Source organism: Mycobacterium zoologicum (genome assembly GCF_020181635.2).
GTDB lineage: Bacteria > Actinomycetota > Actinomycetes > Mycobacteriales > Mycobacteriaceae > Mycobacterium > Mycobacterium zoologicum.
The window spans coordinates 1-115,343 of the sequence record NZ_JAYJJS010000002.1 but is presented as its reverse complement, the minus strand read 5'-3'; the positions used below and the strand labels follow the sequence as shown (position 1 = coordinate 115,343).

99 protein-coding genes, 2 tRNA genes and 2 pseudogenes (1 of these 103 running past the window's edge) are annotated in these 115,343 nt (G+C 67.3%); 52 read left to right on the top strand and 51 right to left on the bottom strand.

Annotation, left to right across the window (positions count from 1 at the left end):
• Both K6T84_RS02085 and K6T84_RS02080 read right to left on the bottom strand, forming a co-directional pair.
• A protein-coding gene (locus K6T84_RS02085; RefSeq protein WP_225399324.1) for a Fur family transcriptional regulator crosses the window boundary here: on the bottom strand, positions 1-23 show its 5' end (the start). It extends 370 nt beyond the left edge of the window; only the first 23 of its 393 coding nucleotides appear in the window; its start codon is at positions 21-23; the stop codon falls past the left edge of the window.
• On the bottom strand, positions 20-376 hold the full coding sequence (locus K6T84_RS02080; protein WP_225399325.1) for an ArsR/SmtB family transcription factor: 357 nt from the start codon (positions 374-376) through the stop codon (positions 20-22). Before K6T84_RS02080 ends, K6T84_RS02085 begins: the two co-directional genes overlap by 4 nt.
• Positions 377-537: 161 nt before the next feature.
• Between K6T84_RS02080 and K6T84_RS02075 the strand changes: the two genes are divergently transcribed.
• Positions 538-1,920 carry a glycine--tRNA ligase gene (locus K6T84_RS02075; protein ID WP_225399326.1) on the top strand — a complete coding sequence of 461 codons (1,383 nt, stop codon included), beginning with the start codon at positions 538-540 and terminating at the stop codon, positions 1,918-1,920.
• A gap of 7 nt (positions 1,921-1,927) precedes the next feature.
• On the opposite strand, the gene K6T84_RS02070 is transcribed toward K6T84_RS02075, so the two are convergent.
• Entirely contained in the window at positions 1,928-2,662 is a 735-nt protein-coding gene (locus tag K6T84_RS02070; protein WP_225399327.1) for a hypothetical protein, read from the bottom strand.
• A 19-nt stretch (positions 2,663-2,681) separates the two neighbouring features.
• The gene (locus K6T84_RS02065) at positions 2,682-4,673 is read right to left on the bottom strand and encodes a TPM domain-containing protein (protein WP_225399328.1); all 1,992 of its coding nucleotides are present in this window, start codon (positions 4,671-4,673) and stop codon (positions 2,682-2,684) included.
• Positions 4,674-4,794: 121 nt separating this feature from the next.
• Between K6T84_RS02065 and K6T84_RS02060 the strand changes: the two genes are divergently transcribed.
• Positions 4,795-6,057: a deoxyguanosinetriphosphate triphosphohydrolase gene (locus tag K6T84_RS02060; RefSeq protein WP_225399329.1), complete on the top strand. Its 1,263-nt coding sequence runs from the start codon at positions 4,795-4,797 to the stop codon at positions 6,055-6,057.
• An 18-nt stretch (positions 6,058-6,075) separates the two neighbouring features.
• On the opposite strand, the gene K6T84_RS02055 is transcribed toward K6T84_RS02060, so the two are convergent.
• Entirely contained in the window at positions 6,076-6,873 is a 798-nt protein-coding gene (locus tag K6T84_RS02055) for a sensor domain-containing protein (RefSeq protein ID WP_224865286.1), read from the bottom strand.
• An 82-nt stretch (positions 6,874-6,955) separates the two neighbouring features.
• On the opposite strand from K6T84_RS02055, the gene dnaG reads away from it, so the two are divergent.
• Positions 6,956-8,872: a DNA primase gene (dnaG, locus tag K6T84_RS02050; protein ID WP_224865287.1), complete on the top strand. Its 1,917-nt coding sequence runs from the start codon at positions 6,956-6,958 to the stop codon at positions 8,870-8,872.
• Between the two features lie 90 nt (positions 8,873-8,962).
• Here dnaG and K6T84_RS02045 read toward each other — a convergent pair whose 3' ends face one another.
• Positions 8,963-9,217, bottom strand: coding sequence for a hypothetical protein (locus tag K6T84_RS02045; RefSeq protein WP_224865288.1), 255 nt, complete (start codon positions 9,215-9,217; stop codon positions 8,963-8,965).
• A gap of 127 nt (positions 9,218-9,344) precedes the next feature.
• Between K6T84_RS02045 and K6T84_RS02040 the strand changes: the two genes are divergently transcribed.
• Positions 9,345-9,420: transfer RNA gene (locus K6T84_RS02040), tRNA-Asn, on the top strand.
• Between the two features lie 25 nt (positions 9,421-9,445).
• On the opposite strand, the gene K6T84_RS02035 is transcribed toward K6T84_RS02040, so the two are convergent.
• Complete coding sequence (locus K6T84_RS02035; RefSeq protein WP_224865289.1) at positions 9,446-9,841, bottom strand: hypothetical protein; 396 nt, start codon at positions 9,839-9,841, stop codon at positions 9,446-9,448.
• A gap of 61 nt (positions 9,842-9,902) precedes the next feature.
• Entirely contained in the window at positions 9,903-11,834 is a 1,932-nt protein-coding gene (locus K6T84_RS02030) for an acyl-CoA dehydrogenase family protein (protein WP_225399330.1), read from the bottom strand.
• Positions 11,835-11,889: 55 nt separating this feature from the next.
• On the opposite strand from K6T84_RS02030, the gene K6T84_RS02025 reads away from it, so the two are divergent.
• Positions 11,890-12,999: an esterase-like activity of phytase family protein gene (locus tag K6T84_RS02025; protein ID WP_225399331.1), complete on the top strand. Its 1,110-nt coding sequence runs from the start codon at positions 11,890-11,892 to the stop codon at positions 12,997-12,999.
• On the opposite strand, the gene eccE is transcribed toward K6T84_RS02025, so the two are convergent.
• The 5 genes from eccE to K6T84_RS02000 all read right to left on the bottom strand — a co-directional run bounded on the left by eccE (position 12,996) and on the right by K6T84_RS02000 (position 16,520).
• Entirely contained in the window at positions 12,996-14,114 is a 1,119-nt protein-coding gene (gene eccE, locus K6T84_RS02020) for a type VII secretion protein EccE (protein ID WP_225399332.1), read from the bottom strand. The genes K6T84_RS02025 and eccE overlap by 4 nt on opposite strands.
• Before the next feature lie 70 nt (positions 14,115-14,184).
• Complete coding sequence (locus K6T84_RS02015) at positions 14,185-14,469, bottom strand: WXG100 family type VII secretion target (RefSeq protein ID WP_225399333.1); 285 nt, start codon at positions 14,467-14,469, stop codon at positions 14,185-14,187.
• 13 nt (positions 14,470-14,482) lie between these two features.
• The gene (locus tag K6T84_RS02010; protein WP_225399334.1) at positions 14,483-14,779 is read right to left on the bottom strand and encodes a WXG100 family type VII secretion target; all 297 of its coding nucleotides are present in this window, start codon (positions 14,777-14,779) and stop codon (positions 14,483-14,485) included.
• A gap of 33 nt (positions 14,780-14,812) precedes the next feature.
• Entirely contained in the window at positions 14,813-16,207 is a 1,395-nt protein-coding gene (locus K6T84_RS02005; protein WP_225399335.1) for a PPE family protein, read from the bottom strand.
• Between the two features lie 13 nt (positions 16,208-16,220).
• Complete coding sequence (locus K6T84_RS02000) at positions 16,221-16,520, bottom strand: PE family protein (protein WP_225399336.1); 300 nt, start codon at positions 16,518-16,520, stop codon at positions 16,221-16,223.
• Between the two features lie 227 nt (positions 16,521-16,747).
• Between K6T84_RS02000 and K6T84_RS01995 the strand changes: the two genes are divergently transcribed.
• Together K6T84_RS01995 and K6T84_RS01990 are read left to right on the top strand one after the other, a co-directional pair.
• Entirely contained in the window at positions 16,748-17,443 is a 696-nt protein-coding gene (locus tag K6T84_RS01995; protein ID WP_225399337.1) for a TetR family transcriptional regulator, read from the top strand.
• Positions 17,443-18,108 carry a TetR family transcriptional regulator gene (locus K6T84_RS01990; protein WP_225399338.1) on the top strand — a complete coding sequence of 222 codons (666 nt, stop codon included), beginning with the start codon at positions 17,443-17,445 and terminating at the stop codon, positions 18,106-18,108. The genes K6T84_RS01995 and K6T84_RS01990 overlap by 1 nt, the downstream gene beginning before the upstream one ends.
• On the opposite strand, the gene K6T84_RS01985 is transcribed toward K6T84_RS01990, so the two are convergent.
• The 5 genes from K6T84_RS01985 to K6T84_RS01965 all read right to left on the bottom strand — a co-directional run bounded on the left by K6T84_RS01985 (position 18,085) and on the right by K6T84_RS01965 (position 21,785).
• On the bottom strand, positions 18,085-18,723 hold the full coding sequence (locus K6T84_RS01985; protein ID WP_225401792.1) for a class I SAM-dependent methyltransferase: 639 nt from the start codon (positions 18,721-18,723) through the stop codon (positions 18,085-18,087). The two genes, K6T84_RS01990 and K6T84_RS01985, sit on opposite strands and share 24 nt — an antisense overlap.
• Positions 18,724-18,727: 4 nt before the next feature.
• Complete coding sequence (locus K6T84_RS01980; protein WP_225399340.1) at positions 18,728-19,282, bottom strand: serine O-acetyltransferase; 555 nt, start codon at positions 19,280-19,282, stop codon at positions 18,728-18,730.
• Positions 19,283-19,352: 70 nt separating this feature from the next.
• The gene (locus tag K6T84_RS01975; RefSeq protein ID WP_225399341.1) at positions 19,353-19,754 is read right to left on the bottom strand and encodes a PAS domain-containing protein; all 402 of its coding nucleotides are present in this window, start codon (positions 19,752-19,754) and stop codon (positions 19,353-19,355) included.
• A 16-nt stretch (positions 19,755-19,770) separates the two neighbouring features.
• Positions 19,771-20,586: an FkbM family methyltransferase gene (locus K6T84_RS01970; protein WP_329779232.1), complete on the bottom strand. Its 816-nt coding sequence runs from the start codon at positions 20,584-20,586 to the stop codon at positions 19,771-19,773.
• A gap of 17 nt (positions 20,587-20,603) precedes the next feature.
• Positions 20,604-21,785, bottom strand: coding sequence for an acyltransferase family protein (locus tag K6T84_RS01965; RefSeq protein ID WP_225399343.1), 1,182 nt, complete (start codon positions 21,783-21,785; stop codon positions 20,604-20,606).
• Positions 21,786-21,896: 111 nt separating this feature from the next.
• Here K6T84_RS01965 and K6T84_RS01960 point away from each other — a divergent pair, with 111 nt between their 5' ends.
• The 12 genes from K6T84_RS01960 to K6T84_RS01905 all read left to right on the top strand — a co-directional run bounded on the left by K6T84_RS01960 (position 21,897) and on the right by K6T84_RS01905 (position 36,012).
• Positions 21,897-22,700, top strand: coding sequence for a glycosyltransferase family protein (locus K6T84_RS01960; RefSeq protein ID WP_225399344.1), 804 nt, complete (start codon positions 21,897-21,899; stop codon positions 22,698-22,700).
• Positions 22,697-23,365, top strand: a complete 669-nt coding sequence (locus tag K6T84_RS01955) for a PIG-L deacetylase family protein (protein WP_225399345.1) — start codon at positions 22,697-22,699, stop codon at positions 23,363-23,365. The genes K6T84_RS01960 and K6T84_RS01955 overlap by 4 nt, the downstream gene beginning before the upstream one ends.
• 10 nt (positions 23,366-23,375) lie before the next feature.
• On the top strand, positions 23,376-24,425 hold the full coding sequence (locus K6T84_RS01950) for an NAD-dependent epimerase/dehydratase family protein (RefSeq protein ID WP_225401993.1): 1,050 nt from the start codon (positions 23,376-23,378) through the stop codon (positions 24,423-24,425).
• Positions 24,422-24,970: a dTDP-4-dehydrorhamnose 3,5-epimerase gene (gene rfbC / locus K6T84_RS01945; RefSeq protein WP_225399347.1), complete on the top strand. Its 549-nt coding sequence runs from the start codon at positions 24,422-24,424 to the stop codon at positions 24,968-24,970. The genes K6T84_RS01950 and rfbC overlap by 4 nt, the downstream gene beginning before the upstream one ends.
• On the top strand, positions 24,967-25,800 hold the full coding sequence (locus K6T84_RS01940; RefSeq protein WP_225399348.1) for a WecB/TagA/CpsF family glycosyltransferase: 834 nt from the start codon (positions 24,967-24,969) through the stop codon (positions 25,798-25,800). The genes rfbC and K6T84_RS01940 overlap by 4 nt, the downstream gene beginning before the upstream one ends.
• 12 nt (positions 25,801-25,812) lie before the next feature.
• Positions 25,813-27,318, top strand: a complete 1,506-nt coding sequence (locus K6T84_RS01935; protein WP_225399349.1) for a sugar transferase — start codon at positions 25,813-25,815, stop codon at positions 27,316-27,318.
• A 9-nt stretch (positions 27,319-27,327) separates the two neighbouring features.
• Positions 27,328-28,782: a flippase gene (locus K6T84_RS01930; RefSeq protein ID WP_225399350.1), complete on the top strand. Its 1,455-nt coding sequence runs from the start codon at positions 27,328-27,330 to the stop codon at positions 28,780-28,782.
• On the top strand, positions 28,779-30,797 hold the full coding sequence (locus K6T84_RS01925; protein ID WP_225399351.1) for a glycosyltransferase: 2,019 nt from the start codon (positions 28,779-28,781) through the stop codon (positions 30,795-30,797). Before K6T84_RS01930 ends, K6T84_RS01925 begins: the two co-directional genes overlap by 4 nt.
• On the top strand, positions 30,794-32,212 hold the full coding sequence (locus K6T84_RS01920) for a hypothetical protein (protein ID WP_225399352.1): 1,419 nt from the start codon (positions 30,794-30,796) through the stop codon (positions 32,210-32,212). The genes K6T84_RS01925 and K6T84_RS01920 overlap by 4 nt, the downstream gene beginning before the upstream one ends.
• Positions 32,193-33,473 carry a class I SAM-dependent methyltransferase gene (locus K6T84_RS01915; RefSeq protein ID WP_225399353.1) on the top strand — a complete coding sequence of 427 codons (1,281 nt, stop codon included), beginning with the start codon at positions 32,193-32,195 and terminating at the stop codon, positions 33,471-33,473. The genes K6T84_RS01920 and K6T84_RS01915 overlap by 20 nt, the downstream gene beginning before the upstream one ends.
• A complete protein-coding gene (locus K6T84_RS01910) occupies positions 33,470-34,597 on the top strand; it encodes a class I SAM-dependent methyltransferase (RefSeq protein ID WP_225399354.1) in 1,128 nt (375 codons plus the stop codon). The genes K6T84_RS01915 and K6T84_RS01910 overlap by 4 nt, the downstream gene beginning before the upstream one ends.
• Before the next feature lie 65 nt (positions 34,598-34,662).
• Positions 34,663-36,012, top strand: a complete 1,350-nt coding sequence (locus K6T84_RS01905; RefSeq protein ID WP_225399355.1) for a cytochrome P450 — start codon at positions 34,663-34,665, stop codon at positions 36,010-36,012.
• On the opposite strand, the gene K6T84_RS01900 is transcribed toward K6T84_RS01905, so the two are convergent.
• On the bottom strand, positions 36,006-36,737 hold the full coding sequence (locus K6T84_RS01900) for an SDR family oxidoreductase (RefSeq protein WP_225399356.1): 732 nt from the start codon (positions 36,735-36,737) through the stop codon (positions 36,006-36,008). The two genes, K6T84_RS01905 and K6T84_RS01900, sit on opposite strands and share 7 nt — an antisense overlap.
• Before the next feature lie 116 nt (positions 36,738-36,853).
• On the opposite strand from K6T84_RS01900, the pseudogene K6T84_RS01895 reads away from it, so the two are divergent.
• Positions 36,854-37,885 (top strand): annotated as a pseudogene (locus tag K6T84_RS01895) (glycosyltransferase); the annotation flags it as partial.
• Between the two features lie 5 nt (positions 37,886-37,890).
• Here the strand turns inward: K6T84_RS01895 and K6T84_RS01890 are convergent.
• From K6T84_RS01890 to K6T84_RS01860, 7 genes are all read right to left on the bottom strand, one after another.
• On the bottom strand, positions 37,891-38,775 hold the full coding sequence (locus tag K6T84_RS01890; protein WP_225399357.1) for an FkbM family methyltransferase: 885 nt from the start codon (positions 38,773-38,775) through the stop codon (positions 37,891-37,893).
• Between the two features lie 3 nt (positions 38,776-38,778).
• Positions 38,779-39,903 (bottom strand): glycosyltransferase family 4 protein, encoded by a 1,125-nt coding sequence (locus K6T84_RS01885; RefSeq protein WP_225399358.1) that lies wholly within the window; start codon positions 39,901-39,903, stop codon positions 38,779-38,781.
• Entirely contained in the window at positions 39,887-41,380 is a 1,494-nt protein-coding gene (locus K6T84_RS01880) for an O-antigen ligase family protein (RefSeq protein ID WP_225399359.1), read from the bottom strand. The genes K6T84_RS01885 and K6T84_RS01880 overlap by 17 nt, the downstream gene beginning before the upstream one ends.
• Positions 41,377-42,864, bottom strand: coding sequence for a tyrosine-protein kinase domain-containing protein (locus K6T84_RS01875; protein ID WP_225399360.1), 1,488 nt, complete (start codon positions 42,862-42,864; stop codon positions 41,377-41,379). Before K6T84_RS01875 ends, K6T84_RS01880 begins: the two co-directional genes overlap by 4 nt.
• A 117-nt stretch (positions 42,865-42,981) precedes the next feature.
• Positions 42,982-44,664: a hypothetical protein gene (locus K6T84_RS01870; RefSeq protein ID WP_225399361.1), complete on the bottom strand. Its 1,683-nt coding sequence runs from the start codon at positions 44,662-44,664 to the stop codon at positions 42,982-42,984.
• 3 nt (positions 44,665-44,667) lie between these two features.
• Positions 44,668-46,476, bottom strand: coding sequence for a sensor domain-containing phosphodiesterase (locus tag K6T84_RS01865; protein WP_225399754.1), 1,809 nt, complete (start codon positions 46,474-46,476; stop codon positions 44,668-44,670).
• 512 nt (positions 46,477-46,988) lie between these two features.
• On the bottom strand, positions 46,989-47,438 hold the full coding sequence (locus tag K6T84_RS01860; protein WP_225399362.1) for a MarR family winged helix-turn-helix transcriptional regulator: 450 nt from the start codon (positions 47,436-47,438) through the stop codon (positions 46,989-46,991).
• Between the two features lie 133 nt (positions 47,439-47,571).
• Between K6T84_RS01860 and K6T84_RS01855 the strand changes: the two genes are divergently transcribed.
• The 3 genes from K6T84_RS01855 (at position 47,572) to K6T84_RS01845 (ending at position 51,387) form a co-directional block, all read left to right on the top strand.
• Complete coding sequence (locus K6T84_RS01855; RefSeq protein WP_225399755.1) at positions 47,572-49,575, top strand: DUF2232 domain-containing protein; 2,004 nt, start codon at positions 47,572-47,574, stop codon at positions 49,573-49,575.
• Complete coding sequence (locus K6T84_RS01850) at positions 49,572-50,381, top strand: CbiQ family ECF transporter T component (RefSeq protein WP_225399363.1); 810 nt, start codon at positions 49,572-49,574, stop codon at positions 50,379-50,381. Before K6T84_RS01855 ends, K6T84_RS01850 begins: the two co-directional genes overlap by 4 nt.
• A gap of 133 nt (positions 50,382-50,514) precedes the next feature.
• Positions 50,515-51,387: a type IV toxin-antitoxin system AbiEi family antitoxin gene (locus tag K6T84_RS01845; RefSeq protein WP_225399364.1), complete on the top strand. Its 873-nt coding sequence runs from the start codon at positions 50,515-50,517 to the stop codon at positions 51,385-51,387.
• 50 nt (positions 51,388-51,437) lie between these two features.
• On the opposite strand, the gene K6T84_RS01840 is transcribed toward K6T84_RS01845, so the two are convergent.
• Genes K6T84_RS01840 through K6T84_RS01830 form a run of 3 tightly spaced genes read right to left on the bottom strand, consistent with a single transcriptional unit; the run spans position 51,438 to position 55,070 of the window.
• Entirely contained in the window at positions 51,438-52,772 is a 1,335-nt protein-coding gene (locus K6T84_RS01840) for an ABC transporter substrate-binding protein (protein WP_225399365.1), read from the bottom strand.
• Positions 52,769-53,611 (bottom strand): carbohydrate ABC transporter permease, encoded by an 843-nt coding sequence (locus K6T84_RS01835; protein WP_225399366.1) that lies wholly within the window; start codon positions 53,609-53,611, stop codon positions 52,769-52,771. Before K6T84_RS01835 ends, K6T84_RS01840 begins: the two co-directional genes overlap by 4 nt.
• Before the next feature lie 13 nt (positions 53,612-53,624).
• Positions 53,625-55,070, bottom strand: coding sequence for a helix-turn-helix domain-containing protein (locus K6T84_RS01830; protein WP_225399367.1), 1,446 nt, complete (start codon positions 55,068-55,070; stop codon positions 53,625-53,627).
• Between the two features lie 239 nt (positions 55,071-55,309).
• Here K6T84_RS01830 and K6T84_RS01825 point away from each other — a divergent pair, with 239 nt between their 5' ends.
• Both K6T84_RS01825 and K6T84_RS01820 read left to right on the top strand, forming a co-directional pair.
• A complete protein-coding gene (locus K6T84_RS01825; protein WP_225399368.1) occupies positions 55,310-55,795 on the top strand; it encodes a lipoprotein LpqH in 486 nt (161 codons plus the stop codon).
• A gap of 79 nt (positions 55,796-55,874) precedes the next feature.
• A complete protein-coding gene (locus K6T84_RS01820) occupies positions 55,875-57,338 on the top strand; it encodes an amino acid permease (RefSeq protein WP_225399369.1) in 1,464 nt (487 codons plus the stop codon).
• Here K6T84_RS01820 and K6T84_RS01815 read toward each other — a convergent pair.
• Complete coding sequence (locus K6T84_RS01815; RefSeq protein WP_225401793.1) at positions 57,323-58,207, bottom strand: carbohydrate ABC transporter permease; 885 nt, start codon at positions 58,205-58,207, stop codon at positions 57,323-57,325. The two genes, K6T84_RS01820 and K6T84_RS01815, sit on opposite strands and share 16 nt — an antisense overlap.
• Before the next feature lie 33 nt (positions 58,208-58,240).
• Between K6T84_RS01815 and K6T84_RS01810 the strand changes: the two genes are divergently transcribed.
• Positions 58,241-59,752, top strand: a complete 1,512-nt coding sequence (locus K6T84_RS01810) for a TldD/PmbA family protein (RefSeq protein ID WP_225399371.1) — start codon at positions 58,241-58,243, stop codon at positions 59,750-59,752.
• A complete protein-coding gene (locus K6T84_RS01805) occupies positions 59,749-61,125 on the top strand; it encodes a metallopeptidase TldD-related protein (protein ID WP_225399372.1) in 1,377 nt (458 codons plus the stop codon). Before K6T84_RS01810 ends, K6T84_RS01805 begins: the two co-directional genes overlap by 4 nt.
• Here the strand turns inward: K6T84_RS01805 and K6T84_RS01800 are convergent.
• The 3 genes from K6T84_RS01800 to K6T84_RS01790 form a co-directional block, all read right to left on the bottom strand.
• Positions 61,109-62,434: a hypothetical protein gene (locus tag K6T84_RS01800; RefSeq protein ID WP_329786632.1), complete on the bottom strand. Its 1,326-nt coding sequence runs from the start codon at positions 62,432-62,434 to the stop codon at positions 61,109-61,111. The genes K6T84_RS01805 and K6T84_RS01800 overlap by 17 nt on opposite strands.
• Positions 62,435-62,696: 262 nt before the next feature.
• Positions 62,697-70,673: an ATP-binding protein gene (locus K6T84_RS01795; RefSeq protein WP_225401794.1), complete on the bottom strand. Its 7,977-nt coding sequence runs from the start codon at positions 70,671-70,673 to the stop codon at positions 62,697-62,699.
• Positions 70,674-70,852: 179 nt separating this feature from the next.
• Positions 70,853-71,320: a nuclear transport factor 2 family protein gene (locus tag K6T84_RS01790; protein ID WP_224865741.1), complete on the bottom strand. Its 468-nt coding sequence runs from the start codon at positions 71,318-71,320 to the stop codon at positions 70,853-70,855.
• A 61-nt stretch (positions 71,321-71,381) separates the two neighbouring features.
• Here K6T84_RS01790 and htpG point away from each other — a divergent pair, with 61 nt between their 5' ends.
• Positions 71,382-73,334: a molecular chaperone HtpG gene (gene htpG / locus K6T84_RS01785; RefSeq protein WP_225401795.1), complete on the top strand. Its 1,953-nt coding sequence runs from the start codon at positions 71,382-71,384 to the stop codon at positions 73,332-73,334.
• Positions 73,335-73,344: 10 nt separating this feature from the next.
• On the opposite strand, the gene K6T84_RS01780 is transcribed toward htpG, so the two are convergent.
• A complete protein-coding gene (locus tag K6T84_RS01780) occupies positions 73,345-74,349 on the bottom strand; it encodes a zinc-binding dehydrogenase (protein WP_225401796.1) in 1,005 nt (334 codons plus the stop codon).
• A gap of 57 nt (positions 74,350-74,406) precedes the next feature.
• Between K6T84_RS01780 and K6T84_RS01775 the strand changes: the two genes are divergently transcribed.
• A complete protein-coding gene (locus tag K6T84_RS01775; protein WP_408066043.1) occupies positions 74,407-75,132 on the top strand; it encodes a carboxymuconolactone decarboxylase family protein in 726 nt (241 codons plus the stop codon).
• Between the two features lie 2 nt (positions 75,133-75,134).
• Here the strand turns inward: K6T84_RS01775 and K6T84_RS01770 are convergent, their stop codons facing one another.
• Positions 75,135-75,998, bottom strand: coding sequence for an alpha/beta fold hydrolase (locus K6T84_RS01770; protein WP_225401797.1), 864 nt, complete (start codon positions 75,996-75,998; stop codon positions 75,135-75,137).
• Positions 75,999-76,112: 114 nt separating this feature from the next.
• On the opposite strand from K6T84_RS01770, the gene mddA reads away from it, so the two are divergent.
• On the top strand, positions 76,113-76,889 hold the full coding sequence (mddA, locus tag K6T84_RS01765) for a methanethiol S-methyltransferase (protein ID WP_225401798.1): 777 nt from the start codon (positions 76,113-76,115) through the stop codon (positions 76,887-76,889).
• Here the strand turns inward: mddA and K6T84_RS01760 are convergent.
• Positions 76,834-77,217 (bottom strand): DoxX family protein, encoded by a 384-nt coding sequence (locus K6T84_RS01760; RefSeq protein ID WP_225401799.1) that lies wholly within the window; start codon positions 77,215-77,217, stop codon positions 76,834-76,836. The two genes, mddA and K6T84_RS01760, sit on opposite strands and share 56 nt — an antisense overlap.
• Positions 77,218-77,302: 85 nt before the next feature.
• On the opposite strand from K6T84_RS01760, the gene K6T84_RS01755 reads away from it, so the two are divergent.
• From K6T84_RS01755 to K6T84_RS01745, 3 genes and pseudogenes are all read left to right on the top strand, one after another.
• Positions 77,303-78,184, top strand: coding sequence for a sigma-70 family RNA polymerase sigma factor (locus tag K6T84_RS01755; protein WP_224865306.1), 882 nt, complete (start codon positions 77,303-77,305; stop codon positions 78,182-78,184).
• A gap of 24 nt (positions 78,185-78,208) precedes the next feature.
• Positions 78,209-78,282: transfer RNA gene (locus K6T84_RS01750), tRNA-Ile, on the top strand.
• Positions 78,283-78,369: 87 nt separating this feature from the next.
• A pseudogene (locus K6T84_RS01745) lies at positions 78,370-78,483 on the top strand (excalibur calcium-binding domain-containing protein); the annotation flags it as partial.
• 33 nt (positions 78,484-78,516) lie between these two features.
• Here K6T84_RS01745 and K6T84_RS01740 read toward each other — a convergent pair.
• Positions 78,517-79,284, bottom strand: coding sequence for a PE-PPE domain-containing protein (locus tag K6T84_RS01740; protein ID WP_225401800.1), 768 nt, complete (start codon positions 79,282-79,284; stop codon positions 78,517-78,519).
• 485 nt (positions 79,285-79,769) lie between these two features.
• Between K6T84_RS01740 and K6T84_RS01735 the strand changes: the two genes are divergently transcribed.
• Genes K6T84_RS01735 through K6T84_RS01705 form a run of 7 tightly spaced genes read left to right on the top strand, consistent with a single transcriptional unit; the run spans position 79,770 to position 85,760 of the window.
• Positions 79,770-80,762, top strand: a complete 993-nt coding sequence (locus tag K6T84_RS01735) for an alpha/beta hydrolase (protein WP_225401801.1) — start codon at positions 79,770-79,772, stop codon at positions 80,760-80,762.
• Entirely contained in the window at positions 80,762-81,622 is an 861-nt protein-coding gene (locus tag K6T84_RS01730; protein ID WP_225401802.1) for an SDR family NAD(P)-dependent oxidoreductase, read from the top strand. The genes K6T84_RS01735 and K6T84_RS01730 overlap by 1 nt, the downstream gene beginning before the upstream one ends.
• 38 nt (positions 81,623-81,660) lie before the next feature.
• Complete coding sequence (locus K6T84_RS01725) at positions 81,661-82,581, top strand: ferritin-like domain-containing protein (RefSeq protein ID WP_224865310.1); 921 nt, start codon at positions 81,661-81,663, stop codon at positions 82,579-82,581.
• An 18-nt stretch (positions 82,582-82,599) separates the two neighbouring features.
• Complete coding sequence (locus K6T84_RS01720) at positions 82,600-84,084, top strand: flavin-containing monooxygenase (RefSeq protein WP_224865311.1); 1,485 nt, start codon at positions 82,600-82,602, stop codon at positions 84,082-84,084.
• Positions 84,085-84,094: 10 nt separating this feature from the next.
• Positions 84,095-84,841: a MerR family transcriptional regulator gene (locus tag K6T84_RS01715; protein ID WP_225399380.1), complete on the top strand. Its 747-nt coding sequence runs from the start codon at positions 84,095-84,097 to the stop codon at positions 84,839-84,841.
• Positions 84,842-84,870: 29 nt separating this feature from the next.
• Entirely contained in the window at positions 84,871-85,188 is a 318-nt protein-coding gene (locus K6T84_RS01710) for a carboxymuconolactone decarboxylase family protein (RefSeq protein ID WP_224865313.1), read from the top strand.
• Positions 85,185-85,760 carry a carboxymuconolactone decarboxylase family protein gene (locus K6T84_RS01705; protein ID WP_224865314.1) on the top strand — a complete coding sequence of 192 codons (576 nt, stop codon included), beginning with the start codon at positions 85,185-85,187 and terminating at the stop codon, positions 85,758-85,760. Before K6T84_RS01710 ends, K6T84_RS01705 begins: the two co-directional genes overlap by 4 nt.
• On the opposite strand, the gene K6T84_RS01700 is transcribed toward K6T84_RS01705, so the two are convergent.
• The gene (locus K6T84_RS01700) at positions 85,751-86,074 is read right to left on the bottom strand and encodes a hypothetical protein (protein WP_225401803.1); all 324 of its coding nucleotides are present in this window, start codon (positions 86,072-86,074) and stop codon (positions 85,751-85,753) included. The two genes, K6T84_RS01705 and K6T84_RS01700, sit on opposite strands and share 10 nt — an antisense overlap.
• 213 nt (positions 86,075-86,287) lie before the next feature.
• On the opposite strand from K6T84_RS01700, the gene K6T84_RS01695 reads away from it, so the two are divergent.
• Complete coding sequence (locus K6T84_RS01695; RefSeq protein WP_224865316.1) at positions 86,288-87,007, top strand: DUF2652 domain-containing protein; 720 nt, start codon at positions 86,288-86,290, stop codon at positions 87,005-87,007.
• A gap of 241 nt (positions 87,008-87,248) precedes the next feature.
• Here the strand turns inward: K6T84_RS01695 and K6T84_RS01690 are convergent, their stop codons facing one another.
• Both K6T84_RS01690 and K6T84_RS01685 read right to left on the bottom strand, forming a co-directional pair.
• The gene (locus tag K6T84_RS01690; RefSeq protein WP_224865317.1) at positions 87,249-87,926 is read right to left on the bottom strand and encodes a cutinase family protein; all 678 of its coding nucleotides are present in this window, start codon (positions 87,924-87,926) and stop codon (positions 87,249-87,251) included.
• 44 nt (positions 87,927-87,970) lie between these two features.
• On the bottom strand, positions 87,971-88,603 hold the full coding sequence (locus tag K6T84_RS01685; protein WP_224865318.1) for a TetR/AcrR family transcriptional regulator: 633 nt from the start codon (positions 88,601-88,603) through the stop codon (positions 87,971-87,973).
• A 77-nt stretch (positions 88,604-88,680) separates the two neighbouring features.
• Between K6T84_RS01685 and K6T84_RS01680 the strand changes: the two genes are divergently transcribed.
• Together K6T84_RS01680 and K6T84_RS01675 are read left to right on the top strand one after the other, a co-directional pair.
• On the top strand, positions 88,681-89,772 hold the full coding sequence (locus K6T84_RS01680) for a Rieske 2Fe-2S domain-containing protein (RefSeq protein WP_224865319.1): 1,092 nt from the start codon (positions 88,681-88,683) through the stop codon (positions 89,770-89,772).
• Positions 89,769-90,857, top strand: coding sequence for an NAD(P)H-dependent amine dehydrogenase family protein (locus tag K6T84_RS01675; RefSeq protein ID WP_225399386.1), 1,089 nt, complete (start codon positions 89,769-89,771; stop codon positions 90,855-90,857). Before K6T84_RS01680 ends, K6T84_RS01675 begins: the two co-directional genes overlap by 4 nt.
• A 10-nt stretch (positions 90,858-90,867) precedes the next feature.
• On the opposite strand, the gene K6T84_RS01670 is transcribed toward K6T84_RS01675, so the two are convergent.
• The 4 genes from K6T84_RS01670 to K6T84_RS01655 all read right to left on the bottom strand — a co-directional run bounded on the left by K6T84_RS01670 (position 90,868) and on the right by K6T84_RS01655 (position 95,891).
• The gene (locus tag K6T84_RS01670) at positions 90,868-91,557 is read right to left on the bottom strand and encodes an MPT63 family protein (RefSeq protein WP_224865321.1); all 690 of its coding nucleotides are present in this window, start codon (positions 91,555-91,557) and stop codon (positions 90,868-90,870) included.
• 151 nt (positions 91,558-91,708) lie between these two features.
• Positions 91,709-92,725, bottom strand: coding sequence for an MPT63 family protein (locus tag K6T84_RS01665; protein WP_225401804.1), 1,017 nt, complete (start codon positions 92,723-92,725; stop codon positions 91,709-91,711).
• A gap of 128 nt (positions 92,726-92,853) precedes the next feature.
• Positions 92,854-94,635: a serine/threonine-protein kinase gene (locus K6T84_RS01660; protein WP_225401805.1), complete on the bottom strand. Its 1,782-nt coding sequence runs from the start codon at positions 94,633-94,635 to the stop codon at positions 92,854-92,856.
• A gap of 143 nt (positions 94,636-94,778) precedes the next feature.
• Entirely contained in the window at positions 94,779-95,891 is a 1,113-nt protein-coding gene (locus K6T84_RS01655) for a glycoside hydrolase 5 family protein (RefSeq protein ID WP_224865324.1), read from the bottom strand.
• A 150-nt stretch (positions 95,892-96,041) separates the two neighbouring features.
• Here K6T84_RS01655 and K6T84_RS01650 point away from each other — a divergent pair, with 150 nt between their 5' ends.
• Both K6T84_RS01650 and K6T84_RS01645 read left to right on the top strand, forming a co-directional pair.
• Positions 96,042-96,878: an SDR family oxidoreductase gene (locus tag K6T84_RS01650; RefSeq protein ID WP_225401806.1), complete on the top strand. Its 837-nt coding sequence runs from the start codon at positions 96,042-96,044 to the stop codon at positions 96,876-96,878.
• Between the two features lie 30 nt (positions 96,879-96,908).
• Entirely contained in the window at positions 96,909-98,456 is a 1,548-nt protein-coding gene (locus tag K6T84_RS01645) for a class I adenylate-forming enzyme family protein (RefSeq protein ID WP_225401807.1), read from the top strand.
• Here the strand turns inward: K6T84_RS01645 and K6T84_RS01640 are convergent.
• Positions 98,447-99,166: an ankyrin repeat domain-containing protein gene (locus K6T84_RS01640; RefSeq protein WP_329786634.1), complete on the bottom strand. Its 720-nt coding sequence runs from the start codon at positions 99,164-99,166 to the stop codon at positions 98,447-98,449. The genes K6T84_RS01645 and K6T84_RS01640 overlap by 10 nt on opposite strands.
• 69 nt (positions 99,167-99,235) lie before the next feature.
• Here K6T84_RS01640 and K6T84_RS01635 point away from each other — a divergent pair, with 69 nt between their 5' ends.
• The 3 genes from K6T84_RS01635 to K6T84_RS01625 are packed head-to-tail and all read left to right on the top strand — an operon-like array spanning position 99,236 to position 104,597.
• Positions 99,236-101,611, top strand: coding sequence for a Tex family protein (locus K6T84_RS01635; protein WP_225399389.1), 2,376 nt, complete (start codon positions 99,236-99,238; stop codon positions 101,609-101,611).
• Between the two features lie 7 nt (positions 101,612-101,618).
• On the top strand, positions 101,619-103,001 hold the full coding sequence (locus K6T84_RS01630) for an FAD-binding oxidoreductase (protein WP_225399759.1): 1,383 nt from the start codon (positions 101,619-101,621) through the stop codon (positions 102,999-103,001).
• Positions 103,002-103,028: 27 nt separating this feature from the next.
• Entirely contained in the window at positions 103,029-104,597 is a 1,569-nt protein-coding gene (locus K6T84_RS01625; protein ID WP_224865330.1) for an acetolactate synthase large subunit, read from the top strand.
• Here the strand turns inward: K6T84_RS01625 and K6T84_RS01620 are convergent.
• The 3 genes from K6T84_RS01620 to K6T84_RS01610 form a co-directional block, all read right to left on the bottom strand.
• Positions 104,594-105,256, bottom strand: coding sequence for a cutinase family protein (locus tag K6T84_RS01620; RefSeq protein WP_224865331.1), 663 nt, complete (start codon positions 105,254-105,256; stop codon positions 104,594-104,596). The two genes, K6T84_RS01625 and K6T84_RS01620, sit on opposite strands and share 4 nt — an antisense overlap.
• 114 nt (positions 105,257-105,370) lie before the next feature.
• The gene (locus tag K6T84_RS01615; RefSeq protein WP_408066042.1) at positions 105,371-106,063 is read right to left on the bottom strand and encodes a cutinase family protein; all 693 of its coding nucleotides are present in this window, start codon (positions 106,061-106,063) and stop codon (positions 105,371-105,373) included.
• 74 nt (positions 106,064-106,137) lie between these two features.
• Positions 106,138-107,388 carry an MFS transporter gene (locus K6T84_RS01610; protein ID WP_456341106.1) on the bottom strand — a complete coding sequence of 417 codons (1,251 nt, stop codon included), beginning with the start codon at positions 107,386-107,388 and terminating at the stop codon, positions 106,138-106,140.
• 153 nt (positions 107,389-107,541) lie between these two features.
• Between K6T84_RS01610 and K6T84_RS01605 the strand changes: the two genes are divergently transcribed.
• Together K6T84_RS01605 and K6T84_RS01600 are read left to right on the top strand one after the other, a co-directional pair.
• The gene (locus tag K6T84_RS01605) at positions 107,542-109,092 is read left to right on the top strand and encodes an Hsp70 family protein (RefSeq protein WP_225401808.1); all 1,551 of its coding nucleotides are present in this window, start codon (positions 107,542-107,544) and stop codon (positions 109,090-109,092) included.
• Between the two features lie 32 nt (positions 109,093-109,124).
• Positions 109,125-109,805 carry an SHOCT domain-containing protein gene (locus K6T84_RS01600; RefSeq protein WP_224865335.1) on the top strand — a complete coding sequence of 227 codons (681 nt, stop codon included), beginning with the start codon at positions 109,125-109,127 and terminating at the stop codon, positions 109,803-109,805.
• A 12-nt stretch (positions 109,806-109,817) separates the two neighbouring features.
• On the opposite strand, the gene K6T84_RS01595 is transcribed toward K6T84_RS01600, so the two are convergent.
• The 3 genes from K6T84_RS01595 to K6T84_RS01585 are packed head-to-tail and all read right to left on the bottom strand — an operon-like array spanning position 109,818 to position 113,336.
• Positions 109,818-110,441: an MBL fold metallo-hydrolase gene (locus tag K6T84_RS01595; protein ID WP_224865336.1), complete on the bottom strand. Its 624-nt coding sequence runs from the start codon at positions 110,439-110,441 to the stop codon at positions 109,818-109,820.
• Positions 110,438-111,523 carry an S-(hydroxymethyl)mycothiol dehydrogenase gene (locus tag K6T84_RS01590; RefSeq protein ID WP_225399392.1) on the bottom strand — a complete coding sequence of 362 codons (1,086 nt, stop codon included), beginning with the start codon at positions 111,521-111,523 and terminating at the stop codon, positions 110,438-110,440. The genes K6T84_RS01595 and K6T84_RS01590 overlap by 4 nt, the downstream gene beginning before the upstream one ends.
• 10 nt (positions 111,524-111,533) lie before the next feature.
• Positions 111,534-113,336, bottom strand: coding sequence for an N-acyl-D-amino-acid deacylase family protein (locus K6T84_RS01585; RefSeq protein WP_225401809.1), 1,803 nt, complete (start codon positions 113,334-113,336; stop codon positions 111,534-111,536).
• A gap of 97 nt (positions 113,337-113,433) precedes the next feature.
• Between K6T84_RS01585 and K6T84_RS01580 the strand changes: the two genes are divergently transcribed.
• Positions 113,434-114,456 (top strand): AraC family transcriptional regulator, encoded by a 1,023-nt coding sequence (locus tag K6T84_RS01580; protein WP_224865339.1) that lies wholly within the window; start codon positions 113,434-113,436, stop codon positions 114,454-114,456.
• Positions 114,457-114,466: 10 nt separating this feature from the next.
• Entirely contained in the window at positions 114,467-115,324 is an 858-nt protein-coding gene (locus tag K6T84_RS01575; RefSeq protein WP_225401810.1) for a serine hydrolase domain-containing protein, read from the top strand.
• Positions 115,325-115,343 lie beyond the last annotated feature (19 nt).

Below are 115,343 nucleotides of genomic sequence, written 5' to 3'. Positions count from 1 at the left end.
GAGCGCACTCCGGGAGCGCTCAACGGTCTTCACCGGCGTGGGCCACGGCATCGATGACGATGTGGGCCAGATGGTGGTCGGCCAACCGGTAGAGCACCTCACGGCCGGACCGCTCCCCGGTGACGACACCGGCGGACTTGAGGATCTTCAGGTGCTGGCTGACCAGCGGCTGCGGCACCCCCAACGCGTCGACGAGTTCGTGGACGCAGCGCTGCGACTCCTTGAGTTGCAAGACGATCGCGATGCGGACCGGGGCGGCCAGCGCGCGCAGCAATTCGCCTGCGGCATCAAGGATCTCCCGCGGTGGTGTCGCCGGGAAAGCGGTACCGGTGTGTTGGTGATCATCGGCCATCAGGCCGGGTGCCGCGGGAGTCATTTCACCACCTCAGGCCGAGTTGGAAATCGTTTTCAGCTGGCCCCACTGTTCCATGCATGATGACGCATGTCAAAGATGTTCAGGCGGGTCGATACCATGTCAGATGGTTTGCGCGCCGGCGTTGTCGGCGCGTTCGCGACAAGACAGGAGAACACCCCCTCGTGGCGTCCATCATCGACACCGTTGCCAATCTGGCCAAGCGCCGTGGCCTGGTCTTCCAGTCTGGCGAAATCTACGGTGGCACAAAGTCGGCGTGGGATTACGGGCCACTCGGGGTGGAGCTCAAGGAGAACATCAAGCGGCAGTGGTGGCGCTCGATCGTGACGTCCCGCGACGACGTCGTCGGCCTGGACAGCGCGATCATCCTGCCGCGTCAGGTGTGGGTGGCGTCCGGTCACGTCGCGGTGTTCAACGACCCCCTGGTGGAGTGCCTTAACTGTCATAAGCGGCACCGGCAGGACCACATGCAGGAGGCGGTGGCACTGAAGAAGGGTGGGAACCCCGATGACGTGCCGATGAGCGACATCTCCTGTCCGGACTGCGGTACCAAGGGCGAGTGGACCGAGCCCCGCGACTTCAACATGATGCTCAAGACCTACCTGGGCCCGATCGAGTCCGAGGAGGGTCTGCACTACCTGCGGCCCGAGACCGCACAGGGCATCTTCGTCAACTTCGCCAACGTGGTGACCACGGCGCGTCGCAAGCCGCCGTTCGGAATCGGCCAGATCGGCAAGAGCTTCCGCAACGAGATCACCCCCGGCAACTTCATCTTCCGGACCCGTGAGTTCGAGCAGATGGAGATGGAGTTCTTCGTCGAGCCGTCCACGGCGCCCGAGTGGCACAAGTACTGGATCGACACCCGCCTGCAGTGGTACGTCGACCTGGGCATCAATCCGGACAACCTGCGCCTCTACGAGCACCCGCGCGAGAAGCTGTCGCACTACTCCGACGGCACCACCGACATCGAGTACAAGTTCGGTTTCGCCGGAAACCCGTGGGGTGAGCTGGAGGGCATCGCCAACCGCACCAACTTCGACCTGTCCACGCACTCGGAGCATTCCGGGGTGGACCTGTCGTTCTACGACCAGGGCACCGACACCCGCTACGTGCCGTACGTGATCGAACCGGCAGCCGGCCTGACCCGCTCGCTGATGGCATTCCTGGTCGACTCCTACCACGAGGACGAGGCCCCCAATGCCAAGGGCGGGGTGGACAAGCGCACCGTTCTGCGGCTTGACCCGCGACTGGCGCCGGTCAAGGCCGCCGTGTTGCCGCTGAGCCGCAACGCCGACCTGTCTCCGAAGGCCCGGGACCTGGCCGCGGAGCTGCGTCAGTCGTGGAACGTCGAGTTCGACGACGCCGGGGCGGTCGGCCGGCGCTACCGGCGCCAGGACGAGATCGGCACGCCGTTCTGCATCACGGTCGACTTCGACACGCTCGAGGACCACGCCGTCACCGTGCGCGAGCGCGACACGATGGCTCAGGAGCGGGTGGCCATCGACGCGGTCTCGGACTACTTGGCCGTCCGCCTCAAGGGCTGCTGAGCCGAGGTCAGTCCCCGGCGGCGTCGGTCACGGGCCTGAACCAGTCGGTCCGGGCTCGCCAGGACCGCGCGGACGCGTAGGCGAAAGCGCTACTGCTCACGCCCGCGCAGATCCAGGTGGGCAGCGTGACGGCACTGCCCACCAGCACGCTGGTCAACTGCGCCAGGATCGCCGCGGATTTGAAAACGGCCCAGGCCAAGTACTGCTCGGCGGACGATTTCGAACGCGGATCCCCGCGCAGGGTCAGCAGCACCCGTCCGGTGAACCCGAACAGATACAGCACCAGGGCGGCGATCACCGCCCAGTACACCCCGAACCACGCGCCGCGGGGTGCGAAGACGTCCAGGTATTCGGGGTGTCCCCGGTCGGCGATGCAGAACACGAGGATCACCAGCGGCACACCGAGTTTCAGCGGCGTCGTGACGTGGCGACGCCCCAGCACCCGCGCCCGGTCGGCGTCGGTCAACCGCGTCGCCAGGTGCTCGAACATGACCCACACCGCGCCGAACATGCAGAGCACGGCCAGCAGGCCGCCGACGTTCCACAATCCGCACACGCGGTGGACGTGGGGGTCGAAATGGGCCGAACCCAACGGGGTCATGAGCAGCCCCGCGCACGCCATGAGGACCAGCACGCGGGAGGGGTTGGTGTCCCAGCGCGAACCCCAGGTGTGGCGGCGGACCCACAGCGCGTACCCGCACGCCAGCAAGGCCGCCACCACGGCGATATCGACCAGATCCAACAATAGGTTTACCGATGAGCTAGAAGCGGCCGCCGCCGCCGAAGAAGCCTCCGCCGCCCGACGAGCCGCCGAACGAGGTCGGGCTCCAGCCTCCGCCGCCGCTGCCACCGCCGAAGCCGCCGCCCATACCGCCGCCGCTGAGGATGTTGCCGATGATGATGCCGCCCAGCATGGCGCCGGTGTCATTGCCGCTGTTGCCGTAGCGCCCGTAATAGGCCCGCTGCGCGGACTGCACGTCGGCCTTGGCCAGTGACTGTGCAGCTGCCGCCAGTGTGGCCGCCCCGTTGGCTTGGGTGATGGCCCCGGCGACGTCGGTGCTGCGTTTGTCCTGCGCGGCGTCCAACTGGCGGCGGGCCTCGGCCAGGCGGGTGCGGGCCTCCGGACCGACGCTGCCGCGGCGGGTGTCGATGTAGTCCGACACGGCGCGAATCCGCGACGACGCGGTGAACAGGGCCTGTTCGCACGTGCGGGCCAGGCGTTCGGCGGCGGCGCGCTCCTCGGCGAGGGTGGCGAGCAACTGGTCGAGCGCGGCGTCGGCCTTGATCAATGTGGTGAAGGCGCCCAACGGATCTCCGGAGGCGCGTGCATCATGGGCGGCCCTGGTCGCTTTGTCGCGGGCCGAGGTCAGTTCGGACTTGTGGCTACCCACCCCGCGCTGCAGCTGCTCGTTGGCCTGCGTGATGCCTGCCTCGATGTCGCTGATGGCCTCGGGCAGCGTGGCGACCGCATGCCGGATGTCGCGGGCGGCGGTGTCCACCGCGTCCAGCAGTGAGCGGCCCTGGCCCAGCGCCGACTCGGCGGCCCGCACCGCATCCACCAGATCGCTCTGGCCGCCGGTCACCGGATGGTCGGCCAACCCGCGGGCCCGGGTGATGTTGCGTTCGGCGAAGTCGGCCCGGTCCTGCGCGGTCTTGACGTTGCCGGCCACCGAACTCAGTGCGGTGTCATCGAATTCGTTGTGCAGTTCGAGCAGGTGCCGCTCGGCGGCCGGGATGCGTCCGGTCAGCTCGACGAGCTGTTGGGTCATGGCGTCCAACCGCTCCGGTGCGTTGAGGACCAGGTCGCGCAGCTGCTCGAACGACGTGCGCTGCGTCTCCAGCTCGCGGTCGGCCCTGGAGGCGGTGACGATGACCCCGGTCAGCAGGTCACGCTGCTGGGCCGGTGTCTCGGGGATGTCGTCATCGAGCTGCTGGCGGACGGTGAAGGCGTGGGCCATGCTGGCCTTGGCGGCGGCGACCGCCTGGGTGAACGATCGGGTGCGGTCCTCACCGAACTCATCGACCGCCAGCTCCAGCTCGTTGGCGCTGGTGCGTATCGCGTTGTCGACGACGACCACCTTCTCCCGCGACAGCGCGTCCAAGACGTCCACCGAGACGTTGGCCAACGCGTTCGGGTCGGTGGAATCGAGCCGGCGCGCGGCCACCAGCGCCGCATTGCGCCGCCGGGTTCGCAGCTGACGCACCACCAGCAGCACCAGCACGCCGGCCAGCGCGACCGCGGCCAGTGCCATCAGGATCGGCGCCCAGCTGATCTGGGTGGGCGCCGCTGCCGCGGTCAGCCCGTTGGCGGCGGCGGTGGCCGCACCGGCCCAGTCGTTGCGGTGCAGGGCGGGTTCGATCTGGTTGCGCCGCAGCGTTTCGACTTTGCTGGCACTGAGCCCGGAGATACCGGTGGAGACCAGAAACGCGTAGCTGCGGTCGGCGGTGGCCACTGCCAGCAGTGCGTCGTTGTCGCGAAGGTCACTGAGCTTCGCGGTGCTCTGGCCCCAGCCGTCGGCGGTCTGCCCGGAGAAGACGTCGACGAAGACCACCCACAGCCGGATGTGCTGTTCGGCGTAGAGCCTGTCGATAGCACCCTGCACCGCGTCGCGGTCCGACGGCGACAGCACCCCGGCGCTGTCGGTGATCGAGCTGGGCAGGCGCATCGCCGGCTGCGCTGACACGCTGGGCGCCACCAGCAGCACGGCGGCGAGAACAGCCAGGACGGTGCCGGCCAGGCGGGTGAATCGCATGGTGCTCAATGTATATGCGTTGGGTGACACAACGTCGCAAATCTCGTCGCCTGCGACGGCTCCGCGCGAGATTCACCCGGCGTGTCACGGTCTCGATCGTAACCAAAATAGACTGGCGGCAGTGGCCACCAACGAGCACGATAACTACGACGCAGCCGACCGCGAGCGCATCGTGGCGGAGCCGTCGAAAACCGCCGGCCTGCCCGGAACCGGCGGCCAGCACCGGACCGACTTCGCTCGCGACCGGGCCAGGGTGCTGCACAGCGCCGCGCTGCGCCGGCTGGCCGACAAGACCCAGGTGGTCGGTCCCCGCGACGGCGATACCCCGCGCACCCGGCTGACCCATTCGCTGGAGGTGGCGCAGATCGGCCGGGGGATGGCGATCGGGTTGGGGTGCGATCCGGATCTGGTCGACCTGGCCGGGCTGGCCCACGACATCGGTCACCCGCCCTACGGTCACAACGGTGAGCACGCGCTGAACGAGATCGCCTCGGACTGTGGCGGATTCGAGGGCAATGCGCAGAACTTCCGGATCCTGACGGGCCTGGAGCCGAAAGTTCTGGACGCGCACGGCCGCAGCGCGGGCCTGAATCTGACCCGGGCGGCGTTGGATGCGGTCACCAAGTATCCGTGGCCCCGCCGGTCGGCGGACGGCATGGTCCGCACCAAGTTCGGGTTCTACGACGATGATCGCGTCGCCGCCGAATGGATGCGCCGCGCAGCGCCGAGCGCCACGGTCTGCCTGGAATCACAGATCATGGACTGGGCCGACGACGTCGCCTACTCGGTGCACGACGTCGAAGACGGCGTCGTCTCCGGGCGGATCGACCTGCGGGTACTCGGCGACGCGGCGTCGGTGGCCGAGTTGTCCCGCCTCGGTGACCCGCACGGGATCCACGATCTGGCCGGGGCGGCCAGCCGGCTCACCGAACTGCCGGTGCTCGCTGCGGTGGCCGCCTACGGCAAATTCCCGGCGGGCCTGTCGGCCTCGGTGGCACTCAAGCGACTCACCAGTGAGCTGGTCGGCCGGTTCGCCTCCGCGGCGATCACCGCCACCCATGCCGCCGCCGGACCGGGGCCGCTGGCCCGCTATCAGGCCGACCTCGAGGTTCCCGAACTGGTCAGGGCCGAAGTTGCTGTGCTGAAAACCCTTGCGGTGCAGTTCATCATCTCATCCGATCAGCATCGCAACATTCAGGCCGCCCAGCGCGAAAGGGTTCACGCGGTGGCGCGGCGACTGCTCGCGACAGCGCCGGGAAGCCTGGATCCGATATTCGCCACGGCGTTCACCGCTGCCGGCGACGACGGCGCCCGGCTGCGGGTGATCATCGACCAGATCGCGTCGTACACCGAGGGACGACTCGAGCGCATCGAGCCGGGCTAGGACGTGGCGGCGGCCCGCTCAGCTGTGTTCGGCGACCTTGGCCATCATCGCGCGCACGACGTCCATGCTGCTGGTCTGCGGGTCACCTGAGCCACTGGCGTTCTCGACGCCGGTGAACGCGATCAGCACGCCCACGATGCAGTTGCCCTGCACGCCGATCGCCCGCGTGTCGGGGGCTTTGGGGCTCTTGTCGAGCACGATGGACGCCGCCAGCAGGTCATCGGTGATCCGCACGTCGGTGATGTGCATCTCGGTGCCGCGCAGGCGCGGCGTCCCTTCGGCGTCCGGGTCGGCGGCGTCGACTGGCTGGCCGTCGCAGTGCTTCCACTCCTGCGCGAACTTGTCGAACAGTTCCCGGGCGTCGGCCGCGCTGGGCAGTGCCACGACAGCCTCCTTGACGAACATCACCCGGGTCTCCAGCGGCTTGTAGTCGCCGTTACCCGTCTGGGAGTCGATCCAGGTCTCGCGTGCGTAGCCCTGCACCGAGGCCGAGGCATACTGCTGCTTCTGTGCGACGTCGACGACTCCGGCGCATTCGCCGGGTGACGTGGTGTCGTCCATCGCCTCGATGCCGCCGTAGGCCGGCGGGCCGGTGACGGTGGTGAAGGGCTGGTCGAGCATGGCTGTCAGCTCGGTGCCGTCGAGGAGGATCTGCCGGACGGTGTCGCCGGTGATGACGCCGGCGGCGTCGCGCGACCGGCTGGGCAGAACCACCCACGTCGTCACGGCGGCCAGTACGAGCACGACGAGACCGACCAGCGCGATGAGCCATCCGCGCTTCGATTTCACCGCCGGTGGCTGCTCGGATACGCTCATGCGCTCTCCTGACGTCGATATTGGCCAGTCGAGCTTAAATCACGGTCACTTGTGATCGGCGGGTGCGCTCTACACTGGCCCGGTGCCTGGCCGTATCTCCGATCGCGACATCGCCGCCATCCGCGAGCGTGTCCGCATCGAGGATGTGGTCGGCGACTACGTGCAGCTCAGGCGCGCCGGGGCCGACTCGTTGAAGGGCCTGTGCCCGTTTCACAACGAGAAGTCGCCGTCGTTTCACGTCCGGCCCAACCATGGCATGTTCCACTGCTTCGGCTGCGGTGAGGGCGGCGACGTCTACGCCTTCATCCAGAAGATCGAGCACGCCAGCTTCGTCGAGGCGGTGGAACTGCTGGCCGATCGGGTCGGCCACACCATCACCTACACCGGGGCGTCGGCCACCAACATCCAGCGCGAGCGCGGAGGACGCAGTCGGCTGATCGCGGCGAACGCCGCTGCCGGCGAGTTCTACACCGCCGCCCTGGGCACCGCCGAGGCCGCGCCGGCGCGAAAGTACCTCACCGAACGCAACTTCGACGCGGCCGCGGCCCAGAAATTCGGCTGCGGATTCGCTCCGTCGGGCTGGGACAGCTTGACCAAGCACCTGCTGCGCAAGGGTTTCGAGTTCAAGGAGCTGGAGGCGGCGGGCCTGTCCCGGGAGGGGCGTCGCGGTCCCATGGACCGGTTTCACCGCCGCCTACTGTGGCCGATCCGTTCCGCGGCGGGGGAGGTGATCGGGTTCGGCGCCCGCCGGCTGTTCGACGACGACCCGATGGAGGCCAAGTACGTCAACACCCCGGAGACCACCCTCTACAAGAAATCCAATGTGCTGTTCGGGCTCGATCTGGCCAAGCGGGACATCGCGCGCGGGCACCAGGCCATCGTCGTGGAGGGCTACACCGATGTGATGGCCATGCACCTGGCCGGGGTGACCACCGCGGTCGCGTCGTGCGGCACGGCCTTCGGCGACGAACACCTGGCGATGCTGCGCCGTCTGATGATGGACGACAAGTTCTTTCGCGGCGAATTGATCTATGTGTTCGACGGAGACGCCGCGGGTCGCGCCGCCGCGCTCAAGGCACTCGAAGGTGAGCAGCAGCTGGCCGGGCAGTCCTTCGTCGCGGTCGCCGCCGACGGGATGGATCCGTGTGATCTGCGGCTTGCGCACGGCGACGAAGCGCTTCGGGACCTGGTGGCGCGGCGAACTCCGTTGTTCGAGTTCGCCGTTCGCACCGCGCTGGCCGAGATCGACCTGGACACCGCCGAAGGCCGCGTTGCCGCGCTGCGTCGCTGCGTGCCGATGGTGGCGCAGATCAAAGACGGCACGCTGCGCGACGAATACGCGCGACAGCTGGCCGGCTGGGTGGGCTGGGACGACGTCGCCCAGGTGATCGGCCGGGTCCGCGCGCAGGCCAAGAGTGGGCCGGCCGATGGTGGGCGGCCCAGGGCACGTCCCGCCGCGACGTCGGCCGAACAGTCCTCCCCGGCGGCGGTGGCCCGTCCCGATCCGGCCGACCCGACGCTGTGGCCGCAGCGGGAGGCCCTCAAGGCGGCGTTGCAGTTCCCCGCACTGGCCGGGCCGGTGTTCGACAGCCTGACGGTGGAGAGCTTCACCCACCCGGGTTACGCGGCGGTGCGCTCGGCGATCGACGCTGCGGGCGGAACCAACGGCGCGGCCTCGACCGGGGCCGCCGCGCAGTGGATCGAGACGGTGCGCGGGCAGACGCCCTCAGCGCTGACCACCGGGCTCATCAACGAGTTGAGTGTGGAGTCCATCCGGGTCGAGGACGACAAGCTGCCCCGCTACATCGGTGGCGTGCTGGCCCGGCTGCAAGAGGTGTGGGTAGGCCGGCAGATCGCCGAGGTCAAATCCAAACTGCAGCGCATGTCACCGGTGGAGCACAGCGACGAATACCACTCGCTGTTCGGCGATCTGGTGGCGATGGAGACCTATCGGCGCAGTCTGCTGGAGCAGGCCAGCGGCGATGATCTGACCGTCTGATCGCAAGCGCGGCCGCCAGGCCGGGCGCTGGGGGCACCTCCCGCTCGCGGGGGACGGGTCAGGCGTATCGGCACCGTCTGACAGCGCTGTCTAGCGCGCGTCGGGGTCCTGCGGGTCTACCGGCTGGACCACCGTGGTGCCGTCCTCGAGTTCGGTCAGCGTCACCATCTCCGGGTCGGGATGAATCCGGTTGGCGATGCTGCGCCGGCCCTTGTCGATCACCGCTCTGGCGACCGGGCTGCTCGTCATGGCCTGATAGGTGCCGACGATCTGCTCGTAGCGCTTACGCCCGGCTTTGGTGCCCATCACGTAGCCGACGCCCATCACCACGACGTATCCGATCAATGCGGCCCCTTAGAACTGGTGGTTACATCCTGCCTGACGTGGCCCCGGGGTGTTGGGGTGCGACCCCCGTTGGTCAAAGCCGCCGCCGCGATGCGCTAGAGTCTTGCAAGTCCACGAGGACAAGCAGTCCCCTGTAGCTCAATTGGCAGAGCATTCGGCTGTTAACCGGAGGGTTGGTGGTTCGAGTCCACCCGGGGGAGCCACGTTTGATTCAGCGGCAGCCCAGGCTCAGTCGAGCCGGGGAATGACCGAAGGCCCGCCCTGCTGAGGCTGTGGCGGCGCGGTGAACGTCTGAGGCGCTGAAGGCGGCTGCTGTTGCTGCTGCTGAGCGGCGCGGGCCTGCGCGATCGCGTTGATCAGCGGGCTGGCTGCCATCATCTCGCGGCGCTCTTCTTCGCTCAATTCGTAGATCGCCCAGGCGCCCCAGGCCGCCGGGCGGACGTACAGGGTGACCTGCTGGCGCCCGTTGTTGAACACGGCCGGAACCGCCACGGCCCGATCGCTGGCGGCGAAACTGGACATTTCCACGGTTATCCGCTCGATGTCGGCGTTTTCCTGCAGCTCATAGGTCGGTGACTGACCGCCCTTGGTCGGTGAGGCGTTCAGCGCGAGGAACCACGCCATGATTGGTACTCCTTTGTTCGGGCATCGATGCCGACAGCCTATAGACGCGCGTCCGGCGGATTCATCGGCGGGCGTCCACCCGCAGATGCTCGGGATGCAGCATCTCGGCGTAGCGCAACTGTTCGGGGATACCGAACCCGTCGACCAGTGTCGCGGCGTGCGGCCGTAGCCTCCGGCACCGGTCGTTGATGCCCCGGGTGACGGCTTTGGCCCGATCAGTGGACAGGTACCGATGCTCGATGTACCAGGCTTTGTCGTCTTCGATGACCCCCAGCGCATACAGGTCGCAGACCAGCTCCAGCAGTTCGCGGGCGTCGGTGTCCGGGCAGGATTCGATGCCGGCGACGAACGCCTCCAACACCACTCGGTCGATGTGGGCGGCGGCCGCATGTAACACGTGATCCTGCACCGCGTTGAAGGCGTCGAAGTCGCTCATCTCCTCGGACTTGGCCTTCAACCGGCGCGCCACCGACGTCAGCAGATATTCTTCGCGGTCCTCGAACATGTGCACCTGGGTGCCCCGGTTGAACAGACTGCCTTCCTCCTCGCTGTCCTGCCGGGCGTCCACGAACGTCTGGATGATCGTCTCCGCCGCGGTACGTTTCAGCACCCGGTCACCGACGGTCTCGGCGGCGAATCGCACCCAGTCGACCGGGCTCATGCCGGCGATGTCGTCGGCGTAGGCGGTCAGCAGTTGCTTGGCCACCAGCTGGGTCAGCACGTGGTTGTCGCCTTCGAAGGTGGTGAACACGTCGGTGTCGGCGCGCAACGCGATCAGGCGGTTCTCGGCCATGTAGCCGGCGCCTCCGCAGGCTTCTCGCGACTCCTGGATAGCTCGGGATGCGTGCCAGGTGTTGGCTGCCTTCAGCCCGGCTGCTCGCGCTTCGAGCTCACGCTGTTCTTCGGCGTCGGGGTCGTCAGCGGTCTGCAGGTCGTGGCACCTGCTCACCAGCTCGTTCTGGGCGAACTGCAGCGCATATGACCGTGCGATCAGCGGGAATAGCCTGCGCTGGTGCGCCAGGTAATCCATGATCACTACCTCACGCTCGGTTCCGTCATCGCCCGGCGCACTGAACTGCTTGCGCTGCAAGGCATATCGGGTAGCGATGTCCAGGGCGACCCGAGCGGCCGCTCCCGCGCTGCCGCCTACCGAGACCCGGCCCCGGATCAGGGTGCCGATCATGGTGAAGAACCGGCGGCCGTCGCTTTCGATCGATGACCGGTAGCTGCCGTCGGGCTCGACATCGGCGTACCTGTTCAACAGGTTCTCCCGCGGGACCCGGACGTGATCGAACACGATGCGGCCGTTGTCCACCCCGGGCAGCCCACCCTTGTAATGACAGTCCGACGTGGTGATGCCGGGCAGGTCGTTACCGTGCGCGTCTCGGATCGGCACCAGGAAGCAGTGCACGCCATGACTTTTACCCTCGGTGATCAGCTGGCCGAACACCGCGGCGACGGTGGCGGTTTCGGCTGCGCCACCGATGTAGTCCTTGCGCGCGGATTCGGTGGGGGAGTCGATGACGAACTCGCCCGTCTCGGGATCGTAGGTGGCGGTGGTTTCCAGCGACTGCACATCGCTGCCGTGGCCGGTCTCGGTCATGGCGAAGCACCCGAGTACGTCGAGGTCGATGATCTTCTCGACGTAGGCCTGGTGGTGCCGTTCGGTGCCGAGGTTCTCCACGGCGCCGCCGAACAGTCCCCACTGCACCCCGGCCTTGACCATCAGCGACAGGTCCGACATGGCCAGCATCTCGATCATGCTCACCGCGGCGCCGACGTCGCCGGTACCACCGTGCTCCTTACGGAAACTGTCGGCGGCCACGCCGGCGCCGGCCATGATCTTGAGCTGTTCGGCGACCTTGGCCCGGGCGATCACCGTGTTCGGCGTGTAGTGCGGCCGGAACTTCTCATCGGACAAGGTGGCGCGGACCTGGTTTTTCACCGCGCGCCAGCGGCCGTCCAGGGTGTCACGCAGAGCATCGGAGGTCATCACTCCTGCACGGTATCCAGGCGGGGCCCCCGATAAACGGGGTTTAAATAACGGTGTGCGTTGGATATTGAGCCGGCTGTTGCCGCTGTGCGTCCTGGCCGCGGGCTGCGCGCCCTGCGATGCCCCCGCGCCGACGCCGGGATTGCAGTATCTCGGCCAGGCCCGACTGGCACCGCACACGTTCGACGGCACCGTCGTCGGCGGCCTGTCGGGGATCAGCTACGACCCCGGCCGGGACTGCTACTACGTGATCAGCGATGACCGGTCGGCGACCGGGCCGGCCCGGTTCTACACGATGCGGCTCGCGCTGTCGGATCGCGGCGTTGACACCACAGTGAACGCAGTCCATCCGCTGCTGGACGAGGGCGGGCGGCCGTTCGGCCCGCTGGACGCCGACAGGTCGCCGCCGGTGGTGCCGCCGGATCCCGAAGGCATCGCGTTCGACAGTGGCCGCCGGCGGCTGTACTGGTCGTCGGAGGGGGAGCGGCGCATCGGCCGGCACGGCGCGGTGCTGGCCGACCCCTGGATCAGGATCGCCGGGCTCGACGGTGGTTACCTCGGCCGTTTCGCGATTCCGCCGCAGCTGGCCATGTCGGCGCAGCGCACCGGACCGCGCCGCAACACCACGCTCGAAGGTCTCACCCTGGCCCCCGACGGCCGGATGCTGTTCGCCGCGATGGAGGGACCGGGCTACGACGACGGCGCCCTTCCGGACCGGTCGCACGGCGCACTGACCCGCATCACCGCCTTTGACGTCGAGTCGGGCGACCCGGTCGCCCAGTACGCCTACCCGCTGGAGCCGGCCACGGCGCCGGCCGAGACCAACGGTCTCACCGACCTGGTCGCGTTGTCGGACACCGCGTTCCTGGTGATCGAGCGGGCGTTCAGCGCCCGGCCGACGGTGCGGCTGTTTCGGGCCGATATCGGGGGCGCCACCGATATTTTGGGCTTGCCGGCGCTGACGGGCACGGCCGTGACGCCGATGACCAAAACCCTGCTGGCCGACCTGTCCACCACGCCGGGTTTGGAGCCCCTGGACAACATCGAGGGCATCACGCTGGGTCCGCGGCTGCCCGACGGCCGGCAAACGGTGGTGCTGGTCAGCGACGACAACTTCTCGCCGCGTCAGGTGACGCAGTTCGTGGTGTTCGCGGTAGCGCGTTAAGAGGCGACCGGAACTCCGGTTGGTTCGGGGGCCTGCGCCGGCCCCAGTGGCACGGCCAACTCGTCGTCGGCCGTCAGGGTTCGGGACGGAACCTTCAGCGGTCGCGTCACCGGCGCGGACAGCCCGGCGCGCACCGCGGAGAGCTGGCGGCCGGTGAACCGGTTCAACCCGGCCCAGATCTCCTTGGGCAGCGGCTCTTCGCTGTGGTAGCGCACCCATGCCGAGACCTGGTGGCCACCGTTACGTGCGGCCACTCGGACCGTGACGACGGTGGCGTCGGTTTCGGCCAGCCAGAGGTCTTCCAGCTTCTCCGAGGTGATGTCCCAGGGCGACATCCAGAAGCTGGTGGCGTAACCGTTGAAGTGCTTGAGCCGACGCCAGCCCGGCCGGCTCCACGTCGGCTGCAGTCCGGCCAGCACCGCGCTGTCGACCTCGGCGAGGTCGTCGCCGCTCATCGGCCAGGCGGTGCACCGGCGGCCGCTGATCTCATGCGCAAGGCGCTCGGTGGCTGCGGCCAGGGTGGAGGCCAGCGAGTCGCGGCTGGCGACCGCTTCGGAGTTGCGCTGCGGGTCCATCCGCAGCACCAGCCAGGTGCTGCGATGGCCCCCGCCGGTGGTCGAAGTACCGACAGAAACGATGTCGACACCGTCGAGTCGTACGTCGAACTGGCGCAGTCCCGCCGCGACCGTCGCCACCCGTAGGCTGCTCGATGGCCCCTGGTGGCGCAGGTGACGCCCGGCCGGGGCGGCGTCCGGTTCGTCGACGGCGATCACCGCCACCAGCCGGCCGCGGTATTCGCGCACTCCGACCGGCTCACGGCCGTAGCGGCGTCGGTGATTGAGTGCCGGGGTGCACGCCGCAGTCAGCGCCGCCTCCGGGTCGGCTGACCAGTCCCACAACCAGCCGCCGATCGCCGACGGCAGCGTGATGCCGCGATAGGTGATCACGCTGATCAGGGCCAGGACCGTTGCGACACCCACGCCGACCCACCAGGCGGTCGGCTGCCAGTCCTCGGCGAGGTAGCCGGCGGTGAACAGAACCAGGATGTCGATGAGAAACACGATGGTGACCCGCAGCCATGACAGGTCCAGCCCGAACCGGCGTTGCGCTTTCATCAGCACTCCTTGACGGCGGATGCATCGACGCGACGATGCGTGAGCACACCCTACTAAGACTTGCGGTCTGTTACGCCCAGCTGGAGCCGACGGAGGCGTCGGTGTTGGCCATGTTGTTGCCGGCGGTCTGCACCTTCTGGCCGTGGGAGTTGGCCTGTTCGTAGATGACGGCGAAGTTGCGGCCCAGCTGGGTCACGAACTCCTGGCAGGCCACCGAACCCGAACCGCCCCAGAAATCACCGGCGGCCAGCACATCGTGCACGATCGCCTGGTGCTCAGCCTCCAACGAAGCCGCCTGGGCACGAATCAAAGCGCCGTGGGCATTGACATCACCGAACTGGTAGTTAATCGACATCTCTGTGCTCTCCTTAGCTGCCCAGGATCTGCTGCGAAGCAGCTTCCTGCGTCTCGTAGTGGTTGGCATCGCGAATCAGACCATCACGCACCCCGTGCAGCATCGTCACGATGTTGCGGAACGCGGTCTGCATCTGACCCATGGTGTCCATCGAGGTCCGCTCGGCTAGACCACCCCAGCCCGCGCCGGAGATGTTGGTCGACGACGCCCACATCCGGCGGGCCTCATCCTCGACGGTCTGGGCGTGCACATCGAAACGACCCGCCATCGCACGCATCGCATCCGGATCGGTCATAAAACGAGTTGCCATGAGACTCTCCTTCTCTATAGGGGTTGTGAGGCGTCAGGTGGTGGCCGGGGCTTGGCCGTTGGCCGGTACGTAGACGATCGCCGCCTGGTAGCCGGGGGGCGCATTGCGTTGAGCCGGGTGGCCCGCCGGTACCGCATGGGCGGTAGCCGCCGTGCTGCCCGGCTCCGCCGGGTACCCCGCGGCAGGCGGGCGGGCAAGCACCTTGATGCGCGAACCGTACTTGGAGGCGACGGCCCCGGCGCCGGCCGCCGCCCCGACGGCCGCGGCCCGCGGGAATCCGCCCATCAGCATCGGGAGACCACCCATGCCGCCGACCGCTCCGGCTTCCAGTGCGCCGGCCGTCTCCAGGGCCGGCAACGCCATCGGCAGGTCGAAGGGTCCCAGCATCTCCAGCGGAGCAGCGGCCGAGCCCCACGACGGCGGGACCGACAGCGCCATCTCCCCGAGCGAGCTGGCACCGCCCATGTATCCGCTGGCGGCGCTTTCGCCGCCCCAGGCTCCTTCGGCGGCCTCGGCGGCTTGGGCGGCCTCCTGGGCTGCTTGCTGGGCCGCTTCCTGAGCTGCTCTGTCCGCTGCCTGCATCGCACTGTTGGCAGCCGTCGTCGCGAGACCTTGAATACCGGAAGCCATGAAGATGCCGGTCGAACCCAGCATGATGTAGCCGGGGAGCAGCGAGGCGATCGTCGTCGGCGTGAATCCGAGATCAGAGCCGGTGGTGATGATGCCGCCAGGGGTCGTGATGATTCCCCCACCGGTCGAGGTATCCGCGGCGGTGCCGGGTGTCGACAAACTCTGAACCGCGTTGGTGAGCATCTGCGACAGCGACGTCGGCGACGTATGGGCAGCCGATCCCACCGCCTGGTTGACCGCGAGGCTCTGCTGGGCCTGGGCGGTGGGGCTGACCGGATCGGGTGCCGGCACGGGTTCGGGCAGCTTGGAGGCGTAGGCCGAGTTGGCTGCATAGCTGTACATCGCCGCGGAATCCTGCGCCCACATCTGCCCGTATTGGAGTTCGTTGGCCGCGATCGCAGCGCCGTTCTGGCCCATCACATTGGTCGCGATCAGGCTCGCCAGCTGGGCGCGGTTGGCAGCCACCACCGGTGGCGGCACCACCGACTGGAACGCGGCGTGGAATGCGTTGGCCGCCGACCGCGCCTGGCTGGCGGCGTGCTCGGCCTGGGCAGCGGTGGCGTGGAGCCAGCCGATGTAGGGGGCTGCCGCCGTCGCGGTGGCGACGGCGGCCGGCCCCATCCACGGCATGCTGGTCAGTTCGGAGATCACCGTCGCGAACGAGGTCGCTGCCGACTCCAGTTCGGTGGCCAAACCGCCCCAAGCGATGGCGGCTTGCGTAAGCGGGCCCGCACCCGGGCCGGTGTACATCCAGGAGGAGAGGATCTCCGGCGGGAGTGCGCCAAAGTCGAATGACATGTCTGGTCGCGGTTCAGTCGACGGTCGCCGCATTGGCGGCTTCGGTGAGCGCGTACGAGTCGGCGCTCGTCGACATGGTGCTGACAAACTGCTGGTGAATCGCCGCTGCCTGGGCACTGATCGCCTGGTGGGCCTGAGCGTGCAGGGCGAACTGTGTGGCAACCAGTGCCGAAACCGGGTCGGCGGCGGCCGGAACCACACCCGTGGTCGGGCTGGCCGCGCTCGCCGTCCCGGCGTCCACGGCAGACCCGATGACCTGCAACTCAGCGGCCGCCGAGGCCAATACCTCAGGCTGGATGGTGACGAACGACATGCACATCTCCTTGCGGGCCGGCCCGTCCCGGTGCCGGTACGGCACCCTAAGGCAGGACAAACTCAACACTATCGGTGACGATCATAGCCATACTTTTCGTATGTTATCAACTCTAGAAAATACTCTAGGTAATCATTAACCCATGATGTCAACAAGCAACTGCTAGCCTTAAGCCTGATGCGTCACCACAATTCGAACAGCGGGCATGCAGACGATGGGATCGCGCGTTGGCTGACTTGACCGACCGCCGAGCGGATACAACGCGGCAGCAGATTCTGCGCGCAGCAGCCCATCAGTTTGCCCAGCGCGCGTACCACGACGTGGGCCTTGACGATATCCTCGCCGAGGCGGAGCTGACCAAGGGCGCGATGTACTTCCACTTCCGTTCGAAGCACGCGCTGGCGTTGGCCGTCATCGAAGAGCAGGTGGCCGCGGCCGGCGCAGCGGCCAAAGCGCTGGTTGACCGGAATCTGTCCGGCCTCGAAACGCTGATCGACATCGGTTACCTGATGGCGGTCGAAGACATCACCGAGGACGCGGCGCGGGCGGTACTGCATCTGCTGCCCTTGATCGGTCGCGCCGGCGGGTGGCAAAGCGGTGTGCTCGCGGAGGCTATCGGCGCGCTCACCCTGGTCGTCGAACGGGGCGTCACCGAGGGTGACATCCTGCCGAGGTGCGAACCACACGATGTCGCACAACTGCTGATGTCCATGTACCTGGGCCTGCGGCAGTCGGTCGATCTCAACGAGCCGGAAGAATTCCTGACGCAGCTGGGGCGGAACTGGGAGATCCTCCTCCCCGGCATGGTGCCCGAAGCGCGGGTTGGCTACTTCAGCCAGTTCATCAGGCGCCGTACGGCGTTGGCGATCAGGACGGTGGCTCAGCGCGCGCCGTCCGCGTCGCCCGGCGACCAGGCCGTCTGATGGCTCGTCAGGTCCGATCGGAGGCCACTCGCCGAAAGCTGCTAGACGCGGCTATCGACCTATTCGGGGAGGTCGGCTACGTTGCTGCCGGCCGAACCGGGATCATCGAACGCGCCGGTGTCACCAAGGGCGCCCTGTACCACCACTTCGGTTCGATGGACAGCTTGGTGGTGGCCATCATCGAATCGGGGTTCGCCACAGTCCGCAGCACCTTCACCAGCATGTGCCAGCCGACCGCGCCGGCGCTCGAGGGCATGATCCACGGGCTGTTCGCCGTCACCGAACTGCTGGCCACCGACAAGGAGGCGCGCGCGGCTGGACACCTGGTCTTCGCGTTGGCCGAATCGAACAAGGTGGCCACCGACGTGTGTAGCCGATGGCTGCAAGAACTGGCTGTTCAGGCCAGACGCGCCATTGCCGAGGGGGACTTGCGCGCCGACCTGGACCCAGAAGTGATCGGTGAGTCGGTCCTGACCGCCATGCTCGGGACATGGCTTTTGTCGCAGTCCAGCGAACGCGACGGCATCACCCGACTGACCCGGATGTGGGAGATGTTGCTTCCCGCGATGGTGGACGAGGATTCGTTGCCGTACTTTCGGGAGTTCCTGGGCCGGGAGGCGCTCCGCTACCAGCGTGACAGCTCAGTGGCGGATGGCGACGAGTGATTTGACCAGGCCGGCGAACCGCTCGTACCAGATCACGGATCTCGGGAAGTACATCCGCATCTGCGAGATACCGATGAGGTCGATCTCATTGACCTGCACCTCGGCCGCGGAGCGGCTGTAGTCGCCGATTCGGCCCCGATTCCACCTGCGTAACAACAGGACCCGTGCTTCGTAGGGCAGCCACTGCACTCCGGGGAGGATCCAGTGTGGTTCCGAGGGGAAGTAGCGGTAGGGCGTCTGCACCCAGTGCCGGTCGGCGAACGCGTGGACGTTGTCGGCCAGTCGCTGCCGTGGTACGTGGCCACCGACGTGTTCCAGCACCGAATTGGAGAAGACCAGGTCGAAATGTTCACGGTGGATCTGCGCGGGCAGCTCGCAGGGATTGCCCCGAACCGCACAGACGCGCGGATCGTCGGATAGGAACGCCGTCGGGTTGACGGTCGTCACGGAGGCGGGATGAACCGGTGCGGAATGCCACGACATCGGGCTGCCACCCAGGTCCAGCACCCGCATCTCCGCGATCTCGGGGAAGGCCATCAGAAAGCGAGCCCACCGCCGCGCGCGTGCTCGTTCAGCCAGGGATTTTCCAGACTCGATGTCGATCCATGCCGGCATTGCCCTAAGCCTCGGCAGCAGCCGCCAGAGAGGCGTGCGTTCGGACGATCCGGGCCGGGACCCCGGCGACCTCGACGTCGTCCGGCACCGTTCTGGTGACGACCGCCCCGGCGCGAATGCCCACCCGGTTGCCGACGTCGGCGCCCAGAACCATCGCCATCGGATAGATGTAGACGTCGTCGCCTATGAGGGGGATCTTTCCCTTGGCCTCTCCAATCGTCACGCCCTGGTGGATCCGGCAGTTGGCGCCGATCCGGGCCTTGTTGTGCACCCACACCGGGCCGGGATGGGCGATCGAGAGACCGGGGCCGCACACGTTGCGCGAGATGTAGAAGCCGAACTTCTCACTCAGAAGCTTCGTTCGCAGCCGGAACCAGAGGGCGATCGCATGTCCGATCGGCGTCCGGGCGGTGTTGCACCAGTATTCGGAGTACCGAAGCAGTCGTTGGAAGTAGGCGGGACGCTCCAGGTAACGGTCTCGGAACCGCCAGCGCTCCAGACCGTTCGCCTTCAGGTCCGCCGCGAGATAGGCCCTCAGGTCCTCGCGGGTTCTGATCATGCGGTCACTATACCGAAAGTATTAAAATGGATCAATCGCATACTAAACGTATGATTTCAGCCGGCTTGGCTTACCGCCCTTCCAGCCACAACTGTTCGGTGAGGTCCTGGAAGGTCACCAGAGCGACGCGGTCGTTATCGCGCTGCAAGGCGGATTTGCTCATCAGCGCCCGGACGGGCGAGCCGTCGCTGTGGGCCAGCGAGACGACCACGTTGGCGAAGGCGTGCACGATCTCCAGTGCGGCCTCCGCCGGCGGCAGCTGGTCGAACACCTCCTCGAATTCCAGCGCCAGCACCTCGTGGTGGGTGTGACCGAGCATCTCGGCGAACGCCGAGTTGGCGAACAGGATCGTGCCGTCATCGGCGATCGCGAGTACCGGTACCGGAATACGCTCGAGCACCACCAGTGCAGGTAGTTGCTGCAAGGTATCGACCGGTGACTGGCCCGGATGCGAGTTATGCCGTCGCTCCATCAGCTGATTATGGCCCCTACCATCTGTCCGCACTTGCGCACCTGCCCTTCGGGAGAAAAATGAAGTCGTTGATGTAGGTTCCGTTCACGGCCCATCCGTCGGCGTGGTCGCCGATGTTCGCCGGGTTCTGATAACGCGCCGTGTCGAATTCCTCTACGGGCAGGGTAGCGCCGTTCAGCTGGAAATAACCCGAATAGCCCAGTCCCGCCAAGAAGCTCGCGAGGGATGCGACGGCGTTCGGGCGGTGTCGTTCTTCAGCCTCGATCAGCAGTGTGGGCCGGTCGCGCCGGATGGTGTTCTCGGCGCCGGTCAGCACGGCGAGTTCGTGCCCTTCGACGTCGACCTTGATGAATCCGACGTTGCTCAACTGCAGATCATCGAGGCGGCGCATCGACACCTCGATTGCCTGGACCGGGTCGCCCCCCGCGTCCGCGAGGGAGTTGCCGACTTCGATCGTGCTTTGCCCGGGTGCGGATTCCCATACCCGCATTGTGGTCACCCCCTCACGATCCGACAACGCGACAGTTTCAACCCGCACCGGGGCGTCGACCGCCTCGAACATCGCCGTCAGAACGTCGGCCTGCGCGGGGCGCGGCTCGAACGCAACAACCGACCGCGACGACGCCAGCATTGCGATGGTGAATTCGCCGACGTCCGCGCCGATGTCCAGGGATACCCGATTCGGGTCGCACATCTCCCGGGCCAACCGGACATCCGCGCGCGCGTCACCCAGCCGGGCCAGAATTTTGTATTTGCGGCGCCAGAACCAGTGCGGCGCGACAGCCTGCGCCACTGGTCCCAGTCGGCGCCTAGCTGTGGTGGTGACCTGCATCTGCGACTACCTCCTTGTTAACGGTCTGTCCGCGGGTGGATAGGCGAAATCCGGCTCAACTCGTCCCCGCGACGCTGCCCCGCGCTTTCGAACCGGCGCTTGATCCGCAACAACGGCGTCTCGAAGAAGCGGAAGCTGAAGTAGGCGGCGGCGGTCGACAGGGCGAGTGTCGCTGCGAACACCGGCACACTGTGTTCGTGTGCGATCAACCGGAACACGATGTTCGCGCACAGCATGTGCAGCAGGTAGACGCCGTAGCTGATCACTCCGATGAATTGCAGCGGCCGCCATTGCAACACCGGATGCAACGGCGTCCGCTCCAGCAGGCACAGCGCTACCACCAGGCACACCATCAGGCATTGGGTGATCGCCGACGGTGTATCGACGGCCAGTGCGCACAGCAGGGCCGTCGCGCACACCGGCGCCGACCAGGCCCGCCCGAGTACCGTAGCCACCCGCGCGAACCCCTGCGGGGTGCTCACCACCAGGGCCGCAGCAGCACCGACGAGTATCGGCAGTGACAGACTCGACACGATCGCGCCCGGCAGCTTCGATGTGTCGGTGATCACGCCGGCAGCTTGCGAAGCGGTGATCAACACGGCCAGCACCAGCAGCGGAGCCCAGACCCGCCGGCGCGAGATCGACAAGGCGACTACCAGCAGTGGTGGCCACAACACATAGAACTGCTCCTCGGTCGCCAGTGACCAGGCGAAGTAGAACGTCTCGGTGGCCCCGTGCTCGAGATGGACGAACCAGTTCGACGTGTAGGTCGCGTAGGCGGGCAGGTGGTGCAGGAATCGCTGCCCCTCCGGGGTGTGGCGCTGCGTCGCGAGGACCAGGACGACGTAGAGCAGCAGCGTCGCGTAGTAGAGCGGGAAGATCCGGAGTGCTCGGCGGGCATAGAACCTGCTCAGCGAGATACCGCCGGTCGCGGCACTCTCGCGGACCAACAGGGTGGTGATCAGGAATCCGCTGATCGCGAAGAAGAAGTCCACCCCGAGATAACCCTTGGTGGCGATCGCCGGCCCGGGCACCCCGGAGGTGTGGTGCCACACCACCGCGATCACACTCAGGGCCCGCAGGCCGTCCAGGGCACCGAACCGGCTCATCGCGGTGAATCGGTCATAGCCGGTGAACGCTCGTTCGGGCGACGACTGTCGTCGTCGGCTCCGCGCGAGAGCGCCGGGACTCGGATGCATGCCGAGATACTACAGGTTTGTTCTCGACTGGACATCATCCAAAAAGTATGTAAATATCGCCATCATGTGGATGAACGGTTTGTTGGCTCCCTGCCGGCTGGGGCACTCGTCATGAAAGTCGTGCTGTTCTGCGGCGGCCACGGAATGCGGATGCGCAACTCCGAGGCGGACGTCGTTCCGAAGCCCTTGCAGATGGTCGGCCCCCGGCCGCTGATTTGGCACGTCATGCGGTACTACGCTCACTTCGGCCACAAGGAGTTCGTGCTGTGCCTCGGCTACGGTGCGGCCCAGATCAAGGATTTCTTCCTCAGCTACCGCGAAATGGAGTCCAACGACTTCATCATGCGCGGCGGCGAGGTCGAGCTGCTCGACTCCGACATCTCCGACTGGACCGTGACGTTCGTCGACACGGGCTTGGAGTCCCCGATCGGAGAGCGGTTGCGCCGGGTCCGGCAATACCTAGGTGACGACGAGTACTTCCTGGCCAACTACGCCGACGTCCTCACCGACGCGCCGCTGGATCGGATGATCGACCGCGTCGTCGGCACCGGCGCCGCAGGCTCGATGCTGGTGGTGCCGCCGCCGTCGTCGTTTCACTGCGTCGACGTCAGTTCGGCGGGCGAGGTCAAAGAGATCGCTCCGGTGAGCAAGTTCTCGATTTATGTCAACGGCGGCTATTTCGTGCTCAACCGCGACATCATCGATCTGATTCCAGAGGACGGCGACCTGGTCGGCGATGCGTGCACGGCGCTGGCCGGTACGGGCCGGCTGATCGGCTACCGCCACGACGGATTCTGGAAGCCCGCGGACACCTTCAAAGAGCGCGCCGAGCTCGACGCCGACTACAACCGGGGCGTTCGGCCCTGGATGGTATGGGAGACAGCGGAATCCGGTCAGTACGGCCGGTCGGCATGATCGAACTGAACCCCAGCCGCCTGCGATCGGTGGCCGTCATCGGAGCGCACTGCGACGACATCGCGATCGGCGTCGGCGCATCGCTGCTGGAGATCGGCCGAAGCAATCCCGACATCGTGGTGCACGCGCTGGTGCTCACCGGCGCCGGCACCGACCGCGAAATCGAGGAGAAGAACGCTCTGGCGGCACTGTGCCCTTCGGTGGATCTGCGGCTCACCGTCGCCGGCCTGCCGGACAGCAGGCTGCCTTGCCACTGGGATGCGGTCAAGTGCGAGTTGGCCGGCTTTCGGCGGAGCTGTGAACCCGACGTGGTGTTCGGACCCCAACGCGGCGACTTCCACCAGGATCACCGGCTGGTCGCCGAACTCATACCGACCGAGTTCCGTGACCACCTGTCGTTCGGCTACGAGATTCTCAAGTGGGAGTCGGATCTGCCGAATCCCGCTGTATACCTGCCTATCTCGGAGGATTCCGCGCGGCGCAAGGCTGAACTGCTTGCTCAGTGCTACCCGTCGCAGACCGGTCATGACTGGTTCGACGACGAAGCCTTCCTGGGGCTGATGCGAATTCGCGGCGTGCAGTGCCGAAACCGCTACGCGGAGGCCTTCACGCTGGAGAAGGCCGTGCTCGGTGCCGCGACGTCTACTCACTCAACTAACGGTTAGGAGCGCACAAGTGCGACTGCTGGTCACCGGGACCGAGGGCTACCTCGGTTGCCTGCTGGCGCCCCTGTTGGTCGCCGACGGTCACGACGTCGTCGGCTTGGACACCGGCTATTACAAGGCGGGCTGGCTGTGCCCCGGCAATATCGCCGATAGCCCGGAACGCGCAGTACCGATGACGCTGATGCGCGACATCCGCGACGTGACCGCGGCCGACCTGCGCGGCTTCGACGCCATCGTTCACCTGGCGGAGCTCAGCAACGACCCCATCGGCGACCTGATCGGCGATGTGACCTTCGAGGTGAACCACCGGGGCACCGTGCATCTGGCCGAATGCGCCAAGCGCGCCGGCGTGAGCCGGTTCATCTACACGTCTTCGTGCAGCGTGTACGGAATCGCCGACGGCACCGTCGACGAGACGAGCCCGATCAATCCCCTGACACCCTATGCGCGGTGCAAGGCGATGGTGGAGCGCGACCTGACCGCCATGGCCGACGACGACTTCTCACCGGTCTTCCTACGCAACGCAACGGCTTTCGGTGCGTCGCCGCGAATGCGATTCGACATCGTGCTGAACAACCTGGTCGGCCTGGCCTGGACCGAGCACCGCATCGCGATGACCAGCGATGGCACCCCGTGGCGTCCGCTTGTGCATGCGCTGGACATCGCCGAGGCCATCCGCTGCTCGCTGAACGCCGACCGCGAGCGGGTGCATGCGCTCGTGGTCAACGTCGGAAGCGACGAGAACAACCGTACGGTTCGCGAGATCGCCGAGACGGTCGGCGCTGAATTCCCGGGCTGCACAGTCACATTCGGCCCTCCCAGTGCCGACAATCGCAGCTATCGAGTGGCCTTCGGCAAGATTCGGGAAGTCTTTCCCGAGTTCCGTGCCCACTGGGACGTCGCCGCCGGCGCGGCGCAACTGCACCGGGTGTTCGCGGCCATCGATCTGGACCCGGAGACGTTCCACGGCCGTGGCCACACCCGGCTGAAGCAGATCCAGTACCTGCTCAAGACCGGACAGATCGATGACCGCCTGTTCTGGCAGGGGAGGACGGCGTGAAGTACACCCCGACCGGCATCGCCGGTGTGACGATCGTCGACATCGAACCGCAGCGCGACGACCGCGGCTTCTTCGCACGATCCTTCTGCTCGGAGGAATTCGCCCGTCACGGACTGGAAGCCACCATGGTGCAGACGAGCATCTCGCACAACTCGACCCGGGGCACGGTGCGGGGACTGCACCGCCAGCTGCCGCCGTACGCCGAGGCCAAGCTGGTGCGCTGCACCAGGGGCGAGATCTTCGACGTGGCCGTCGACGTGCGCGAGGATTCACCTACCTACGGCAAACACGTATCGGTGCATCTGAGCGCGGACAACCGCCGGGCGCTGTTCCTGCCGCCGTATGTCGCGCACGGATTCCAGAGCCTGACCGACGATACCGAAGTCCTCTACCAGATCAGTGGCTCTTATATGCCCGAGGCGCAGCAGGGATTCCGCTGGGACGAACCATTTTTCGCGATCAGCTGGCCGTTGGTCGCCACCGTCCTGTCGGAGCGCGACGCCAACTGCCCGTGCCTGGAATCGTTGGGGAGCACCGTGTCATGAGCGTCCCAGCAGCTTCCGCCTGGCCCGCGGTGCGAATGGTGGTCAGCGGCAGCATCGTCGAACGCCGCGACGCCGCCGAAGTGCTTTCGATCGTCAAGGGACGACTGCTGTCGGTCAATCCGGAAGGACTCGCGGTGGGGTCAGTCAACCTGGACCACCTGCATCACTTCCGTCGCCGCGGGCCGGCACCGAGCGGCCGGCTGGAATGGCTGCTGCTGGCCGACGGCATGCCGATCGCACTGCGTGGACGCATGCTGACGGCCCGGCCGTGGCCCCGGATCACCGGCGCGGACCTGCTTCCCGAAGCGCTGAAGCTGGCGCAGGACACCGGCAAGCGCGTCGGAATCCTGGGCGGCAGCACCGAAACACAGCGTCGGCTGGCGCAGCTGCTGGCCACCGACTATCCCACCCTTGCCGTTTCGGGAATGTGGGCCCCGCCCGCAGCACTGATCGACACGAGGTCCGACGAGCTGGCCGCCGCGATCCGGGCTGCCGACACTGACCTGTTGGTGGTCTGCCTGGGCAAGCCGCGCCAGGAACGGTGGATCGACCGCTACGGCCACGCCACCGGAGCCCGAGTGTTCCTGCCGTGCGGCGGCGCCATCGACTTCATGGCAGGCCAGACCCGGCGGGCACCCGACTGGATGCAACGGTCCGGATTGGAATGGTTTCACCGGCTTGCCCACGAGCCGCGCCGGCTGGCCAGACGGTACCTGCTGCAGGGCCCGCTGGCTCTGCTGCGCGCCGGACGCGCGCAACTCATCTGCTATCCGGGCGTCTACTACGCGGACCCGGCAAGCGACGGCCCGCAGTCGGCGGCGACGGCCTAGGAACTGACGGAGATGACGACGACGCTACGTGTCCGCCGGCCCACGGCGCGGGCCAAGACAGATCTCGTGCTGCCGGCGACCGCGGGCGGGCCGGCCCGACGGTGGCAGCAGCGGTATTCCGTGGGACTGTGTGTCACCGACTCGGTGATCATCTGCGCCGCGATCGCCCTTGCCCAGTACCTCCGATTCGGCGAATCGCCCGCTACCTCGGGGTATCCCGGACAGCTGATGACACTTTTCTCGATTTTGTTCGCCGGGTTGTGGATGGCGGCGATCGCGGTGTCGCACAGCAGATCGCCGCGCATCATCGGGGCGGGTATCGACGAATACCGGCGTATCGCCAGCGCATCGTTCTGGACGTTCGGGATCATCGCGATGACCACCCTGTTGGCCAAGATCGACCTGGCCCGTGGCTATCTGGCGGTGGCCCTGCCCGTCGGCACTTTCGGGTTACTGGTCGGGCGAAATCTCTGGCGGCGCTACATTGCCCGCAAGCGGGCCAGAGGCCGATTTCAGACGATGGTCGTGGCGATCGGCGACCGCCCCGGAGTGACGAGCCTGGCGCAAGAACTCATGCGCAACCCCCGCGACGGCTACATCGTGGTCGGGGTCGGCATTCCCGGTTACGGGCAGTCTCGCGGCAAGACAATCCTGGTGGAGGATCGTGCGATCCCGATCCTGGGGGATGAGAATCACGCGATGGCCGCACTCGCCGGCCGGGGCGTCGACATGGTGGTGATCACCGGGACCGAGCGCTTCGGAGCGAGTGGACTACGAAAGCTGATGTGGCGGCTGGAGAATCTCGACGTCGACCTGGTGGTGGCACCGGGCGTGATGGATGTGGCCGAGTCACGTCTGGCGTTGCGCCCGGTCGCCGGATTCTCGTTGCTGCACGTGGAGAAGCCGCGCTACCACGGCGCCAAGTCGTTCCAGAAGCGCACCTTCGACTTCTGCTTCTCGCTGGCCGCACTGATCGGGGCGGCGCCGGTGCTGGCTGTCGTGGCGCTGGCCATCAAATGCACCAGCAGAGGCCCGGTCTTCTATCCGTCCGAGCGCATCGGCATCGACGGCACACCGTTCACCATGCTCAAGTTCCGCACGATGGTGGACCGCGCCGACACCCAGGTCGGCAACCTCGCCGCGCTCGACGAGGGGGCGGGGGTCTTGTTCAAGATCCGCGACGATCCTCGGGTGACTGCCGTCGGTAAAGTGCTGCGCCGCTTCAGCATCGATGAACTACCGCAGTTCATCAACGTGCTCAAGCAGGACATGAGCGTGGTGGGGCCGCGTCCGCCGCTGCGTCGCGAGGTGGAGAGCTACGACGGCGAGGTCACGCGCAGGCTGCTGGTCAAACCCGGGGTCACCGGACTCTGGCAGGTCTCCGGCCGTTCGGACCTGTCCTGGGAAGAGGCGGTCCGGCTCGATCTGTCGTACGTGGACAACTGGTCGATGACCGCGGATCTGCTGATCATCGCGCGGACGATCCGGGCGGTCCTGTCACGGGACGGGGCTTACTGAGTGACCGCGATGGAATCAACGGTCGCCGTCGATACGTCGGTGCCCCAGGCGCGTATTGCGCACGCCTTCTCCGTGCAGTTGATCTGCCGTGCGCTGGGGATGCTGGCCTCGGTGTTCTCGGTCGCGATGACCGCGCGCTACCTGGGGCCGGACGGCTACGGCAAGTTGACGATCGCCGCCACCTTCATCGCGATGTGGACGAGTCTGGCCGATCTGGGCACCGGGACGGTCATCGTGCGCCGGGTCACGTCCGGCCGCGGCGAACTCGAGCGGCTGGTGCGGGTCAACAGCGGCCTGGCGCTGATGTATTGCGTACCCTTGGCGCTGCTGGCGGCCGGCGCCGGCCTGATCATCTACCACGACCACGACGTGCGGGTGATGCTGGTGCTGCTGTCGGGCCAGCTGCTGATGCTGACCATGACGACCCGCTTCGAGCCGGTTTTCCTTACCACCGTGCGCTTCTCAGCCGTGGCGCTGTCCGATGTCGCCAGCCGGGTGGGGACGCTGGCGATGGTCGCCGCTCTGGTCGCGATGCGCGCGGATGTCATCTGGTTCGCGGTCGCGCAGCTCATCCCGCCCGTCCTGCAACTGCTGATCCAGGGCGGGGCCGCGGCACGGCACCTGTCGGTGCGGCCGGTGTTCTCCTGGAGCGAGAGCCTGGGCCTGCTCCGGGAGAGCTTTCCGCTCGCCGCCGTGATGGTTGTGGCCGTTCTCTATTGGCGGGTCGACGGCGTGATCCTCTCGCTGGTGAGCAGTCACGCGGAGGTCGGGTTCTACGGGCTGAGCTACACGATCGCCTTCAACGTCGAGATGCTGTCGATCTTCTTCCTCAAGTCGACATTGTCGACGGCCACCGAACTCTTCGCCCGCGACCGGGTGGCGTTCACCGACTTTCTGCGCCGCAGTGTCGAACTGATGTACTTCCTGGCCATACCGATCGCGGTCGTCGGAACGTTGCTGGCCGGGCCGCTGATCCGGCTCTTCGGTGACGAGGCGTTCGTCGGCCGCGGCACCCCCACGCTGGCACTGCTGTTCGTCGCCGTGGCGCTGCGGTTCGTCACCGGAACCCTGGGGCAGGGCCTGTTCGCCAGCCACCACCAGCGCTTCTTCCTCTGGGCGTCGCTGGTGACCCTTGCGGTCAACGCGGTGCTGAACCTCGTGCTGGCCTGGCGGTTCGGCGCCGTCGGCGCCGCCGCGGCGCTGGTTTGCACCGAGCTGTTCGGCCTGGCGATCACCACGTGGTGGATGCGCCGCAAGATCGGCTACCGCAGTCCGATCGCCTTCGTACTGCGGACACTTGTGCCCACGTTCGCGAGTGTCGCTGTCCTGCCGCTGTTGTCGGGTCAGCACGTGATCACGACGGTCGCGGCGGCCGCGGCCGTCTACGTCGCGACCAGCATGGCGGTCGGACCCGTCCGGTGGTCGACGGTGGCCGCGATGCGCGGAAAGGCGGGAGTGTCATGAGCCGTAACAAACCGGACCGGGCCTACCTGAAGCCCCCGGCCGGCGCCGCGGATCCACTGCCGGCGCAACGGTCGTTGTCGGTACTGATCGTGACGTACAAGTGTCACGACTTGTTGGAGAAGTGCTTGGCCGACGTCGCCGAGTACCTCCCCGAGTTGCCGGTCCATGTCTACGAAAACAGCGGGGCCGACTATCCCGGGCGAGAAGAGCTGGCCGCGCGCCACCCCGAGGTGCACTGGGTGCTGGGCGAGGTCAACCTGGGCTTCGGCGCGGCGTTCAACGCGCTGGTGGAGCATGTCCCGACCGATACCGACCTGCTGGTGCTGAATCCCGATGCCCGCCTGCTGTGTCCGCTGACCCGTACCCGGGAGTTGGTGCGCCGGCCGGACGTGGCTGCCGTCGCCCCGCTGGGGCGCGATGACGGATCGCCGGGGCCGGAGCTCTTCGACCACGCGACGCGCCGCCGCACGCTCACCCGTGCGCTGGTGGCCATCGCGGGCTATTCGGACACGTTTCGCGGGACTCCGTTGTCACACCTGTACAAGAAGCAGCCCTGCGAGTCGCAGCACATCGACGGTTACGTCGCCGGTACCTGCCTGGCCATCAACCGGGCGGCGTGGAACGCCATCGGTGGTTTCGACGAGGAGTTCTTCCTCTACGGCGAGGAGGCCGATTGGCAGGCCCGGGCGAGTGCGGCCGGCTGGCGCATTCTGCTGGCCGATGAGCTCGGTGTCGAACACGGCAAAGCCGTCGCCGGCGGGCGCGCCAAAGACGGCATCGAGCTGCACGGCGCCGAAGTCGAATCACCCGAGCGGCGCCGAAACCGTGACCTGCTGCGCGCCAACGCCGCGCTGGGACTGGAACACCGCCAAAGTGTCCACCACGCCGATATCTACCTTGCCGGAACGACACTGCTGGACCGGGTTCAGCGGTCCAGGCGCAAGGCACGGCGAGTAGAACGAGCCGGCCGGAGCACGGACAAGCCGGCCATCGTGATCACCACCAATCGGTTGGTGTACGGCGGAGCGGAGCGCCAGAAGGCTCTGCTGGCAGCGGAATTGGAGCGTCGCGGCTATCCGGTCACGATCGTGTGCATGCAGCGGTTCGGGCCGTTGATCAAGGAGATCCCGCACCGGGTCCGGGTGATACGTCAACCGTGGTGGGCGCCGGTCCTCGACATCCCGGACGGCCCCGCGGTGCTGATCAGCGGCGACACCAACACCGAGACCGGCTTCGCCACCTTGTGGCGGGCCGCCGGCCGGGACCGCCGGTGGCTGGTCGCCCCGCACATCCCGCCGGAACCCGACCGGCCGATCTACTCGCGCCCGCTGGCCGCCGCCATGCGCCGCGCCGACGGGCTGATCGCCTTGGCCGACCGGCATCACGAGATGCTGGCCGCCCATCACCGGCTGCCGCAGCGGTGCTTCGTCGCGCCGAACGGAGTCGCGGAGACGGGCCGGCCGATCGGCAGACCGCACGTCGACGGTGCGCCGCCGCACCTGGTGATGCTGTCGCGGATCGTGGAGCACAAGAACCCGCAGGTGCTCATCGAGGCCCTCAGCGGTCTGACGGATCTGCCCTGGACACTGTCGATCTTCGGTGACGGGCCCGACCGGGAGAGGCTGCAAGCCGCGACGCCTGCGGCGTTGGCGGATCGGATCTCTTGGCGCGGTTGGGTGTCCGGGCCCGATGCCGCCCTGGCCGAGGCGGACCTGCTCTGCGTGCCGAGCCGTTCCGAGGCGTTCCCGCTGGTGATTCTCGAGGCCATGGCGCGAGGGGTGCCGGTGGCCGCGTCGGCGATCTGTGCGGTGCCGGAGATGCTGGGTTTCGGTGACGCGGGCATCGTCGTCGATCCGGTCTCCGTGGCGAGCTGGCGGGAGCAGTTGGCCTCGATCCTGGCCGACCCGAGCATGCTGCCCGAGGTCGGGCTGCGGGGGCTGGAGCGCTGGCGCAGGAACTACACGGTGACGGCAATGGCCGACGCCTACCTGGATGCGATCGGAGCGGTGCTATGAGGTCTTCCTACGAGACGGTGATCCTGGGAGCGGGCCCCGCCGGCACCGGCTCGCTGGTCTGGGCAGCGCAGCACGGCCTGCTGGGTTCCTGGCTTGACGACGGGGTGGCCGTCGTCGAGCGGCGCCGGCCGGGCGGCTCGCTGGGCGACTACCCGCTCACCGCCGACTCGATGGGGCAATCCTTCCTCGAAGCCCTCGACGGTCCTTGCTGCGAGCCGCTGCTCGACGAGGTCCGGGCCGATCCGGTGACCACCGAGATGGAGCGCTTCCGGGACCGGTTGCCGTCGCTGGAACTGGTGGACCGGTTCCAGCGTCGCCTCGGTGCCGCACTCACCGCTGAGTTCACCCGCCGCCCGGACAGCCGGCTGTTCACCGGCACCACCGCACTGGCGATACAGCTGGAGCCCGGCGGCTCCATCGGTGTGGTGGTGGCCGACCAGCACGGACGGCGTGACACCATTCGCGCCGGCAGCGCGGTGTTGGCACTCGGCGGCAGGCAGAACACCGAGTGGGAGACCGTTGAACTGGTAGCCGGCGTACGGCTTTCGCAGTGGCGCCGCAAGATTCTCACCAGTCATCAGCTGCTGTCGCGCGGCGGGGTGGAGCAGGCCGAACGCCTCCTCGGCGACCCGGCGCGTGCGCCGCGGGTGGTGATCGTGGGCGGGGCGCACAGTGCCTTCTCGTCGGTATGGATGCTGCTGGAACGGGTTTGCCCATCCGGGTTCGAGTCGGCCGGCGTGCGGGTGCTGCACCGCAGCACACCTCGCGTGGCGTACGGCTCGCGAGGGCAGGCGCACGCCGACTCCTACCCGTTCACCGAATCCGATGTGTGCCAGGCAACCGGCCGGGTCCATCGGCTCGGCGGGCTGCGCGGCGACGGCCGCGAGGTCTGGCGGCGGATGCACGGCAAACCGGGGACAATCGCCGACCGGCGTGCGGTCGCCGAACCGCTCGAGAATCTCTCGGTTGACGAACTGACCCGGACCCTCGACATGGCGGATCTGATCGTTCCGGCGTTGGGGTACCGGATGGCGACGCTTCCGGTGTTCGACCAGGACTTCTCTCCGGTCGCCCTGGCCGGCACCGGCCCGTCCGTGGGGCCCGATGCCCAATTGCTCGGCGCGGACGGCACACCGATACCCGGCCTGTTCGGGGTGGGGCTGGGCAGCGGCTTCGTGCCGCCGGGCGCCATGGCGGGCGAGGAGTCGTTCACCGGCCAGCAGAACAGTCTGTGGCTCTACCAGCACGGGCTGGGCGAGTTGATCTACCACGCGACGCGGGAGCGTGCGGCCACCCAGCGCCGCGACTTCGCCGCTCGAAAGGCGGCAAGAGAACGTGAATTCCACAGTGTGGCAGCGTCAGTGGGCGCTGCCGAAGCTCAGAATCGAGGATCAGATGAATTGTCGCTTATGTAACTCCGGCCGGCTGCGCAGCGTGCTGGACCTGGGTGCGACACCGCCGTGCGAGAAGTTCCTCACCGCAGCCGAACTCGAGCTGGCGGAACCGACCTACCCGCTGCACCTGCGGTTGTGCGAAGACTGCCTGCTGCTGCAGATCCCGGCGTTGATCACGCCCGAGGAGACGTTCGTCGAATACGCCTACTTCGCGTCCTACTCCGACAGTTGGGTGCAGCACGCCAAGAACTTCGTCGACGCTGCGGTGGCTCGCCTGGGACTCGGAGCCGACTCGTTCATGGTCGAAGTCGCCAGCAACGACGGCTATCTGCTGCAGCACGTCGTCGACGCCGGCATCCGCTGCCTGGGGATCGAGCCGTCGCTCAATGTCGGTGCCGCTGCCCGGCAGCGCAACGTGCCGACCGTGACGGCGTTCCTGGACGAGCAGTTGGCCGCCGCGGTGCGCGCCGAGCACGGGCTGGCGGATCTGGTTGTGGCGAACAATGTTTACGCGCACATTCCCGATCTGCTCGGCTTCACCCGGGCGCTGCGCGGACTGCTGGCCGACGACGGGTGGCTCAGCATCGAGGTACACCACGCGATGAACCTGGTCAGTCTCGGCCAGTTCGACACGGTGTACCACGAGCACTTCCAGTACTACACACTGCTGTCGGCGGCCCGTGCCCTGGCAACCGCCGGCCTGACGGTGGTCGATGCCGAGCTGCTGCCCACCCACGGCGGGTCCATCCGCGTGTGGGCACGCCCGGAGGCCGTGGCAGGTGCCCCCAGCGATCGGGTGACGCAGGTGTTGCGGCTCGAGGAGGCGGTCGGGCTGCACAGCGTCGACGGTTACTGCCAGTTACAGCGGCAGACCGAGGCGGTGCGCCAGGAACTGCTGCAGTTCCTCCTGCAGTGCCGGGCCGACGGCAAGAAGGTCGTCGGCTACGGCGCTCCCGGCAAGGGCAACACGCTGCTCAACTATTGCGGGATCCGCACCGATCTGCTGGCCTACACCGTTGATCGAAACCCCTACAAGCACGGGCGGTTCACGCCGGGCACCCGCATCCCCATCCACCACCCGGCGGTGATCGCCGAAGACCGGCCCGACGTGGTGCTCGTGCTGCCGTGGAACCTGGAAGCCGAACTCACCGAGCAGCTGAGCTATGTCGGCGAATGGGGCGGGCGGCTGGTCTATCCGTTGCCGACCCTGCACTACGCAAGCCGGTTGGGAGACAACGGTGTCGACCCGGTTCCCGGTATCGCCGAAGCGGTCCCGTCATGAGTCGGTGCCGAGGATGCGGCAGCGCCGAACTGTGCCGGGTTCTCGACCTGGGCGCAGTTCCCGCAGCCGATGACTTCCCCTCGGCATCCGAGCCGGTGACTGCGGCGGAGTCATCGCATCCGCTGGCCATGAATCTGTGCGGTGGTTGCGGTTTGGCGCAGCTCGCCGATGACGACACGAACACGGCCGAGCCGCGCGGTATCGAACCGCAGGCGCTGCGCGATCAGGCCCTCGATGCCGTCGCCCGCGTCGCGGACTCGGGCTGGCTTCGCGGTACCACGGTGCGCGAGTTCGGCAGTCCGCACGGCGGAACCTGGCTGCCGCTGCTGGCGACGCGCGGCTACACCCCGGCCCGCAAGGCCGACGTGGTACTCGACTCATTCGGCATCATGCACGAACCCGACCAAAGACTGGCGTTCGAGCAGCGAGCGGCGGCCACCGCCGGAGATGGTGTGTTGCTGCTGCAGTTTCACTCACTGCTGTCCATCGTCGAACACCGCCAATGGAGTGGGTTACGGCACGGCCACTTCGCCTACTACTCACTGACGGCGATCGCCAGGCTGCTGGCCGCAGCCGGAATGAGCGTCGTGACGGCCTGGCAGTTCGATCTGTACGGTGGCACCGTCCTGCTGGCGGCCGTACACGGCCGGGTCGCACCTGATGCGGCGGTCGAGGCGATTCTGCGGCGGGAGCGTGAAGTCGGCGTCACCGACCCGGCGGCCGTGGGGCGGCTGCAATCGGCGGCGAGTAACCATGCCGCCGCGTTGCGCGATTGGCTGAACGCCCAGGCCGAGAACGGGCAGTCGATATACGGCTACGGAGCGACGTCCCGGGTGGCCGCACTGTTCAGCATGGCCGGGGTGCGAACGCCGCTGATCCGGGCGATCGCCGACGCATCACCGGCCAAACAGGGCCGCCGGATACCCGGTACCGATGTGGCGATCATCGCCCCCGAGCAGCTGGTGCTCGCCGAGCCCGATGCGGTTCTGCTGATGCTGCCCGACCTGTATGACGAGGTCCGGCGTACCTACCCGGGTCTTGAAGGGCGCTGGCGGATCGATGCCATGGCGGGCGAGGGCTATCCGTCGGTGCCGGCGCGGCCGCTCGTTCCAGCGCGCTCCTAGCGTTTGACCTGCTCGCATACCAGTCGTATGCTCAGAGCGGAGAAAACATCCAAAAGGTTGGTAAAATGAGCGTTGCCGTTATAGACCGTATGTCGGCGCCGGTGGCCGTGCTGCCTCCCACGCCCCGTATGCCCTCCCTGGCGCAGGGGCTGGCGTTCGCCTTCGGGCGCCGGCGGTTCGTACAGCGGCTCGCGAAGCGGCATGACAGCGCTTTCACACTGCACCTTCCGCTGGTCGGGCCGCTCGTCTTCATCACTGATCCGCAGCTGGCCAAACAGGTCTTCGCGTTCGGTCCAGACGATCTCGGCAATGTGCAGCCCAACCTCAGTGAGCTGTTGGGCTCCCGCTCGCTGTTGGGGCTCGAAGGGGCTGAGCACCGGGAGCGGCGCAAGTTGCTGGCGCCGTCGTTCCACGGCCGCAAGATCCGGGATTACTCGCAGATCATCGAGGAGGAGACCCTGCGTGAGATCGCCGGGTGGCCGGCCGGGGAGGCGTTCCCGACGTTCCCGTCGATGACCCGTATAACCCTCAACGTGATTCTGCGTACCCTGCTGGGGGCGCAGGGGGACGACCTCGACGAACTGCGCCGCGTCATCCCCTCATTCGTGGCCTTGGCCTCCCGGCTGACGACACTGCCGGTGCCACCGCGCACCGGCGGACGGTTCACGCCGTGGGGCCGGCTCGCGGTGTTGCGCGACCAGTACGAGGCTTGCTTGGACCGGCTGATCGCCGCCGTGCAGGCCGACCCGGACTTCGACAACCGCAGCGACATGCTCTCCAGGCTGCTGCGAAGCCGCTACGAGGATGGATCTGCGCTGTCTCGCAAGGACATCGGTGATGAGATGCTGACCCTGCTGGCAGCCGGACACGAAACCACGGCCGTCACCTTGAGCTGGGCCTTCGAACGCTTGAGCCGGCACCCGGCGGTGTTGGCGGCGATGGCCGACGAGGCGGACGCCGACGGCAACCGACTGCGCCAGGCGACGATTCGAGAAGTGCAGAGGTCTCGCCCCGCGCTGCCGATGGTCGGTCGCCGGGTCCGTTCCGCCGGCGTCGACGTCGGTGACTGGGTATTGCCCCAAGGGTCATCGATCGCCGTCGCGATCGCGCAGATTCACACCGACCCGCGGCTGCACCCCAATCCGGAACGGTTCGACCCGCAGCGTTTCCTGGGCGACTCGATGCCGAGCAACAGTTGGCTCCCGTACGGGGGCGGTGCCCGTCGCTGTCTCGGGTCGGCGTTCGCGAATCTCGAAATGGACATCGTGCTGCGAACCATATTGCGGCACTACACGATCGAGACCACCACGCTACCCGGCGAGAAAACGAACTCGCGAGGCCTGGCGTTCCGGCCGCGGGACGGCGGGCGGATCGTGGTGCGGCGGCGCGCAGCAGTCCGGCAGGGTGCTCAATAGCACTTCTCGGCCGGCCGGAGGTGGATCTCGGTGGCTTCGGCTCGCGCGGACAGCGTGACGACGTCCACGACGGCATCGGCGACATCTTCCGGTTGCAACAGCGACTCCGCCGGGTAGGGACGGCCTTCCTGCCGGAAGATCTCCGCCTGCAGGGGAGTGGCGGTCCGGCCGAGATGGAGGGTGCACACCCGGACCCCATCGGCATTGACCGCGACTCGCAGGCTGTCCGCGATCGAGCGCATGGCGTGCTGGGTAGCGGCATACAGGCCGACGTCGCCGTCAGTACGGGCCAGGATGGTGGAGTTGATCACCACGACATCGCCGCCGCCGGCGCGCAGCATCGGCAGCAGACCCATGGTCAGCGCATAGGGCGCACGGACATTCGTCGCATAGAGAACGTCGAGGTCATCGACCGCGGTCTCGGTGTGCCCGGCTCTGCGGTACGCGCCGGCCGAGTGCACCAGCAGGTCGACTCGCGCACCGGACGACAGTCGGGACACCAGCGCCGACCGTGCGACGTCGTCGGTCAGATCGGCCTGGACGGGGATGATCCGTCCCGGTGCGCCGGTCAGGCTCGCCAATCGCTGCGGGTCGCGGCCGACGGCGGTGACGCCGGCGCCCTCAGCGGCCAACCGCAGCGCGATCGCGCGGCCGATCCCGCTGGAAGCGCCGGTCACCACGGCGTGCCGGGTGGCAAGTGGGCGGTCGACCGCACGCTTCGTCATCGCCCACCCATACTCAGAACACCGGTATATCGTTCCAAGTGTATGTAATAGAATGAAAAAATGGGCACTCGGTTTGTTGCGGGGTTGTTGTGAGTCAACTGGCGGCCCCGGACCGCGTGCTGTGGCTGTCTCCGTGGATGCGGCCCCTGGCCCGCGTGCAGGCCGAAGCACTGCGCCGGCGCGGTGTCGACGTGCTGCTGGTCACCTCCGACCAGCACCCCGAATCCGACGCCGCGCGCGACTACGAGCTGGTGCTGGATCCCCGGATTCGCACCGGCGCCACCTGGCCGGCTTTCCTGGCCGCTTGGCGGGATGTACGCCGATACCGTCCCGACATCGTGATCACCGAGTTGGTCCGCGATCCTCGCTGGATCGCCCTGGCCGGGCCGGCGCCGCGGGTGCAGCTGGTGCATGATGATCGGCCGCACGACAGCGCCGAAGAGCGACCGGGTTACGAGCGTGCGGTGTTCGACCGCTGGGGTGCCCGTTCGGCGGCGACGATCGTCTACAGCGATCACGTGGCAGCAGGGGTCGTCGGGCGCCGCGATGTCGCCGGCACCGCGGTACACATGGTTCCGCTGGCCAGCGATCTCGATCCGGCACGCGTTCCGCCCTTCGTGGGCGCCGACGCGCGCCGCGACTTCGTGGTGATCGGCCGGCTCAATCCGTACAAGAACACCGACGTCATCCTCCAGGCGTGGCGCCGGCACGTCGGGGGAGCCGGCTGGCGGGGCGATCGCCTGCTGCTGATCGGGGACGGCCGCCTGGACGCCGATGCGCTCCCCGAGCACACCGAGTGGCGCCGTGGCAGTTACCGATACGACGATGTGATCCAGACCCTCGCTGCCGCAAAGGGTTCCGTCGCACACTACCGGCGCGCGTCGCAGAGCGGCGTGCAGGTGTTGTCGGCGCAGCTGGGGGTGGCGCCGATCGTGTCGACCGAGGGTGCACTGCCGGAGTATCAGCCACCGGGCGTGCCGGCGATCGGGATCGATGACGTGGCGGGCCTGGCCGCCGCCTTCGATGCGTTGGCCGACCCGCAGACCGCGGCGGTCGCGGGCGCGGCTGCGGCCCGGCACTACGCGCAGCGGTTCAGCGTCGACCGGGCAGCCGATCGACTGGTGGAAGTGCTGAGTGAGGTCCTCGCCACCGGTCAGCGGCGGTCTCCGCGGCAATCCATCGATAACCCGTCGAGCAGGTCAGGGGTCCGCACCGCGCAGAAGTCGTGAATGTAGTTCGGCGGCATGGCGAACGGATGGAATTCGTCCGGCGCGGCGAGCGACGTCTGATCCCGGACCACGTCGAAGTCCACGAGGGGGCCCAGCCCGTGTTCGGATATGTAGAAGAGGTGGTAGCCGAGTTCTTCGAGCTGCCCGAACACGGAGTCGATCGGTGCTGCGAGGTGCCGCTGCTCGATCTCGATGAGAATCGGCGGACGGCTCCGGTGCAGGATCGACGAACCGCTGTGCAGGACGGAACTCTCGTGTCCCTCCACGTCGATCTTCACGAAGTCGACCACGGCGTCGCGCCCCAGCGCGTCATCGAGACGCACCGTCGGGACCTCGAACCGCTCGACGTCCACACCCTGAGCGGCGAACCCGTGGGCCAGGCTGGCCTGCGCGGTGACCAGCCGGCTGCGCTGCCGGGGCACCAGAAGCTCGGCCGGGCCAGGATCGTAGGACACCGCCGCCGCTGCGAAGTGCACGTGGCGGCGGGCGTCGGCAAGCCGGCGCAGCATCGGTTCGTTGGCCGGGTGGGGTTCGAAGCTGTAGACCCGGCCGGCCGGCCCGACGCGTCGGGCCAGGTGGTAGGTGAACAGGCCCCAGCTCGCTCCGACGTCGACAACCGTCGCACCGCGGGGCGAAAAGCGGTCCGCCACCGCCATGGCGAAATCCTTGCTGCGACGCCGTCGCCATAGCGCCTCGGTCGCGTATTCCATTGCGCTGCGCCCGAAAATCCGTCCGACGTTTCGCACCGTCGCATACCGCGCCGCCCAATTGGCCGCACCGTGGGCAGCTGCCCGTGCCTGTACTGGCATTTGTCAAAGCCTTTCCGTGAGTGAAGGAGATCGGTGTCCGGAGCCGATCGCGAGTTCGGTCCACAGCGTGCTCAGCCGCTGGTACCAGGTGTCGAGACCGAAGTCGCCCGCGCGGGCGCGGGCGGCGGAGCCGAGCCGGATGCGCAGCCGGTCATCGGTGACCAGGCTGCTCAGCGCGGCGGCGATCTGCTCGGAACGGCCCGGCGATACCACCAGGCCGGTGGACCGATCGCTGACCACCTCGCCGATGCTGCCCACCAGCGTGGTCACCGGCACCAAACCGTATGCCATCGCCTCCAGCAGCGCCATCGGCAGGCCCTCGTCGCGGCTCGGGAGCAGGAAAACCTGTGCCGCGCTGAGCAGTTCATCGCGTGCCTGCGCGTCGAGCCAGCCGGCGACGTGAATGGTGTCGGACAGCCCAGCCTCGGTCACCAGGGCGGCCAGTTCGTCGATCTCACCGTCACCGGCCAGCGTCACCCGCAGTCGTTCCCGGACCGGTTGCGGCAGAGCCGAGACCGCGGCGACGATGTCGTAGCTGCCCTTGCGTTCGCCGAGCCGGCCGAGTGCGACGGCATGTATCGTCTCGGCGCCCGTCTGCGTCGTCGGAGCGTCCGGAATCCGAACGGCATTGTGCAACACGCTGATCCGGCCACTCTGTACCCCCAGTCGGCCACCGTACTCGCCGACGTGGCGTTCGCCGAGAACGAGCCAGCGGTCCGCGACCAGAACGTGGCGCACCGCCCATTGCAAAACGCGGTGCAGCCGGTCATACCAGCCTCCGAAGTCGTAACTGTGCGCGTGTATCACGGCCGGGACACCGACCAGTCGTGCCGCCGTGAGGGGTAGGGCCTTGCGCACCACACTGCCGCCGTGGGCCAGGTGAACGTGTAACACGCCGACCCGCCGGCGCAGCACCAGCCAGGTGGCGCGCAGCATGCCCCCGCTGCCGACCGAGAGGCGGTGCCACAGTGACCCTTCGGAATATGTCGAAATGACCGCGATGCGCAGCGCAGCGTCGGGGTGCGCGGCCATCAGGGCTGCCACGGTGGCCATTCCGCCGCGACTTGCCGCATCCGCCGGGGCAGGGCCGACCAAAAGAACCCGCAGCTTCTCAGGTTGTCTGTGCATCGAGGCTCCAACTCGTCGGTCGCGTCGTGGTCGGCGCCGGCTCCGGTTGGGAACGCGGCAGTGCCGCGAACGCCATCGCCGCGCCCAATGTCATCCCCATCGTCAAAGCTCCGGCGATGTCCTCGGGCATCGGGTCGACGACCGACATCACCAGCAGTCCGAAGGCGACTGCCACACTGACTTTCGCGGGCGCAGACGCCCGCCGTATCGCGCGATAGAGCGGGATGACCGCTAAGGCGGCGAAGACGGCCATTCCCACCGCCCCGGCCTTCACCAGCCACCACAGGTAGAAGTTGTGCGCGTAGGTGGTGCCGAGAGTGTTGGCGAACGCATCGAAACCGCTGTCGCCGTGGCCGTAGGAAGGCTGATATTCGTAGCCGAGCCCGTGGCCGAACAGTGGTGCCTGATCGAATTTTCCGATGAGGAAGGAGTTCTCGTCCAGCCTGGCCTTCGTCGAGGCGTCCGCCGCAAGGGCATTGGTGGATACTCCGCCCAGCACCCGGCGCTGATAGCCGGTGAATTGATCGGCAAGCCAACTGCCGGCTGGAGTGTGCTGCAGCAAGAACAGTGCTCCGGGAACGATGATGAGAACCGACAGCGCGGATCCGGTGAAGACTCGGGAGATCCGATGGATGGTGGAGAAGCCTTGGGCGGAAAGGAGGCTCGCGACGATCACCGCCAGACCCACGGCGATCAACGTGTTGCGTGAGATCGCCAGCATCGGGCTGATCAGAGCCGGTGGAGCCAGGGCGATCAGTGTCGAGAGCCTGACGCGCCCGACGATCTGACCGGCGACAAGGGCGGCGAGCACGGCAATGGAAGGCTGCAGGCTGTTGGTGATGACCCGGGTGGCCTCCGCCGCGCCGGTCTCGACGGCGGCGCTTTCCACCCGGCCGGTCAGCGGACGAATGAGATGCATCGAGGCCATGACGTTCAAACCCGCTGACACCCATAGGGTTACAGCCATCACCCGAACTGCTTCTTTGATGTAGCCGCCGTGCACGATCAGGATGGCGAGCATGAAGCCGGCGACCATCTCCAGCAGAATGGATGCCTCTCGGACGGCGGCGAAGGTGGGGTTTCCGGCGGCTAATCCCACCGCGGCGCTGAACACGACGGTCAGTGCGAACGCGCCGGGCAGCAGGTAGGTCCTGAACTCCGGGCGGACGGTCGAGATCAGATAACAGACCGCCAGAACCAGTGGCACATGATGGCCGTAGATCATCACCGGGCCGATGATCTTGCCGGGTGGCAGTCCTTCGGGCAGCGCGCCGCACGACAGGAATAGCGCGATCCACATCATGACCTGAGGCCGAGCCCAGTAGACGACCACGCAGAACGTGACGCCCACCAGGATCAGTCCGGACGTCCTGTCGCGCACCGATAACACGCCGAAAGCGAAGCAGCCGAACAGGAACGGCGCCCACAGGGCGGCCGTCAAAGCCAGGCGCTGACGCCCTCGCGCGTAGACGGTCACTTCGCCGCGGTGGCCTTGGCCGGTTGAGACTTGCGCCGGTACGCGCGTATCGCGGCCCGGGCGTGGCGGGACACTTTCGCGTGGGTCAGCACGGTCCCGCTGACGACGCTGGGACGCAGCGCGTACAAGCCGTCGTTGACCTCGTCGACGGTGGTGCGACCCAGCCGCGCGACCAGCACCGTGGCCTCGACCGCGCCGGCGAACAGCCGGGCGTCGGCGGTCGCCAGCGGTGGCGGGCCGTCGATGATGACGCGGTCGTGCCGGGTGGCCAGATCGCGGAGCAGATTCTCGACGGCGTCATGAGAGAAGGCGCTGCACGGCAGGGTTCCCGGCCGGGCTGTTCTCGCCGCCAGCACGAATAGATTCGGCACCGAGGTCGATCGGATCGCCTTCCTGCTCAGCTCGAGGTCGCCCAGCACGCCCGTAAGTCCGTCGCCGGAGGTGACGTTGAGTATGCCCGCGATAGTCGGGTGCAGAACGTTGCCCTCGACGAGCAGGACCTTCTCGCCGAGTTCGCTGAACGCCAGCGCCAGATTGAGCGCGGTCGTGGTCGTGCCCTCCCCGCCGAACGGCGCGGTGACCAGGATTCGGCGTGCCCCCGGGCCGATGGCTCGCAGCAGTCGGTGACGCAGGGTGCGCATCGCGTCGTCGAATGCGCCGTTGGTGCCGAAGCGCGGGGCGTGGCGACCGTGGTCGACGGCCAGTTCGGCCAACGTCGGCACGCCGGAGATCTCTTCCAGCGTCTCCCGGTCCCGGATCGTGCGGTCCGCGGCATTGCGGGTCAGCGCGGCGCCGACGCCGAGGACAGCACCCGCGATGAGCCCGATCGCCATGTTGCGTGCCGGCACCGGCTTGACCGGAAAGCCGGGCACGCCCGGCCGTTCCACGATCGTCGCCATGGCGCGTGGCAGCGACTGCTGTAACGCGAGGTCCGCCGGTTGCGGAGCGGGGATCGGCGTTTCGTTCGCCACCGGCATGACGTCCTGGCCTTCTTGGACTGGCGCCGGCGCCGGCGGCGGCTGCTGCGGTAGGCCGTGCGGCCGGGGCCCGGTGCCGAGGGTCGGGACCATGGCCGCGAATTGATCAGCCATCGCCCCGGCCAGGGCCGCCGCACGCTCGGGTTGGGTGTCCAGAACGGTCAGGGTCAGGATTGCCGACCTCGGCGCGAACGCGACGCTGGTGGCCGCGGCAAGGGCGTCGGCGTTCATCGGCAGATGCAGCTGATCGACGGCGCGTTGGGCCACGGTGTGACCTGCGGCGATAACGGCGTACGAGGACAATCTCTCCTGCGCGGCCTCGGTGCCGTAGTAGGTGTCGTTGAGATTCGTCTCCCCGGTGAACGAGATCAGGATGGTGGCGGTCGACTCGTAGCTCTTGGTCTGCAGGGCGGTGACCGCGCCCGCGCCGAGCAGACACCCCAACAGCGCGCCGACGACTACTTTCCAGTGCTGGCGCAGTACCTGGACGAAGGTACGGAAATCCATCAGTCGTCCCTAATCTAGGCGGTAATCAAGTCCACAACATACCGCAGGTATGAGAACTGGGCATAATTCAGACTTGTTGGACAAGCTGCAGGTGGCGCGGGCGAGGGGCGACGCTGGTCAGCGCTGCGGTGCTGCAGTCAGCGCGCTGCGCGGGATGTCGAGCGTGGCGATCGGGTACCACCCCTGGGCGTCGCGTCCATCGCGAGCCAGGTGCATGGGGGGGTAGTCGACGACGTGGGAGGCATCAGGCTTGTGCTGCTGCCAGGTGACCGCGCCCTGAAGGGTGTAATGGCCCGGCGGCAGATCTGCGACATCGAGCTGCACCGGCTCTTTCACTGATGCCGGAACGGGCTGTTCGGCCGCGGCGCCGGGGCCCCCGTCGTGGACCAGTTCATGCAGGTCGACAGCGGAATCGATGGTGCGGACCACCGTGCCGGAGAAATCGATCAGCCGGTAGCTCGGCGCCCAGCGCTCGGTCGTCGCGGCCGACCCGTAGTTGGTCCAGTTCACGGTGATCTTCGCGGTCCCGTCGCGCAGGGATTCCGACTTGGCTTGGCCTGCAACGGAGTACCGGTAGCCGGCGGCCACATTGGCGTCAGCCCATAACAGGTACAGCTCCGGCTTCATCGGCTGGTCGGAGTTCCGGTCGGCGAAATTGACGCTGGACGTCATCGACACGTGGTACCTGACGATGTCGCGCAGGCCTTTGCGGTAGTAATCGGCGGCGTCGGTGCCCTCCGGCAACTCGCACCATTCGGTGATCACCGGTGCGGTCAGCATCCGGCGTTCGAGCTTGTCGATGACCGGGTCTTTCGACGTCACGTAATAGGATTTGCTGGATTCTGCCCACACCGGAAGCGGCGCGTAGACACCCAGGCAGTCGGAACGTATTCCGACCGGCGCAGATAACCTTCGGGTGACGCCGTCGTCCAGCAACTCCCGCACGATTTCGGGATTGTTCGGTGTGACCACCAACTGGGTGTGCGGGAAGGCATCGACGTTGGCTTTGACCAACCGTTCGATCGACGCCTTGGTGATGTTCTGATCCTTGAACTGACTGACGTAACCCAATGCGTCAGGGCTTTCGTAAGGCCCCGGTCCCGGCACGCCCAGTGCGTCGCGAAGGTAAGCGTTGTGGTTCTCGCTGAAATCGCCGTAGCCCGAGAATTCGAAGACGCTGAGCCGTTCGTCATGGTCGTAGCGGCGGCCCAGCGCGGCGAGCAACTCGGTGAAGTGGTCGAGATAGCCGGAGTCGTTCCAATTCGGGACCACATGGGTTATCGCCGGACCCGATGTGCCGGACGGGCCGGGGTGGCTGGTGGTTGTGCCGGGCAGGGTTCGTAGCCAGTCCGGGGACGCCGCGTTGGTGTCGTTCGGGTAGTGAGCGTTACAGCACGAGTTGTAGGCGTAGACGCGCAGCGTCATGCGCATATGGCGGGTGGCCAATTGTGCCAAGGTGTCGTCGATGATGCGGAAGTCATACTTCTGATCGTCGGTTGCGTCGTGCGGCAGTGTGCGTGGATCGACGGGCTGGAGATCCCGCCACGCTATGCGCAGGCTCGCGTCGTAGGACTTCGGCCAATCCTGATACCGCTTCTGGGCCGGGTTGCCCTGGGGGAACAGCGTCACCATCAGGTCTTCGTACTGGCCGCGTGCTGGGTTGGAAAGCTCCTGTGCGCCCGCAGGAATCGGGGGGCTGATGACGGCCCGGAATATTTCGCCGCTGCCGGCCCCGCCGCACCCGGCCGAGGCGAACAGCAGCGAGCAGCCAAGGACCAGCCCGGTGAGCTTGCGAATCATCGTTCAGATCACCAGGGCCTGGCTGTCGGCGAGGAAGGGCATCGGCATCCAGCGGGAGGCCAGTAGGGCCTGCGCACCGGTAGAGGGCAACGGGCGGGAGAACAAATAGCCTTGCGCCCGGTGGCAGCCGTGCCGCATCAAGGTCAGCGCCGCGGCCGACGTTTCCACGCCTTCGGCGACCACCTGAAGGCCGAACGCATCTGCAAGGGCGATGATTGCCCGCACGATCGCCAAATCGCCTGCATTGGAACCCAGCTCGCGCACAAACACGGTGTCGATCTTGAGCGTGTCGACCGGAAGATCCTTCAGGTGCGACAGGACAGCGTAACCAGTGCCGAAGTCATCGATGGCGATCTGAACCCCCGCCTCACGCAGTTCGGCCAAGGTACGTCGGGTGTTCTCGATGTTCCGGACCACCGCGCGTTCGGTGATTTCCAGGCAGAGTGCTCCGGGGGGCAGTCCGAACTCGTCGATGGTCTCGACGACGTGCTGGACGAATCCGCGGCTGGCCAACTGGATCGGGGAAACGTTGACGCGCATCGTGGTGTTGGGCCGGACGCCCTCTGCCTGCCACCGACTGAACTCGGCACACGCCGTACGCAGCACCCATCGCCCCAGATCGCCGGCGAGATTGGTTGATTCGGCGATACCGATGAACGATCCCGGCAGCAGCAGACCTTGGGTGGGGTGCCGCCAGCGGACCAGTGCTTCCACCGCCACGATCGCCCCGCTCCACAGGTCCACTTCGGGCTGGTAGTAGAGCAGCAGGGACTCGTCGTCGATCTCGCCCTGCAGATGCAATTCGATGTCCTTGCGGAACAAGCTTTTCATCGACATGTCCTCGGTGGAACTCACCGCTTGGTTACCGCCGCCGCGTTTGGCCGCGAGGACGGCTTCGTCGGCGCGGTGCAACAATTCGGCGGCGCTGTCATGCCCCGGTATGCCGACCGCCACGCCCACGCTGGCAGTGCTGGTCACGGTGTGACCATGAATGTCGACGCGTTCGCGCAGGGAGCGCTGAAGCCGGTCGGCGAATTTCTCGGCATCGGCCGGCGACATCGGCCGATCCGGAATAACGACGAATTCGTCGCCACCGATCCGTCCGACCATGCTCCGTGTTCCAGCCTGAGCGCGCAGGCGCCTCCCGAAATCTTGGATGAACCAGTCTCCGGCGGTGTGTCCGAGTAGGTCGTTGATCGGCTTCAGCCGGTCCAGATCGATGTAGAAAATTCCAACGGGGCCAAGCATTTCCGGCGCGAGCCGCTCGGACAGATATTCGACGAGGGCACGACGGTTGTGCAGACCGGTCAGGTCATCGTGATCGGCCAGATACCGCAATCGGTCCTCGGCGACGATGCGGGCCTGAGCTTGGGCGAACAAGGACGCAATCGCCTCGATGGTATTGAGTTCTTCTGACCGCCACTTGGCGCGACGGTATTTCACCAGCGCGAGCATTCCGGTGGTCACCGTTCCCGATAGGAGCGGAGCGGCGGCTATCGACAACGATTCGTTGCGGTGGTTGGCGGGGATCTGGCGCACGTAGCCGGAGAGCTCCGGATCGGGTTGGATCACCGAAAGCTTCTTGAGGTGGGCGCAGGCCGCGAAGACCGGATCGGCGGTGGTGAAGGAGACCACCGCCAGCGGATCGGGGTCCGGCGGGTCGGCTCGCGGTGGCCACTCCGTGACCAGTTTCGATGCCCTGATCTCGTGGTCGTTACGACGCAGGAACGCGGCATCGACACCGAGCTGATCGACGAGTGTCTTCAGGACCTGTTCGCTGACCGCGACGGTGGTGGAGGGGGTCGCGGCCATCAGCTGGGTGGCGATCGAAGTTACCAGCGCCAATCTGTTGGCCACGATGTCCTTCCCAGACGACTGGGCTGATGCCGCAGTTAAGCATATTCCTAATCGGCGAAGGACACGAAAGTTTCCCGACGATCCGCGTCGACGTTACGACAGCGTCTGTGAGCCGCAACCTGCGGGTCATCAAAAGCTGCCCGCTGGCGCTGTCATCCGACCATAGATGGAGCTAGGACCGTGAGCGGTATCGTGGTACCGTCTAGATCATCCGAAACGTACGGATATTGTCCATTTTAGTGGAGGAATGGTTTGCAGTCTGTGGGCGTGGCTTACAGCGCATGCAGTCCGGACTTCACCGAGGCGCCCGCTCGGCGCCTCCCTCAGCTTCGCCCGGGGCACCTCGAGGGGTCCGCACCGCCGATTGCTGCCGCCCGTCGAGACGGGTTGGCGCCGGGGGTGCGGTTGTGCCGACGTACCGGGCGTTGTACTTTCCGCCGGCGTTCTTTCTGCCGGCCGGAGCGCGCCTAGCGGACGGGTCGCGCCGGGGCGGTGTCGGCCAGGAAGCGGCGCAGCACCTCGACCGCGCCGGCAAGCGTGCGGCGGTCTTCGGGAGCCAGCCGGTCCAGCTCCGGATCGATCGCCGCCGCCCGGTCTTGGCGAACCCGGGCCAGCGTGTCCACGCCCTTGCCGGTGATGCGGATCAGCACCGCGCGGGCGTCCTGGGGATCGGTGGCGCGGGTGGTCAGACCGGCGTCCTCGAGGCGGCGCACCTGGGTGGTCATCGTCGGCTGCGAGCAGTGGTCCACGGCGGCCAGCTCCGAGATCCGGGCCTCATCGAGGCCTTCGATGGTGGACAGCAGTCGGGCCTGTGCGCCCGGGATCGGCAGCGCGACCCGCTGGGTCGCCAGCCTGTTGAGCCGGGCGACGACGCTGAGCAAGTCGGCACCCAGACTGGCAGGGACCGGGACTACCATCCTGTCAGTATTTCATCAGCTTTGCTGAACACGACAATCGGCCTGCGGCGCGAGCCGCGCTGTCCCCGGCGGCTGGCAGAATCGACGGGTGACCAAGACCGGCCAGGACAACACCCGAGTCCGGCCTCGGTCGATGCAGCCGGTCGAGATGGCGCAGGCCGCGGTGATGGCCGCACTGTGCGCGGCGACGGCGATCATCGCGGTGGTCGTGCCCTTTGCCGGCGGGTTGGCGCTGCTCGGCACGGTGCCAATGGGCTTACTGGCCTACCGGGACCGGCTCCGGGTGCTGATCGCCGCCACGGTGGCCGCCGCGACCATCGCCTTCCTGATCGCCGGCATGGGCGGATTCATGACGGTGGTCAACTGCGCCTACATCGGCGGGCTGACCGGCGTCATCAAACGGCATCGCCGTGGCCTGCCGACGGTGATCGCCGCCTCCGTGGTGGCCGGGGCACTGTTCGGCGCCGTCGCGGTGCTGGCGTTGACCGTGCTGGCGCGGCTGCGCCACCTCATCTTCGACGCGATCACCGCCAACGTGCAGGGCGTCGCCGCGGCCATGGACCAGGTACCGCTACCGGAATTCCACCGGGCCGCAGACGATCTCACCGGATTTTTCGGGATGCTGCTGCGGCACTGGCAGTTGCTGATCCTGGCGCAGTCGATCGTCAGCATCGTGATCGTCTCGCTGCTCGGCTGGTGGGCGCTGTCGCGGGTGCTCGACCGGCTGCGCGGGGTGCCCGACGTCCACAAATTGGAGCTGCCCGCTGACAGCGGCCCCGTCGCGCCGGTCCCGGTCCGGCTGAATCAGGTGCGGTTCCGCTACCCGCAAACCGGCCACGACGCCCTGGGCCCGCTGAGTCTGGAAGTCCAGGCCGGTGAACACGTCGCCGTCACCGGCGCCAACGGCTCGGGCAAGACCACCCTGATGCTGTTGCTGGCCGGGCGCGCACCCACGGCCGGCACCGTCGAGCGTCCCGGCTCGGTGGGCCTGGGCGCCCTCGGCGGGACCGCGGTCGTCATGCAGCACCCGGAGAGTCAGGTGCTGGGCACCCGGGTCGCCGACGACGTGGTGTGGGGGCTGCCGGCGGGCACAACCACCGATGTCGACCGGCTGCTGGAGGAGGTCGGCCTGACCGGCTTCGCCGAGCGTGACACCGGTGGCCTGTCCGGCGGTGAGCTGCAGCGCCTGGCGGTGGCCGCGGCCCTGGCCCGCGAGCCGGCGCTGTTGATCGCCGACGAGGTCACCAGCATGGTCGATCCGCAGGGGCGCGACGTGCTGCTGCGGGTGCTGTCGGGGCTCGCCGGATCAGCCGGGCGGCATCGCACGTCATTGGTGCACATCACCCACTACAACGATGAGGTGGGCAGCGCCGACCGGATCATCGACCTCAGCGGCTCGCCGGACAACACCGCGATGGTCGAGACCGCCGAAGTCCCGGCGGCACCCGCCAACGTCGCGGCCGGCCACTCCGGCCCGCCGGTACTGGAACTGTCCGGTGTCGGGCACGAATACGGCAGCCGCACCCCGTGGGCCAAGACCGCACTGCGCGACATCAGCTTCACCGTCGAGGAGGGCGACGGGCTGCTGATCCACGGCGGCAACGGCTCGGGCAAGTCGACGCTGGCGTGGATCATTGCCGGCCTGACGACACCGACCAGCGGCACCTGCCTGCTCGGTGGGCGTCCCGCCGACGAGCAGGTAGGGGCGGTCGCTTTGTCGTTCCAAGCGGCCCGGCTGCAGCTGATGCGCAGCCACGTGGGGCTGGAAGTTGCCTCGGCAGCAGGGTTTTCGCCGCACGACCAGGCCCGGGTTTATAGCGCGCTGGCGGCTGTGGGCCTGGACGCGGCACTGGCCGGCCGGCGTATCGACCAACTCAGCGGAGGTCAGATGCGCCGCCTGGTGTTGGCCGGGCTGTTGGCCCGGGCTCCGCGAGCGTTGATCCTCGACGAGCCGCTGGCCGGCCTGGACGCCACCAGCCGGGAGGGGCTGCTGCGGCTGCTGGAGGATCTGCGGCGCGACACCGGCCTGACCGTGGTGGTCATCTCCCACGACTTCGCCGGACTGGGGGAGTTGTGCCCGAGGACCCTGCACCTGCGCAACGGGGTGCTGGTGCCGGCGCCGGCGGGTGCGGCATGACCGCGACGACGCGTCCGACCCCGCGTCCGGTGGTGCTGCTGCGTCCGGTGCCCGGCGACTCGGCCGTGCACCGGTTGTGGGCGGGGACCAAACTGATCGTCGTCTTCGGCATCTCGGTGCTGCTGACCTTCTACCCGGGCTGGGCGCCGATCGGCGCGGTGGCACTACTGGTGTTCGCCGCGGCGAGGATCGCCCGGATTCCGCGGGGCGCGCTGCCGTCGGTACCGCGCTGGCTGTGGGTGCTTCTCGTGATCGGCGGAGCCACCGCGGCCATGGCCGGCGGCGACCCGGCCGGCTTGGGTGGGCTGTTGAACTTCCTGCGGATCACCGCGCTGTCGATCGTGCTCCTGGGGTTGGGTGCGATGGTGTCGTGGACCACCAATGTCGCCGACATCGCGCCGGCGGTGGCCACGCTCGGCCGGCCACTGCGTCTGCTGCGAATCCCGGTGGACGACTGGGCCGTTGCGCTGGCACTGGCGCTGCGCGCCTTCCCGATGCTGATCGACGAGTTCCGGGTGCTCTACGCCGCCCGCCGGCTGCGGCCCCGGCCCCGACCGCGCACCCGGCGAGAACGACGGCGGCGGTGGGCGCGTGAGGCGATCGACCTCATCACGGCGGCCATCACCGTCACGCTGCGCCGTGCCGACGAGATGGGGGATGCGATCACCGCGCGCGGCGGGGTCGGCCAGATTTCGGCATACCCGGCGAGAGCGGGACTGGCTGACGCGGTGGCCCTGACCCTGGTCGCCGTGGTGTGTGGGGCGGCGCTGGCCCTGGAGCTGACGGTGCTGACCACCACCGGATAGGTTCGTCGCCACTTCGCCGTCTCCCGCTCGCCGCCACGCCGCGAGATTGCATTCACGCAGGATTTTCGCCGTTTTTTCCTGCATGGTTGCAATCTCGGCGCGTTGTCGGTGCCGACGTGCATGCTCGCCGGGTATGAAGGCATTTCTCGGCAGCGAAGCGGTCGCTGAAGGCGTGGTATCCCGACATCGGCTGGGACGGTACCGACGCATCTACCCCGACGTCTACCTACCCGATGACCGGCCCGCGTCTTCGCTGCGCGACCGGATCGACGGGGCCTGGCTGTGGTCGCATCGCCGCGGCGTTATCGCCGGTGTTGCGGCGTCCGCACGGCACGGCGCGCGCTGGGTCGATGATGACGTGGTGATCGAGATGTTGCTGTGTAATGGCCGGCCACCGAGCGGAGTAATGACGCGCAACGAGACGTTCGCCGATGACGAGGTGACTGTTGTCCGGGGAATCCGGGTCACCACGCCTGCCCGCACCGCTTTCGATTTGGGCCGCCACCTGCCGCGCGGGCAGGCGCTGGCGCGGATGGATGCGTTGATGCGGGCGACGCCATTCGCAGTCGAGCGTGTCCGCATGCTGGCGGATCGGTACCCGGGCGCCAGAGGACTGTGCCAGCTTCGGGAATTACTGCCACTGGTCGACGGCGGTGCGGCATCCCTGAAGAAGAGCTGGTTGCGACTGTTGCTTATTGATGCGGGGTTCCCGGTCCCGACGACGCAGATCCCGGTGCACATCAACTATCACCTGTTCGCCATGCTCGATATGGGGTGGGAAGAGTTCGGCGTCGCCGCGGAGTACGACGGGGACCAGCACCGTACCGATCGTCGTGAGTACGTCCGTGGTGAACGCCGCGAGCGCAAGCTGCCTCAATTGGGCTGGCTCAAGATCAAGGTGATCGCCGAGGATCGGTCCGACGACGTGATCGCGCGGGTCTATGGCGCGCTGAGGTCCCGTGGATGGCGGGGCACTCTCACGCCGAGATTGCACTCACGCAGGTGATTTCGCGACTTTTCCTGCATGGTTGCAATCTCGGGCAGTAGCGGAAACCGCTACCGGCGGGCGGCCGCGTTGGCAGCGTCCTGAGCCCGGCGCAGCGTGGTGGCCACATCGGTACGGCCCAGGAACATTTCGTCGAAATAGGGTTTGATGGCCTGGTTGCCGGCCGGAAAACCTTCGCCGCCGCCCGGGGCGGGGATGCGCGGTCCGGCGAGCACCGCGAAGAACGGGGTGACGTCGATCCCGCGGTGCGTCCAGTAGTCGAAGTAGACCCGCTGCGCGCTGAGCACCGCCGGGATCGCCGCCCCGCGCCGGCCCAGGTATTGGTTGCCCTCGCGGCTGCCGAGCCAGGCCAAGACTTCCCGCACCGCTTCGGGATGGGTTGAGGCGGCGTTGCCGACGGCGGCGATCCCGTTGGTGACGCTGACCCGGCTCCCGAGCGGCCCGTAGGGCAGCATCGCCACCCCCCACTCGAATGCCGCCTGATCGGCGACCGCCGCCAGGTTGTAGGTGCCGGACTGGAACAGGGCCATCTTCCCGGCCAGGAACTGGTTGCGGGAGAAGTCGCCGTTGGTGTTGGTGTCGGCGGCCGGCGGTGCCACGTGGTCGTCGTTGATCAACGCGACCAGATAGCTGAACGCCTCGACCGCGGCAGGGTTGGCGAAGGCGAATTCGTCGCCGCGCTGGAATACCCCGCCGGCCGAGCCGAGGTAGTTCAGGTAGATGCCCTGCGGATCGTTGGCGGCGTTGTAGCCCCACTGCCGGATACGACGCTCGTCGAAACCCGGTGTGCCCGCGGCGCGCCCGGCGGAATCGCGGGTGAGCTTGGCCAACAGCGGGCGCAGGGTGTCGGTTCCGGCATGCGGATCCCAGCGCAGCGCGGCCAGCGCAGCGGGTTTCACGCCGGCCGCGGCCAGCAGGTCGGCGTTGTAGTACACGGCGATACCGGCGTCAGTCAGCTGCGGCACCCCCCACAGCGTTCCGCCCCGGGTGAACTGGTTGACCACCGACGGCTCCCAGTCCGCACCCGCGGCGTCGATCGCCATCAGGCGGCCGTTGTCGGCGTAGCCGGCCAGATAGGCATTGGACAGCCAGAAGATGTCGTCGGCGCCGCCGCCGGCCACATCGGTGCGCAACGTGTCGAAGTACGTCGCGTAGGCGACCACGTTGGCGCGCACCTCGATGTCGGGGTGCGCGAGGTTGAACGCGGCGAACGACTCGCGGTAGGCAGCCGCGACTTGTTCGTCCCACAGCCGCACCGTCACCACGGTCTTGGCGCCGGCCGAGCGGGTCGAGGCGTTGTCCAGCAGCACCGCCGCGGCACCGCACAACGTGGCCAACGCGACCACCGCCGCGGCGAACAGGGTGGAGAACCTCGGCCGGCTCATTTGATCCCCGTGACAACGATCGACTGCACGATCCGGCGCTGGAACACCATGAACAACACGATCAGCGGAATCATCGCCACCGCGGTCGCCGCCATCACCAGCGTCCACTGCGCGTTGTAGCGGGACTGCAGGGCGGCCGTGGCCACGGTGAGCACGCGCCACTTGTCGCCGCTGGTGATCACCAGCGGCCACATGAAGTTGTTCCAATGCGAAACCACGGTGATCAACCCGAGCGTCACCAGGATCGGCCGGCTGGCCGGCACCATCACGTGCACGATCACGTCCAGGGTGTTCGCGCCGTCGAGGCGCGCGGCGTTGATCAGATCATCCGGAACGGCGCGAAAATGCTGACGCAGCAAGAAGATCGCATACGGGGAGCCGAAGATGAACGGCAACACCAACGCCCAGAACGTGTTCCGCAGTCCCAGCTGCGCCATCATCAGATACAGCGGCACCACCGTCACGGTGGCCGGCACCATCAGGGTGGCCACGTACACCCAGAACAACTTGTCGCGGCCCGGGAAGTCCAGCCGCGCGAACGCATACGCCGCCAGCACCGAAAATGTCAGCTGGCCCAGCACGATCACCGCCGTCATCAGCGTGGTGACCGCAGCCGCCCGGCCGAACCCGGCACCGCCCAGATCGCCGTAGTTGGCCAGCGTCGGCGGATTCGGCCAGGCCAGCGGGGTTCCGGTGGCGAATTGGCGTGCCGGGGTGAACGACGTCAACAGCCCGAGCCCGAAGGGCGCCAGGGTGATCAGCGCGCCGAGAGTCAGCAGCGCGTAGACCGCCGCGACGCGAACTTGCTTGTGCGGATTGAGTAAGTCCCTGATCAGCATGACGTGGGTTGGCTCACCGGAGCTGTTGGTAGGCGTAGGCGGCGGCCTGAGTGCGGTTGTGGACGCCGAGTTTGGCCATGATGGCGCAGACGTGGGTGTTGGCAGTTTTGATGCTGATGCACAGGGCGGTGGCGATTGCAGCGTCGCTGTGTCCGGCAGCGAGGAGTTCGAGGACGTCGCGTTGACGCTTGGTGAGGCCGTGTGGGTCAGCGCTGGTGTCTTTGCGCCGGCGGTCGGGATCGCGATCGCTCAGGTGGGCCAGGCGTTGCTGGGCGCGGCGGGCCGCGGTGCGGGCGCCGAGCCGGCGAAAGGTACTCAGCGCGGCCTCGGCGGCGTCGATGTCGCCGCCGAGTTGAGCGACGGCGGCATCGTAGGAGCAGCCACGGACGACCCATTCCCGGGCGGCCGTGCACCAGTCCCCGCTGATTTCGCATTCGTAGGGGGTGACGGCGATGACGTCAATACCCGATCGGCCTCCGGCCAGATGAGCCCAGCGCCGCAGGGAACCCCCCAGCCACGCGTACGCGGTGCCGGACACCGTGAGGACTTCGGCCACGGAGCGGCGGGCCGCCTCGTCGTCGCCGGCCAGCCAGGCGGCCTCGGCTCGCGCTGCGCACACTGGCAGGCGCAGCAGGCTGCCCGTCGCACACTCGAGGGCCTCATCGAGTAGTGGCCAAACGGGTTCCTCGCCACGTCGTGCCCGGACCAAGGCGACGGTGATCAACGGCGCGACCCGGTGCTGGGGAGGGAGTCCGGGCCGGGTAAGGATCTGCTCGGCCGCCAGCACGGCAGGCGACCAGTCGCCGCGAGACAGGGCGGTCAGCGCCTGCAGTCCCGCCACCAGAGTCCGGAACGTGCCAAGGTCACGTCGGTCAAGGAAGGCCGCTACTTCGGCGAGGTAACGCTCCGCGCGACCGAATTCGCCGCGAACAACCGAGAACATGCCGATGAGGACGCCCAAAATTCCGCCGTGCTCCTCAAGCCCAGGGGTTGCGGCCGCTTCTCCCCACACCGCCTCGTATTCGTCCCACCCGGTGTCGCTGCAGAACACGGTGGTGAGCGACGCGTATCCGCGGGCGCGGATCACCACGGCAGGGTCCCGGAATTGGATGCCGAGGGTTTTCGCGCGAGCGGCATACCGGGCACAGGCGGGGTCCAAGGCAAGGGCGGCGATGTGCGCCATGTTGATCAGCGACCAGGCCAACTGGGGGGACGGGCCAACATCTTCGAGCAACCGCAATGCCGCGTGTGCCGCCCGCATAGCCTCGGTAGGGCGTCCCAGCGGCTGCAGGTGATGTGGCTCGAACGGCAGGCATTCAGCGAGGCATTCGCCCAGCGCGCCCGCGGCGCTCGGCGATATCGACTCGAGCAGGGCGGGCTGCGGCCGCGGTCCGCAGGCCGCGGACGCTTGCGCGGTCTCGCCCCCGGCCGCGGTGTCGCGTTCGAGCAGACCGTCCACCAGGCCCCCCTCCCGCCTCGGGTCCACGCATCCCGGAGCAAATATCGGGTAATTACCTGATGCGCCGAGGTCTTCCCGCCTAGCACACTCCCAGTGAGCGTGGTGGGCGGTCTGCCACGGGCATCAGCACACTGCCATCGGATCAGGATGCGGAATTAAGCGTAGCCCGCCAGCCCCCGCCCGCGCCCACCAAACAGCGCGAAATCAGGCACCTGACCACCACCAGCAAGGGAGTACGGATGAAGCGTTCAGTAACGGTTGTCGCAGCAGCGGCAGCAATCGCGGTCGTAGGTCTGTCCGGATGCTCCAGCGACAAGAAGGCGGAAAGCACCCCCGCATCTTCGTCGAGTGCGTCCAGCGCGTCGGTGACCACCGGGGGCGCTGCCGCAAACACAAGAGTCACCATCGATGGCAAAGACCAGAACGTCAGCGGCACGACCGTGTGTACGACGATGGCCGGTGACGTCAACATCGCGATAGGTGGAGCGGCCACCGGCATCGCCGCAGTGCTCACCGACGCCAACCCCCCGGAGGTGAAGTCGGTCGGGCTGGGCAACGTCAACGGTGTGACGCTGGCTTACACCGCGGGTACCGGCCAGGGCAACGCTGAGGCGACCAAGGACGGCAACGGATACAAGATCACCGGTACCGCGACCGGGATCGATACGGCCAACCCGATGCAGCCGGTGAACAAGCCCTTCGAAATTGACGTGACTTGCTCATAGCCCGGTAGGCCTGTTGTAACCCGTTGCGCCAGTCGGGCCGCTTTCAACGATGGACCCGGACCGCTCAGCCAGGAGCACCATGCCAACACCGGCGCTCAGCGTGCCACGGCAGATGCTGCGGCGCCGGCCGGTGCGCGGTGCACCGGTCGCCGACGGGAGCTCAAACCACCTGAGACGTCGTCTCGGCGGTTTTCAGCTCACCATGTTCGGTGTCGGCGCGACGGTCGGCGCGGGTATTTTCTTCGTCTTTCCGGAGGCGGTACCGCAAGCCGGCCCGGCAGTGGTCGTCTCGTTCGTCATGGCCGGGGCCGCAGCGGGTCTGGCCGCGATGTGCTACGCCGAGTTGGCCTCGGCGGTGCCAATATCGGGGTCGGCCTACTCATACGCCTACGCCACCCTCGGCGAATTCGTGGCCGTGGTTGTCGGGGCATGCCTGCTGCTCGAATACGGGGTGTCCACCGCCGCGGTGTCAGTCGGGTGGAGTCAGTACCTGAGCAAGTTGTCGCTCAATGTCTTCGGAGTATCGGTACCGCAGGCTATTTCATCGGCACCATGGGAGTCTGACGGCGGCGTGGTCAACCTGCCGGCCATCATCTTGGTGGCAATTTGTGCGGCGTTGTTGATCGGCGGCACCAGTGAATCAGCCAAAGTCAATGCCGTAATGGTGGTGATCAAGCTCGGTGTGCTGCTGATGTTCGCGGTGATCGCGTCAACTGCGTTCAGGGCGGACCGCTTCAGTGACTTCACGCCTTTCGGATTCTCGGGAATCAGCTGGGCAGCGGGCACGATCTTCTTCTCCTACGTCGGTCTTGACGCGGTATCCACCGCCGGCGAGGAGGTTAAAGACCCGCAACACACGATCCCGCGGGCAATCATGGCGGCACTCTTGATAGTGACCGGTGTCTATGTGGTTGTCGCGGTGGCCGCGATGGGCAGCCAGCCCTGGCAAAACTTCGAGGGCCAGAACGCGGGGCTGGCCGTGATCGTGGACAACATCACCGGAAATCGGGTAGGCAGCACGGTGTTGGTCGCAGGCGCCGTGATTTCGATCTTCTCAGTCACTTTGGTGACGATGTACGGCCAGACTCGCATCCTTTTCGCGATGGGTCGGGACGGTCTGCTGCCGGCGACGTTGGCCAAGGTCAACTCGCGTACCGGGACACCGGTAACCAATACCGTGATTGTCGCGGTTGTGGTGGCGATCCTCGCCGGTCTGGTACCGCTCCAGCGTCTGGCCGAAATGGTCTCCATCGGCGCCTTGACCGCGTTCATCGTTGTGTCGGTGGCTGTGGTGGTGCTGCGGGTCCGGGAACCGGATTTGCCTCGCGGATTCAAGGTTCCCGGCTATCCGATCACGCCGGTCTTGTCGGCGGCGGCGTGTGGATGGATTCTGTACAGCCTGCATTGGTACACCTGGATTGCGTTCACCGGCTGGGTAGCTGTCGCGTTGACCTTCTACCTGGTGTGGGGTCGCCGTCACAGCGCACTCAATGGTGGCCAGAACGGCGGCACGGCAATGGCGCAGGCTCACGTGAGGTCATAGCTGACCCGCCGCCCGAACGAGAACTGCTGAACCACCGTGACACCGACCAGCACCGCGAACAACACCAGCGCCATCACCGCGGCCCGACCGATCGCCGCCGCGCCGAACGCCTCGTCGTAGATGCGGTGCGCGATCAGGTCGGTGCGGCCCGCCGGCCCGCCGCCGGTCAGGGCATACACGGTGTCGAACACCTGCGCCGCGCTGACGACCCCGGTGACCAGCACGAAGAACATGGTGGGCCGCAGCATCGGCAACGTGATTCGCCAGAACCGCTGCCAGCCGCTCGCCCCGTCGATGCGCGCCGCGGACAGCACCTGGGTGGGAATGGCCAGGATTCCGGCCAGGAAGAACAGGGCGACGTAGCCGACGTTGGTCCACACCACCACCGCCGAGGTCACCGGCAGCGCCAGTCCCTCATCGGTCAGCCATTCGATCCGATGCCCCAAAACGGTGCTCACCGCGCCGTCGGTGGGGCTCAGAATCCAGCGCCACAGCACCGCGATCGCCAGCGGCGCGCAGATCCACGGCAGCACGTACACGGTGCGGAACGCGCCGTTGCCGGGCAGCTCGCGAGCCAGCAGCATCGCCACCCCCAGCCCCAGCGCGGTCTGGACCGGGACGACGAACGCCACGAAAAGCACCGTCACCACAAGCGAATTGCCGAACACCGGGTCGGTCAGCACCGATCGCCAGTTGTCGGCGCCCACATAGCTGATCGGTCCCAGCAGATCCCAGCGGTGCAGACTCAGCCACACCACCACAAACATCGGCAGCAGCAGGAACGCCACTACCCCGAACAGGCTGGGCGCGAGCAGTGCGTAGCCGAGCGCGGTAGAGCGGCGCTGCGGCGTGCGCGGCGGGTCTGCCATGCAGGTATTAAAGCCGCTCGTTACCGTGGACCGGTGACAGCGAACCGGGGGGTCGATGCCGAATTTATGGCGCTGCCCCGCCACGAACTGGCCGATGCCGCCCTGTCGGCGGCCAAAGCGGCGGGCGCCGAGCACGCCGACCTGCGGATTCACCGGATCGCCACCGAGATCGTCCGGCTGCGCGACGGCGAGTTGGAGACCGCGGTGGTCAACCGTGAACTCGGCCTGGCAGTGCGGGTGATCGTCGACGGCACCTGGGGCTTCGCCTCGCATGCCGAACTGGCCCCGGGTGTCGCCGCCGACACCGCACGCCGGGCGGTGCAGGTGGCCACGACGCTGGCCGCCCTCAACGCCGAACGCGTCGAGCTGGCCGCCGAGCCGGTGTACCGCGACGTCAGCTGGGTGTCGGACTATGCGATCGACCCGTTCGACGTGCCCACGGCCGACAAGATCGACGTACTGGAGGACTACTCGGGCCGGCTGCTCGCAGCCGATGGGGTGAACCACGTGACGGCAGCGCTGACCGCGGTCAAGGAGCAGACCTTCTACGCCGACACGTTCGGGTCGTCGATCACCCAGCAGCGGGTGCGGTTGATGCCGGTCTGCGATGCGGTCACCGTCGGTCCGGACGGCTTCGACTCGATGCGCACACTGGCGCCGCCGACCGCGCGCGGCTGGGAGGCGGTGGCCGGTGACGACGTGTGGGACTGGTCGAGTGAGCTGGCTCAGCTGCCGGTGCTGCTCGCCGAGAAGATGAAAGCGCCCAGCGTGACCCCCGGGACGACCGATCTGGTGATCGACCCGACCAACCTGTGGTTGACCATCCACGAATCCATTGGGCATGCAACCGAATACGACCGGGCCATCGGCTATGAGGCGGCCTACGCCGGCACATCGTTCGCCACTCCGGACAAACTCGGCACGTTGCGCTACGGGTCGCCGGTGATGAACGTGACCGCCGACCGCACCGTGCGGCACGGGCTGGCCAGCGTCGGCTACGACGACGAGGGGGTGGCAGCGCAGAGCTGGGATCTGGTGCGCGACGGGAGATTCACCGGCTACCAACTGGATCGGGTATTCGCGCCGCGGCTCGGACAATCCCGTTCCAACGGGTGCTCGTATGCCGACTCGCCGCATCACGTCCCGATCCAGCGGATGGCCAACGTGTCGCTGCAACCGGGTCCTGCGGATCTGTCCACCGCCGACCTGATCGCCAGGGTGGACGACGGCATCTACATCGTCGGTGACCGATCGTGGTCGATCGACATGCAGCGCTACAACTTTCAGTTCACTGGGCAGCGGTTCTTCAAGATCCGCAACGGCCGGCTCGACGGGCAGCTGCGCGATGTGGCCTATCAGGCCACCACCACCGACTTCTGGAACGCGATGGAGGCCGTCGGCGGTGCCTCGACGTGGCGGCTGGGCGGGGCGTTCAACTGCGGCAAGGCCCAGCCCGGTCAGGTGGCCGCGGTCAGCCACGGCTGCCCATCAGCACTGTTCCGGGGGATCAACGTGCTCAACACGCGCAGCGAGGGGGGCCGATGATTCGGGCGCAACAGGTCATCGACACCGCGCTGGCGGCGAGCCGGCGGGCAGCCGGCGATAACACGGCGACCATCGTGCTGGTCACCGATAAGGCCGAGGCTTCGCTGCGCTGGGCAGGCAACTCGATGACCACCAACGGGGTGTCGAGCAACCGGACCACCACGGTGATCACGATCGCCCGCGACGATGAGGGGGCCCGGGTCGGCTCGTTGTGCTCGGCGGAGGTGGACCCGGCACTGATTCCCGACCTGGTGGCGGCCTCCGCGGAGGCCGCTGCGGGCGCGCCGGAAGCCCGCGACGCCGCCGAGCTGGTAGCCGGCACCGACGTGCCGGACGACTGGGATGCCGACGTGCCGGGCACCGGCGCCGACGTGTTCGCCGATCTGGCCGGGTCGTTGAGCCGTGGCTTCCGCGGCGCCGACCAGCTGTACGGCTTCGCCCGCCACGAGGTGGCCACGACCTTCGTGGCCTCCTCGACCGGCCTGCGGCGGCGTTTCACCCAGCCCACCGGGACGGTCGAGATCAACGCCAAACGCGACGGTGCCAGTGCCTGGGCCGGCGTCAGCACCCCGGACTTCGTTGACGTGCGAGGCGATTCGCTGCTGGAGCAGCTGTCGACGAGATTGGGGTGGGCGGCGCGCACCGTCGACCTGCCTGCCGGGCGGTACGAGACGTTGATGCCGCCGTCGACGGTGGCCGACATGATGATCTACCTGGGCTGGACGATGAGCGGCCGCGGCGCCCAGGAGGGCCGCACCGCGCTGTCGGCGCCCGGCGGCGGCACCCGGGTGGGGGAGCGGCTCACCGAGCTGCCACTGACCCTGTACTCCGACCCGCACGCGTTCGAACTCGAGTGCGCGCCGTTCGTGGCGACCGGCACCTCCTCGGAGACGGCGTCGGTGTTCGACAACGGCCTGGACATCGGTTGCATGGACTGGATCCGCGGCGGGGTGATCAACGCGCTTGCCTACCCGCGGGCCGCCGCCGCGGAGTTCGGTGCCCCGGTTGCCCTGCCCGCCGACAATCTGTTGATGACGGGCGGTTCGGCCAGCATGGACGAGATGATCGCCTCGACCGAGCGCGGGCTGCTGCTGACCACGCTGTGGTACATCCGCGAGGTCGACCCGACCACGCTGCTGCTGACCGGGCTGACCCGCGACGGTGTCTACCTGGTCGAGGACGGTCAGGTGAGCGCGGCGGTCAACAACTTCCGGTTCAACGAGAGCCCACTGGACCTGTTGCGCCGGGCCAGTCAGGCCGGTATCGCCGAGCCGACGCTGCCGCGGGAGTGGGGTGATTGGGCGACCCGGGCGGTGATGCCCTCGCTCCGCATCCCCGACTTCAACATGTCGTCGGTCAGTCAGGCGCAGTGAGTTCGTCGAACCGCGCGAGCGCGGCGGCAAGGTCTGACGCGTCGAACAGTTCAGAACGATTGACCAGGGTGCCGTCGACGGTCAGTATGTTGATATCTCGCCACTCGGCATCGAATCCTCCTTGCGAAATGCCCTGCGCCACATGGGTGACAACCGCACCGACATCGCTGAGCCGATGCACCGCTGCGATGTAGATCCTGGTGTCAGGCGAGTCATCCCAGGCGGCCTCGATGTACGGGATCATGTCACCGGAGGCGAAAGCAGCCCCGCTACGGTGGTCAATGCTCACCCAGTCCGGCGTTGTCGCGGCGAGATCGCGCCGATTGAACCCGTCATACGCGCCGGTGATCAGCGACCACGTCTGCGCGTGCGCGGCAGCTTCGCCGGCGAGGTAATGGGTATCGAGTTCGGCGAGGGCGGCATCGATGTCGTCGGGGTCGAAGCTCACGGTGTGCTGCATCAGGCCGGCGCTGTCGACTTCCATGAGATGAAGCAGCTCGACGGCGATCGTTCCATTGGGATCACCCACGTCGCGATAACTGTCGCGGGTCAGCGAGAGCCGAGAGCCGCGGACGGCGATGGGCTCGATCTCCAACCGCCAGGTGCTCGGGACCGTCTTCAACGTGGCGTCGATGACCTTCCTCCGCTCAGGGCCGTCGAGGATGGATTGCAGGCCTTTGCGGCGGTCCTCGTAATGCCCATCGTCGTTGGCACGGGCGAAGATCGCGTCCCCGTCGCGGCGGTTGAACGCTTCGGCAATGAGGACGCAGTTGCGGGTGGCTGCGTTCTCCAGCGCCGGCCTCGATCGACTGAGCTCATCGAAACGGGCGAGCGCGGCATCGACGTCGGTTTCGTCGAAGATCTCTACGCGGCAGAGCAACTCGCCGTCGACCGTGCCCAGGATGATTTCTCGCCATTGGGCCTCGAAGCCCTGTTGCGAGGTGCCATGCGCGGCTGCGGTGAGGACGACTCCGAGGCTGCTCAGCCGATGCACGACGGCGATGCAGACTTTGAAGTCCCGGGTGTCATCCCACAAGTCGTTCATGTAGGCGGCCATGTCGCCGGTCGCGAATGCTGCTCCGCGTCGGTGGTCGATGTTGACCCAGTCTGGTGTCAGCTCGGGTAGTTCATGTCTGTTGATCGCGACGAAGGCCTCGGTGACGACCGACCAGGTGTGCGCGTAGGCCGCCGCTTCCCCGGCGACGTAACGGCTGTCGAGTTCCTCGAAGGCGGAGTCCATGTCATCGACATCGAACGCCAGTTGCGCTGTGATCCGATCGTTGGCGTCGACCTCGGCGAGGATGAGCATGTCGCTGCTGAACTGTCCGTATTGCAGATTTCGGTTCGGTGAGCAGACGTGAGTGAGGGCGAGACGCTCACCGCGGGTCGCGACGACGCTCAACGGCATGGGTGCCGCGTCGGCCAGGGCGCGCAGGTTTTCGGTCACGGCATCGCGACCGCTCCAGAACCCGGAACTCGTCACGTGACGGCGATCGTCGACGACGGAATCTTCGGTCAGGGTTTCGGCCAGATCCGTCCAGGCGCCGGCTCGGAAGTGCGCAAGGCTTCTGTCATGTACCCGGCTTGCGGTGTTCTCCAGCTGTTTTGGCTGCGGATGCAGTTCCGTGAATCGCGTGAGGGCGTCGTCGAGGTCGGCCTCGTCGAACAGTTCGCAGCGGGTGATCTGGTTGCCCTCGACAATAAGAACTTGAATCATGCGCCACTCGACATCGGTGCCTTCGAGCGAGGTCCCGTGCGAGTAGGTGGGTGATGACCGCCCCGATATCGCTGAGGCGATGCACCGCTTCGATCTGGATCCTGAACTTCGGGGTGAGATCCCAGAAGGAGCGGATTGCCGCGGCCAGCTCACTGGACGTGAACGGCGTGCCTCGACGGTGGTCGACATTGACCCAGTCCACCGCGGGCATTTCATACCGGTTGAATGTGGCGTAGGTATCTGTGATCACCGACCAGGTGTGTGCGTGGGCGGCAGCTTCGCCGGCGAGGTAGCGGGCGTCGAGTTCGGCGATGGCGGCGTCGAAGTCATCGGGCTCGAACGCGACGTGCGCCGTTAACCGCTTGTCGGCATCGATCTCGATCACGTTGAGAAGGTCGGTGTGAAACGCCTCGTAGCCCTCAGTTCGGGTGCGGTTTAGGGCCAGCCGCGTACCACGGGTAGCCATGACATCTGAGGTGATTGTCTTGATGACCTCGATGAGCCCCGAGACTTCGGCGATCACGGCATCGGCGCCGCGTCGGAGGCCGGCATTGACCACCCGGCGACGGTCCGCGGTCGAAACGTTGTCGGCCAGCATGTCGGTTATGGCGCGCCAGTCGCGTTCCGCGAAGCGCACTTTGAACCGCTCGTACATCTGGCTTGCCGCGTTCTCCAGTCGTCGCGGCTGGGGGTGCAGTTCCTCGAACCTGGCGAGCGCGGCATCGACGTCTGATTCGTCGAACAGTTCGCAGCGGGTGACCCGGTCGCCTTCGACTACAAGAACTTGAATCATGCGCCACTCGACATCGGTGCCTTCGAGCGAGGTCCCGTGCGAGTAATGAGTGATGACCGCCCCCAAGTCGCTGAGTCGATGCACCGTTTCGATCTGAATCCTGAACTGCGGAGTGAGATCCCAGAAGGAGCGGAGGGCTGCGGCCAGGTCGCTGGACGCGAACGGCGAACCGTGACGGTGGTCGACGTTGATCCAGTCCACCGCGGGCAATTCATACCGATTGAATGAAGCACAGATGTCTGTGATCACCGACCAGGTGTGTGCGTGGGCGGCAGCTTCGCCGGCGAGGTAGCGGGCGTCGAGTTCCGAGAACGCAGCATCGATCTCGTCGAGATCGAGCATGACCGCCGACTCGATCCGCTGGTGGGCGTCGAGCTCTACGAGACCGAGCACGTCGGTGCGGAATGCCTCGGGTCGCTGGTCATGGCCCGAGAAACGGTAACAACTCAGCACGAGGCGCTCTCCGCGGGTGGCTATGGGCGTGGAGGTTACGTTCTGAACGCCGACATCCGCGGTCGCCCGCCAGTCGGCGATGACGACATCTCTACCGCACCGTGCGCCGACGCCCACCAGCGGACGACGATCGTCGGTGGACGAGTCGTCGGCCAACAGCTCGGCTATCGTGTCCCAGTCGCGGGTGGCGAAGGATGCCCCGAATCGCGCCTCAGCGCGGCTTGCCGCGTTTTCCAGCCGCGGCACGGCTCGACTGAGCTCGTCAAACCGGGTTAACGCGGCGTGGAGGTCCGCCTCGTCGAACATCTCGCAGCGGGTGAGAAGCTCGCCGTCGACAATGAAGATGACGGTTATGCGCCAGGCAGCGTCGAAGCCCTCTTGCGAGGTCCCGCTCGCCGCATGAGTGACGACCGCACCTACGTCGGTCAGCTGATGAACGGCCTCAACGTAGATGTGATTAGCCGCCATGTCGCTGAGTGCGGCACCGAGGTATGCCTTCAGGTCGCCAGCCCCGACCGCTGCAAAGCGCCGGTGGTCGATGTCCACGAAATCGGGTGTGGTCGGTGGTATTTCGTGCCGATTGACCATGCCGTATGCCCGAGTGATAACCGACCATGTGTGCGCATAGGCCGCCGCTTCGCCGGCGAGGTAGCGCGCGTCAAGCTCTTCGATGGCGGCGGTGATGTCATCGGCATCGAAACTGACGCGGGCCACTCCCCGGCCGTCGGCGCCTACCTCGACCACATCGAGAAAATCGGTGATGAATGCCTCGTAGCCCTCAGTCCGAGCACGACTCAGGACGAGGCGATCGCCGCGGGTCGCAATGGCTTCTGATGTGAAGGTCTTGACGAAATCGACGAGCCCCGAGTATTCGGCCATCACGGCATCCGGGCCCTGTCGGAGGCCGGCATTAACTGTCCGGCGGCGGTCCTCGGTCGAAACGTTGTCGGCCATCATGTCGGCTATGGCGCGCCAGTCGCGGGCCGCGAAGCACACCTTGAATCGGTCATACAGTCGGCTGGCAGCATTCTCGAGACGACGCGTCTGCGAGTCCAGTTCTTCGAACCTTGCGAGGGCTGTGTCGAGGTCTGCCTCGTCGAACATCTCGCAGCGGCTAACCATGTCCCCGTCAACCATCGTAATGGCGATCTCACGCCACTCTGCATCGAATCCTTCGCGCGAAACACCCTGCGCCGTATAGCTGCAGACCGCTCCGAGATCGCTCAGCCGGTGTACAACCTCGACGTAGATCCCGATAGTCTGATCGAGGTCCCACCCGGCACGGATGTACTCAGGCAACTCGCCGGGCGCGAACGCCGTCACCCGACGATGGTCAATCGTCACGCAATCGGGCGTCAACGCCGGAAACTCGTGCCGGCTGACTGATGCGTAGACTCCGGTGATCGCCAACCATGTGCGCGCGTGCGCCGCCGCTTCGCCGGCGACGTAGCGCGCATCGAGTTCCGCGATGGCGGCGTCGAAGTCGTCGACGTCGAACACGACGGCCGCCGTAACCCGCCCTTCCGAGTCGATCTCGATGACGTTGAGGGCATCGTTCTGCACCGTCGCGGGGTCAGGGCCGGACGCCCGGACGCGGGTGAGGACGAGGCGTTCGCCGCGGGTCGCCACGATGCCCAACAGGATCATCCCGAAGCCGACGTCGGCGGTAGCCAGCAACTCCTTCATCCCGGCATCTCGACCGCGCCGGATCCCGATATTGACCATCCGTCGGCGATCTTCGAGGACATAGTTGTCGGCTGCTGCTTGCGCGATGGCGTCCCAGTCACGGGCCGCGAACCGTGGGTAAAACCGCTCGATCACCAGCGCGGCCTTGTTCCAAGCGCGTGGCCCGGATGCGCGGTCGGCCTCGAATCGTGCATGCAGTGCATCGAGTTCGGCGATCGCGGCGTCCATGTCTTCGACGTCGAACCAGATCTGATGCGTGATCCGCCCCTGGTCGTCGACGTCGTACAGCTGGAGCAGTTCGTCCCGCGGTGCCCCGGGACTGGTATCGGCAGTGCCCACGGTCACTCGAGCCAGAGCGAGGCGCTCGCCTCGCACGGCGACAACGATGGCGCTGGCCCGCATGGCCCCCGCCTCGAGGTCCTGCCGCGTCTGATGCATCACCTCGGCCGCTGAGAATTCTGTCGGCTTGAAGCCGACGACCTTCCGGCGACTCTCGATGGAGCCCTGGGGTGCATACAGCTGCTCGAAGGCGTCCCAGTCCCCGCGATCGACAGCGGCCATGACGCGTTGACTCGCTCGGACAGCTGCGTTTTCCAGCTGCGCTTGCGCGCGTTCTCCCTCGAACCCGGCATGCAGCGCTTCGAGTTCGGTGATCGCCGGGTCCATGTCCTCGAGGTCGAACCACACCTGCAACGTGACCCGGCCGGCCTTGTCGATGCCATAAAGGATGAGGAACTCATCCTGTGGTGACCCAGGGCCCACGTCGGCAGTTCCTATCATCAATCGAGCGAGCGCCACACGCTCACCTCGAATGGCAAGAACCACTTGGCTGACCCGCATGGGGACGGACTCGAGAATTCGCCGGATCACATGCGGCGACTCACCCGCCGGAACGTCGATCGGTCCAAAGCCGACGATCTTCCGGCGGCTCTCAAAGGTGCCGTCTGGCGCGAACAGCTGCTCCACTTCGTCCCAGGCCTCACGATTAATAACGGCGATGACGTGTTCTCCTGCTCGCACGCATGCGTTGTCCAGCCCGGCGGCCGGCGCATCCGCTGGGGGCGGTTCGGCAGGCGTGACCTGCTCGCCAAGAACCAGCCGCGCCATGTCGGCAAGTGCGCCAGCGCCTTTCCGCTCATACAGGCCCAAGGACTGCTCGGCGGCGGCGCGCGCCCCGGCGGCGTCGCCGGCCGCCCTCAACACCGTTGCCAGCGCCAGACACGCGTCGCCGTGATCGACCAAGAGGTCGGTGCGCTCGGCCAGGCCGACCGCGGATTGAGCCATCCGCCGGGCCTCGTCGTGCTCGCCGCGACGAGCCAACAGCAGTGCCCGAAGCGTGCGCCAGGAGATCGACGCCTTCAGTGCGTGGCCGGCGAGTCGCTCACTTTCCGAACACAACTCCGCAGCCTCGGCGTCCCGGTCGAGCGCAAGGCACGCCCGGCCCAGCAGCGCGGCGGTCTCGGCGGTGTCGGCGTCCAGGCCCATGCGGCGAAAACCGTGGTAGGCCTTACGTAAATGCGGCTCCGCAGCGCCGGGATCGTCGGCCACCAGCTCGACCATCCCGGCGAACTGCTCAACCTCGAGAAGTGCGTGGCGCAGGCCGAGTTCGGTGATGGTGCGACGGGCCGAGTCGATCATCCGTCGGGCCGCCTCGGTACGGCCGCGAAATGCCTCCAATAGGGCCTGGCACCGTGTCGATGTCGCCTCGACCGCAGGCGAATCCGTCGTGATGCGCAGCAGCCGCACCACATCCAGGCAGCGTCCGCCCGCTCGCGGAACCGGATTGGGGCCCCACAACGCGGCCAGCGGCGCGTTGGCCAGCACGGCGTTGACCCGGCGGTGCTCACCTGCGCGTCGAGCGGCTGTGAGAGCGTCGTCCAAGGCATCTTCGCAGTCGCCTATCCGCCCGAGGCGGGCAAGACACCCGGCACGCACGGTGTGTGCCTTGGCCTCTCCCGACGCATCGGCGATCTCGGCGAGCCTGACGGCGGCCTGCCCAACGGCGACCTCGACGTCGTCCAACCGTTCGGGGTGAATCAGCATCGACAGCTGGCCGTCGAAGCAGGTGGCCCATGCCGCCAACCGATCCGAATCGATTGTTGCCACTTGCAATTGCGCGACCGCACCGGCAGCCGAAGCCACATCGCCCGCGGCCAACAGTGCCTCGCAGCGGGCGATCAGTAGCTCAGCGGCCTGCTCGCCGCGGTCGGGCAATTCCTCGTCGATCTCGTCCAAGGCGTGCAGCGCGTGGTCGTACAGGTCGGCGGCACCCTCGTAGGCGAGGCGGGCCATCGCCTGGTCCGCGGCACGCCGGCAGTATTCAACAGCCTTGGCAGCGTTGCCCGCCCAAGCGCACTCGAAGTAGTGATACGCCAGTTCGGCGAGCAACTCGTCGTCTGCGCCGAGTTCGGCCTCCAGTGTTGTGGCGATGCGCTGGTGCAACCGCATGCGACGCACCGACGGCAGTTCGGCCAGCAGCGACTGACGGACGATCGCGTGGTTGAAACGGTAGCGCCCCCCGGACTCTTCGATGAGGATGCCGGCTTTTCCTGCCTGGTCGAACGCATCGACGAGGTCTTGATCCACCACCCGCTCGACGAGTTCCAGAGCGAAGCGGCTGCCCACCACCGCGGCCGCGGCAAGGGCCTTGTTCGTCTCCGCCGGAAGCCGAGAAAGCCGGCGGCTCACCGCTTCCCGAACACCCTGCGGTAGGGTGCTCGGATCCCACACGCCGCCGCTTTCGGCGACATGGCGCAGTGCCTCGATCAGGAAGAACGGATTGCCGCCGGTGACCGACGCCAACGCGTGGGCGAGCTCTTCGTCATCGTGCCCGGCCTCGGTGACATAGGCGGTCACGTCATCCTCGTCGAGGCCACTCAACTGAAGGCGGTCGGCGGTGCCGTCCCGGTGAAGGTCGGCGAGCATCGCCGCCAGCGGGTGGGAGCGGTCGAGGTCGGTGCTGCGGTACGTCGCGACCACCTGTAGGCGGGTGTGGTCACCGAAGCGCAGCAGATGCCGCAACAGCAGCAGCGTGGGTTTGGCCGCCCAGTGCAGGTCATCGAGAATCAGGACGACCGGTGCATTCGCGGAGGCCAGTTCCAACAGTGCGACGGCGGCGTCGAACAGTGCGTAGCGTTCGGTGTCGGGGTCCGCCCGCGGTGGCGTCACCAGATCGGGCAGCACATCTGCCAGCCCGGGGACCAGGGAAAGCAGTGCTTCGAGACCCCGCAGCCCCCGCAGTCGTTTGGGTTCGACGCATGGCACCAGCGAGCGCAGGGCTTCGGCGAACGGCTGATAGGGCGCACCGAGGTCCTCGTCGGATCGGCCGTACAACACGACGGCGCCGTACTCGTACGCCTGTCGAGACCATTCACCTGCCAAGCGCGTCTTCCCGATACCCGGTTCACCGGCGATCAGCACGGCGTGAATGCCGTCGGTGAGCGTGGTCTGCCACGCCGACGCGAGTCGCTCCAGCTCGCGGCTGCGTCCCACGAACGGCCCGGGTTCATGCGGCGGTCCCAGCTTCGCCTCTCCTCCGTCGAGCCTCGCTGAACCGCCGGGGCCGGTCAGTATCGCGGGAAGGTCGGGCCGCTGCAGCGGAGCATCGCTGGTCTCCTCGGGTCGCTCGGCGGCCTCCAGCCGGAGCTCGAAGACGTGTTCCGGGCGCGGCAGGTTACGAAGCTGGCGCATCCCGAGGTCGGCGAGCATGACGTCGTCAGGCAGTGCGTCGATGACGAGTTCGGCGGTCGCGCCGGAGCACAGGATCTGGCCGCCGACGGCCAGCGAGCGCAGCCGGGCGGCACGGTTGACCGCGCGGCCGAAGTAGTCGCCGTCGCGCAGCTCCACCTCGCCGGTGTGCAATGCGATCCGGATACGCATGGGCTCTCGCAGGGCCCAGGGCTCGTGAAGGATGGCATCTTGCAGTTCCAGCGCGGCGGCGGCCGCCGCTGATGGCCGTTCGAAGACCGAGAACGTGGCGTCGCCCTCGCCGCGCGTCTTGATCAGCCGGCCGCCGCGGGACGTGACGACTTGTTCGGCGAGCTCGTCGTGGCGGGCCAGCGCAATCGCCATCGCGTTCGCATCGGCCTCCCACGCGGCAGTCGAGCCCTCGATGTCGGTGAGCAGAAAGGTCACGGCGCGCGTCACCGGCGAAGGGTGCTGTCCCACCGGGTATTCCAGCGCCGTGTCCTGGGCGACGATCGCGGCCTCGAGGCGCCGGAGTTCCGGGCCGGGGTCGACCCCGAGTTCATCGGCGAGCAGCGAGCGTGCCCGCTGATAGGCACCCAGCGCCTCACCCTGCCGGCCGGCGCGATAGAGGGCGAGCATCAGCTGGCCCCATCGCCTCTCTCGCAGCGGCGCGTCGCCCACCGCGGCCTCGAGCTCGCCGATGAGTTCGGCGGCCCGGCCGGTCGCGAGCAGCGCATCGGCACGGTCCTCGACCATCGCGGCGTGGCCTTCGAGCCAGCGGGTCTTCTCGGACAGTCCTCGGCGCGAATCGGGCAGTTCGGGGGTTCCGCGCCAGAGCGCCAACGCCTCGTCGAAGCTGGCCACCGCCTGGGGGATGTCGCCGCGGGCCACGGCATCCCGGCCCGTCTTGGTGGCGAGTTTGTAACGCGATGCATCGACCTCGGTCGTGCTGAGGATCCAGCCCATTCCCTCGGTGATGACGAAGCCGTCACCCAGTGCCCGGCGCAATGCGGAAATGTGCGTCTGCAGGGCCTTGACGGCGGTACGCGGCGCATCGTCGCCCCACAGCAGATCGATCAGACTCTCGGCCGACACGACGGAGCCGCCGTGTAGGCCGAGCATCGTGAGGATCGCACGCGGTTTGGCGCCCGTGATTGTCACCGGGGCGCCGTCCCGCCGGGCCTGGAGAGGTCCCAAAACCCCCAGCTCCACGGCTTGAATGGTAGTCACGTGACCAATGGTCGGTGGGGCGATTCAACAGGCGGTCAAGGTCGGGTAAAGACGGCTCTCGGGTTCACCCCCGAGTAACAGACCGAAGCCGACAGTAGATTCGACCCCCGCCGGCGAAGGTGTGGAGCAGCGGGCGTTTCAGGCGCCGTGACGGCGCGGGTTCAGACCAGCGCGGTGGCGTCGAATATCCAGGACATGTCTTCGGTTGCGAGGTTCTCGAGGTAGTTGGGTGGTGCGAAGGCCAGCACACTGGAGTAGTCCCAATAGTCCTTCCACACCGTGATTTTCCCGTCGACAACTCGGTGCACGGTGGCGAACCTCAGGGTGCCCCGCTCGCCGGTGGGAAATACCCACGTCTCGGAGTGTTCGTACATGACGTCCGGGCCGTTGGACACCAGTTGGCCGCCGTGGTGCCGGTATTCGGCCAACCGGTCGAACAACAGCCGGAGCCGCTTGACGATGTCCTCGGGCCCGCGGGCCGCGGCTGCCGGCATCGGCATGTCCACGTAAAGGCAATCCGGCGCCAGGAAGGTCTTGAGCGCATCCCAGTCAAATCGGGCCAACGCGTGCCACATGCCCAAGACAACGTCGCCGGTTGCGGTGGTTGAATCCGTCGTGGAGGCGTCCATCATGATGGTCACTGAACCGGGTTGCGAAGCCGGTGTCAATCATCGAGGAGGGAGATCGCAAATGAGCGCGCGCGTGGAGCAGTTGGAATTTCAGGCCGAGGCCCGGCAACTGCTGGATCTGATGGTCCACTCGGTCTACTCCAACAAGGATGCCTTCCTGCGGGAGCTGATCTCCAACGCCTCCGACGCGCTGGACAAGCTGCGACTGGAGGCGTTCCGTAACAAGGACCTGCAGGCAGACACCTCCGATCTGCACATCGAGATCGAGGTGGACAAGGCGGCACGCACCCTGACGGTCCGCGACAACGGCATCGGGATGTCGCGCGATGAGGTGGTGGACCTGATCGGCACCTTGGCCAAATCCGGAACCGCCGAACTGCGCCAGCAACTACGCGAAGCGCAGAACGCCAAGAACGAAGCAGCGTCCGAAGAGCTGATCGGGCAGTTCGGGATCGGGTTCTACTCGGTGTTCATGGTCGCCGACCGCGTCGAGATGCTGACCCACAAGGCCGGCGAGAGCGAAGCCATCCGCTGGGAATCCAGCGGTGACGGCACCTACACCATCGAAGCGGTCGACCCGGGCGAGCAAGCGCCCCAGGGCACCTCGATCATCTTGCACCTCAAACCCGAAGACGCCGAAGACGCCCTGCACGACTACACCGCGGATCCGACGATCCGGGGCCTGATCAAGAAGTACTCCGACTTCATCGCCTGGCCGATTCGGATGCAGGTCGAGCGGGTGAGTCCACCTGTTGAAGAAGGCGGCGAACCGACCGTCACCCTGGAGACCGCGACGCTGAACTCGATGCAGGCGCTGTGGGCGCGCCCCAAAGACGAAGTCTCGCCAGAGGAATACAGCGAGTTCTACAAACACATCGCGCACGCCTGGGACGACCCGCTCGAGGTCATCGCGATGAAGGCCGAAGGCACTTTCGAATACCAGGCGCTGCTGTTCATCCCGTCGCACGCGCCGTTCGACATGTTCAACCGCGACGCGCAGGTCGGCGTGCAGTTGTACGTCAAGCGGGTGTTCATCATGGGTGACTGCGACCAGCTGATGCCCGAATATCTGCGCTTCGTCAAGGGCGTCGTCGACGCGGCGGACATGTCACTCAACGTCTCTCGGGAAATCCTGCAGCAGGACCGGCAGATCAACGCCATCCGGCGGCGGCTCACCAAGAAGGTGCTGTCCACCATCAAGGAGCTGCAGTCGGGCCGCCCCGAGGACTACCGCACCTTCTGGACCCAGTTCGGCCGGGTCGTCAAAGAGGGACTGCTCAGCGACTTCGACAATCAGGAGGCACTGCTGGGCATCTGCTCATTCGCCTCCACGCACAGTGACTCCGAGCCGACCACGCTGGCCGAGTACGTCGAACGCATGAAGGACGGTCAGGAGCAGATCTTCTACGCCACCGGCGAATCCCGCCAACAGCTGCTCAAATCACCACACTTGGAGGCGTTCAAAGCCAAGGGGTATGAGGTGCTGCTGCTGACCGACCCGGTCGACGAGGTGTGGGTGAACGCCGTCGCCGAGTTCGCCGGGAAACCGTTGCAGTCGGCGGCTAAGGGCGAGGTGGATCTGGACTCCGAGGAGGACAAGACCGCCCATGAGGCCGAGCGCAAGGAGCAGGAAAAGGATTTCGCCGACCTGCTCGCCTGGCTGGCGCAGACCCTGACCGAGCATGTCAAAGAGGTGCGGCTGTCGACCCGGCTGACCGAGTCACCGGCCTGCCTGATCACCGACACCTTCGAGATGACTCCCGCGTTGGCCCGGATCTACCGGGCCAACGGTCAGGAGGTTCCGGTCGGCAAGCGCATCCTCGAACTCAACCCGGGCCATCCATTGATCACCGGTCTGCGGCAGGCCCACACCGAGCGAGGCGGCGAGGATGCCGACTTGGCCGAGACCGCGGAATTGCTCTACGGCACAGCGCTGTTGGCCGAGGGCGGGGCGCTGGAAGATCCGGCGCGGTTCGCCGAACTGCTGGCACATCGGCTGGCCCGCACCGTCTGAGCTCGGCCCCTCAGGGCACCAGCACCACTTTGCCGACGTTTTCCCGCGCAGCAAGAATGCGGTGGGCCTCGGCGGCATTCGCGAATGGCACTGCCGCATGCACCACCGGGGCCGCGACGCCGGCCGACAGCGCCTCGGACAGCGGGGTGATCCAGGGTCCGAGGGTGCCGCGGTCGTCCCACAGTCGCAGCATGTTCAACCCGATGACGGTCTTGGACTGCTCGATCTGCGTGATCGCATTGAACCCGCGCAGCATCGCCAGCGCCTGCGGCGCCGCCCGCAGCAGGGATCGCTTCTCACCCTGCTGCAGCGACGAAAGGCCGTAGGCCACGAGTCGTCCACCGGGACGCAGCAACCCCAGCGACCGTCGCAGTGACGTGCCGCCGAGCGCGTCGAGCACGATGTCGTATGGCTGCAGGCCCTTCCACCAGCCCTTTCGGCGGTAGTCGATGGCGCGGTCGATGCCCAGCGCGGCAAGCCGGTCATGTTTGCCCGGTGACGCGGTGCCGTGCACGACCGCCCCGGCGGCCTTGGCCAGCTGGATCGCCGCAATACCGACACCGCCGGCCGCGGCGTGCACCAGTACCCGCTCACCGGCCTGCAGCGACCCGTAGCCGTGCAGCGCCGCCCAGGCCGTCGCGTAGTTCACCGGTACTGCGGCACCCTGTTCGAAGCTCATCGACGGCGGCAGGGTGACCGTGTCGGCGGCGTTGGCGTTGACGATCTCGGCATAGCCGCCGAAACGGGTGCCGGCCAGCACCCGCTCGCCGATGCGGGCCGGGTCGACACCGTCACCGACGGCCTCGATGGTGCCGGCCACCTCGTAACCGACCACGGCGGGCAGCTTCGGGGCGTCGGGATACAAGCCGACTCTGGCCAGGTGGTCGGCGAAGTTGACTCCCGCCGCGCGCACCCCGATGCGCACTTGACCGCCACCGGGCGGTGGAGGGTCGGGGCGGTCCTGGACCTGGAGCACCGATGGGGGGCCGGTTTTGGTGATCACGACGACGCGCATGGGTGCCAGCCTATTGCCGCGAAGGCCATAATCGTCTACGTGGACGTTCTCGATGAGCTGAACGGGTTGGTGGCGCTGTCGGGCGAGGTGGCGGCCGACTCCGATCCCGCGGTGGCCGAGTTTGCCGAACAGTTCGGTGTCGATGTCTCGATGATCACCGATTCTCAACGGTCCCGGCTGTGGGAGGCGTTGGGGGAGAGGACCTTCGGCGCTGTCGTGCAGATGTTCATCGCCGACTTCGTGCCGCGGGTGCGCGCCGGCCTAGACGCGCTGGGTGTGGAAGTGGCATGGCCGGAAGCCAACTCCCAGGATCGCACGGGCAACGTGGCCGACGCATTGTTCAACGGGTTCATGCCCGCCGTCGCCCGGCTGCGGTCCCTGGATCCGGTGACCTCGGAGGTGGTGCGGTTGCGCGGCGCGGCCCAACACAACTGCCGGCTGTGCAAGTCGCTGCGCGAGACGACCGCCCTGAACGCCGGCGGATCTGAGTCGCTCTATGACGACATCGAGCGCTTCGAGGATTCGGCGCTGCTCAGTGACGCGCAGAAGGCGGCGCTGCGTTACGTCGACGCGCTGGTCTGGACACCCGGGCGGATCGATGCCGAGGTGGCCGCCGGAGTGCGCCGGCACTTCACCGACGAGCAGGCCGTCGAGCTGACGTTGGATGTGATGCGCAACGCCGGCAACAAGATTGCGGTGGCACTGGGTGCGGACGCGCCGCGGGTCGCCGAGGGGACCGAGCGCTACCTGCTCGACGCCGACGGCCAGACCGTGTACGGCTGAATTCAGCTGGAGTGGCGGGCCAAGAAGCCCAGCACGGCGTCGGCGAAGACATCGTTGCGGTCACCGGCGACCATGTGACCCGCCCCGGCGACGTCGACGAACTCCACCTGGGGGAACCGGCGCAGGAAGGCCTCGGCGTTGTCGGCGTTCACCAGGTCACTGAGCTGACCGCGGACCAGCAGGATCGGCACGCCGCCGTCGAGGATGGTCTGTACCGCGGCGTTGAGCCGGTCGACGTCGTGGATCTCCATCGGCCCCTGATGCTCGGCGCCGCTGATGAACTGCGGGTCCCAGTGCCAGTACCAGCGGTCGCCGCGGCGGCGCAGATTGGTGGCGAGCCCGGTCAGGTCGGTGGGGCGGGGCCGATGCGGGTTGTAGGCGGCGATCGCGTCGGCGACCTCATCGAGCGAGTCGAATCCGGACTCCATGTTCTCGGCCATGAACGCCTGCACCCGCTGCGCGCCCAAGGGGTCCATGTTGGGCACGATGTCGACCAGCACCACCGCGCTGACCGCGTCGGGCGCCAGTTCACCTCCGAGCAGCATCGCGGCGCACCCGCCCAGTGATGCGCCGACCAGAACCGGGTCCGGCGGCAGGGTACGCAGCACCTCGTGGACGTCGGTGGCGAAGCTGACGAGCCGATAGTCGCCCTCGCCGGCCCAGTCCGATTCGCCGTGGCCGCGCAGGTCGACGGTGACGGCCTGCCAGCCCCGCTCGGCCACCGCGGCGGCGGCGCGGCCCCAGGAGCGTCGAGTCTGCCCGCCGCCGTGCAGGAACACCACTGCTCGGGCGTCGGGGTCACCGTGGCGGTCGGCGATGATCCGCACATCGCCTGGTGCGTGGGTAACGAAGGTTTCCGAGGTCATCTAAGCATCGTATGACGGTATCGGCATGCGACCATCGTCTGCCCGGGAAAAAGGCTGTTGAGCTGCGGGTTATCGGGGTTACGATGATGTATTCATCGCTTCGGGAGGGCAATCATGGCCCGTCATCTCGCCCTGGTCTACGGGGCACTCAACTACCTGGTCTTTCTGGTTATCTTTCTGTATGCCGTCGGCTTCGTCGGCAACCTTGTGGTGCCGCGCAGTGTCGACTGTGGCCCGACGACGCCGGTGGGGGCCGCTTTCGTCATCGACGTGGCACTGCTGGGGCTGTTTGCGGTCCAACACAGTGTGATGGCACGCCCGGCGTTCAAGCAGCGGCTGACGCGCGCGGTGCCCCAGTATCTCGAACGCAGCACCTATGTCCTGGCGTCGAATGTGGTTCTGGCCCTGTTGTTCTGGCAGTGGCGGCCGATCCCCGCCATCGTCTGGGACGTGACGACGCCGGCGGTACGGCTGGTGGTGTGGGGCTTGTTCTGGCTGGGCTGGCTCATTGCGTTGGTGTCGACCTTCCTGATCAGTCACGTCGATCTGTTTGGCCTGCGCCAGGTATATCTGGCGTGGCGGGCCCAGCCGTACACCGATGTCGGTTTCCGTGCCCGGTCGCTGTATCGCGTGGTGCGGCATCCGCTCATGCTGGGCTTCGTGATCGCATTCTGGGCGGCGCCCACCATGACCGTCGGCCATCTGCTGTTTGCGGTGGCGACCACCGGCTACATCCTGATCGCGACGCAGCTGGAGGAGCGTGACCTGATCGCCGCACTGGGCGACCGGTACCAGCAGTACCGTCGCCAGGTGCCGATGCTGGTGCCCGGCGCGTTCAGACGAACGGCGCCACGGCGAACCGGCCCCACGCCAGGAGCGCGAACACAGTAATGAAGGCGATGTCGCCGGCCATATAGCCCCACTCGTTGCGGCGCAGTCGGGTTGTGGCGGCGCCGGACATGAACAGCATCAGGCCGCAGGCGGCGATCGGCCCCAGCAGTGGCGCCACCCCGACCGCCGCTGGAAGCACCAGGCCGATCGCGCCGATCAGCTTGATGGTGCCGATGGTCTTGAGATGACCGTTGTCGAAGTCATCGACCCAGTGCTGGTTGGCGCCCAGCGCCCGGTACCTCTCCCTCGGAAGCAGCAGCAGGGCCGCGCCGCCGATGACGAATCCGGTGGCGAGGATGCCCGCGATGATCCACAGGGCGGTGTTCATGGCGTACTCCTTGTCGTTTGTGGTTACCCCGGTCGGGTGGGGCCCGTCATCAGCTGTGACGGACCGACACCACGAGAGGTAACCGATGACGACCGAATCACAGCTGGCGCGGGATTTCGAACGGCAGCGTCGTCGCCTGCTGGCGGTGGCGCATCGGGTGCTGGGCTCGCGTACCGACGCCGAGGACGCGGTGCAGGAAGCATGGCTGCGGTTGTCCCGTCAGGACACCGACGCGATCGACAACCTGCCCGGGTGGTTGACGACCGTGATCAGCCGCATCTGCATCGACACGTTGCGTTCGCGGGCCGCCCGGCCCGAGGTCTCGATCGGTACCGAGCTCCCCGAACTGGTGGTGACCGAGGACGACGACACTCCCGAGCACACTGCGGTGCTGTCGGATTCAGTGGGGCTGGCATTGCTGGTGGTGCTGGGGGCGCTGCGTCCCGACGAGCGCCTGGCGTTCGTGCTGCACGACATGTTCGCGGTGCCGTTCGCCGAGATCGGCCCGATCGTCGGGAGATCGGCCGATGCCGCCAAGATGCTGGCCAGTCGGGCGCGCCGCAAGGTCCAGGAGGTGCCCGCGCCGTCGGGGGATCGGCATGCCCGGCGCGAGGTGGTCGACGCGTTCCTGGCGGCCGCGCAGGGCGGGGATTTCGGCGCATTGTTGCGGGTGCTCGATCCCGATGTCACCTGGCGCCAGCAGACGGCCAGGGGGGTGACGGTCACGACCGGGTCCGACGCGGTCGTCGAAGTCGTTCGCCGCGGCCGGGGGGCGCGCTTCACCGCGCGTCGGGTCCTGGTCAATGGCGAGCCCGGAATCCTGGGCTGGGGTCCGTCCGGCCGGCCGCTGAACCTGATGGCGTGTACGGTGCGTGACGGTCGCCTGGTGGGCATCGTGTCGATCGCGGACCCGGTCCGGCTGGCTGGGATCGATCTGCCCGCGCCCCCGGATGTGGCCGGGCGATAAAGTCGTGATCGCCAGTTGGCACCGGGGGCGGTAGCTCAGTCGGTTAGAGCCGCGGACTCATAATCCGTTGGTCGCGGGTTCGAGCCCCGCCCGCCCCACTTTGCTTCTATGACTTCGGTTGATCCTTGACACTGCCTGAATGAGCTTCCGAATGCCACTCACAACAACGAATCGACGCACAGAAGAACTGCACGGAAGCGCACAAAGACGGCCGCTACAACATTGCGCAGGACGACAATGCCTATTCGTCCAAGCTTGACCGGGACGGCGACGGCCTGGCGTGCGAGCCCAAGCCGTAATGGGGCTCTTCCGGTCAGTGCACTGTCAAGACCTCATCCGCCAAACCAGACATTGAACAGAGCCTGAAACAACTCGTCGGTGGAAAGTGTCGGAATCTCGTTGATCGTGGTCATGCCGTCGACAACCGTGGTAGCCGAGTCAATCTGGTCTGCGGTCAACCCGAGGTAGGCACTGTGCAGTCCCAGCCCGAAGAGCAGCTGCTCCCAATTGGTGCCCCCTAACAGCAGGTCCAGCCAACTCTTGGTCACGTCCGCTACGAAGACGTCGCCGTTGATGTTGAAAATCTCGGTGGGGTAGAGGTTGGTCGGGACGGAAGCGGCGTTGGCGCCCAGCATGACGAAACGCAAAGCGTCAGTGGGAACGCCCGCATCCATGAGTTGCTGTTCGGACAAGGCGGCCACGAGGCTGCTTTGCGAGTAGGTGAAAATTGTCAGCGGATCGCTGCACACACCGGTGGCGTCACAGCCCATGTCGCCGGCATGGTAGTCGGCGAGGATCTGGTTGACTAGGATGGACTGGCCCTCCGGGACGCTCTTGAAGAAATTGAACGTGTTGGGCAGAGTCAGCGCCAGGGTCGAGTCCGTAGTGCCCTCGTATCCCAGGGGATTGAGGTACAGATCCATCCCGCTGCTGATGTAGCTGGCGGGCGGTGTCGGGATGCCGGTCGGTCCCAGGACAAATGCATCCGTTGAGCCGTCGAGGAATTGGCGATTGTCGAAGGTATAGGATTCGGCGTTGGCAGCGGCCGCCCACATGAGGGCGGCACCGCACAGCACGGCACCGATGATCATTTGCTTCATGGCTCCACCTTGAGCGCAAGTTCACGGATGATTTGGGGGATGACGCCCAGCCGAATCTGCTGGGCGCACGAATTCAGTAGCCAGCGCCCTGCCCTCCGGCAGGTATCTGGCGTGCGCTGTAGTACCGGTTGTCGACGTTGAAAATTATTGTAGTCGGCGAAAATTTCGTCTCCGGAATCGAAATATTCGCCGGTAAAAATATGTGCCGGTCAAAGGATCTCGCGCTGGCAGTCCACGTGCATCATGCGGCGCGGAATAAGTGAACGATGCGTCCCACGTCTCAGTGGAGACAAGTGTCACGATGTCGCTTATTGCGCACACGCCGTCTACTGAAATTGCGCCCGAGCGGACTTCGGTCAGGGTCAACCCGGAAGGCCTTGTGCAGTTCGGGTCCGTACCTCTGACCGCGCGGTGGGGCCCCGCAGATGCCGACACCGACAACCGTGCCATTGACAAATGGCGCAATCACTGGTGTTGTATCTGCCGTGGCAGAACCTGACGGCCGTGAACTCCCGGACGTGCCCACCGGCGCACCACTGCGTGCGCGGGCGGCGGCCGCCATCACGCGATGGACGCTGCGGCGGCTCAACAACGCCATTCCGATGAATTCTCCGGGCATAGCCTTCGCGCGCGGACTGATCGCCACCATCATGGGGACCTTCGGGTCGATGCCGGCCGGGACCAGGATCGTTCCCGTGCACGACGCGCCGGTGCGCGGCGAGTGGGTACTCGGGCCGGGCGTCGAGTTCGGCGGGCGGGCCGGCTACTACGTGCATGGCAGTGCCTACGTGATCTGTTCGGCGCGCACTCACCGCAAGCTGGTCGCCCGGCTCTCGCAGGCGACCGGCATGCCGATGTTCTCGGTGGACTATCGGCTGGCTCCCGAGCACCCCTTCCCGGCTGCGGCTCAGGATGTCGAGGCCGGATACCGGTGGCTGCTGGCCCAGGGCTATTCCGCGTCCGACATCGTGATCTGCGCTGATTCTGCCGGCGGCCACCTGACCTGCGAAATGTTGCTCACCCATGTAGGCGAACCGGCCTTCGCGCCGGCCGGCGTCGTGCTGTTCTCGCCGCTGATCGACCTCACGTTGGGCCTGGCCCAACAGCAGGAGGCGGCTCAGCCCGACCCGGTGATATCGGCGGCTGCGGCGTGCCGGCTGGTGGCGCTCTACACCGACGGCCAAGATCCCGCCGACGTGCGGCTGCGCCTTGACTTCACCGCCGCGGATCGGCTGCCGCCGTTCCTCACCCAGGTGGGCGGATTCGAGATGCTCAGCGCCGACGCGCGGTACCTGGACGCCGAGATCCGGCGGGCCGGCGGGGTGAGCACGTTGGAGGTGTGGCCCGGGATGGTCCACGTCTTCCAGGCCCTGCCGCGACTGGCCCCGGAGGCCAAGCCCGCGCTGCGCCGCGCAGCGGCGTTCATCGCCCAGAGCTACGCCGACACCCGATCTGATGAACTCGAGGAGACCTGCTGATGTTCGGAATCGACACCGTGTTGTCCCTGTTCCGCAGTAACCACCGGCGAACCTCCGTCGTCAAGGCCGTGGTCACCGGCGCCGGCAGCGGCATAGGGCGGTCCTTCGCCCTGGAACTGGCCCGCCGCGGCGGCGACGTCATCTGCGCGGACATCGACGCCGAGCGGGCTGCCGAGACGGTGGCGCTGATCGAGCAACTGCCCACCGGCTCAGGGCACGCCGTGCAGTGCGATGTCTCCGACCGCGGCGCGATCGAACGCCTCGCCGCTCAGGCTCAGGAGATCTTCGGCGGCGCGCCGGGCTTGGTGATCAACAATGCCGGCGTTGGAGTCGGCGGAAAGCCCGTCGGCGACATCGGTTTCGACGACTGGGACTGGGCGCTCGGGATCAATCTGTGGGGCGTGGTCTACGGCTGCGAGGTCTTCACTCCGATCCTGCGATCCGCCGGCCGTGGCGGAATCATCAACGTGGCCTCGGCGGCCGGATTCGCCGCCGCACCGTCGATGGCGGCCTACAACGTGTCCAAGGCCGGCGTGATGTCGCTGTCGGAGACGCTCGCCGCAGAACTGGACGGCACCGGCATCGCCGTCACCGTGCTGTGCCCGACGTTCGTGAAAACCAACGTCTTCACCGACGGCCGGATCACACCCGGCTCGATGAACCTCAGCCAGCAGCTGGCCCGCTGGACCGGATTGTCCGCGGATGACGTCGCGGCCCGGACCCTGGACGCCCACGACGACGGCCGGCTGTACGTGGTGCCGCAGTTCGACGCCAACGTCATCTGGCACATGAAGCGGCACTTTCCCGAGCTTTACGTCCGCGGCGCCGGACTGCTCGGCCGCGTGCTGCCCCAGAACTGAACTCCGAGAAATCGACTCGCGAAAGGAACCAGGCGATCATGGCGATGAATCTGGAAGAGATGCTTCAGAAGATCAAGGACAAGCAGTGGGCTCTGGTCGACATCGACTGGGATGCACCGGGAGCCGACCTGATCGAGCCCGAACTGTGGGCCAAGCTCAAGCCGTTCATGACCGACCTGATGTGGATCGAAAACGTCGGCGCTCGCGGCTTCGCTGCACTGGCCAAGAAGGCCCCCACGCCCACGCTCAAGAGCATCTACGAGCACTTCCACGCCGAGGAGCAGAAGCACGCGAACGCCGAGCTGGCCCTGATGCGCCGGTGGGGCATGCTCGACGACGACGAGGTCCCGCCGCCCAGCGTCAACGTCCAGCTGGTCATCACCTGGCTCGATAAGTTCTCCGACAGCATGTCGCTGTCGATTCTGGGCACCGTCATCCCGATGCTGGAGGTGGCACTCGACGGCGCGTTGATCAAGTTCATCACCGATGAGGTCCAAGACCCGGTGGCCCAGGAAGTGTTCAAGCGGATCAACTCCGACGAGTCGCGTCATCTGGCTGTCGACTTCGAGGTGATGGATATCCTGGGCCACGCGAACCTGCGCAAGCTGGCGGTCGAGTTCGTCGGCAGCTGGATGAATCCCGCGCTGCTGATCGGCACGCTGAGCTATTTCCCGCTGCTGAACAAGATGCGCGACAACATCGTGGCGATGGGTGTCGACGAAGAACGCCTATATCAGGCGATGCGCCGCTTCCGGAATGTCGGTGAGCGCAGCGCTTTCGTCCGGCGGGTGCCGATGTACCAGTTCATCTCCTGGCACGGCAAGAAGGTGATCGACCGGACCTCCAAGTACCACTGGCTGGCCGACTCCCTGGTCGCGATCACCGGCGTGATCCCGCCGGCGCTGGTGCACAACACCCCGACCTGGTCAGACGCACTGACCTACGAGCCGGTCGCGTAAGTAAGAGGGACGATCACTGTGACTATCTCAACAGCCATCATCGGCGCCGGATTCGCCGGAGTCGGCGCCGCGATACGCCTCAAAGACCAGGGCATCACCGACTTCGTGATCCTCGAACGCGATTCGCGCGTCGGCGGAACCTGGCGGGACAACACCTACCCCGGCGCGCAGTGCGACATCCCGTCGAGGCTGTACTCCTACAGCTTCGCCCGCAACCCTGAGTGGTCGCAGACCTACTCCGGTAGCGCCGAGATCCTGGGGTACATCGACACCATGGTGGAATCCGCCGGGATCGAACCCAACATCCGGTTCGGGCACAACGTGACCGGTGTCGAATACGACGCCGAGGCGGGGGAGTGGAGCATTCGGCTGGCCCGCCGCAAGCCGCTGCGGGCCCGCAATGTGATCGTGGCGTCCGGCCCGTTGTCCAATCACAGCTTCCCGAACATCCCGGGCATCGAGACCTATGAAGGCAACAAGATCCACAGTGCCCGTTGGGATCACGACTACGACTTCACCGGCAAGAAGGTGGCCGTGATCGGCACCGGATCCAGCGGTGTGCAGATCATCCCGGAACTGGTCAAGGTCGCCAAGTCGGTCAAGGTGTTCCAGCGCACGCCGGGCTGGGTGCTGCCGAAGCTCAACACGTCGACCGGTGACCGGCTCAAGCAGCTCTACAAACACGTCCCGCTGGCGGAGAAGCTGATGCGTTCGGCGTGGTTCTGGGGGCATGAGTCGGTGGCTCTCGGCGTGGTTTGGGACACCCCACTCACCCGGCTGGTCGAGGCCCTGAGCGTCGCCAATCTGCGGCTGCAGGTGAAGGATCCGTGGATGCGTCGCCAGCTGACGCCGGACTTCTCGGCCGGATGCAAGCGGCTGTTGATGACCAGCGACTACTACCCGGCGCTGCAGGCGGACAACTGCACACTGGTGACCTGGCCGATCGCCAGGTTGTCTCCCAAGGGAATTCGCACCGTAGAGGGGATCGAGCACCAGTTCGACGCGATCGTGTTCGCCACCGGCTTCGACGTCTCCAAGGCGGGCACCCCGTTCCCGGTCACCGGGCTCGAAGGCCGGGATCTGGGCTCGGAGTGGAGCGGCGGGGCATACGCCTATCGCAGTGTGGCGGTGTCGGGATACCCGAACCTGTACTTCACCTTCGGGCCCAACTCGGGGCCGGGCCACAACTCGGCGCTGGTGTACATGGAAGCCCAGATCGACTACATCGTCGAGGCGATCGCCAAACTGCTGCGGTTCAACTGGAAGTCGCTCAACGTGCGGCCCGAGGTCCAGGCCCGGCACAACCAGGAGATCCAGCGGCGCCTGCAGTCCACCACCTGGAATTCCGGCTGCCAGAGCTGGTATCTGACCGATGACGGCTTCAACGCCACCATGTTTCCGGGTTTCGCCACCCAGTACGTCAACCAGCTCAAGGAAATGGATCTGCACGACTACACGATCACCGAGGCGAAGACGGCCGGTGACCCGGTGTTGACGGCATAGGGTCGCGCTGGTGACCGAGTACCGCATCGACGACCTTGCGCGGGAGGCTGGAACGACCACCCGCAATGTGCGGGTCTACCAGGAGAACGGCCTGCTTCCCCGGCCGCTGCGCCGGGGCCGGGTGGCCATCTACACCGACCGGCACCTGGGGCAGTTGCAGGCGATAATCCGTCTGCTCAGTGAGGGTTTCACGGTCAAGCACATCTTGAAGTTCTTGACCGGTCTGCAGCGGGGTGAGGCCCTGGCCGAGGTACTCGATCTGGCCGATCTGGGCGAGTTGGTGACCGCGCCGTGGTCGCACCCGGTATCGCAGACCATGGCTCTCGATCAACTGGAGGCGCGCCTGGGGCGCCTCGACGCGCCGATGCTGCGTCGGCTGGTGAGCGGCGGCGTCATCGAGGCGACCGACACCGACGGCGTCTACCGGGTGATCGACGTGCGTCAGGTCGACGACTTTGCCAAGCTGGTCTCGCGCGGGCTGCCGTTGGCAATGATCCTCAAAACCATGACCGCGGTGGACAAGAAGCTCGATGACGCGGCCGCGGCGCTGACCCGCTCCGGTCACACCGAGGTGGTCCGGCAGCGCGGGAAAGGGTGGCTGCCCAGCAACGACAACGAACTCGCCTGGGCCGCAGACTTGGTCGACACCATGCGCCGGGTGGCGCGCCGCTCCGCGCACGCGAGTCTGGACCGGGCGTTCGACACCGCGGTGCGCGCCGAATTGCGGCACTACCAGGAAGCCGGCAAGGAAGTTTGACGACGGTGCGGGATCGGGTACTCCGAGGCATGCCCCGCATCATCGAACTGCATCGCGCGCTGCTGGACCGCATTCTCGGTGGCGCGGCGACCGCGCCGGTCGGGCTACGGCGCGCCGCCTTCGACAACACCGGACTCGACGAACCGATGGCCACCCTGGTCGACAAGGTGGCGCACCACTCCTACCGGGTGACCGACGGTGACGTCGCCGCCGCGCGCGTCGCCGGCCTGAGCGAAGATCAGATCTTCGAGGTGGTGGTGTGTGCCGCCGTCGGGCAGGCGACCCGGCAGTACGCCGGGGCCATGGCCGTCCTGGCAGGGCTAACCGAAGGACCGGGACAGCGATGAGGCTGGCGATCCTCGACCACGGACACCGACCGGGCACCAAAGTGCTGCTGGGCATGATCCGGCTGGTGTCACGACAGCCCGTCGTCGACGCCGTCAAACTGGCGTTCTACCGCCGCGAATTCTATGGCGCCGGTCCGCTCACCCAGGAGGCGATGCGCGGCCCGTCGGCGTGGAGCATCGGAGAACGTGAACTCATGGCAGCCTATGTGTCCCACGTGAATTCCTGCCCGTTCTGCGTCGCCGCGCACACCGCCACTGCCAATCTCTGTTACCGCGATGACGCGACGGCCGCCGCCACGCTCGCCGACCTGGAGACCGCCCCGATCTCAGAGCCGCTGCGCGCGACGCTTCGCCTGCTGGGCAAGCTCACTCGGGAGCACCGTGTCGACGCCGACGACATGCGCGCCGTGCTGGCGGCCGGCGTCACCCCCGAACAGATCCGAGATGCCTTGGCTGTCAGCCTCGCCTTCAATATCACCGACCGGCTGGCCAACGCCTTCGGCTTCGAGGTGGCCGGCCCGGCGGCGATGGCCGCCGGCGCCCGGCATCTGGTCAAGCGCGGCTACGGGTAGGCGCCTGGTTCTTCGGAGCTTTGCAGCTCATCGAAGCGGGCGAGTGCGGCGTCGAGGTCGGACCCTTCGAACAACTCGCTGCGGCCGATCAGACCATTGTCGAAGGTCAGCACGTGGATATCACGCCACTCGGCGTCGAAGCCCTCTTGTGAGATCCCGTGCATCACATGGGTAACGACAGTTCCGATATTACTGAGTCGGTGTACCGCCGCGATGTAGAGCCGAGTGTCAGGCGAGTCGTCCCATGCCGCTTGGATGTAGGCGATCACGTGGCGGGAGGTGACGGCTGCCCCGCGACGGTGGTCGATGTTCACCCAGTCGGGTGTCGCGGGGTTTGGCGCCCGGAATCGTGACCGGCGCACCATGCTGCCGGACCTGGAGAGGCCATAAAACCCCCAGCTCCACGGCTTGTAGCGTACTCATGACACCCATCGTGGGTGAGGTGATTCAACGCGCGGTAAAGATCGATTAAAGGTCGTTGCTGATCATTCCGGTGCGGCACTGAGCAGGACTAGACTCTTGAGTTCATGGCTATCCGGCGCGCGGTGCTGGTCATCGCCGACATCGGCGGCTACACCGCCTACATGAATTGGAACCGGATGCATCTGGTGCACGCCCAGATGGCCGTGGCCGCATTGCTGGAGTCGGTCATCGACGCCGCCAAGGGCATGAAGCTGGCGAAGCTGGAGGGTGACGCGGCGTTCTTCTGGGCGCCCGACGGTGACGCCCAGGAGTTGGTCAGCGAGCGGGTATCGCGAATGCATCAGGCGTTCCTGAATAAGCGGGCTCGTATCGAGAACGGCCGCGGTTGCCGCTGCGAGAGCTGCGAGCAGTTGAAGAACCTGTCGCTGAAGTTCGTTGCGCACGAGGGTGAGGTTGCCGAGCAGAAGGTCAAGCGCCGCAGCGAACTTGCCGGCGTGGACGTCATCCTGGTGCACCGGATGCTCAAGAACCAGGTACCGGTTCCCGAGTACGTGTTGATGACCGACGTCGTCGCGCAACGGCTCGACGAGCCCGTCCGTGCGGCGTGCACGGCGCTGGTGCATGACTTCGAGGGGCTGGGCCAAACGCCGACGTACTACCTGGATCTGGCGAAGTCAGCGGTAGAGCCACCGGCGGATGCCATGGGGTTGGCCGACAAACTGAAATTCCGCTGGAATGCGCTGCCGTTCGTGGTCGGAGCCAAACAGCCCGGCGCGGGATTCCGCAGCCTGGGCCGTGGCGCGGCCGAGCATGCCGTGGGCTGAGGAATCCGGCGCAGCTAGACCTGGGTACGCCGGACCGAGGAAGCGCTCCACCATATTGCGTTGGGCCGCTGGATCACTGAGCGGCCAACACCACAGGGCCACAAGCACCCGGACTGCAGATTCGCGGCTGCTGCTGTTGTGGGGTGCGGCCAACCGTGACTCGAAGCAGTTCGCCTCGTCTCACGAGTTTCGCCTCGACCGCAGCGGCGCCAGGAACCACCTGGCTTTCGGCAGGGGAGTGCTACAGCTTTCCGGCGACGAAGTCAGCTGCCTGGTTGACCATGCCTGACGAGATATACGCGCCGGCCAGGTGTTGCGGCCAGTTCTCTTCCCAGGTGTTCGGGTCGGCCGGGTTGCAGATCGGGTCGGCGCCATGACACTGCTCGATGGTCCGATCGTTGTAGACCGGGCTGAAGTTGGTGATGGGGCCGACCCATTGGCTGCCGTTGCCGAAAAGTGCAACCGCGGCGATGTGCTCGTCGGCGCCCGGCGGCAGGGGATTGGTGAAGCCGAACGCCGAGAAGGGGACAGCGAGCACCACGTCGGTGACTGCGGCACCCAGCGAGTAGCCCCCGGGAACGATGCGGGTGTTGGGACAGCCGTTGATGGTCTTCTGGATGTGGGCGCTCATGTCGTTGGCACCCTGGTCGACCTGATTGTCGGCGGGGTAGTTGACCGCGTACACACTGACGTTCTTGGAGGTTTTGGCGCGCAGGGCGCTGACGAACGCATTGCCGACCGCTCCGGCCCCGGGCGATTCCAGACGCCCACGGGCGAACACCACCTCGGCGTCGGGGCAGGCCGCGCCGGCCGGTGCAACGGTTCCGGCGGGAATCACGATCGGGGCGGTCAGCAGCACTGCCGCGAGCACGGTGCCTCGACCTGCGAGTCTGAATGTGCGGGCCCGGGAATCACTCACGACGGGGATTTTAGTGATCGGTGCTCACCCTGTCGCACCGAGCGTCAGCCGATTCGGGACTGTTCGAGATATGCCGCCAGCGCGTTGGTCAATCCGCGGCGGGCTTCGTCGAGGTCGGCGTATGAGCCGAGTTGACGTTCGGAGACCAGCCCGCGCATCGCGCCCGGGATGAGCGCGGCGACCTCCCGCACCCGCTGCGGGTCGACGCCGAGATCGGCGAACGCGTGGTGACAGGTCTGCAGCCAGCTGCGGCCCCAGGAGAACAGTTCGGCGGCGGTGCGCGGATAGAGCCGTTCCAGCTCGCGATGGTCGCGGGGCAGCGCGGCCCGCAGATTCTCGATGGCGCGCGAATCCTGTGACGCCAGGCCGTCATAGAGGGTGTCGATGATTCCCGCGACTCGATCTCGCAGCGGCGCATCCGATTTCACCCCGGCGAACGCCGACATCGCCGCGTCGCGGCGCTCTGCGGTGCGGTGCAGCACCGCCGCCCAGAAGCCGTCGACATCGCCGAATTGGTACTGCACCGCGCCCCAGGTGGCACCGCTCTCCTTGGCTATCCGGCTGGCCGACACCGCGCCCGGGTCACCAGTGGCCAGTGAGCGCACCGCGGCATCCAGCATCGTCTCGCGGGTCGCCTGCCCCCGCTTGTTGCTGCGCCGCGCCGCCGGTTGAGTCATTTGCGAAAGTCTAGCAATTGTTTCATAGTGCCCGCTATGATTCCTGCGAGCGACAACCGGCGAGAGGATACGCAGACATGGCCAAACCGCCACTGTCGATGAAGCCGACTGGCTGGTTTCAGGTCGCCTGGTCCGACGAGATCGGGATCGGCGACGTCCACACCATGAAGTACTTCGGCCAGGAGATGGTGGCCTGGCGTGCAGAGTCCGGCAGGCTCACCGTGATGAACGCCTACTGCGAGCACCTCGGTGCGCATCTGGGCTACGGCGGCACCGTCTGCGGTGAGGTGCTGCAGTGTCCGTTTCACGGATGGCAGTGGAATGCCCAGGGCCGCAACGTCTGTATCCCGTATCAGGACAAGCCCAATCGCGGCCGTCGCATCGGCACCTACCCGGTGATCGAGCGCAACGAGTCGGTCTACATCTGGCACGACGTGCACCGGCGTGAGCCGTACTTCGATCCGCCGGATGTGTTCGCCGACTTCGACGACCGCAGCGCCGCGGACTACTACCCGCAGCGGCGGCTCTACCGCCAGGCCCTGGAGCTGCACCCGCAGTACGTCTTGGAGAACGGCGTGGACTTCGCTCACTTCAAGTACGTGCACCGCACCCCGATCGTGCCGGTGTTCACCCGCCACGACTTCGCGCAGCCGGTGTCCTACGTCGACTTCACCATCACCTTCGAAGGAGACGACGGCCAGAGGATCGAGGACGTCAACAGCGGCGTGGAGGCCATCAACGGCGGCTTGGGCGTTGCGGTGACCAAGAGTTGGGGCATGATCGACAACCGCACCATCTCGGCGATCACTCCCGTCGACGAATCCACCTCCGACGTCCGGTTCATGGTCTACATCGGCCGCACACCGGCCGTCGGTTCAGCGCGGCTCGACGGAGGAGAGGCGAAACTGGGACCGCCGCATAAACCCGCCGATCCCGCCCGTGCCGACGCCAGAGCCAGCGAATTCGGGCAAGAGGTGATCCGCCAGTTCGAACAGGACATCCACATCTGGTCGCATCAGCGCTATTCGGATCCACCGGCCCTGGCCACCGCCGAGTACGAGGGCTTCACCGCAATCCGCCAGTGGGCCAAGCAGTTCTATCCCGACGGCATCGGCGGAAGTGCTGCCGAGGTCGCTGAAGCCACTGCCCAGAAAGGCTCCACCGCATGAGCACATCCGTCGCACCCGTCCGCGTGTTCCAGGTCGCCACCGGCAACGTCGGCAAGGAGATGATCAAACGGATCGCCACTCGGCCCGACCTAGAACTGATCGGCGTGCACTGCTACTCGCCGGACAAAGTGGGCAGGGACGCCGGCGAGTTGGCCGGCATCGCCCCCAACGGGGTGATCGCGACCGGCAGCGTCGAGGAGATCATCGCGGCCAAGCCCGATGTGGTCACCTTCCACGGCGTGTTCCCCGACGAAGACCTCTACGTCGCCGTACTGGAGGCGGGCATCAACATCGTCACCACCGCAGACTGGATCACCGGCTGGCACCGCGACCACAACCACCCGCATCCCTCGGGCAAGCCTGTGACACAACTACTTTCCGAGGCGTGCGAGAAGGGCGGTGCGACCTTCTACGGCACCGGGATGAACCCCGGTCTCAACCAGATTCTGGGTGTGGTGTGCGCGGCTGATGTCGCCGAGATCGAGAACATCACCACCATCGAATCCGTCGACGTGTCGTGTCATCACTCCAAGGAGACCTGGATCGAAGTCGGCTATGGTCAGCCGGCCGACGACCCGGAGATCCCGGCCAAGCTGGAAAAGTTCACCCGGGTCTTCGCCGACAGCGTCCTGATGATGGCCGACTGTTTCGGCCTGACGCTGGACGAGGTGACGTTCGGCTACGAGCTGGGCGTGTGCACCAGGGACGTCGACCTGGGCTGGTACGCGCTGCCCAAGGGATCGTTGGGCGGCAGCTACATCAAGTACCAGGGCATGGTCGACGGCGTGCCGCGCATCGAGACGCATCTTGAGTGGCAGATGACGCCGTTCACACAGCCGAACTGGAATATCAAGGGCTGCTATATCACTCGGGTCAGCGGCGACCCGTGCGTCTACAACAAGCACATGATCTTCCCCAAGCCCGGCTTGGACCTGTCGGATCCGGACAACTTCGCCTCGATCGGCATGACGGTGACCGGCCTGCCCGCCCTCAACGCGATCACATCTGTTGTGGCCGCCAGGCCGGGGTTGCTGACCAGTGCTGACCTGCCACTGCGAGGATTCGCCGGACGCTTCAAGCTCTGACGCGCGTCACCTACGGCATCGGGGTTCCGGCACTGCCTTCGGTGATCGGGGTGCCCGCGCTTCCCGACGGCGGTGGCGTCGCCGGCACCGGACGGGAGGGGCGCTGCGCCGGAGCCTGCTGCGCGGGCGCTCGATGACTGCTGCCACCGCCGGACGTCGGAGCCTGCTGCTGCGGCTGCTGCCGGGGCGCCTGTTGCCGTGGTGCGGCCTGCGGTGCCGGAGCCGGTGTCACCCAGCGGATCAGGTCGGCACCGCCGGCCTGGTACACCAGGCTGTTCGGGGCGTCGCCGGTCACGTCGAAGTAGACCTTGCCGCTGGTCTTCTGGCCCTGCGTGAGTCCGGTGGGCATGATGCCCTGCGCCGTGGGCACCGTGAAAAGTGCCTGGTAGTTCTGGCCGCTGGCCGAACGGGCGCTGAGGTTGGCGATGATCGGGAAAACCGTGCCCGCAACCGCCTCGTCGGTGGCGGTTGCCTCCCACAGTGTGCCGCGCGGCTGGTAGGGAATGGAATCCGAGCTGGGCCGCAAATCGCTGATCGTCCAGCCGCTCACGCCGGGCCCCTCGGGCACCGTGGCCTGGGTGCCGATCGGATGGGTTGCCGGCGTCGGTGCCGGGTCCGGCTCAGCGCCGGCGATCCCGGTGCCGAGGACACCGGCGGTGGCCAATGCTCCCAGAGCCAAGGCGGTCGAGATGGACTTCATCGGTCTGACTCCTCTAAGCGTTTTTCATCCCGGTGGCGTATGTGTCCAAGTGCTGAATCATTACGGGCTGCCTGCCAGGCTACCCAGAATGACTCCGGCCCGGCACCCGCAGAAAGCGGGAGCCGGGCCGGAGTTCTACGGCGTAAGGGGTTTACGAACCGGAGCTGTTCGCAGCGCCCGCCACGGCGGCACCCGACGAAGCGGTGCCGGTCGAGGGGACCGGGGTGCCCTGATTGCCGGCCGCCGCCGGGGTGCTCTCCGCGCTACCCGCCGCCGGGGCGCCTGCGGTCTCCGCGGGGATCGGGGTGCCGGAGCTGGCGCCCGCCGCCGGGGCCGACGCCGCCGGGGTGCCCGACGAGCCTTGCCCCTCCGGGGCCGAGGCCACCGGGGTGCCTGCCGAAGGGGTGCCCTCGGAGCCGGCAGCCGGGGTGCTCTCCGCGCTACCCGCCGCCGGGGTGCCCTCAGCGCTACCTGCCGCCGCCGGAGTACCCGCCGCCTCAGCCGGTAGCGGAGTGCCCGAGCTGCCCGCGGCCACCGGGGTGCCCTGGCTGCCGGTCGTGGCCGGTGCGTCGGTCTTCGGGCTGCCGACGGTGGCCGGCGCGGGCTTCGGGGCGGTGGCCGCCGGGGCTGACGTGCCGCGCGGGGCGGCGGCCGGAGCCGACGAACCGCCGCCGGTCGGTGCGGCCGGAGCGGCCGGGGTCCACACCAGCATGTCCTTGCCGGCGTGCTGGTAGACCGCGCTGTTGGGGGCGTCACCGGTCACGTCGAAGTAGACCTTGCCGCTGGTCCGCTGGCCCTGGGCCAGGTTGGAGGGGTTGACGCCCTGCGCGGTGGCCACGGTGAACAGTGCCGGGTAGGTCTGACCGCTCGAGGAGCGGGCGCCCAGGTTGGCGATGACCGGGGTGACGGTGCCCTGGATGGCTACGTCGGTGGCGGTGGCCTCCCACAGCGTGCCGCGGGGCTGGTAGGGGATGGCGTCCGAGCTGGGACGCAGGTCGCTCACCGTCCAACCCTGGACGACGCCACCGTCCACCACGGTGCCCTGGCTACCGATGGGCTGGGTGGTGGGGCCGGCTTCACCGGCGTCTGCGGCGGCGATAGCTGCGCTGAATGCGCCGGCTGCGGCCAGCGCTCCGGCTGCGGCAATGGCTGTCGGGATCAACTTCATCGGGGGGTGACTCCTCGGGTTCGACTGGATCTCGGGGGTGCTTGCTCAGGGGGCAAATCTTAACGGATTGACCACGATCGGTGGCCCGCGTCTCAGGTATTTCGCTGGTCACGCAACTGGCCCTGCGGCTATGAATGCAGGCTCCACCAGGAGTAGATCTGTTCCAGGCTCGGTGTGTTGTGCTCGCTGCGTACCGAGCCGATCACCAGGTGCTTCTCGTTGGACCAAGCCAGCAGGGGAGCGCCCTGACGATTGGCGCAGAGCAGCATTCCCGACTTTTCTTGGCTGTTCGCGGCATGCCAGGCGCCCGGCGACAGGATCTTGTTCGGGCACTCGACGACGGTGCTGGAGTGCGTCGTGTTGTCGAAGCTCTGGCGCATCGCTTCGGCGTCTTCGAACAGCGAATAGATCGCCGACGGCGGGCCTCCTGGGTCGACGTTGCGTCCGCAGGTCATCGCCGCGATGGCGCCGTCCAACGGCTGCGTCGACTTGCAGGTGCCCTCCGGATAACCGGCCGGCAGCAGCTTGAGCAGGCGGGCCTCGGCTTCGGCGTTCGCAACCGTCACGGTGGACTGCGAGGCTCCCGAATCGTCGGAATCGACGGCGAAGTCGTCGGAACCGGAGCGGTTCATCAGCCAGGTGATCAGCCCGACAACGACGACGAATATCGCCGCCAGGCGGATCAGCAGCGCGCGCTTGGCGGGATCGCGATAGGCGGGAACTGATTTCGGTGAACTGAACCAGTCATCGTCGGCCGCCGAGACGCGAGAAACGCGGGGCAGGCTCGGGTTGGTGGGCGGGGCCACCGGTTCCGGCACCGTGATCTCGGGCTTCTGCGATGCGGGGGACGACGGGGCAGGGGGTGCCGACGGCGGAGTCTCGGGCGGAGTCGGCCGCGGTTCGGCCGCAGGTGCCGGCGGGGCTACCGGCGGCTGGACAGCGGGACGCAGCACCGGGGGTGTCGGGGGTACTTCGGCCGCCGGAGCGGGCGGCGCAACCGCGGTCGGCGGCTCGATCAACGGGGGCGTCGCCTGTTGGCTGGCCTCGTAGATCTGCACGGTTCGATGCTGGTCGGGAGCGCTCAACGCCTGATAGGCCGCGGTCGCCAGCTCCGCGGCACTGCTGTAACGCTCCGTGGGGTCCTTGGCCATGCCCTTGGCGATCACCGCGTCGAAGCTGGGCGGAATCGTCGAGCCGGCAAGGCTGGGCCGCGGAATCGGCTTGCTCTGGTGGGCGTTGGCCAGCATCTTGACGCTGTCGGCCCGGTACGGCGGCGCACCGGTCAGGCATTGGTAGAGCACGCACGCCAGTGAGTAGACGTCGACGCCCGCACCGAAATCACCGCCGCCGAACAGTTCCGGCGCGGAGTACTTCCAGCGGGCGCCGCCGTGCTCGGCGTCCACAGAGCTGGCACCGGGCGCGCCGGCGATCCCGAAGTCCACCAGGTAGACGAAATCATCGCTGGTCAACAGGATGTTGCGCGGTTTGACGCCTCGGTGGATCACCCCGGCGGCGTGCGCGGCGTCCAGTGCCGCGGCAACCTGCCACACCACGTTCACCGCGCGGGAGGGGGGCAGCACGCCGGTCCGCTTCAGCACCGCCGACAGGTCGGCGCCGGACACCAACGGCATGTCGATGAACACCTCGCCGTCCAGCTCGCCGTAGTCGCGGACCGGGACCACATGCGGCTCCTGCACCCGCCCCACGGTCAGAGCCTCACGCTGCAGCCATTCCCGAAACGCCGGATCGTGGCCCAATGCCGGTGTGACCAGCTTGAGTGCGGCCGTCCGGTTCTTCTGGACGTCGACGGCGTCGTACACCTCACCGGTGGGTCCATGGCCCAGCAGTCGAATCAGGAGGTAGCGCCCAACACGTGACCCAGCCCGCGAACCCGACGCGGTCTCGCCCATCAACGACTCCTCCAGAAAGCGCCCAAAACCCGATCGTCGCGGGCGCGGCCCCGACGACATCGCCGCCCATGATTTCATCATTGAACGCGCCGGGCATCAGCCGGTCGCGTCAAGTTGGGCCCAAATCCACCTGACCTGCCCGGTCAGCGACCGGTCAGGTTACTGATGGTCATGATCTCGAGGTTGCGGTAGGCCAGTCCGGACGGCTGAACCAGATCGTGAAACCACAGCTGGGGGGCGGTGGTGTAGGGACTGTCCCAGGAGTCCCACGGCAGGTAGGTCTGCGTCCGCCCGGCCACAAAACCCCAGTTGTACGCGCCGACGTTGTGCCGCTTCATGATGGGCAGGATGTCGTCGATGGTGCTGCCGCGGGTTCGCGCCAGGTATTCGGTGCACATGATCGGCCGGCCCAAGGGCGCCAGCTCGGCGATCCGCTGGTTGAACGTCGTGGACCTGTCATAGGAGTGGAAGGTGATGAAGTCCGAGCTGCCCAGCTGGGTGTTGACGATCGAGCTGCCTTCACGCGAGCCCTCCCAGATACCACTGGTCAGCGGCTGCCGGGCATCGACCGATCGAGCCCAGCTGAAAACCTGGGGCAGCAGGTCGCTGATCAGGTCGAGCTTGTCGGACCGCTCGACGGCGCTGTACTCGCGTGCCATGTTGTCCGGCTCGTTCCACAGATCCCAGCCGAGAACTCTGTCGTCGTACCGGAATTGGGTCATGACACCGGTGACGTAGTCATACATGGTGCGGTAGTAGTTGCGGTCGCCGAGCCGCTCGGCGCCGGGACTCTGCACCCATCTCGAGTTGTGGATGCCGGGCCGCGGTGCGAGCTGCTGACCCGACTTGGGGTGCGGATCCCAGCAGGAGTCGAAGAGCACGAACAGCGGTTTGATCCGCCGGCGGGCGGCGACCGACACGAATTGGGCCAGCCGGTACTGGAAGCCCTTGCGGTCGTTGGCCCACAGCTGGTCGTGCAGGAACACCCGCATGGTGTTGAAACCCGCGTTGTGGGCCCAACTCAGCTCGTTGTCGATGCGCTGCAGATCGAAGGTTCCGGCCTGGAACATCTCAAGCTGATTGACGGCGGTCGAGGTGATGTAGTTCGACCCGACGGGCCAGCCCTGTGCCTGGTACCACCGGTTGACACGATCAATGGACCACCGGCCCGGGTCCGCGCCGGCGAGCGGGAGCCGGCTCAACGTGGGACCCGCCGCCAGCAGCAGAGGCAGCCCCAGCGCCGTTCGACGTTTCACGAAGTGACCATAGCTCCCGTGACTGTGGGTTGAGGTCTCTATATCCGGCCTGTCGGCGAGCAAATCGGGCGGGCGGAACAGAGGTAACAGCGGCCACTTAGACTGCGCGGAGCACAACCAGTGGCGAATCACGTCGTCGGAAGGCGGATCATGTCACAGCACCTGCAGGGCAAGGTCGTTCTCGTCACCGGTGCCGGAGGCGGATTCGGCAAACTGATCGCCGAGAAGTGCGCCGCCGGGGGCGCCCGGGTCGTGGGGGTGGATATCGGCGCCGACGAACTGGCCTCCGTCTTCGACGGAATCACTGCCGCGGGACTGGCCGGCACCCATCAGGTCGCCGACGTCACTGACATGGAGCAGATGCAGGCCGCCGTGCAGCACGCGGTGGCGACCTTCGGCGCGGTGGACGTCATCGTCAACAACGCCGGCGTGATGCCGCTGGCCTTCTTCGCCGACCACGCGCAGGCCTGGCGGCAGTGGCACCGCGCGATCGACATCAACATCAAGGGCGTGGTCAACGGAATCTCCGCCGTCTACGACCAGATGATCGCGCAGGGCCGCGGTCACGTCGTCAACATCTCCTCGATCTACGGCAACGCCGGCGTCGCCGGTTCGGGCGTCTACAGCGCCACCAAGGCCGCGGTCACCGTGCTGTCGGACTCCCTGCGCAGCGAGGCGAAGGGCAAGATCAAGGTGACCACGGTCAAGCCGACCGGAGTGCTGGGCACCAAACTCGGCAGCGGAGTGGTCAACGGTGCGGCGATCATTGGCATCGTCGGGACACGCGGCGGGGACTACATGGCGTCCATGACCGCGTTCGCCAACGGCACCCTGGAGCCGGAGCAGGCCGACGTCGACTCGGTGAGGTACTGGCTGATCACCCCCGACGATCTGGCCGAGGCGGTGGTGCACGTGATCGACCAGCCGTGGGGAATCAGCATCAGCGACATCACCGTTCGGGCCAGCGGCGAAGACTACATCTACTGACCGGAAGGCAGCGCGTGATGAGGAGTTGCTGTGCCTGATTGGGAGTCGCCGGCCTACACCGCGGCCGAGGTGGCCCGGTATCACGCCGCAGGCTGGTGGTCGCAGACCACGTTGTCGGATGCGGTTCGCCGAAACGCGCAACGCTCACCGGACAAGACCGGCTATCTGGATTACCTCGGTTCGACGGCGCTGACCTGGCGCGAATTCGACGCCGCCGCAGATGAATTGGCTGGCCGACTGGCCGGTGCCGGGGTGTCGCCCGGCGACCGGATCGCGGTGTGGCACCGGGACTCCGCGGCCATCCACGTCTTGTTCGTCGCGCTGGAACGCTGCGGGGCGGTGGTGGTAGGCATCGGCGCCCGCGCCGGACTCCGTGAGGTGAACGCCATCCTGACCGCATCGCAGTCCAAGCTGCTGATCACCGACCAGCAGCACCACGCCGGCGCCGGCGGCCTCGGGATCGAAGTCATGAGCAGCGAGGCGCTGGGTACCGAAATCGGGGTACCGGGACCGCAACTCGGCCCCGACGACGTGTTTCTGATCAACTCGACGTCGGGAACCACCGGCCTGCCCAAGTGTGTGGTGCACACCCAGAATCGGTGGCACTACTTTCATCAGTTGGCAGTTGCCAACGGGCGGTTGAGCGCCGACGACGTCTTCCTGCCGATCATTCCCACCCCGTTCGGGTTCGGCCTGTGGACCAGCCACACCACCCCGATCCACCTCGGGGTGACCGCTGTGCTGCTGGATCGCTTCACGGCAGCGGCGACCTGCGCGGCGATCGCCGAACATCGGGTAACCGTATTGTGCTGCGTCAGTACGCAGTTGACCATGATGATGGCCGATCCGGCGAGCCGTGAATTCGATCTGAGCTCGCTGCGGGTGGTGTTCACCGGCGGGGAGGCGCTGCCGTACCGGCCGGCCGCCGAATTCGAGGAGCTGACCGGCGCCACCATCCTGCAGTTCTACGGCTCGAATGAGACCGGCGTGCTGAGTGGAACCACCCTCGACGACCCCCTGGAGCGGCGACTGCGCACCGGAGGGCGCATCGTCGGCGAGATGGCGGTCCGACTGTTCGGTGGCGAGCAGGGGGACGTCGACGTTACCGACACCGGCCGGGGCCAGCCCGCCTGCCGCGGCCCGGCCACCAGCCTCGGGTACCTGGGCGGCACCGATCACGACAAGCTGTTCACCGCCGACGGCTGGATGCGGATGGGCGACATCTGCGAGATCGACTCCGACGGCTACCTCAGTGTGACCGGACGGACTTCGGACTTCATCCTGCGGGGCGGCAAGAACATCAGCGCCGTCCAGGTGGAGGATGCCGTGATGACCCACCCGGCGATCGCGGTGGCCGCCGCGGTGCCGATGCCCGACGAGGTGTTCGGTGAGAAGGTCTGCGTCTACGTCGAACTCGTCGGAGGCGGCACGCTTGAGTTGGCTGACCTCGTCGAACACCTGCTGGGGCTCGGGGTGTCCAAGGAACTGCTGCCCGAACGGCTCGTCGTCGCCGAACTACCGCGGTCCTCGGGCGGGAAGATCGCCAAAGGGCAACTGCGCGAACAGCCCTACTCGTAGCCCTCGTAGACCTGAGACGGCCCGTCGGGTGTGATGAGATAGCCCACCGTCGCTATGTGCACCTCGCCCAGCGGGTCGAGTTCCCGGTATCCCCCGAACAATTCGACCGCGTCATCGGTCAGGCCCACCCGGAAACCACCCCACAGGTAGGGCACCGGGAACCACAACTGCTTGCCGGTCAACTCGTGCAACACCTCGACCGGGGGATAGCGGAACATCTGCCGCAGGTCCACGCCGCGGAACAACGGCTGAATCAATTCGTCGATGACCGCGGCGAGTTCGCTGTTGAGCGCGCCGATCCGGTCGCGGTCCATGGTCGCCGCCGGCGGCTTGAGGATCTCCAGCAACTCGGCGGGCCGGTTGTGCTCGACGGCCAGGTCGTAGGCGGTGCGCCCGGCGGCATCCGGTTGGGCGCGCAGCGCGCCCTGCCCGAGCATCCACGACGCCACGTCTGTCGGGGCCCCGTGCCAGCCGGCCTGATGCAGCACGGTCAGCCAGCTCTTGCCCTCGGGCCGCCAGGACTTGACGTCGACGACATGGTCGCCCCGGTCGAGTTCGCGGACCACGTGGCGCCACTTGCCCCGCTTGGCCGCATCGGCCAGATACAGCGCGGCCTGGGCCTGCCGGTTACCCAACAGCGAGCGGTCCATGACTCCGGGCCACAGCGGCGCGTTGTTGCGGATCTCGTTGTAGGTCGTCACAGCTGCCATCATGCCCTGACGCCGCGCCGCGATGTCGCTGCAGGGCGCTGTCGGAACGGTTCGGTAGGGTCCGTCGGCGTGACCGCGAACGTATCCCTCAAACCCGTGAACGCCCGTCTCGCCGAGGAACTGGCGGTGGCCGAACGGCAGGTCGCGGCCGCCGTTGCGCTGCTCGACGAAGGGGCGACGGTGCCGTTCATCGCCCGCTACCGCAAGGAGATCACCGGCAGTCTCGACGACGGCCAACTGCGCACTCTCGAAGAGCGCCTGCGCTACCTGCGTGAACTCGACGACCGCCGGGTTGCGGTGCTCGCCTCGATCTCCGAGCAGGGCAAGCTCACCGACGTGCTGCGCGCAGCCCTGCTGGCCGCCGACACCAAGGCCCGTGTCGAGGACATCTACTTGCCCTACAAGCCCAAGCGCCGCACCAAGGCGCAGATCGCCCGCGAAGCCGGGCTGGAGCCGCTGGCCGAACGGCTGCTGGCCGACCCGAGCATCGACCCACAGCAACTCGCGGCCGAGTTCATCGGCGAGGAGGTCGCTGACGCCGCAGCGGCATTGGAGGGGGCGCGCGCCATCCTGGTCGAACGCGCCGCTGAGGACGCCGAACTGGTGGGTGCGGTGCGGGAGCGGTTCTGGTCGGCCGGCGCGCTGCGGAGCGGCCCGCGATCGGATGAGGCAGCGAAAAGTGCTGCGGCGCAGAAGTTCCGGGACTACTTCGAGTTCAGCGAACCGCTTGAGGCGATGCCGTCGCACCGGGTGCTCGCCGTGCTGCGCGGTGAGAAGGAGGAGGCCCTGGCGCTGAGCTTCGACGGCGGCGACAACGAGCCCTACCAGGCGATGGTGGCGCGCTCCCTCGGTGTGGACATGACCGGGTCGAGCGCGGCGACGCCGTGGCTGGCCGACACCGTGCGCTGGGCGTGGGACACCCGGCTGGCGTTCTCTGCGGCCGTCGAGGCCCGGATGCGCCTGCGGCAGCGTGCCGAGGCCGATGCCGTGGCGGTGTTCGCCCGCAATCTCAAGGACCTGCTGCTGGCCGCTCCGGCGGGCAACCGGACCACGCTCGGCCTGGACCCGGGTTTTCGCACCGGGGTGAAGGTGGCCGTGGTGGACGGCACCGGAAAGGTCGTCGACACCTGCGCGATCTTCCCGCATCAGCCTCAGCGGCAATGGGATGCGGCCAAGGCGACGCTGGCCGCACTGGTCGCCCGGCACGGGGTGGACCTGATCGCCGTCGGCAACGGCACCGCGTCGCGGGAGACCGACGCGCTGGCCGCCGAGCTGATCGCCGACATCAAGGCCGCCGGTGCCCCCGCACCAGTCAAGGCGATGGTCAGCGAGGCCGGCGCCTCGGTGTACTCGGCGTCGGCGTATGCCGCGCACGAACTGCCCGACCTGGACGTCACCCTGCGCGGCGCGGTGTCGATCGCCCGGCGGCTGCAGGATCCGCTGGCCGAGCTGGTCAAGATCGAGCCGAAGTCGATCGGCGTCGGCCAGTATCAGCATGATGTGACGCCGGGAACCCTGGCGCGCAGCCTCGATGCGGTCGTCGAAGACGCGGTGAACGCGGTCGGGGTCGACCTCAACACCGCGTCGGCGCCGCTGCTGGCCAAGGTGTCGGGGGTGTCGGAGTCGCTGGCGGAGGCCATCGTGTCGCACCGTGACCAGACCGGGCCGTTTCGCAGCCGGGCCGGGTTGCTCGATGTCCCGCGCTTGGGGCCCAAGGCATTCGAGCAGTGCGCCGGATTCCTGCGGATCCGTGACGGCGACGACCCGCTGGACTCCTCCGGGGTGCATCCCGAGGCATATCCGGTGGTGCGGCGCATCCTGGACCGCTCGCAGGTGACGTTGGCCGAGATCATCGGCGACGAGCGGCTGTTGCGGAAACTGCAGCCCGCCGACTTCGCCGATGACCGGTTCGGCATCCCGACGGTCAGCGACATCCTCGCCGAACTGGAGAAGCCCGGACGTGACCCGCGTCCGGCGTTCTCCACGGCCACGTTCGCCACCGGTGTGGAGAAGGTCGCCGACCTCAAGGTGGGCATGGTCTTGGAGGGCGTGGTCACCAATGTTGCGGCGTTCGGCGCCTTTGTTGATGTCGGCGTACACCAGGACGGCCTGGTGCACGTCTCGGCGATGTCGGATCGCTTCGTCTCCGACCCGCACGAGGTGGTCTACTCCGGCCAGATCGTGAAGGTCAAGGTGCTCGACGTCGATGTCGAACGCCAGCGGATCGGGCTGACGTTGCGACTCAGCGACAAGCCGGGGGACAAGCCGGGGGACAAGACCGGGGGCAAGCCGTCCCGAGGCCCAGCCGGCCAACCCGCTGCGCGCCGCGACCCGGGCAAGCAGAATCGGGGACAGCGTCCCGCAAACACCGGCGGCCGACGGGATGCGAGCCCGGCAGGCGGATCGATGGCCCAGGCACTGCGGGATGCCGGATTCGGAAGGTGAGGAACGGATGGGCGCGCTGAACACCGACGTCGCAGAGAGTTTCGCCGATATCGTCGGCGCCGGCGATCTGCTCACCGGCGAGCAGATCGGCCCCGACTACTCCCACGACGAGGCGCTGGTGGGCGCACCGGTACCACCGCGTTACCTCGCCCGCCCGCAGACCGCCGAGCAGGTCGCCCAACTGCTGGCCGCCGCCACCGCCGCCAAGGTGCCGGTGACCGCCCGCGGGTCGGGCACCGGGCTGTCCGGCGGGGCGCGGCCGTGTTCCGACGGACTGCTGATCTCGTTCGAGAAGATGAGCGCGATCTGCGAGATCGACACCGACAACCAGGTCGCGGTGGTGCAACCCGGGGTGAGCCTGGCCGACCTCGATGCCGCGACCGCCGAGGCGGGACTGATATACACCGTGTTCCCCGGTGAGCTGTCCGCCAGTGTCGGCGGCAACGTCGGCACCAACGCCGGTGGCATGCGCGCGGTCAAATACGGGGTGACGCGCCACAACGTGGTCGGGCTGCAGGCCGCGTTGCCGACCGGCGAGCTGATTCGCACCGGCGGCCGCATCACCAAACTGTCCACCGGCTACGACCTGACCCAGCTGATCATCGGCTCCGAGGGCACCTGCGCGCTGGCCACCGAGGTCACCGTCCGGCTCTACCCGCGGCTGGCGCACTCGGCCACCCTGCTGGCCCCGTTCGGCGACCTGCCCGCGGTGATGGCCGCGGTGCCGACGGTGGTGCGCAGCGGCGTGGACCCGGTGATCCTGGAATACGTCGACAAGCTGACCCTGGCCGCGATCACCTACTCGCAGAACCTGAACCTGGGTATCCCCGACGCCGTGCGCGACACCGCCGAGGCACACCTGGTGATCGGGCTGGAGAACCGCGACCGGGATCGCCTCGACGACGATGTCGCCATGCTGGGCGAGCTGCTCGGTTCGCTCGGGGCGGCTGACGTCTATGTGCTGGAAGGTAATTCGGCGCACGCCCTGATCGAGGCCCGGGAGAAGGCGTTCTGGACCGCCAAGGCTGCCGGTGCCCACGACGTGATCGACGTGGTGGTCCCGCGGGCGGTCATGCACCGGTTCTTCACCAGTGCCCAAGAGCTGGCCGAGACCGCAGGCGCCGGGGTGGTCGGCTGCGGGCATGCCGGCGACGGCAACGTCCACCTCGCGGTGTTCTGCGCCGACGACGACATCCGGCACCGGCTGCTGCACGACATCTTCGCCGCCGCGATGGAGTTGGGCGGGGCGATCTCCGGTGAGCACGGCCTGGGCCGGGCTAAGACACAGCACTTCCTCGAACTGGAGGATCCGGCCAAGATCGCCCTGATGCGCCGGATCAAAGCCGCCTTCGACCCGGCCGGGATCCTCAACCCCGGCGTGCTTCTATAGGACAGCGGCAGGACGAAAGGCGACCAGATGACCAACGGAGCACAGGCGCTCATCACCACCCTGGTCGACAGCGGAGTGCGGGTCTGCTTCGCCAACCCCGGCACCTCGGAGATGCACTTCGTGGCCGCGCTGGATTCGGTGCCACAGATGCGCGGGGTGCTGTGCCTGTTCGAAGGTGTGGTGACCGGGGCCGCCGACGGCTACGCCCGGATCGCGGGGAAGCCGGCGGCAACCCTGCTGCATCTGGGACCCGGCCTGAGCAACGGCCTGGCCAACCTGCACAACGCGCGACGCGCGCACGTCCCGGTGGTCAACGTCATCGGAGACCACGCCACCTATCACAAGAAGTACGACGCGCCACTGGAATCCGACATCGAGCCGCTGACCGACTGGACCCACGGCTGGGTGCGTCGCACCGGCTCCGGCGCCGACATCGGCCGCGACGCCGCCGAGGCGGTCGCCGCCTCGATGGCCAGCCCCGCGCAGGTCGCCAACCTGATCCTGCCCGCCGACATCTCCTGGAACGACGGGGCACAAGCCGCGGCGCCGACCGAACCGGTGCCGGCGGGCGCCCCCGACGACGCGGCCATCGCCGAGATCGCCGAGGTGCTGCGCAGCGGAGAACCGGCTGGGCTGCTGATCGGCGGGCCCGCCGCCGGTGATCTACGTGCGCTGGCGGCGGTGGACCGGATCGCCGCCGCGACGGGTGTGGTCGCACTGGTGGAGACCTTCCCCGCCCGGCTCACGCGCGGGGCCGGGGTGCCGGCGATCGCTCGGCTCGGCTACCTGGCCGAGCAGGCCACCTTCCAGCTCAACGGGATTCAGCACCTGGTGGTCGCCGGAACCCGAGCCCCGGTGTCGTTCTTCGCCTATCCCGGCAAACCCAGTGACCTCGTACCCGAGGGTTGCGTCGTCCACAACCTGGCCGGTCTGGAGATCGACGTGGCCGCGGCGCTGGAGGCACTCGCCGACCTGGTGGCGCCCGACGTTCAGGCCCGGCCGGCGCCCGCCGCCGTCCCGGAGCTGCCGACCGGCGAGCTGACCGCACAGAACTGGGTGCAGGTGATCGCGGCGCTGCTGCCCGACAACGCGATCATCTCCGACGAGTCCAACACCGCGGGACTGATGCTTCCGGCGGCCACCGCCGGCTCGCCGCGCCACGACGTGCTGACCCTGACCGGCGGCGCGATCGGGCAGGGCCTGCCGGTCGCGCTCGGTGCGGCCGTCGCGGCGCCCGATCGGCCGGTGATCGCGCTGCAGGCCGACGGCAGCGCCGCCTACACGATCTCCGCGTTGTGGACGATGGCGCGGGAGAACGCCGACGTCACCGTGGTGCTGATCAACAACAGCGCCTACGCGATCCTGCGCCTGGAGCTGGCCCGGGTGGGCGCCGAGAGCGAAGGGGGACACGGCCCCAAGGCCGAAGCCCTGCTCGACCTGTCCCGGCCGAACATGGACTTCGCCAAGATCGCCGAAGGCTTCGGCGTGCCCGCCACGGTGGCGACCACCTGCGAGGAACTCGCCGAACAGTTCAGCGCCGCACTGGCCGAACCGGGTCCGCACCTGATCGACGCGCGGATCCCGGCGCTGATCTAGCTGGTGGCGGTCGACGCGGCGGTCAGCCGCTGCGCCGCGAACGTGGCGGCCTCCACGGCCTTCCCGTCGTTCACGTACATCAGGTGCGGGACCACACTGCCGCTGTCCTCGCAGTAGATGTCGCCGGCGAGGCAGAAGGCGATGCTCTTGGGGTGGTACGACGCGGCCAGAACCGGCAGCGGGCCGCCCCACAACGAGGTCGAATACGGGCTCGACGGGGGGCCGAACAGCGCCACCGCGGCGACATGCTGGGCCACCGTGGCCGGCAGCGAATTGCTGGACATCTCGATGACGCTGGCGCCCTGGGAGTAGCCGCCGAGCACCAGCCTGGTCTTGGGGCAGTTCGTGACGGTGGCCTGGATGTGGGCGGTGGCGTCGGCCTCACCGAGCAGGGCACTGTTGTGGTAGTCGGTGCTGGCCGGGTACTCGACCGGGTAGACCGCGACGTCGCGGCCGGGCAGCTGCTCCTTGAGAGAGCCGACGAACGCCTCACCGACATCACCGAGCCCGACGGGCTGCCCGGAACCGCGGGCGAAGACCACCTCGGTGTCCGGGCAGGGCTCGGCGGCCGCGACCGGGGTCCCCGTCGGCGTGCACAGGAGTGTTCCGGTCAGCATCACCGCGGCAGCAAAAGGACGAATGAGGTCACGCAAGGTCATGCCCTCAATGCTGACATGCCGCGGTGGGTCTGCTGGCCCGTGGGTCGGCGTTGGGCGCCGCCACCTGGGCTGACAGCAAAGAAACGGCTCGGTTCCAAACGGCGAATAAGGTGCTTACACCCTGTTTGCCGCGTAGGCGGCACCCTCGTCGGTGATCCCGTCGTACGCCTCGGGCGTGTGCGCGGAGAAGTTCATGCCTTCCGAGCAGACCGGGTCCTCGGTCGCACACAGCTGAATCGTCTTGCCCGTGTAGCCGGGCCCGATGACGACGGCCGGTTGGCCGAGGAAGTTCATCGCCCGCTCGTTCGGGGTCCCGAAGAGCACCACGGCGGCGACGTGATCGGCCACCTCGGGCGGCATCGGCGGTGGTACATCGGTGCCGTCCACGCCGTCGGGGATGACGGCCGCGGTGGTGAAACCCATCACCGCGGCGCCCTGGGAGAAGCCGCTGAGCACCATCTTGGTCTTGGGGCAGGCCGACGCGGTGGTCTGGATGTGGTCGGCGGCGTCGCGGATGCCCTGCACGCCGGTCGGCCAGTCATTGCTGGCCGGGTAGTTGATCGGGTAGACGTCCACGGATCGCTCGGGCAGACGGGACCGCAGGGCGCTGACGAATGATTGCCCGGTCTCGCCGAGGCCGGGGGCCTCATCGGTGCCTCTAGCAAACAAAACCTGAACATCTGGACACGGCTCGGCAGCGGCCGGGGAGGATGTGGCGACGGTGCTCTGCAGCAGCCATGTCAATGCCAGAGCAACACCGAGGGTGCGAAGAATCCGAGGTGTGTTCACCCGCCCATGGTGGCATATAGCTGCGGTATTGCGCTGTGTGTGTCGTTTCGATGAGCTGAGGCTTGGCTGAGCTCGACATCTTCGGGGTGTGGTCACGGGGACCGGGTCTCCTGCCTGCCCGGGCGCGCCATCACGTTCGCATCACCTGCTGAGCAAACTTTGAGAACGATTGCCAGAGTGAGCGCGAGCAGTTGGATGCCGGCCACCGTGGCGACCAGAACACCGGCGGAAACGTCGTAGAGCCACCCGGTGAGCACACCGCCCGCGGCGGCCGCCGCGCCCAGACCCGCAGCGAACACCCCGTAAGCGCTGGCTCGGCGCCCGGGTCCGACCATGTCGGCCACCGCGGCTCGCAGCGTCGATTCCTGAACTCCGACCGCCGCGCCCCACAGCAGCACTCCTGCCGCCACGGTGCCCAGGCTTCCGGCGAACGCACACGCGGCGACCGCCGCCGACAGGATCGGCAGCGAGAGCAGGACCCGACCGCCGTACCGGTCGTAACACCAGCCCGAGGCCAGGGCCGCCAGTGCGTCGGCCCCCATCGCGGCCGCATACAGCAACGGCACCATCGCCGCCGGCAGCAGACCGCCGACGACCAGGTGATACGAGATCAGCCCGAAGGTCGCGAAGCCGGTCATGGTCAGTGCGACGAAGCAGCAGTAGTGCCAGAAGACCGCCGGCAACCGGCCACCGCCCGCACCTGCCCGGTGTGCCGGCCGGGTGTCCGGTTCGTAGCTCGCGGGATCGGGAACCCGCACCCGCAGCCACACCAGCAGTGCCAGCGTCGCCGCGCCGGGCAACGCCAGAACGCCCAGCGCAGGGGTGTAGTCCCCGCCGGTGACGGCCAGCACTCCCGCGACCGTCAACGGCCCGATCACGGCGCCGATCTGGTCGAGTGCCTCGTGCACTGCGAAACCCCGGCCGCGGCCGGTGGCGCTGGCAGCATGCGACAACAAGGTGTCCTTGGCAGGACTTCGGACCGCCTTGCCGACTCGCTCGGCGACCACCAGGGCCGCGGCGGCCCACAGTGTGCCGACCACGCCCAGCAGTGGCACTGTGATCACGGTCAGGGCGTAGCCGGCGATGGTCCACGTCCAGAACCGTCGAGTGCGGTCGGCCAGGGGACCTGACACCAGCCGCAGCCCGAGTGCAGCGGCCTCACCGATCCCGGTCACGGTGCCCACCACCAGACCCGTCGCCCCCAGTGACGCCAGCAGCGGGCCGGTGATCGATCGGGCGCCTTCATAGACGAAGTCGGCCAGCAGGCTCACGACGCCGAACACGGTCACGAACCGCCAGGCGCTCAGTGCCGGGCGGGATGCAACGGGGTGCACCGTTCGCATGGTTACCGATGCTAAACGCGTGCTGAATGGACCATTGTGACTTCTCCGGCACACCACGGGCCCTTCAATGCCGGGTAAATCAGACGCACGTCGATAAAATCCCGACAGCCGGCGTTTTTCTTCATTGCCGGTAGGCAGCGTGGATGGGACAGCATGGCGCAAGACACCGGCCCCGCGATGGGCATGTCCGTCGGGGCGACCACGCTTGCCGCGGTCACCGCCGACCGCGCGATCACCCGGCGGCCGGTCCTGACGCTGTTCCGCGACCGGCCCTCACAGATCGGCATGCCCTCGGAGAAGTCCACCGGCAACCCACTTCTCGACGACCGAGGACTGGTGGTCACCGACTTCGTCGACCGAGTCGGCGGCGGACGGCCCGTGGTGGCCGGTGACGGCTCCACCCACCGGGCCGAACAACTGCTAGGCGACGGAATGCACGCGCTGGCTTACGCCGCCACCGAGGGACGCCCGATGCCGCCCGCGGTGGCGATCACCCACCCGGCGCACTGGACCAAGGAGGCCGTGGCCGCATTGCGCACCGCCTTGGGGCGGGTGTCGGAGTGGGCGCAGCAGCCGGTAGCGCTGATGTCGGACACCGTTGCGGTTCTGACTGCGCTGCAGGCCAATCCGGGTCTGCCAGACCACGGCGTCATCGCGGTCTGCGACTTCGGCGGCAGCGGAACCAACATCACCCTGGTCGACGCGCGGCGTGGATTCGAACCGATGGGCGCCACACTGCGCAACACCACATTCTGCGGCGACGTGATTGACCAGGCACTGCTCGATCATGTGGTGGCCGATCTCGGCGGCAACAGCGACGGCCCCCCGACGGTCGGTTCGTTGACCAGGTTGCGGGGCCAATGCCGAGATGCCAAGGAGCAGCTGTCTTCCGAGACGGTAGCCGAGCTGGCCGGTTTCCACGGCGGAGTCTGGCTGACCCGGGCCGAACTCGATGAGGCGCTGCGCCAGCCGCTCACAGGATTCTTCACGGTGTTGCAGGAGGTCTTGGACGACAACGAGATTGCCTCGGAAGGTCTGTCGGCGATCGTGGCGGTGGGCGGCGGAGCCAATATGCCCGCTGTCACGACCGGACTGTCGCAACGCTTCGGGACCGCTGTCATCACTTCTCCGCGGCCGCAACTGACGGCGGCCATCGGCGCCGCGCTCAGCGTCGCCGGCAATGTGGTGGCGACCCCGAAGACGGCGCCGCCGGTTGAGCCGGAGCCCTTTTCGGAGACCACGCCGCCGCCCGAGCATTCTGTACCGCCGATGGACAGCGCCTCGACGGTCACTCCGCAACCTTTGATGACTCCGCCGCCACCGCCGCCCAGGCCGGCGCCGCCGCGGCCGGCCGAAGTCCCCCAAGTCGACGACGGTCGGGCCGGGTCCGGGTTGCCGTGGTGCCGGCAAACGGTTCCGGTGGTGATCTTGGCGACGGTGATCGCGATCCTGCTGGCCACCGCGGCCGTGCTGGTGCTGCGTCACGCTGCCGAAGGTGACCAGGATTCCGGTGTGTTCACACCGACATCGACGACCACCACGTCGGTGTACACGCCGCCGGAGTTGCCTCCGGCGTTCGCGCCGTCGTTCGAGTTGCCGCCGCCGGCGCTCACCGAACCACCCGAGTTGCCCGAGGGGCCGGCCAACCCGGAGATCCCGACGCATCCTGCGCCGGAGAGCACCGAGTCGGCCCCACCGGGGTGAGCGCGCGGTGGGTCGCCCGACGCATCTTGGTCATGATCGCGGTGGTGCTGATGGTCGTCGGGGGCCTTGGCTTCGCGATTGCGTTGGCGCTCAACGCGTTTCTGTTCGACAAGTACAACGCCTACGGCGAGGTGCCGATCCCGGGCACGAGCAGTATCCACCTGCCCGCGGGTGAGGTGACGATCAATCTGCACACCCAGGTCATTTCCAGCCCCAGCGGCGGCGGGCTACCGGTGCCGCCGTTGAGTCTGAGGGTGCAGCCGCCGGATGGGGTGGCGCAGCCGGCCGTCGAGGAGAGCGTCGGGGGCACCACGACGGTGAACAATGACGCGCACCGGCGGTTGTGGCGCATGCACGTTGTGGCAGACGGGGAGTACCGGATCACCACCGAGGGCCAGGTCGGCGGCTTCATCGCGCCGCGGCTGGCCTTCGGTCACGGCGGCCGGTACGGATCGCTGGTCTGGGTGTTCGCGGGCATGTTCGGGCTCGGCGCCCTGGACCTGATTGCGGCGCTGTGGCTGCTGCGCGGCAGCGGCAGGCCCCGGATTTCGGTGGCAGACGTGCCGGACCACGACCCGGAGACGATGTTCAGCCCCGACGCCACGGGCGTGCGCCTCGAGCAGCTCAAAACGATTACCGCGCTACGTGATTCCGGTGCGTTGACGCGGCGCGAGTTCGAGGCCGAGAAGCGGCGAATACTCGACGGCCCCTGAGGACTCCCGGCTTCAGTGGCCGCGCTTTACCCACTCGTCGTAGTTGACCAGTTCGTCGCCGATCCGGGTGTTGTCGCCGTGCCCGGTGTAGACGGTCGTGTCGGCCGGCAGCGCGCCGAGCCGCCCGGAGATCGATTCCAGGATGGTCGGGAAGTCCGAGAACGAGCGTCCGGTGGCTCCCGGGCCTCCGCAGAACAGCGTGTCGCCACTGAATACTGCGCCCAGATCCGGGGCGTACCAGCAGACCGAGCCCGGCGAGTGCCCCGGCGTGTGCAGCGCGTGCAACTCGATGCCGCCGGCGGTCAACCGCTGGTCATCGGCGACCGAACGGAATTCGTTGTCCGGGTGCGTCATTCGCCACAGCATCTCATCGGCCGGATGCAGCAGCACCGGCGCGTCGAGCCGGCGGCCCAGCTCCGGTGCCACGGTGATGTGGTCGTTGTGGCCGTGCGTGCACACCACCGCGATCACGTCGCGTCCACCGACGGCTTCGATGATCGGGGCCGCGTCGTGGGCGGCGTCGAAGACGATCACCTGCGAGTCGTCGCCGACGATCCAGATGTTGTTGTCGACTTCCCAACTGCCGCCGTCGAGTTCGAAGGTGCCGTGGGTGACGACCCGCTGGATGGCGCTCACAGCATCACCACTGAGCGCAGCACCTCGCCGCCGTGCATCTTGTGGAACGCGTCCTCGATGTCGGTCAGGCCGATACGTTCGGTGACGAACTTCTCCAGCGGCAGCCGCCCCTGCTGATACAGGCTGATCAGGGTGGGGAAGTCACGTTCGGGCAGGCAGTCGCCATACCAGGACGACTTCAAGGACCCGCCACGGGAGAAGAAGTCGATCATCGGCATGTCCAGGCGCATATCCGGGGTCGGAACGCCTACCAGCACAACGGTTCCGGCCAGGTCGCGGGCGTAGAACGCCTGTTTCCAGGTCTCCGGGCGCCCGACCGCGTCGATCACCACATCGGCGCCGAAGCCGTCGGTGAGCTCCTGGATCGCCTCGACCGCATCCTGGGTGCGGGCGTTGACGGTGTCGGTCGCACCGAAGTCGCGGGCCCAGGCCAGCTTGGTGTCGTCGGTGTCGACGGCGATGATGCGCCGGGCGCCCACCAGGGCCGCTCCGGCGATCGCGGCGTCGCCCACGCCACCGCAGCCGATCACCGCGACGGTGTCGTCGCGGGTGACGCCGCCGGTGTTGATCGCCGCACCGAGACCGGCCATCACCCCGCAGCCCAGCAGTCCGGCCACCGCGGGGTCGGCTTGCGGGTCGACCTTGGTGCACTGGCCCTCATGCACCAGAGTCTTGTCGGCGAATGCCCCGATGCCCAGCGCCGGGGTGAGCTCGGTGCCGTCGGTCAGGGTCATCGGGACCGAGGCGTTGAAGGTGTCGAAGCACAGGTGCGGGCGGCCGCGCTTGCAGGCCCGGCACTTTCCGCACACCGCACGCCAGTTCAGCACCACGAAGTCGCCGGGCGCCACCGCGGTGACCGCCGGCCCCACCGACTCCACGGTGCCGGAGGCCTCGTGGCCCAGCAGGAACGGGAAGCTGTCGTTGATCCCGCCGTCGCGGTAGGTCAGGTCGGTGTGGCACACCCCGCAGGCGGTGACGGCCACGACGACATCGTTGGGGCCGGGGTCGGGGATGACGATGTCGGTCACCTCGACCGGTTTGCCCTTTTCTCTGGCGATCACGCCGCGCACTGTCTGACTCATGCGCCCAACCTTATGTTCCCGTCTGTGCGCCCGGCACCGGGACCTTGGCTTGGGCGTCGACCGCGGGAGTGCGGGTGTCGACACGCAGGAAGCTTCCGGTGCGCTGTGTGCCGAGCACCTCGGTGGGTCGGCCGTCGCGGATCACGTTGCGCCCCGAGATGAACACCGCGGTGACGGCGTCGTCGTTGCGGTTCACCATCCGTGACAGTCCGCCGTAGGGCTCGAAGGACTCCTCGGCGTAGGCGTCCAAGGTCGCGTCGAGGTGGTCGGGGTCGAGGACCAGGATATCCGCGCGGTTGCCCACCCGCAGGTGGCCGGCGTCGATCCGGTACCAGTCCGCCAGTTCTCCGGTGAGCCGGTGCACCGCCTGCTCGACGGAGAGGAACGGGGTGCCGGCCCGCTCCGCCTCGACGACGTGGCGCAACAACCGCAGCCCCATGTTGTAGAACGCCATGTTGCGCAGGTGCGCGCCGGCGTCCGAGAAGCCCATCTGAATGCCAGGCTCCTGGGCGATCTTGCGGAGCATCTCGGGCCGGTGGTTGGAGATCGTGGTGTGCCACCGCAGGGCGGTGCCATGCTCAAGCACCAGATCCAGGAAGGCGTCGACCGGATGCACCCCGCCGCGGTCCACCCCGACCTGTCCGAAGGACTTGCCGATCACCGACGCATCGGGGCAGTCGACGATCTCGGCGTCGAAGAAGTCGCGGTGCCAGACCCGCGGTCCGTACTTGTTCGCGTAGTCCTTGCGGAAGCGTCGCCGGTAGTCCTCGTCGCGCATCAACTCGTCGCGTTCGACGTACTCCCGCAGGTGCAGTGCTTCGGCGCCTGAGCCGAACTCCTCGAAGATCACCAGGTCGATACCGTCGGCGTAGACCTCGAACGGCACCGGCAGATGCTGCCAACGGAAGTCGGCGCCCAGCTTGTTCAGTGCGCGCGCCGCCTTGATCATCAGCGGAACGGCCACCGGGTTGGCCTTGACGTCGGCGGCGGCCAGCAGGCTGGTCTTGAGTGGCCGACGGAAGATCCCCAGCGCCTGAGCCAGTTGGGACACGATGTCGAGCGGGTTCTTCACGTCCGGCCCGGCCTGCAGAATCCGCCCGCTGCGGCGCAGCTTGGACTTGAGGCGACGCAGTTCCTTCGCCTTGGCATAGGTCGAAGGCAGGGTACGTGATCGACAGACCTCACCATCGAGCTTGTCGAAGAGCAGTTGCTGGGAAGACATTCCGACGAAGCCCTGTTCCAGTGCCTCGTCGAGCATGGCTTCCATCCGGTCCTGCTCGGCAGTGGTGGGGGAGACGTCGGCGCGGGTGGCGCGGTCCAGGCCCATCGTTGCCGCGCGCATGTCCGAATGTCCGATGAATGCAGTCACATTCGGGCCCAGCGGCAGCTTCTCCAGGCTGGTGATGTAGCCCGCGCAGCTCGACCAGTCCTTCAACTCGTCGATGGTGTCCACCACGTACTTGCGCGGGATGGCCTCCACTCGCCCGAAGATGTCGCCGGCGTCCTGGCCGTCGACGTGGATGGTGGACAGCGAGCACGAGCCGACCAGCACCGTGGTCACGCCGTGGCGCACCGACTCCGACAGGGCGGGCGCGACGAGTATCTCGACGTCGTAATGGGTGTGGATGTCGATCAGCCCGGGCAGCACCCACTTGCCGGCGGCGTCGATCACCTGCGGGCACCCCGTCTCGTCGAGGGGTTCGGCGGTGATGGCGGCGACATGTCCGTCGCGGATGCCGATGTTGCGGATCGCCGACGGGGCGCCGGTGCCGTCGAACCAGCGGCCGTCGCGGATCACGGTGTCAAAGCTCACGGGGGAGTTCCTTTCAAACGGGATGCTGCTCCCAGCATGGCCCGCCGGGGGAGGTCAAGTCTTGACATCTGCGGACATTTCTTTGATATTTGCGGACATGTCGGTGGTGCGCGGCACGGCGTTGTCGGGTTACACACGCCTGGTCACGGAGCTGGGCGGTGATCCAGAGCAGTTGCTGACCTCAGCCGGCGTCCCGGCCGGGGCAGCCGGAAACCACGACGTGTTCGTGCCGTACCGCGCGGTGATCCTGGCCGTCGAGGCGGCGGCGGCGACGACCGCGACACTGGATTTCGGGCGGCGGCTGGCGCTGCGCCAGGACATCGGCAACTTCGGGCCACTGGGGATCGCCGCGCGTACCGCCGGCACCGTCGGTGGCGCCTTCTCGATCGTGGAGCGGTTCATGTCCGCCTACAGCCCGGCGATCTCGGCGCGGGTCACCCCGGGGGCCAAGGCCTCCGAATCGTTCTACGCGTTCGAGGTCCTGGTGGACCGGGCCCCGGCGCACCCGCAGACCACCGAGCTGTCACTCGGGGTGTCGCTGGGGGTCATGCGAATGATGTTCGACGCTCCGTACGCGCCGCTGTCGGTGCACTTTCCGCACGAGGCGCTGACACCGGTGCGCGAGTACCTGGCCTACTTCGGCTGCCGGCCCTATTTCGCCCAACCGGTCGCGGGCTTCACCTTCCGCACCGCTGACCTGGACCGGCCACTGCACCGGTCACCGAACCACGAAGACCACGCCCATCAGGCGATGGTGCAGTACCTGCGCGGCGTCACCGCCGGGTCGCCCGGCCTGGCCGCCTCGGTGCGCGCCCTGGCGCGTCAGCTGCTGCCGACCGGCACGGTGAGCCTGGAGTTGATCGCGGGGGAGCTGGGCCTGCATCCCAAGGCGTTGCACCGGCGGCTGGCCGCCGAGCAGACCACGTTCGCCGCCCTGGTCGACAGTGTCCGCCGTGATGCCGCGGATCGCTATCTGCGCGACACCGACCTGAGCCTGGCGCATCTGACCCGTGAGCTCGGGTACGCCGAGCAGAGTGTGCTCAGCCGGTCCTGCCGGCGCTGGTTCGGGTGCAGCGCCAGCACTTATCGCAAGACGGTCCGATTACAGGGCCACGGTTAGGCTGGCGGCGATGTCCGCACTTGATGCCATTGATGATTGGCCGGTAGGTCACGCGGCCGCCGCGGTGGTCGGCCCGCAGGGGGTGCTGGCGTTTCACGGTGATACCGCGCGGCCGTTTTATCTGGCGTCGGTGACCAAACCACTGGTCGCCCGGGCCGTGCAGGTCGCGGTCGAGGAGGGCGCCGTCGAACTCGACACTCCGGCGGGGCCGCCCGGTGCCACGGTGCGGCATCTGCTGGCGCATGCCTCCGGGTTGTCTGCAGACTCCGAGAAGGTGCTGGCCAAGCCCGGGGTCCGCCGGGTCTACTCCAACCACGGCTTCGCGGTGCTGGCCGCGGCGGTGCAGGATGCGTCGGGGATCGAGTTCGGGCGGTATCTGACCGAGGCGGTGTTCGAGCCGCTGGGCATGTCGGCCAGCCGGCTGGACGGGGGGGCCGCGGCGGCCGGCTTCGGCGGCACTTCGACGGTCGCGGACCTGGCCGCCTTCGCCGGTGACCTGTTGACGCCGGTCACGGTGTCACGGGAGCTGCATGCCGAGGCCATTCGTGTGCAGTTTCCCGGTCTGGACGGTGTCTTGCCTGGTTACGGACCGCAGCGGCCCAACGACTGGGGACTGGGCTTCGAAATCCGCGACGGCAAATCCCCGCACTGGACGGGTGCGGCCAACTCGCCGCGGACGTTCGGTCATTTCGGTCAGTCCGGTACGTTGATCTGGGCCGATCCGGCGATCCAGCGGGCCCTGGTGGTGCTTACCGACCGTGATTTCGGGGACTGGGTGACGCCGCACTGGCCGGCGCTTGGTGATTCGGTGGTGTCGGAGTACGGCCGGGACCGTGATGCATCAAGTCAAGATGCCCGCGAAATCTGATCCATGCATCACGTAAGAA

Coding starts and splice junctions, on each gene's coding strand:
- K6T84_RS02080 (WP_225399325.1), bottom strand. CDS start 376: ATGACTCCCGCGGCACCCGGCCTGATGGCCGATGATCACCAACACACC.
- K6T84_RS02065 (WP_225399328.1), bottom strand. CDS start 4,673: ATGCGATTCACCCGCCTGGCCGGCACCGTCCTGGCTGTTCTCGCCGCC.
- K6T84_RS02055 (WP_224865286.1), bottom strand. CDS start 6,873: ATGAGCGTATCCGAGCAGCCACCGGCGGTGAAATCGAAGCGCGGATGG.
- K6T84_RS02035 (WP_224865289.1), bottom strand. CDS start 9,841: ATGGCGTGGTTCCTCGCGCTGAACGCCTCACCGACCAAGGGCGGTCAG.
- K6T84_RS02030 (WP_225399330.1), bottom strand. CDS start 11,834: ATGACCTCCGATGCTCTGCGTGACACCCTGGACGGCCGCTGGCGCGCG.
- eccE (WP_225399332.1), bottom strand. CDS start 14,114: ATGAAAGCGCAACGCCGGTTCGGGCTGGACCTGTCATGGCTGCGGGTC.
- K6T84_RS02015 (WP_225399333.1), bottom strand. CDS start 14,469: ATGTCGATTAACTACCAGTTCGGTGATGTCAATGCCCACGGCGCTTTG.
- K6T84_RS02010 (WP_225399334.1), bottom strand. CDS start 14,779: ATGGCAACTCGTTTTATGACCGATCCGGATGCGATGCGTGCGATGGCG.
- K6T84_RS02005 (WP_225399335.1), bottom strand. CDS start 16,207: ATGTCATTCGACTTTGGCGCACTCCCGCCGGAGATCCTCTCCTCCTGG.
- K6T84_RS02000 (WP_225399336.1), bottom strand. CDS start 16,520: ATGTCGTTCGTCACCATCCAGCCTGAGGTATTGGCCTCGGCGGCCGCT.
- K6T84_RS01990 (WP_225399338.1), top strand. CDS start 17,443: ATGGCTCGTCAGGTCCGATCGGAGGCCACTCGCCGAAAGCTGCTAGAC.
- K6T84_RS01985 (WP_225401792.1), bottom strand. CDS start 18,723: ATGCCGGCATGGATCGACATCGAGTCTGGAAAATCCCTGGCTGAACGA.
- K6T84_RS01980 (WP_225399340.1), bottom strand. CDS start 19,282: ATGATCAGAACCCGCGAGGACCTGAGGGCCTATCTCGCGGCGGACCTG.
- K6T84_RS01975 (WP_225399341.1), bottom strand. CDS start 19,754: ATGGAGCGACGGCATAACTCGCATCCGGGCCAGTCACCGGTCGATACC.
- K6T84_RS01970 (WP_329779232.1), bottom strand. CDS start 20,586: ATGCAGGTCACCACCACAGCTAGGCGCCGACTGGGACCAGTGGCGCAG.
- K6T84_RS01965 (WP_225399343.1), bottom strand. CDS start 21,785: ATGCATCCGAGTCCCGGCGCTCTCGCGCGGAGCCGACGACGACAGTCG.
- K6T84_RS01960 (WP_225399344.1), top strand. CDS start 21,897: ATGAAAGTCGTGCTGTTCTGCGGCGGCCACGGAATGCGGATGCGCAAC.
- K6T84_RS01955 (WP_225399345.1), top strand. CDS start 22,697: ATGATCGAACTGAACCCCAGCCGCCTGCGATCGGTGGCCGTCATCGGA.
- K6T84_RS01940 (WP_225399348.1), top strand. CDS start 24,967: ATGAGCGTCCCAGCAGCTTCCGCCTGGCCCGCGGTGCGAATGGTGGTC.
- K6T84_RS01935 (WP_225399349.1), top strand. CDS start 25,813: ATGACGACGACGCTACGTGTCCGCCGGCCCACGGCGCGGGCCAAGACA.
- K6T84_RS01930 (WP_225399350.1), top strand. CDS start 27,328: ATGGAATCAACGGTCGCCGTCGATACGTCGGTGCCCCAGGCGCGTATT.
- K6T84_RS01925 (WP_225399351.1), top strand. CDS start 28,779: ATGAGCCGTAACAAACCGGACCGGGCCTACCTGAAGCCCCCGGCCGGC.
- K6T84_RS01920 (WP_225399352.1), top strand. CDS start 30,794: ATGAGGTCTTCCTACGAGACGGTGATCCTGGGAGCGGGCCCCGCCGGC.
- K6T84_RS01915 (WP_225399353.1), top strand. CDS start 32,193: ATGAATTGTCGCTTATGTAACTCCGGCCGGCTGCGCAGCGTGCTGGAC.
- K6T84_RS01910 (WP_225399354.1), top strand. CDS start 33,470: ATGAGTCGGTGCCGAGGATGCGGCAGCGCCGAACTGTGCCGGGTTCTC.
- K6T84_RS01905 (WP_225399355.1), top strand. CDS start 34,663: ATGAGCGTTGCCGTTATAGACCGTATGTCGGCGCCGGTGGCCGTGCTG.
- K6T84_RS01900 (WP_225399356.1), bottom strand. CDS start 36,737: ATGACGAAGCGTGCGGTCGACCGCCCACTTGCCACCCGGCACGCCGTG.
- K6T84_RS01890 (WP_225399357.1), bottom strand. CDS start 38,775: ATGCCAGTACAGGCACGGGCAGCTGCCCACGGTGCGGCCAATTGGGCG.
- K6T84_RS01885 (WP_225399358.1), bottom strand. CDS start 39,903: ATGCACAGACAACCTGAGAAGCTGCGGGTTCTTTTGGTCGGCCCTGCC.
- K6T84_RS01875 (WP_225399360.1), bottom strand. CDS start 42,864: ATGGATTTCCGTACCTTCGTCCAGGTACTGCGCCAGCACTGGAAAGTA.
- K6T84_RS01870 (WP_225399361.1), bottom strand. CDS start 44,664: ATGATTCGCAAGCTCACCGGGCTGGTCCTTGGCTGCTCGCTGCTGTTC.
- K6T84_RS01865 (WP_225399754.1), bottom strand. CDS start 46,476: ATGGCCGCGACCCCCTCCACCACCGTCGCGGTCAGCGAACAGGTCCTG.
- K6T84_RS01860 (WP_225399362.1), bottom strand. CDS start 47,438: ATGGTAGTCCCGGTCCCTGCCAGTCTGGGTGCCGACTTGCTCAGCGTC.
- K6T84_RS01855 (WP_225399755.1), top strand. CDS start 47,572: ATGCAGCCGGTCGAGATGGCGCAGGCCGCGGTGATGGCCGCACTGTGC.
- K6T84_RS01850 (WP_225399363.1), top strand. CDS start 49,572: ATGACCGCGACGACGCGTCCGACCCCGCGTCCGGTGGTGCTGCTGCGT.
- K6T84_RS01845 (WP_225399364.1), top strand. CDS start 50,515: ATGAAGGCATTTCTCGGCAGCGAAGCGGTCGCTGAAGGCGTGGTATCC.
- K6T84_RS01840 (WP_225399365.1), bottom strand. CDS start 52,772: ATGAGCCGGCCGAGGTTCTCCACCCTGTTCGCCGCGGCGGTGGTCGCG.
- K6T84_RS01835 (WP_225399366.1), bottom strand. CDS start 53,611: ATGCTGATCAGGGACTTACTCAATCCGCACAAGCAAGTTCGCGTCGCG.
- K6T84_RS01825 (WP_225399368.1), top strand. CDS start 55,310: ATGAAGCGTTCAGTAACGGTTGTCGCAGCAGCGGCAGCAATCGCGGTC.
- K6T84_RS01820 (WP_225399369.1), top strand. CDS start 55,875: ATGCCAACACCGGCGCTCAGCGTGCCACGGCAGATGCTGCGGCGCCGG.
- K6T84_RS01815 (WP_225401793.1), bottom strand. CDS start 58,207: ATGGCAGACCCGCCGCGCACGCCGCAGCGCCGCTCTACCGCGCTCGGC.
- K6T84_RS01805 (WP_225399372.1), top strand. CDS start 59,749: ATGATTCGGGCGCAACAGGTCATCGACACCGCGCTGGCGGCGAGCCGG.
- K6T84_RS01800 (WP_329786632.1), bottom strand. CDS start 62,434: ATGCTCATCCTCGCCGAGGTCGACGCCAACGATCGGATCACAGCGCAA.
- K6T84_RS01790 (WP_224865741.1), bottom strand. CDS start 71,320: ATGGACGCCTCCACGACGGATTCAACCACCGCAACCGGCGACGTTGTC.
- htpG (WP_225401795.1), top strand. CDS start 71,382: ATGAGCGCGCGCGTGGAGCAGTTGGAATTTCAGGCCGAGGCCCGGCAA.
- K6T84_RS01780 (WP_225401796.1), bottom strand. CDS start 74,349: ATGCGCGTCGTCGTGATCACCAAAACCGGCCCCCCATCGGTGCTCCAG.
- K6T84_RS01770 (WP_225401797.1), bottom strand. CDS start 75,998: ATGACCTCGGAAACCTTCGTTACCCACGCACCAGGCGATGTGCGGATC.
- mddA (WP_225401798.1), top strand. CDS start 76,113: ATGGCCCGTCATCTCGCCCTGGTCTACGGGGCACTCAACTACCTGGTC.
- K6T84_RS01760 (WP_225401799.1), bottom strand. CDS start 77,217: ATGAACACCGCCCTGTGGATCATCGCGGGCATCCTCGCCACCGGATTC.
- K6T84_RS01755 (WP_224865306.1), top strand. CDS start 77,303: ATGACGACCGAATCACAGCTGGCGCGGGATTTCGAACGGCAGCGTCGT.
- K6T84_RS01740 (WP_225401800.1), bottom strand. CDS start 79,284: ATGAAGCAAATGATCATCGGTGCCGTGCTGTGCGGTGCCGCCCTCATG.
- K6T84_RS01730 (WP_225401802.1), top strand. CDS start 80,762: ATGTTCGGAATCGACACCGTGTTGTCCCTGTTCCGCAGTAACCACCGG.
- K6T84_RS01725 (WP_224865310.1), top strand. CDS start 81,661: ATGGCGATGAATCTGGAAGAGATGCTTCAGAAGATCAAGGACAAGCAG.
- K6T84_RS01710 (WP_224865313.1), top strand. CDS start 84,871: ATGCCCCGCATCATCGAACTGCATCGCGCGCTGCTGGACCGCATTCTC.
- K6T84_RS01705 (WP_224865314.1), top strand. CDS start 85,185: ATGAGGCTGGCGATCCTCGACCACGGACACCGACCGGGCACCAAAGTG.
- K6T84_RS01695 (WP_224865316.1), top strand. CDS start 86,288: ATGGCTATCCGGCGCGCGGTGCTGGTCATCGCCGACATCGGCGGCTAC.
- K6T84_RS01685 (WP_224865318.1), bottom strand. CDS start 88,603: ATGACTCAACCGGCGGCGCGGCGCAGCAACAAGCGGGGGCAGGCGACC.
- K6T84_RS01680 (WP_224865319.1), top strand. CDS start 88,681: ATGGCCAAACCGCCACTGTCGATGAAGCCGACTGGCTGGTTTCAGGTC.
- K6T84_RS01675 (WP_225399386.1), top strand. CDS start 89,769: ATGAGCACATCCGTCGCACCCGTCCGCGTGTTCCAGGTCGCCACCGGC.
- K6T84_RS01670 (WP_224865321.1), bottom strand. CDS start 91,557: ATGAAGTCCATCTCGACCGCCTTGGCTCTGGGAGCATTGGCCACCGCC.
- K6T84_RS01665 (WP_225401804.1), bottom strand. CDS start 92,725: ATGAAGTTGATCCCGACAGCCATTGCCGCAGCCGGAGCGCTGGCCGCA.
- K6T84_RS01660 (WP_225401805.1), bottom strand. CDS start 94,635: ATGGGCGAGACCGCGTCGGGTTCGCGGGCTGGGTCACGTGTTGGGCGC.
- K6T84_RS01650 (WP_225401806.1), top strand. CDS start 96,042: ATGTCACAGCACCTGCAGGGCAAGGTCGTTCTCGTCACCGGTGCCGGA.
- K6T84_RS01640 (WP_329786634.1), bottom strand. CDS start 99,166: ATGGCAGCTGTGACGACCTACAACGAGATCCGCAACAACGCGCCGCTG.
- K6T84_RS01630 (WP_225399759.1), top strand. CDS start 101,619: ATGGGCGCGCTGAACACCGACGTCGCAGAGAGTTTCGCCGATATCGTC.
- K6T84_RS01625 (WP_224865330.1), top strand. CDS start 103,029: ATGACCAACGGAGCACAGGCGCTCATCACCACCCTGGTCGACAGCGGA.
- K6T84_RS01620 (WP_224865331.1), bottom strand. CDS start 105,256: ATGACCTTGCGTGACCTCATTCGTCCTTTTGCTGCCGCGGTGATGCTG.
- K6T84_RS01610 (WP_456341106.1), bottom strand. CDS start 107,388: ATGCGAACGGTGCACCCCGTTGCATCCCGCCCGGCACTGAGCGCCTGG.
- K6T84_RS01605 (WP_225401808.1), top strand. CDS start 107,542: ATGGCGCAAGACACCGGCCCCGCGATGGGCATGTCCGTCGGGGCGACC.
- K6T84_RS01600 (WP_224865335.1), top strand. CDS start 109,125: ATGATCGCGGTGGTGCTGATGGTCGTCGGGGGCCTTGGCTTCGCGATT.
- K6T84_RS01590 (WP_225399392.1), bottom strand. CDS start 111,523: ATGAGTCAGACAGTGCGCGGCGTGATCGCCAGAGAAAAGGGCAAACCG.
- K6T84_RS01580 (WP_224865339.1), top strand. CDS start 113,434: ATGTCGGTGGTGCGCGGCACGGCGTTGTCGGGTTACACACGCCTGGTC.
- K6T84_RS01575 (WP_225401810.1), top strand. CDS start 114,467: ATGTCCGCACTTGATGCCATTGATGATTGGCCGGTAGGTCACGCGGCC.